General features: G+C 60.1%; 113 protein-coding genes, 1 tRNA gene, 2 rRNA genes, 1 pseudogene and 1 riboswitch (1 of these 118 running past the window's edge). Of the genes and pseudogenes, 74 read left to right on the top strand and 43 right to left on the bottom strand.

Features of this window, described 5'->3' with window-relative positions; translation table 11 throughout:
- From VGF98_03655 to VGF98_03670, 4 genes are all read left to right on the top strand, one after another.
- Nucleotides 1–198 (top strand): 23S ribosomal RNA (locus VGF98_03655); the annotation flags it as partial.
- A 129-nt stretch (nt 199–327) separates the two neighbouring features.
- Nucleotides 328–444 (top strand): 5S ribosomal RNA (rrf, locus tag VGF98_03660).
- A 70-nt stretch (nt 445–514) separates the two neighbouring features.
- Entirely contained in the window at nt 515–1516 is a 1002-nt protein-coding gene (locus VGF98_03665) for a tetratricopeptide repeat protein (GenBank protein ID HEY1680717.1), read from the top strand.
- Nucleotides 1517–2017 carry a GNAT family protein gene (locus VGF98_03670; GenBank protein HEY1680718.1) on the top strand — a complete coding sequence of 167 codons (501 nt, stop codon included), beginning with the start codon at nt 1517–1519 and terminating at the stop codon, nt 2015–2017.
- On the opposite strand, the gene VGF98_03675 is transcribed toward VGF98_03670, so the two are convergent.
- Complete coding sequence (locus tag VGF98_03675) at nt 1977–2345, bottom strand: enhanced serine sensitivity protein SseB C-terminal domain-containing protein (protein ID HEY1680719.1); 369 nt, start codon at nt 2343–2345, stop codon at nt 1977–1979. The genes VGF98_03670 and VGF98_03675 overlap by 41 nt on opposite strands.
- Before the next feature lie 56 nt (nt 2346–2401).
- On the opposite strand from VGF98_03675, the gene VGF98_03680 reads away from it, so the two are divergent.
- Entirely contained in the window at nt 2402–3028 is a 627-nt protein-coding gene (locus VGF98_03680; GenBank protein HEY1680720.1) for a class I SAM-dependent methyltransferase, read from the top strand.
- Here VGF98_03680 and VGF98_03685 read toward each other — a convergent pair.
- The 8 genes from VGF98_03685 to pckA form a co-directional block, all read right to left on the bottom strand.
- Nucleotides 3009–4355 carry a tetratricopeptide repeat protein gene (locus VGF98_03685; protein HEY1680721.1) on the bottom strand — a complete coding sequence of 449 codons (1347 nt, stop codon included), beginning with the start codon at nt 4353–4355 and terminating at the stop codon, nt 3009–3011. The two genes, VGF98_03680 and VGF98_03685, sit on opposite strands and share 20 nt — an antisense overlap.
- Nucleotide 4356: 1 nt before the next feature.
- Entirely contained in the window at nt 4357–5460 is a 1104-nt protein-coding gene (locus VGF98_03690) for a HoxN/HupN/NixA family nickel/cobalt transporter (GenBank protein ID HEY1680722.1), read from the bottom strand.
- The gene (locus tag VGF98_03695) at nt 5441–6037 is read right to left on the bottom strand and encodes a DUF4331 family protein (GenBank protein ID HEY1680723.1); all 597 of its coding nucleotides are present in this window, start codon (nt 6035–6037) and stop codon (nt 5441–5443) included. Before VGF98_03695 ends, VGF98_03690 begins: the two co-directional genes overlap by 20 nt.
- 11 nt (nt 6038–6048) lie before the next feature.
- Nucleotides 6049–6867: a DUF4331 family protein gene (locus VGF98_03700; protein HEY1680724.1), complete on the bottom strand. Its 819-nt coding sequence runs from the start codon at nt 6865–6867 to the stop codon at nt 6049–6051.
- Complete coding sequence (locus VGF98_03705) at nt 6864–8426, bottom strand: hypothetical protein (GenBank protein ID HEY1680725.1); 1563 nt, start codon at nt 8424–8426, stop codon at nt 6864–6866. Before VGF98_03705 ends, VGF98_03700 begins: the two co-directional genes overlap by 4 nt.
- Before the next feature lie 127 nt (nt 8427–8553).
- A complete protein-coding gene (locus tag VGF98_03710; GenBank protein ID HEY1680726.1) occupies nt 8554–9729 on the bottom strand; it encodes a hypothetical protein in 1176 nt (391 codons plus the stop codon).
- Nucleotides 9730–9811: 82 nt separating this feature from the next.
- Nucleotides 9812–10249, bottom strand: a complete 438-nt coding sequence (locus VGF98_03715; protein HEY1680727.1) for a hypothetical protein — start codon at nt 10247–10249, stop codon at nt 9812–9814.
- A gap of 62 nt (nt 10250–10311) precedes the next feature.
- On the bottom strand, nt 10312–11877 hold the full coding sequence (gene pckA / locus VGF98_03720; GenBank protein ID HEY1680728.1) for a phosphoenolpyruvate carboxykinase (ATP): 1566 nt from the start codon (nt 11875–11877) through the stop codon (nt 10312–10314).
- Nucleotides 11878–11952: 75 nt separating this feature from the next.
- Between pckA and VGF98_03725 the strand changes: the two genes are divergently transcribed.
- On the top strand, nt 11953–13110 hold the full coding sequence (locus VGF98_03725; GenBank protein HEY1680729.1) for a P1 family peptidase: 1158 nt from the start codon (nt 11953–11955) through the stop codon (nt 13108–13110).
- A gap of 14 nt (nt 13111–13124) precedes the next feature.
- The gene (locus VGF98_03730; GenBank protein ID HEY1680730.1) at nt 13125–14297 is read left to right on the top strand and encodes a serine hydrolase domain-containing protein; all 1173 of its coding nucleotides are present in this window, start codon (nt 13125–13127) and stop codon (nt 14295–14297) included.
- A gap of 7 nt (nt 14298–14304) precedes the next feature.
- Here the strand turns inward: VGF98_03730 and VGF98_03735 are convergent, their stop codons facing one another.
- Both VGF98_03735 and VGF98_03740 read right to left on the bottom strand, forming a co-directional pair.
- Nucleotides 14305–15099: a hypothetical protein gene (locus VGF98_03735; protein ID HEY1680731.1), complete on the bottom strand. Its 795-nt coding sequence runs from the start codon at nt 15097–15099 to the stop codon at nt 14305–14307.
- A 107-nt stretch (nt 15100–15206) separates the two neighbouring features.
- Nucleotides 15207–16316 (bottom strand): hypothetical protein, encoded by a 1110-nt coding sequence (locus VGF98_03740; protein ID HEY1680732.1) that lies wholly within the window; start codon nt 16314–16316, stop codon nt 15207–15209.
- 124 nt (nt 16317–16440) lie between these two features.
- Here VGF98_03740 and VGF98_03745 point away from each other — a divergent pair, with 124 nt between their 5' ends.
- Nucleotides 16441–16629, top strand: a complete 189-nt coding sequence (locus tag VGF98_03745; GenBank protein HEY1680733.1) for a hypothetical protein — start codon at nt 16441–16443, stop codon at nt 16627–16629.
- Nucleotides 16630–16659: 30 nt separating this feature from the next.
- On the opposite strand, the gene VGF98_03750 is transcribed toward VGF98_03745, so the two are convergent.
- From VGF98_03750 to VGF98_03760, 3 genes are read right to left on the bottom strand one after another with little or no spacing between them, the layout of a single operon-like run.
- Nucleotides 16660–17607, bottom strand: a complete 948-nt coding sequence (locus VGF98_03750; GenBank protein ID HEY1680734.1) for a CoB--CoM heterodisulfide reductase iron-sulfur subunit B family protein — start codon at nt 17605–17607, stop codon at nt 16660–16662.
- Nucleotides 17607–18566: a succinate dehydrogenase/fumarate reductase iron-sulfur subunit gene (locus VGF98_03755; GenBank protein HEY1680735.1), complete on the bottom strand. Its 960-nt coding sequence runs from the start codon at nt 18564–18566 to the stop codon at nt 17607–17609. The genes VGF98_03750 and VGF98_03755 overlap by 1 nt, the downstream gene beginning before the upstream one ends.
- A gap of 3 nt (nt 18567–18569) precedes the next feature.
- Complete coding sequence (locus tag VGF98_03760; protein ID HEY1680736.1) at nt 18570–20255, bottom strand: FAD-dependent oxidoreductase; 1686 nt, start codon at nt 20253–20255, stop codon at nt 18570–18572.
- A 204-nt stretch (nt 20256–20459) separates the two neighbouring features.
- Here VGF98_03760 and VGF98_03765 point away from each other — a divergent pair, with 204 nt between their 5' ends.
- From VGF98_03765 to VGF98_03775, 3 genes are read left to right on the top strand one after another with little or no spacing between them, the layout of a single operon-like run.
- On the top strand, nt 20460–23927 hold the full coding sequence (locus VGF98_03765) for a DNA polymerase III subunit alpha (protein ID HEY1680737.1): 3468 nt from the start codon (nt 20460–20462) through the stop codon (nt 23925–23927).
- Nucleotides 23924–24727, top strand: a complete 804-nt coding sequence (locus tag VGF98_03770; protein ID HEY1680738.1) for a Cof-type HAD-IIB family hydrolase — start codon at nt 23924–23926, stop codon at nt 24725–24727. Before VGF98_03765 ends, VGF98_03770 begins: the two co-directional genes overlap by 4 nt.
- Nucleotides 24724–25476: an FtsQ-type POTRA domain-containing protein gene (locus VGF98_03775; GenBank protein HEY1680739.1), complete on the top strand. Its 753-nt coding sequence runs from the start codon at nt 24724–24726 to the stop codon at nt 25474–25476. The genes VGF98_03770 and VGF98_03775 overlap by 4 nt, the downstream gene beginning before the upstream one ends.
- Before the next feature lie 7 nt (nt 25477–25483).
- Here the strand turns inward: VGF98_03775 and VGF98_03780 are convergent, their stop codons facing one another.
- Complete coding sequence (locus VGF98_03780) at nt 25484–25792, bottom strand: hypothetical protein (protein HEY1680740.1); 309 nt, start codon at nt 25790–25792, stop codon at nt 25484–25486.
- Nucleotides 25793–25962: 170 nt separating this feature from the next.
- On the opposite strand from VGF98_03780, the gene ftsA reads away from it, so the two are divergent.
- From ftsA to VGF98_03800, 4 genes are read left to right on the top strand one after another with little or no spacing between them, the layout of a single operon-like run.
- The gene (gene ftsA, locus VGF98_03785) at nt 25963–27183 is read left to right on the top strand and encodes a cell division protein FtsA (protein ID HEY1680741.1); all 1221 of its coding nucleotides are present in this window, start codon (nt 25963–25965) and stop codon (nt 27181–27183) included.
- Entirely contained in the window at nt 27159–28589 is a 1431-nt protein-coding gene (ftsZ, locus tag VGF98_03790) for a cell division protein FtsZ (GenBank protein ID HEY1680742.1), read from the top strand. Before ftsA ends, ftsZ begins: the two co-directional genes overlap by 25 nt.
- 12 nt (nt 28590–28601) lie before the next feature.
- Nucleotides 28602–29408: an FAD-dependent thymidylate synthase gene (locus VGF98_03795; protein ID HEY1680743.1), complete on the top strand. Its 807-nt coding sequence runs from the start codon at nt 28602–28604 to the stop codon at nt 29406–29408.
- Entirely contained in the window at nt 29408–30649 is a 1242-nt protein-coding gene (locus tag VGF98_03800) for a S41 family peptidase (protein HEY1680744.1), read from the top strand. Before VGF98_03795 ends, VGF98_03800 begins: the two co-directional genes overlap by 1 nt.
- On the opposite strand, the gene VGF98_03805 is transcribed toward VGF98_03800, so the two are convergent.
- Nucleotides 30646–33351, bottom strand: coding sequence for a winged helix-turn-helix domain-containing protein (locus VGF98_03805; GenBank protein ID HEY1680745.1), 2706 nt, complete (start codon nt 33349–33351; stop codon nt 30646–30648). The genes VGF98_03800 and VGF98_03805 overlap by 4 nt on opposite strands.
- Nucleotides 33352–33727: 376 nt before the next feature.
- Here VGF98_03805 and VGF98_03810 point away from each other — a divergent pair, with 376 nt between their 5' ends.
- Nucleotides 33728–35059 (top strand): choice-of-anchor tandem repeat GloVer-containing protein, encoded by a 1332-nt coding sequence (locus tag VGF98_03810; GenBank protein ID HEY1680746.1) that lies wholly within the window; start codon nt 33728–33730, stop codon nt 35057–35059.
- Nucleotides 35060–35599: 540 nt separating this feature from the next.
- Nucleotides 35600–37498, top strand: a complete 1899-nt coding sequence (locus VGF98_03815; protein ID HEY1680747.1) for a hypothetical protein — start codon at nt 35600–35602, stop codon at nt 37496–37498.
- Between the two features lie 134 nt (nt 37499–37632).
- Here the strand turns inward: VGF98_03815 and VGF98_03820 are convergent, their stop codons facing one another.
- The gene (locus VGF98_03820; GenBank protein HEY1680748.1) at nt 37633–39360 is read right to left on the bottom strand and encodes a hypothetical protein; all 1728 of its coding nucleotides are present in this window, start codon (nt 39358–39360) and stop codon (nt 37633–37635) included.
- A gap of 117 nt (nt 39361–39477) precedes the next feature.
- Between VGF98_03820 and VGF98_03825 the strand changes: the two genes are divergently transcribed.
- The 19 genes from VGF98_03825 (at nt 39478) to VGF98_03915 (ending at nt 55641) form a co-directional block, all read left to right on the top strand.
- Nucleotides 39478–40494, top strand: coding sequence for an ATPase, T2SS/T4P/T4SS family (locus VGF98_03825; protein ID HEY1680749.1), 1017 nt, complete (start codon nt 39478–39480; stop codon nt 40492–40494).
- Nucleotides 40491–41552, top strand: coding sequence for a PilT/PilU family type 4a pilus ATPase (locus VGF98_03830; GenBank protein HEY1680750.1), 1062 nt, complete (start codon nt 40491–40493; stop codon nt 41550–41552). The genes VGF98_03825 and VGF98_03830 overlap by 4 nt, the downstream gene beginning before the upstream one ends.
- 114 nt (nt 41553–41666) lie before the next feature.
- Entirely contained in the window at nt 41667–42770 is a 1104-nt protein-coding gene (locus VGF98_03835) for a type II secretion system F family protein (GenBank protein ID HEY1680751.1), read from the top strand.
- On the top strand, nt 42767–43516 hold the full coding sequence (locus VGF98_03840) for a sigma-70 family RNA polymerase sigma factor (protein ID HEY1680752.1): 750 nt from the start codon (nt 42767–42769) through the stop codon (nt 43514–43516). The genes VGF98_03835 and VGF98_03840 overlap by 4 nt, the downstream gene beginning before the upstream one ends.
- Nucleotides 43507–43944, top strand: a complete 438-nt coding sequence (locus tag VGF98_03845) for a hypothetical protein (GenBank protein HEY1680753.1) — start codon at nt 43507–43509, stop codon at nt 43942–43944. The genes VGF98_03840 and VGF98_03845 overlap by 10 nt, the downstream gene beginning before the upstream one ends.
- 54 nt (nt 43945–43998) lie before the next feature.
- Nucleotides 43999–44481, top strand: a complete 483-nt coding sequence (locus tag VGF98_03850) for a prepilin-type N-terminal cleavage/methylation domain-containing protein (GenBank protein ID HEY1680754.1) — start codon at nt 43999–44001, stop codon at nt 44479–44481.
- Entirely contained in the window at nt 44478–45095 is a 618-nt protein-coding gene (locus tag VGF98_03855; GenBank protein ID HEY1680755.1) for a hypothetical protein, read from the top strand. The genes VGF98_03850 and VGF98_03855 overlap by 4 nt, the downstream gene beginning before the upstream one ends.
- Nucleotides 45092–45628: a hypothetical protein gene (locus tag VGF98_03860; protein HEY1680756.1), complete on the top strand. Its 537-nt coding sequence runs from the start codon at nt 45092–45094 to the stop codon at nt 45626–45628. The genes VGF98_03855 and VGF98_03860 overlap by 4 nt, the downstream gene beginning before the upstream one ends.
- A 119-nt stretch (nt 45629–45747) precedes the next feature.
- Nucleotides 45748–46224 (top strand): A24 family peptidase, encoded by a 477-nt coding sequence (locus VGF98_03865; protein HEY1680757.1) that lies wholly within the window; start codon nt 45748–45750, stop codon nt 46222–46224.
- Entirely contained in the window at nt 46221–47162 is a 942-nt protein-coding gene (pilM, locus tag VGF98_03870; protein ID HEY1680758.1) for a pilus assembly protein PilM, read from the top strand. Before VGF98_03865 ends, pilM begins: the two co-directional genes overlap by 4 nt.
- Before the next feature lie 299 nt (nt 47163–47461).
- Nucleotides 47462–47698 (top strand): PilN domain-containing protein, encoded by a 237-nt coding sequence (locus tag VGF98_03875; protein HEY1680759.1) that lies wholly within the window; start codon nt 47462–47464, stop codon nt 47696–47698.
- Nucleotides 47695–48228 (top strand): hypothetical protein, encoded by a 534-nt coding sequence (locus VGF98_03880; protein HEY1680760.1) that lies wholly within the window; start codon nt 47695–47697, stop codon nt 48226–48228. Before VGF98_03875 ends, VGF98_03880 begins: the two co-directional genes overlap by 4 nt.
- Entirely contained in the window at nt 48206–48685 is a 480-nt protein-coding gene (locus VGF98_03885; protein ID HEY1680761.1) for a hypothetical protein, read from the top strand. The genes VGF98_03880 and VGF98_03885 overlap by 23 nt, the downstream gene beginning before the upstream one ends.
- Entirely contained in the window at nt 48682–50046 is a 1365-nt protein-coding gene (locus tag VGF98_03890) for a secretin N-terminal domain-containing protein (protein ID HEY1680762.1), read from the top strand. The genes VGF98_03885 and VGF98_03890 overlap by 4 nt, the downstream gene beginning before the upstream one ends.
- Nucleotides 50047–50133: 87 nt before the next feature.
- Nucleotides 50134–51213: a hypothetical protein gene (locus tag VGF98_03895; protein ID HEY1680763.1), complete on the top strand. Its 1080-nt coding sequence runs from the start codon at nt 50134–50136 to the stop codon at nt 51211–51213.
- Nucleotides 51214–51239: 26 nt separating this feature from the next.
- Nucleotides 51240–52484 carry a hypothetical protein gene (locus tag VGF98_03900; protein HEY1680764.1) on the top strand — a complete coding sequence of 415 codons (1245 nt, stop codon included), beginning with the start codon at nt 51240–51242 and terminating at the stop codon, nt 52482–52484.
- The gene (locus VGF98_03905; GenBank protein HEY1680765.1) at nt 52481–52975 is read left to right on the top strand and encodes a hypothetical protein; all 495 of its coding nucleotides are present in this window, start codon (nt 52481–52483) and stop codon (nt 52973–52975) included. The genes VGF98_03900 and VGF98_03905 overlap by 4 nt, the downstream gene beginning before the upstream one ends.
- A 122-nt stretch (nt 52976–53097) precedes the next feature.
- On the top strand, nt 53098–53868 hold the full coding sequence (locus tag VGF98_03910; GenBank protein HEY1680766.1) for a hypothetical protein: 771 nt from the start codon (nt 53098–53100) through the stop codon (nt 53866–53868).
- Nucleotides 53869–54600: 732 nt separating this feature from the next.
- A complete protein-coding gene (locus VGF98_03915) occupies nt 54601–55641 on the top strand; it encodes a hypothetical protein (GenBank protein HEY1680767.1) in 1041 nt (346 codons plus the stop codon).
- A 105-nt stretch (nt 55642–55746) separates the two neighbouring features.
- Here the strand turns inward: VGF98_03915 and VGF98_03920 are convergent, their stop codons facing one another.
- Nucleotides 55747–57108, bottom strand: a complete 1362-nt coding sequence (locus tag VGF98_03920) for a serine hydrolase (protein ID HEY1680768.1) — start codon at nt 57106–57108, stop codon at nt 55747–55749.
- A gap of 157 nt (nt 57109–57265) precedes the next feature.
- Between VGF98_03920 and VGF98_03925 the strand changes: the two genes are divergently transcribed.
- The 5 genes from VGF98_03925 to VGF98_03945 all read left to right on the top strand — a co-directional run bounded on the left by VGF98_03925 (nt 57266) and on the right by VGF98_03945 (nt 63072).
- Entirely contained in the window at nt 57266–57697 is a 432-nt protein-coding gene (locus tag VGF98_03925) for a GNAT family N-acetyltransferase (protein ID HEY1680769.1), read from the top strand.
- Nucleotides 57698–57910: 213 nt separating this feature from the next.
- Nucleotides 57911–58417: a nuclear transport factor 2 family protein gene (locus VGF98_03930; protein ID HEY1680770.1), complete on the top strand. Its 507-nt coding sequence runs from the start codon at nt 57911–57913 to the stop codon at nt 58415–58417.
- Between the two features lie 138 nt (nt 58418–58555).
- The gene (locus VGF98_03935) at nt 58556–60073 is read left to right on the top strand and encodes an alkaline phosphatase family protein (GenBank protein ID HEY1680771.1); all 1518 of its coding nucleotides are present in this window, start codon (nt 58556–58558) and stop codon (nt 60071–60073) included.
- A 219-nt stretch (nt 60074–60292) separates the two neighbouring features.
- Complete coding sequence (locus VGF98_03940; protein HEY1680772.1) at nt 60293–61726, top strand: alkaline phosphatase family protein; 1434 nt, start codon at nt 60293–60295, stop codon at nt 61724–61726.
- A 197-nt stretch (nt 61727–61923) separates the two neighbouring features.
- The gene (locus VGF98_03945; GenBank protein ID HEY1680773.1) at nt 61924–63072 is read left to right on the top strand and encodes a hypothetical protein; all 1149 of its coding nucleotides are present in this window, start codon (nt 61924–61926) and stop codon (nt 63070–63072) included.
- 405 nt (nt 63073–63477) lie between these two features.
- Here the strand turns inward: VGF98_03945 and VGF98_03950 are convergent, their stop codons facing one another.
- A complete protein-coding gene (locus tag VGF98_03950; GenBank protein ID HEY1680774.1) occupies nt 63478–64239 on the bottom strand; it encodes a hypothetical protein in 762 nt (253 codons plus the stop codon).
- 1984 nt (nt 64240–66223) lie between these two features.
- On the opposite strand from VGF98_03950, the gene VGF98_03955 reads away from it, so the two are divergent.
- Complete coding sequence (locus VGF98_03955) at nt 66224–66604, top strand: hypothetical protein (GenBank protein ID HEY1680775.1); 381 nt, start codon at nt 66224–66226, stop codon at nt 66602–66604.
- Nucleotides 66601–66783 (top strand): annotated as a pseudogene (locus tag VGF98_03960) (helix-turn-helix transcriptional regulator). The gene VGF98_03955 and the pseudogene VGF98_03960 overlap by 4 nt, the downstream one beginning before the upstream one ends.
- A 257-nt stretch (nt 66784–67040) precedes the next feature.
- Here the strand turns inward: VGF98_03960 and VGF98_03965 are convergent.
- The 3 genes from VGF98_03965 to VGF98_03975 are packed head-to-tail and all read right to left on the bottom strand — an operon-like array spanning nt 67041 to nt 68589.
- Nucleotides 67041–67568 carry a cupin domain-containing protein gene (locus tag VGF98_03965; protein HEY1680776.1) on the bottom strand — a complete coding sequence of 176 codons (528 nt, stop codon included), beginning with the start codon at nt 67566–67568 and terminating at the stop codon, nt 67041–67043.
- Between the two features lie 56 nt (nt 67569–67624).
- On the bottom strand, nt 67625–68011 hold the full coding sequence (locus tag VGF98_03970; GenBank protein HEY1680777.1) for a nuclear transport factor 2 family protein: 387 nt from the start codon (nt 68009–68011) through the stop codon (nt 67625–67627).
- Nucleotides 68011–68589 carry a type 1 glutamine amidotransferase domain-containing protein gene (locus tag VGF98_03975; protein ID HEY1680778.1) on the bottom strand — a complete coding sequence of 193 codons (579 nt, stop codon included), beginning with the start codon at nt 68587–68589 and terminating at the stop codon, nt 68011–68013. Before VGF98_03975 ends, VGF98_03970 begins: the two co-directional genes overlap by 1 nt.
- A 73-nt stretch (nt 68590–68662) precedes the next feature.
- On the opposite strand from VGF98_03975, the gene VGF98_03980 reads away from it, so the two are divergent.
- The 7 genes from VGF98_03980 to priA all read left to right on the top strand — a co-directional run bounded on the left by VGF98_03980 (nt 68663) and on the right by priA (nt 76048).
- Nucleotides 68663–69142, top strand: coding sequence for a VOC family protein (locus VGF98_03980; GenBank protein ID HEY1680779.1), 480 nt, complete (start codon nt 68663–68665; stop codon nt 69140–69142).
- An 8-nt stretch (nt 69143–69150) separates the two neighbouring features.
- Nucleotides 69151–69975 carry a class I SAM-dependent methyltransferase gene (locus VGF98_03985; GenBank protein HEY1680780.1) on the top strand — a complete coding sequence of 275 codons (825 nt, stop codon included), beginning with the start codon at nt 69151–69153 and terminating at the stop codon, nt 69973–69975.
- A gap of 482 nt (nt 69976–70457) precedes the next feature.
- Entirely contained in the window at nt 70458–71639 is a 1182-nt protein-coding gene (gene aroC / locus VGF98_03990; protein HEY1680781.1) for a chorismate synthase, read from the top strand.
- Nucleotides 71636–72073 (top strand): hypothetical protein, encoded by a 438-nt coding sequence (locus VGF98_03995; GenBank protein ID HEY1680782.1) that lies wholly within the window; start codon nt 71636–71638, stop codon nt 72071–72073. Before aroC ends, VGF98_03995 begins: the two co-directional genes overlap by 4 nt.
- Nucleotides 72070–72594: a shikimate kinase gene (locus VGF98_04000; protein HEY1680783.1), complete on the top strand. Its 525-nt coding sequence runs from the start codon at nt 72070–72072 to the stop codon at nt 72592–72594. The genes VGF98_03995 and VGF98_04000 overlap by 4 nt, the downstream gene beginning before the upstream one ends.
- Complete coding sequence (locus VGF98_04005) at nt 72564–73664, top strand: 3-dehydroquinate synthase family protein (protein HEY1680784.1); 1101 nt, start codon at nt 72564–72566, stop codon at nt 73662–73664. Before VGF98_04000 ends, VGF98_04005 begins: the two co-directional genes overlap by 31 nt.
- A gap of 26 nt (nt 73665–73690) precedes the next feature.
- Nucleotides 73691–76048: a primosomal protein N' gene (priA, locus tag VGF98_04010; protein ID HEY1680785.1), complete on the top strand. Its 2358-nt coding sequence runs from the start codon at nt 73691–73693 to the stop codon at nt 76046–76048.
- 58 nt (nt 76049–76106) lie between these two features.
- On the opposite strand, the gene VGF98_04015 is transcribed toward priA, so the two are convergent.
- Nucleotides 76107–77378, bottom strand: a complete 1272-nt coding sequence (locus VGF98_04015; GenBank protein HEY1680786.1) for a S8 family serine peptidase — start codon at nt 77376–77378, stop codon at nt 76107–76109.
- A gap of 199 nt (nt 77379–77577) precedes the next feature.
- On the bottom strand, nt 77578–78837 hold the full coding sequence (locus tag VGF98_04020) for a S8 family serine peptidase (protein HEY1680787.1): 1260 nt from the start codon (nt 78835–78837) through the stop codon (nt 77578–77580).
- Between the two features lie 143 nt (nt 78838–78980).
- Between VGF98_04020 and VGF98_04025 the strand changes: the two genes are divergently transcribed.
- Both VGF98_04025 and VGF98_04030 read left to right on the top strand, forming a co-directional pair.
- Nucleotides 78981–80321, top strand: a complete 1341-nt coding sequence (locus VGF98_04025; protein ID HEY1680788.1) for an alkaline phosphatase family protein — start codon at nt 78981–78983, stop codon at nt 80319–80321.
- A gap of 36 nt (nt 80322–80357) precedes the next feature.
- The gene (locus VGF98_04030; GenBank protein HEY1680789.1) at nt 80358–81797 is read left to right on the top strand and encodes an SDR family oxidoreductase; all 1440 of its coding nucleotides are present in this window, start codon (nt 80358–80360) and stop codon (nt 81795–81797) included.
- On the opposite strand, the gene VGF98_04035 is transcribed toward VGF98_04030, so the two are convergent.
- The 3 genes from VGF98_04035 to rsgA all read right to left on the bottom strand — a co-directional run bounded on the left by VGF98_04035 (nt 81789) and on the right by rsgA (nt 84362).
- The gene (locus VGF98_04035) at nt 81789–82991 is read right to left on the bottom strand and encodes a threonine/serine exporter family protein (GenBank protein HEY1680790.1); all 1203 of its coding nucleotides are present in this window, start codon (nt 82989–82991) and stop codon (nt 81789–81791) included. The genes VGF98_04030 and VGF98_04035 overlap by 9 nt on opposite strands.
- A gap of 44 nt (nt 82992–83035) precedes the next feature.
- Nucleotides 83036–83347: a 30S ribosomal protein S20 gene (gene rpsT / locus VGF98_04040; protein ID HEY1680791.1), complete on the bottom strand. Its 312-nt coding sequence runs from the start codon at nt 83345–83347 to the stop codon at nt 83036–83038.
- Nucleotides 83348–83429: 82 nt separating this feature from the next.
- Nucleotides 83430–84362, bottom strand: a complete 933-nt coding sequence (gene rsgA, locus VGF98_04045; protein HEY1680792.1) for a ribosome small subunit-dependent GTPase A — start codon at nt 84360–84362, stop codon at nt 83430–83432.
- Here rsgA and VGF98_04050 point away from each other — a divergent pair.
- The 9 genes from VGF98_04050 (at nt 84357) to VGF98_04090 (ending at nt 89811) form a co-directional block, all read left to right on the top strand.
- On the top strand, nt 84357–84896 hold the full coding sequence (locus tag VGF98_04050) for a hypothetical protein (GenBank protein ID HEY1680793.1): 540 nt from the start codon (nt 84357–84359) through the stop codon (nt 84894–84896). The two genes, rsgA and VGF98_04050, sit on opposite strands and share 6 nt — an antisense overlap.
- Nucleotides 84889–85782, top strand: a complete 894-nt coding sequence (gene cdaA / locus VGF98_04055; protein ID HEY1680794.1) for a diadenylate cyclase CdaA — start codon at nt 84889–84891, stop codon at nt 85780–85782. The genes VGF98_04050 and cdaA overlap by 8 nt, the downstream gene beginning before the upstream one ends.
- Nucleotides 85751–86422: a hypothetical protein gene (locus tag VGF98_04060; GenBank protein ID HEY1680795.1), complete on the top strand. Its 672-nt coding sequence runs from the start codon at nt 85751–85753 to the stop codon at nt 86420–86422. The genes cdaA and VGF98_04060 overlap by 32 nt, the downstream gene beginning before the upstream one ends.
- On the top strand, nt 86419–87765 hold the full coding sequence (gene glmM / locus VGF98_04065) for a phosphoglucosamine mutase (GenBank protein HEY1680796.1): 1347 nt from the start codon (nt 86419–86421) through the stop codon (nt 87763–87765). The genes VGF98_04060 and glmM overlap by 4 nt, the downstream gene beginning before the upstream one ends.
- A 63-nt stretch (nt 87766–87828) precedes the next feature.
- Nucleotides 87829–87970: riboswitch (cyclic di-AMP (ydaO/yuaA leader) on the top strand.
- Between the two features lie 8 nt (nt 87971–87978).
- Nucleotides 87979–88593 (top strand): C40 family peptidase, encoded by a 615-nt coding sequence (locus VGF98_04070; GenBank protein ID HEY1680797.1) that lies wholly within the window; start codon nt 87979–87981, stop codon nt 88591–88593.
- A 57-nt stretch (nt 88594–88650) separates the two neighbouring features.
- Nucleotides 88651–88722: transfer RNA gene (locus VGF98_04075), tRNA-Gln, on the top strand.
- 28 nt (nt 88723–88750) lie between these two features.
- Nucleotides 88751–88897 (top strand): hypothetical protein, encoded by a 147-nt coding sequence (locus VGF98_04080; GenBank protein ID HEY1680798.1) that lies wholly within the window; start codon nt 88751–88753, stop codon nt 88895–88897.
- Entirely contained in the window at nt 88898–89455 is a 558-nt protein-coding gene (locus VGF98_04085) for a hypothetical protein (protein HEY1680799.1), read from the top strand.
- Nucleotides 89437–89811, top strand: coding sequence for an STAS domain-containing protein (locus tag VGF98_04090; protein HEY1680800.1), 375 nt, complete (start codon nt 89437–89439; stop codon nt 89809–89811). The genes VGF98_04085 and VGF98_04090 overlap by 19 nt, the downstream gene beginning before the upstream one ends.
- On the opposite strand, the gene VGF98_04095 is transcribed toward VGF98_04090, so the two are convergent.
- On the bottom strand, nt 89784–91088 hold the full coding sequence (locus VGF98_04095) for a heterodisulfide reductase-related iron-sulfur binding cluster (protein ID HEY1680801.1): 1305 nt from the start codon (nt 91086–91088) through the stop codon (nt 89784–89786). The genes VGF98_04090 and VGF98_04095 overlap by 28 nt on opposite strands.
- A gap of 71 nt (nt 91089–91159) precedes the next feature.
- On the opposite strand from VGF98_04095, the gene VGF98_04100 reads away from it, so the two are divergent.
- The 4 genes from VGF98_04100 (at nt 91160) to VGF98_04115 (ending at nt 94566) form a co-directional block, all read left to right on the top strand.
- Nucleotides 91160–92260, top strand: a complete 1101-nt coding sequence (locus VGF98_04100; protein HEY1680802.1) for an Ldh family oxidoreductase — start codon at nt 91160–91162, stop codon at nt 92258–92260.
- Entirely contained in the window at nt 92257–92718 is a 462-nt protein-coding gene (locus tag VGF98_04105; protein HEY1680803.1) for a hypothetical protein, read from the top strand. The genes VGF98_04100 and VGF98_04105 overlap by 4 nt, the downstream gene beginning before the upstream one ends.
- 27 nt (nt 92719–92745) lie before the next feature.
- Nucleotides 92746–93600, top strand: a complete 855-nt coding sequence (locus tag VGF98_04110) for a hypothetical protein (protein ID HEY1680804.1) — start codon at nt 92746–92748, stop codon at nt 93598–93600.
- Between the two features lie 81 nt (nt 93601–93681).
- Nucleotides 93682–94566, top strand: a complete 885-nt coding sequence (locus tag VGF98_04115) for a fatty acid desaturase (protein HEY1680805.1) — start codon at nt 93682–93684, stop codon at nt 94564–94566.
- Here the strand turns inward: VGF98_04115 and VGF98_04120 are convergent.
- Nucleotides 94553–95422 (bottom strand): hypothetical protein, encoded by an 870-nt coding sequence (locus VGF98_04120; protein ID HEY1680806.1) that lies wholly within the window; start codon nt 95420–95422, stop codon nt 94553–94555. The genes VGF98_04115 and VGF98_04120 overlap by 14 nt on opposite strands.
- Nucleotides 95423–95612: 190 nt before the next feature.
- On the opposite strand from VGF98_04120, the gene VGF98_04125 reads away from it, so the two are divergent.
- The 3 genes from VGF98_04125 to VGF98_04135 are packed head-to-tail and all read left to right on the top strand — an operon-like array spanning nt 95613 to nt 97029.
- The gene (locus VGF98_04125) at nt 95613–96077 is read left to right on the top strand and encodes a hypothetical protein (GenBank protein ID HEY1680807.1); all 465 of its coding nucleotides are present in this window, start codon (nt 95613–95615) and stop codon (nt 96075–96077) included.
- 39 nt (nt 96078–96116) lie between these two features.
- Entirely contained in the window at nt 96117–96401 is a 285-nt protein-coding gene (locus VGF98_04130; GenBank protein HEY1680808.1) for a hypothetical protein, read from the top strand.
- A gap of 13 nt (nt 96402–96414) precedes the next feature.
- Complete coding sequence (locus tag VGF98_04135) at nt 96415–97029, top strand: hypothetical protein (protein HEY1680809.1); 615 nt, start codon at nt 96415–96417, stop codon at nt 97027–97029.
- A 115-nt stretch (nt 97030–97144) separates the two neighbouring features.
- On the opposite strand, the gene VGF98_04140 is transcribed toward VGF98_04135, so the two are convergent.
- Nucleotides 97145–97531 (bottom strand): TlpA disulfide reductase family protein, encoded by a 387-nt coding sequence (locus tag VGF98_04140; protein ID HEY1680810.1) that lies wholly within the window; start codon nt 97529–97531, stop codon nt 97145–97147.
- 94 nt (nt 97532–97625) lie between these two features.
- Here VGF98_04140 and VGF98_04145 point away from each other — a divergent pair, with 94 nt between their 5' ends.
- On the top strand, nt 97626–98156 hold the full coding sequence (locus tag VGF98_04145; protein ID HEY1680811.1) for a GNAT family N-acetyltransferase: 531 nt from the start codon (nt 97626–97628) through the stop codon (nt 98154–98156).
- Nucleotides 98134–99045 (top strand): hypothetical protein, encoded by a 912-nt coding sequence (locus tag VGF98_04150; GenBank protein ID HEY1680812.1) that lies wholly within the window; start codon nt 98134–98136, stop codon nt 99043–99045. Before VGF98_04145 ends, VGF98_04150 begins: the two co-directional genes overlap by 23 nt.
- Before the next feature lie 58 nt (nt 99046–99103).
- Here VGF98_04150 and VGF98_04155 read toward each other — a convergent pair whose 3' ends face one another.
- Both VGF98_04155 and VGF98_04160 read right to left on the bottom strand, forming a co-directional pair.
- The gene (locus VGF98_04155) at nt 99104–100309 is read right to left on the bottom strand and encodes an SLC13 family permease (protein HEY1680813.1); all 1206 of its coding nucleotides are present in this window, start codon (nt 100307–100309) and stop codon (nt 99104–99106) included.
- Nucleotides 100310–101158 (bottom strand): hypothetical protein, encoded by an 849-nt coding sequence (locus VGF98_04160; GenBank protein ID HEY1680814.1) that lies wholly within the window; start codon nt 101156–101158, stop codon nt 100310–100312.
- Nucleotides 101159–101280: 122 nt separating this feature from the next.
- On the opposite strand from VGF98_04160, the gene VGF98_04165 reads away from it, so the two are divergent.
- Nucleotides 101281–102237 (top strand): tyrosine-type recombinase/integrase, encoded by a 957-nt coding sequence (locus tag VGF98_04165; GenBank protein HEY1680815.1) that lies wholly within the window; start codon nt 101281–101283, stop codon nt 102235–102237.
- The gene (locus VGF98_04170) at nt 102234–103133 is read left to right on the top strand and encodes a hypothetical protein (GenBank protein HEY1680816.1); all 900 of its coding nucleotides are present in this window, start codon (nt 102234–102236) and stop codon (nt 103131–103133) included. The genes VGF98_04165 and VGF98_04170 overlap by 4 nt, the downstream gene beginning before the upstream one ends.
- Here the strand turns inward: VGF98_04170 and VGF98_04175 are convergent.
- Nucleotides 103117–103965: an endo alpha-1,4 polygalactosaminidase gene (locus VGF98_04175; GenBank protein HEY1680817.1), complete on the bottom strand. Its 849-nt coding sequence runs from the start codon at nt 103963–103965 to the stop codon at nt 103117–103119. The two genes, VGF98_04170 and VGF98_04175, sit on opposite strands and share 17 nt — an antisense overlap.
- A gap of 16 nt (nt 103966–103981) precedes the next feature.
- Here VGF98_04175 and VGF98_04180 point away from each other — a divergent pair, with 16 nt between their 5' ends.
- Nucleotides 103982–104704, top strand: a complete 723-nt coding sequence (locus tag VGF98_04180; protein ID HEY1680818.1) for a DUF4097 family beta strand repeat-containing protein — start codon at nt 103982–103984, stop codon at nt 104702–104704.
- 89 nt (nt 104705–104793) lie between these two features.
- On the opposite strand, the gene VGF98_04185 is transcribed toward VGF98_04180, so the two are convergent.
- From VGF98_04185 to gmk, 9 genes are read right to left on the bottom strand one after another with little or no spacing between them, the layout of a single operon-like run.
- On the bottom strand, nt 104794–105726 hold the full coding sequence (locus tag VGF98_04185) for a 2-dehydropantoate 2-reductase (GenBank protein ID HEY1680819.1): 933 nt from the start codon (nt 105724–105726) through the stop codon (nt 104794–104796).
- 3 nt (nt 105727–105729) lie between these two features.
- On the bottom strand, nt 105730–107292 hold the full coding sequence (locus VGF98_04190; protein ID HEY1680820.1) for an MlaD family protein: 1563 nt from the start codon (nt 107290–107292) through the stop codon (nt 105730–105732).
- 51 nt (nt 107293–107343) lie between these two features.
- Nucleotides 107344–108111 carry an ATP-binding cassette domain-containing protein gene (locus VGF98_04195; protein HEY1680821.1) on the bottom strand — a complete coding sequence of 256 codons (768 nt, stop codon included), beginning with the start codon at nt 108109–108111 and terminating at the stop codon, nt 107344–107346.
- Between the two features lie 8 nt (nt 108112–108119).
- The gene (locus VGF98_04200) at nt 108120–108896 is read right to left on the bottom strand and encodes an ABC transporter permease (protein ID HEY1680822.1); all 777 of its coding nucleotides are present in this window, start codon (nt 108894–108896) and stop codon (nt 108120–108122) included.
- Nucleotides 108893–109234 carry a hypothetical protein gene (locus VGF98_04205; protein HEY1680823.1) on the bottom strand — a complete coding sequence of 114 codons (342 nt, stop codon included), beginning with the start codon at nt 109232–109234 and terminating at the stop codon, nt 108893–108895. The genes VGF98_04200 and VGF98_04205 overlap by 4 nt, the downstream gene beginning before the upstream one ends.
- Nucleotides 109224–109949, bottom strand: coding sequence for a ribonuclease PH (gene rph, locus VGF98_04210; GenBank protein HEY1680824.1), 726 nt, complete (start codon nt 109947–109949; stop codon nt 109224–109226). The genes VGF98_04205 and rph overlap by 11 nt, the downstream gene beginning before the upstream one ends.
- A gap of 1 nt (nt 109950) precedes the next feature.
- Complete coding sequence (gene glmS / locus VGF98_04215) at nt 109951–111804, bottom strand: glutamine--fructose-6-phosphate transaminase (isomerizing) (GenBank protein ID HEY1680825.1); 1854 nt, start codon at nt 111802–111804, stop codon at nt 109951–109953.
- Nucleotides 111805–111823: 19 nt separating this feature from the next.
- Nucleotides 111824–112096 (bottom strand): DNA-directed RNA polymerase subunit omega, encoded by a 273-nt coding sequence (rpoZ, locus tag VGF98_04220; GenBank protein ID HEY1680826.1) that lies wholly within the window; start codon nt 112094–112096, stop codon nt 111824–111826.
- 46 nt (nt 112097–112142) lie between these two features.
- Entirely contained in the window at nt 112143–112763 is a 621-nt protein-coding gene (gene gmk / locus VGF98_04225) for a guanylate kinase (protein HEY1680827.1), read from the bottom strand.
- Between the two features lie 84 nt (nt 112764–112847).
- On the opposite strand from gmk, the gene VGF98_04230 reads away from it, so the two are divergent.
- Nucleotides 112848–114368 carry an NFACT RNA binding domain-containing protein gene (locus VGF98_04230; GenBank protein HEY1680828.1) on the top strand — a complete coding sequence of 507 codons (1521 nt, stop codon included), beginning with the start codon at nt 112848–112850 and terminating at the stop codon, nt 114366–114368.
- Nucleotides 114369–114452: 84 nt separating this feature from the next.
- Here the strand turns inward: VGF98_04230 and VGF98_04235 are convergent, their stop codons facing one another.
- On the bottom strand, nt 114453–115343 hold the 3' portion of the coding sequence (locus tag VGF98_04235) for a hypothetical protein (GenBank protein HEY1680829.1). 795 nt of this gene lie beyond the right edge of the window; only the last 891 of its 1686 coding nucleotides appear in the window; its start codon lies beyond the right edge, outside the window; its stop codon occupies nt 114453–114455.

Raw genomic sequence — 115343 nt, forward strand, 5'->3', positions numbered from 1 at the left:
CGCCAGGAGCATAGCCGGGTAGCTACGTTCGGATCAGATAAACGCTGAAAGCATATAAGCGTGAAACTGACTCCAAGATGAGATCTCAATCCCGTAAGGGTGAAGAGTCGTGGTAGACCACCACGTTGATAGGCCGGGGGTAGAAGCATCGCAAGGTGTGGAGCTGACCGGTACTAATCGCTCGGAAATTTTGACTTAACTCAAAATTATACGCAACGCACTGTGAAGTGGCACTGGAAGTTCTTCTCTATACAGCTTTTGAGGAAGCAAAATTTCCCGACGCGATCGGCTGGAGCTCCGGCTCGCCATCGCTTCGGGGATCAAGTTTCTGGCGTCCATAGCGGCGGGGTCCCACCCGTTCCCATCCCGAACACGGCAGTTAAGCCCGCCAGCGCCAATGATAGTCGGACCGCAGGGTCCCTCGAAAGTAGGTCGACGCCGGATTATCAGTAGAAGAGCCCGCCGAACACACGGCGGGCTCTTTCTGTATGCGGCGAAAGGATGGGCCGTGCGAATGCGATTGCTTCAGTCGATCACGGCGCGAGCTTTACTCGTCGCCGCTTTCAGTCTTGCGTGCGGGTTGAGTGCGACGGCCGGCGCCCGTGCGCAGAGTGCACAAGATGGCGGGCAGGGGACGTCCGACGTCGTGAGCATGGATCTGCTGCAGGCCGAGAAGCTCACCCAGGCCGGCAACAATAAAGAAGCGCTCGAGCTGCTCGATCGCTACATCAGCGCTCATCCGAACGTGGCCCGAGCGCTCGTCGATCGCGGCGATGTCTACCAGAACAGCGGTGACCAGGCTAAAGCCATCGCCGACTATACCGCCGCCATTGGGGTGAACCCGGACTATGCCTATGCCTACGCTTCTCGATGCGAGTCCCGCTGGGATATCGACCAGTCGAAGGAGGCGTTAGCTGATTGTAGCCGCGCGATCGAACTCAATCCGAATTACGGCTACGCATTGCGCCAACGCGCCTTAGTCGAGCTCGACCTCGACGATTCCGCCTCCGCCGCTCGCGATATCGATCGCGCGATCGATATCGATCCCAACTCCGCCTCGAATTTGTCGGCACGCTGCCGGGTCCGGCTGGCACAATTGCAGCCGGCGATGGCGCTTACCGATTGCAGCGCGGCCATCACGCTGGACGGCGACTGGCCGACGCCGCGCTTCTACCGCGGACGCGCCGAGATCCAACTCGAACAGTGGACGGCGGCCGAAGCCGACTTCACGAAATATCTCGAGCTCGAGCCGAGTGGCGACAACGCGCGGTATTGGCGCGCGACCGCACGCTTTCGCCTGCAGCAGTATGCCGGGGCGCTCATCGACGTCAACGGTTACTTGAAGGCGCATCCTGACGATGGCGACGGCTATTTGCTCTTAGCGAACATTCAACTCGGTCAGGGTCAGCGCGACGCCGCTCGCGAGGCGGCTAATAACGCTCTGCGACACTACCGCATCGAAAACGACGATAGCGGCGCGGCGCGCGCCCAAACGTTTCTCGACTCGCTACAATAAATGGGCACGTCGCAAAATGCGCCGCACGTGCGGCTCGTGCCGGTAACGGAAGCCGCATTCCGTTGGATGCTCGGACGGGGCGATCCGGTCGACGAACTGCAATTGCCCCAAGGCGGTGTCGACGAACCGGAAATTATCGAGCACGTCCGGCGTCTATCCGAACGTCAAGGCTACGCTGGTTCCTGGATGATCGTCGCCGGCAGCGAAGTCGTCGGCTTATGCGGCTATCACGGGCCGCCGGTCGCTGGAATCGTCGAGATCGGCTACAACGTCGCGCCCGCTCGGCGCAACCGTGGATTCGCGACGCACGGGGTTGCTGCGATCGTCCGTTCCGCAGAAGAAGACGATGCGATCCATACGATCGTTGCCGAAACGCTCGCCGGTAACATCGCCTCGCAGCGCGCGCTCGAGCGAAATGCATTCGTTCGCGTCAGCGAACGCCCGACCGCCGGCGAAGCGGTTATCCGGTGGTCTCGAAACGTACTACGTAAAACGGCTTAAATTCGAGCTGTTCGACCGAATCCTCGTCGAGCGGGATAATATCGAGATGTTGACCGCCGCCGCCGAACATCGTCCGAAAGGCCAAACCGGTTTCCGAGATTACTTGCTCGTCGACGTCGGGACCGACGAAGCGCAGGCCTAAGGCGACCGATTCGTCACCTTGTCCGGAATACCGCACGCGCATAAGGTACGCTTCGGCTACCGTAGGATGCAGCCTAAAAATTCCCGATATAGAGCGCTTAAACTCGCGTTCGGTTTCGCCGTTAGGCTGTTCGCCTAACACCTCGATTGCCGTAACTTCCATCGCTTCGATCGGCACGCCGTCCATACCACAGTACTTCGACCGTCATCGAAGAATCGTTCTATTATGGAGAAAGAATTGATATGACGGATCGTGCTCCGACCAGCCACGAACGCATGTCCGGAGTGTCCTGGGACAGCTCGTATATCGGCGACCTAGCGCCGTGGGACATCGCGGGGGCACAACCGGCGATCGCTCGCCTCGTAGCCCGGCACGCCTTTGCCGGTCCTGTGCTCGACGCGGGCTGCGGCGTCGGCGACAATTCGCTGGCAATCGCCGAAACCGGTGCCGCGGTTGTGGGCTTCGACGTAGCAGAAACCGCGCTGCAGATGGCGCGCGCGAAGGCGGCGCAACGCGGGCTCGACGTCGAATTTATTGCCGCCGACGCGCTAGCGCTCGAGCGGCTCGGCAGAACCTTCGAAACCGTCGTGGATTCAGGACTCTTTCACACGTTCGACGCCGACGAACGGCGACGATACGTACGCAGTCTTGCCGTCGTCACGCAGGCGGGCGCGATGCTCTTCGTGTTAGCCTTCGCCGACGAAGGCGACGAACGTGGTCCAAACCCGATCTCGCGCGAGGATATTGCGTCCGCGTTCGATCGCGAATCCGGCTGGAACGTGATCGCGATCGAACCCGAGCGCGTGATGACCCGGTTTCACGGCGACGCCGGCGTAGCGGGTTGGCTGATTACTGCCGAGCGGCGCTAAGCAACGCCCGCGCCTGCGGCGCTTCGAACGGATCGAACTGCGGATTGAGCGCCAACGCTTCGCGAATGCGACGCGTACCCTCCGCTACCGCGCCCGTGTGCAGCGCAATAACGCCGGCATGGAATTCAACGTCGGAATCTTGCGTGTTCATCCGCGTCGCCCGTTGCGCGAAACGGCGCGCTTCGTGCCAACGGCCCATTCGTGCTAGGGTCCAGGCCATCGTGTCGTCGGCGTAGATCTCGTCGCCGCGCTTGCGGTAATCGCTCGTCGCCGCCTGCAATGCGGTATCGAGATGTACGCCGCGTTGGGCGTAATAGTTGGCCAGCAGCCGATCGTTGATGCCTTGCGAATCGAACAAACGCTTCTCGGCGTCGATCAATTCGTCGGTCGACCGTGCCTGCGCGCCGAGACCTAACGCGCGCTGTGCATCGGCTTCGTAGCCCAACGCCTGCGGCAGCGGATAGAGATCGGCACTGTGGGTCGCCGCCGTTAGCGCTTCTTGCCAACGGCCTTGCGCGCGAAACATCTTGGCCTCAAACATCAGCGCCATCGAATTGTCGGGAAATAATTGCAGCGCCGTGGCGAATTCGGTTTCCGCGTTGCGCGCATCGCCGTCTTCGAACGCGAGCTGTGCCGCACGCATGTGAAACCACGAACGGTCGTACGCCGGATTCTCTGAGATCGAATCGGTGGTCGCGATCGCGCGCGAGATATACCCGCGAGCTTCCTCCAGCCGGCCGGTCAGTTCGTCAAAGCGTGCACGAACCGCATCGACCGTCGGATCCTCCTGATGGGCATCGTCGACGATCGGTGCCAACTCCGACCGCGCCTCGCCGTACCGCCCGAGTTCCATCAACACCGACGCCACTTGCGCGCGCGAGTTTCGATTGAAGGGCTCACCGGCTAACGCCGCGCGTTCGTTCACCAGGGCATTCGGAAAATCGTGGTTCGCCAGCTGCGTCGAGCCGAGCGCCATGTGCGCCGCGGTATTACCCTGCGGTTGCAGTACCAGCGAGCGGCGTGCCGCGGCGGCCGCGCGCGCGATGTCGGTAAGATCGTAGCGTTCGCGGAAGCGCTGCATGTATTGCGCCGACAGCATTCGCAGCGTAATCTGATCGGCCGGATCGACCTTCGACTGTTGTTCGAGAAACGCGACCATCGCATCGCGCTGGAGATAATCGCGTTTCACCGGCGCGACGTAGGGTCCCGGCGTTTGCACGCTGTGGTCGAGTATCATCGGTGCGAAGCCGATGCCGACCGCCGCTACGGTCGCAATTATGAACGACGGGACCAAGCGGCGAATATCGGGACGCTTGAGAACGTCCACGTTATGAGGTCGCCGAAGGAGTGGTCGCGTTCATCGGGGCGTCGAATTCGTCGTATCGTTGCAAGCGGTATACGGCGATCGAAATAATCCAGCTAGCGATGAACACGCCGATGATGATAAAGCCTAACTCGCCCCAGTTGTCGTTGACGCGTCCGACGGCGTTCCAGAAGCCGCCGGTAAGATTGAAGCGGTCGGCCACGATGCCGGCGAGCTCTACGCAGCCGACGGCGACCGCGACCAGCACCGAGACCATCGTGATGACCATGTTGTAGTACAGCTTGCGCATCGGTTTGACGAACGCCCAACCGTACGCGCCCAGCATCAAAATGCCGTCGGTGGTATCGAGCAGCGACATTCCGGCGGTGAATAGGAGCGGAAAGATCAAAATATCGTAGACCGGCAAACCTTTGGATGCTTCGACGGCGGCGATTCCCAACAGCGCAACTTCGGTTGCGGTATCGAATCCCAGCCCGAAGAGCACTCCGACCGGGTACATCTTCCAGCTGCGATCGACCAGCTTCACGAAGGAGCCGAAGAAGCGGCCCATCAGGCCGCGCTTGGCAAGCGCATCGTCGACGCCGTCGTTCCAGTCATCCGCACCGCGTGTGAGGCGGCGGAAGGCACGCACGATATCGATCAACACGACGGTGTTGATGGCCGCCACGATCAGCAGAAAGGCCGCGGATACGCATGCCCCGACCACGGCGCCGGTACTCTCGAGCGCGGGCATCGCGTGACGCACGAAGGCCGCACCGCATGCGACCGCGATCGACAGCGCGACGACGATCGTCGAGTGGCCGAGGGAAAAATATAGACCCACGCCGACCGGGCGCTGGCCGTCCTGCATCATCTTGCGCGTGACGTTATCGATGGCCGAAATGTGATCGGCGTCGACCGCGTGGCGCAGGCCGAAGGTGTACGCTAACAAAGCGGTTCCGAGCAGCAGTGGATGTTTGCCGAAGGCCACAAAAGCCAGCACCCAAGCGCCGATGTTGAGCGCTATGAGAAAAGCATAGACCGCATAGATCTTCGGCAACGGGAAAACGGAGGCCGCAGCAGCGGCCTCCGCACCGATCGCGAGCCCGTTAGAGCGGCGATTGAACATACGGGAACGTCGAGGTGTTGTTCTTATCGTATGCTACGTTGTCCGTGGTGAGACACGGCGCTTCTTTGTGATCGTCGGGGATCAGGCCGAGCGCCGAGAGGGTGTTGCCGAACAGCGCGCCGAGCGAGATGTCGACGACATCGTCGTCGAGCGCACGGCCGCCGAACTTACTGCCGGTCGCGCCACCGGTCTCGTATCCCAGATACGATGCCGTCGTCACGTTTTGCGACAGGTCGACTTTCAGGACGTTCGGATAGAGAACCGCTTGCAGCGTCTGCGAGGTTTTCTTGCTGCGGAATGCCTCGCTGAACGACAAGATCATGCCTTGCAGCGTCGGATCTGCGTACGGTTCGACGCGATTGGTCGTGTCGTGGTCGGCGAAGGCTTCGAAGACTTCCTTCACCGCGGGACGCGACAGCAGTTCGATCTGTTGATACGAGTTGGTTCCGGGAGGCGGGCTGTTTCCGCCGCTGTTGCCATTGCCGGGCGTGAACCCGACCGAGTTCGAGGTGCAGCCGCCGATAACGGCTCCGGCGAGCGCCACGGCGGCGAGCCCAAATGCGTAACGTTTAGTCATGTTCGTCCTTCCTATTGGGCTTTGCCGTCGGGAGTCGCCGTGGTCGCCCACAGACCGATCACGCCGGGTTGGCTTCCGCTCGCAAGCATCGTTTTCGGGACTTCGATGACGATCGAAAGCAGGTCGTAAGGTTTGAGCAAGTCCTTCGGTTGCGCGATAACGCAGCCGTTGGATCCGGCGGTGCCGAAGCTAACGCCGTTGAGGATGATCGGTTGCGATTTTTTTGCGAACCGGAACGACGTCGCGGTGGGCGGCGGCGGGCTGGGTTGGTTCGCGTAATCGCGATCGGGGATGATCTTGAAGAACTGCGCTAAGTCAAAGAAGAACGGGTCGCGACGCGGGCCTGCGAACACTTTGATCTGGCCGCCGTCGATGTTCGAGACTTTGTTGAACGCAAACTGACCGGTCTTCGCGACGAGCGTGTTGGTCGTTCCGACTTCGTTGGGGACGGCCGGACCGTACACGGTAATCTTTTGACCGGTGCCGCTCGAGTTGGCGCGGAACTGAATCACCAAGTTCTCGTTGAACTTGTTGCTGGAAACGCCGGCGTTGGCAATCTTGAACTGATAGAGAACGTTCGGATCGAGTGCGATGTTGCCGTACATACCGCCCGGGATGAGCGGACGGATGTCCATTGCCAATGCAACTTTGCTTGCGTCTTTCGGATCCGGAAACGCGAACACGTCGGTGATGTCGGCCAACGGATTGCTGACGACGGTCGGCGAGTCCTGATGGTCCGACGCGCGTACCGCGCGTCCCGCATAGAGCGAGATCGCGAACGCGAGCAGCAACATTGCTGCTAGTGGGACGAGCTGACGTATCAGCTTCATAGTAAGCTCCTTGTTGGAACCGGCATCGCCGCATGTACTTTTGCGTGCCGGAAGCGGGGAACGAGGGCGTATGCGGCGATTGCCGCGAGAGTGAGCGCCACGATGACGCCCGTTGAGACCGACGCGCCGCGATCGGCGAGCCCTTGCGCGAGCATCGTCGCGCCGATGACCGAGATAACCGTGGCCGTGACGAGCGGTGCGAACCGCGCGACGGTCGCGAATCCCGAACGACGTTGTAGCCAGGCAGCGCCGTTCACGACGGCGATACCGAGGCCGGTCAACACGGCGGCCAATCCTAAGCTGAAGATGACGATCAACAGCAAGCCGTAGCCGACGCGATGCAAATGCAACGCGGTCAGCAGCACGACGATGGCGGCCGGACAGGGCGCGATCCCGCCGCTCATTGCAGCGACCACCGCGCTCGGAAAATGTAAGGGCGCTTTGCCTGGAATCGCATGCGAATGGCCGTGCTCGTGGTCGTGCGAATGCTCGTGATCGTGCGGGTGATCGTGACCGTGCTCGTGAGCGTGATGATCGTGCGAGTGATGCGCGCGATCGTGTTGGCTCTGGTCCTGCACCCGTTTCAAGGCGTTGCCTAGCGCACGCGCGCCGATCAGTGCAACGGCGAGACCCGAGATCAGCGTGATCCACGTAAACAGGCTTTCGCTGGCGAAGCCGGCAGCGAAAAACAACACGAAGCCGAGGAGCAGTACTGCGACGGTGTGCGCGAACGTCAGCGCCGCCGCCAGGATCGCCGCCTGCTTAAAGGTCGCTCGAGCACCGACGAGTGTGAACGCGAGCAACGCTTTGCCGTGTCCCGGCTCGAGCGCGTGCAACGCACCCAAACCGAACGCGGCTAAAATGGTAATCAGCACGAGCAACGGCGTCTGGCGATCGCGGGCGAACAGATCCGAAAGCGCGGTCGGTGCCACGAAGGATGCGACGCTCCAGGTCTGTTGCGCGTCGCCCTGAACCGACAGATGCGCGATCGCGCCCGAAGCCGACAGGTCGAAGCTCGCGCGGTCGTTGTGGCGCGGCGAGCCGATCAGCGCGCTCGGATAATGCCGTAACTCATCGGTTGGTTCCGGAGCGCCCGCGAGAACGATGTCTTTCCAGCCGATTCGCCGATCGCCGTACACCGAGTCCGCGATCGTGATGTGCGCCGGCACTTGCGCGAGCGTCGCGACATAATCGCCGCTCCAGTACAGCGTCGGCAATCGGCCGGCACCCGGACGTGTGCTATCCTGCGAGCGCTCTAGACGTAAAACAACGGGCGAAGCGCCGTCCGAAACCGCGAGCGACGTCGCGACGCGCAGCGCTTCTGAGGTGGACCACGCTGCTCGAGCGGAGCGGGTCCAGTCGCCGGCGCCGTGCATGATCTGAAAGCTCGGAATTTCGGCGATGTCGAGCACGTAGTGAACTCGCAGTTGCGTACCATCGACCCGAACCACCGCAAGATGGTTGATCGTAAAATTGCCGAGCGGATGCGCGATTGCGCCTCCGGCGCTCGCCATCCACAACACCGCGGCTAACGCCGTCATCCAACCTGCTCGAATCATTCGCCAAGCCTTCCCATCGTGGTGGTCTGGCTATTAAGACGTACGTCGAGGCCGCTTGGATTGACCCTAGTTAGAAAAGATTGTGGGTGTCCGAGAGATCACCCACAACCAAGTAGCCTAATGGAACTTATTTGTTGGGTCGCACCCGATAGATGACGCCTGCGTCGTCATCCGCGACGAACAGGCTGCCTTCTTTGCCGATCGCCAGTCCGGTCGGACGGCCGATGCGCTGCGTTCCGTTCTGGAATCCACCGACGAACGTGCGCCACTGCGCGCTCGAGTTTTCCCAATCGACCGGGATGGCCGGCTGGTCGCCGTGCATCGCAAAGAAGGCGACTTGCGGTGCCGCGGCATACCCTCCGCCGGTTGTATGCCACGAGCCGTGGGCCGCAGCGAACAACGCGCCGCGAAATTTCGCTGGGAACGAATATCGTCCGGCCGAGCTAGTTGGGTAAAAGATCGCGCCTATAATGGTGGAGTATGCCGGAAGCTCCGCCAGCGGCGCGACGGTCGAGTTGCAGCTTATTGCCGAACTCGAATATCGGACGTGATCCTCTTCGCAAACCGGCCATCCGTAGTCGGCGACCGGCGGATGCGACGTGACGTCGTCGAGAAATTCGAACGGATGGCCGAACGGCAAACTGTCCTGTCCAGCGTCGCCGACCCAAAGCGCGTTGCCGGGTGAAATCGTCATCGCAATGGCATTCCTGATGCGGGTAGCGATCTTGTGGAGTGCGCCCCTGCCGCCGGGAAGCGTTAAGATGGATGCTCGCGTCGGGTCGACCTCGACGCACGCGTTACACGACGAACCGACGCCGATATAGAGCATGTTCGAGGCGTCCGAAAACGCGACCGACGTCGTTTTGTGAACGTCGCCGTCGCTGTGCGGCGCGACCGGTCCCGTGCGAACCTTGGCGATGCTGTTCAACGCACCGGCGCGGCGCCGCCCCGGAACGTAGCGTGTCGCCCAAACGTGCTCGTTCGTGGCGATATAGATCTCTTTATGCCGCGCCGAGAAGGCAACGCCCGACGCTAGCTCGTCGTTGGCCGTCGCGAATACGCGGGGCGTTCCCGGCGTCGTGCCTTCCGCGTTCGGCAGCACGTACACATCGCTCGAGCTCGTGCCGACGATCAAATCTCCGTCGGGAAGTGCGACGAGTTCGCGCGGACCCGAGATCTGCGCGACGACATCGATTCGAAAACCGGATGGAACGGTCGGCAGAGCGGCGTCTGCCCGTACGGGCACGACGGTGGCGATGCACGCACATGCCGCAACGGCGGCAACGTATTTAAGAAGCAGCATACCGCTACGTTACCCAAAAGCAAACTGCGCCCCGCATACAGCGAGACGCAGCTTCTGAGGATTGCCTAGAAAAGGGAGTTGGTTAGAGCGGGGGTTGCTGTTGCGGAGGCGGGCCTTGCTGGTATTGACCCTGCGGGTTTTGCATCTGCGGGTTCTGGCCTTGCGCGGCTTCCCGCTGTTGGTGCATGGCTTTCTTTTCAGCGCGCAGCTGATTCATCTGATCGGGCGTTAGGATCGAATAGATCTGATCGCGCAGCGCGTGATTCGCCTGCGGGTCTTTCGGGCTGCCGGCCGGATGCTGCGACGCAAACTGATTCAGATAGTTTTGGGCTTGCTGCATCTGTTGCTGCGATAGATTCAGGCCGGAAAGGCGCTTCATCCAATGTTTGTATTGCTTGGAACCGGCCGACTGCTGTTGGCCTTGCACCGGGGCTGGTTGCTGTTGCGGGTAGACTTGCGCCGATGCCCCAATCGGCAGGGCAAGGGCCGCAAGGAGGGCGGCCAAACTAGCGATCTTCATGGGCTTATGATACGGTCGGTCGCCGGGAGGTGCCTGAACGCCGGATTAAGAGTTGCAGGAGCCTACGGGCGAATGGCGACAGCCTTGACCGCCTCCGAAGCGTGCGCCTCGAAGCGCTTGAAATTGTCGAAGAAGAGCGTCGCTAGCTTCATTGCCTGAGCATCATAGGCGGCCGGATCGCTCCACGCGCCGCGCGGGTCGAGCACCTCGTCCGGCACGCCCGGGACGTGCTTCGGAATACGCAGACCAAAGAACGGTTCGGTAACGAAATCGCGCTCGATTCGGCCCTCGATCGCGGCATTCACCATCGCGCGGGTATGGGCGATGGCCATGCGCTTTCCGACGCCGTACGGTCCGCCCGTCCAGCCGGTATTCACCAGCCAGCATTCGACCGCGTGCTCGTCTATTTTTTTACCGAGTAAACGCGCGTACGTCGTCGGATGGTGCACCATGAACGGCGCGCCGAAACACGTCGAGAACGTCGCTTGCGGTTCGGTGACGCCGCGTTCGGTGCCGGCCACTTTGGCGGTGTAGCCGGATAAGAAGTGATACATCGCTTGTTCGCGCGACAGCTTGGCGATCGGCGGCAACACGCCGAACGCGTCGGCGGTCAACATAATAATCGTCTTAGGATGGCCGCCGCGGCTGCCGGGCACGATGTTCGGAATGAAGCTGAGCGGATATGCCGCGCGTGTATTTTCGGTCTTAGCATCCGAATCGACGTCGAGTTTGCGCGTCTCGTCGTCGTACGCAACGTTTTCGAGCACCGTCGAAAAGCGATTGGTGGCGGCCCAAATCTCGGGCTCGGCGGTCGGCGAAAGTTTGATCACCTTCGCATAGCAGCCGCCTTCAAAGTTGAACACGCCGTCGTTCGACCAGCCGTGCTCGTCGTCGCCGATGAGCGGGCGGTGCGAATCCGACGACAGCGTCGTCTTACCGGTGCCCGACAAGCCGAAGAAGATCGCGACGTCGCCGTCCTTGCCCACATTGGCCGAGCAATGCATCGGCAGCGTCTCGCGCAACGGCAACAGGTAGTTCATGACGGTGAAGATCGACTTCTTGATCTCGCCGGCATAGCGCGTGCCGCCGATCAACACGATACGCATGGCGAAGTTGACCATCACGAAGGTCGAAGACCGCGTGCTGTCGCGTTGCGGATCGGCCGAAAACAGCGCCGCGTCGACCACCGTGAACTCGGGCGCGAAGTTCGGATCGCGCTCTTCGGGTGTGATAAACAGATGGTGCGCAAACAGGCTCTGCCACGCGAACTCGCTGTACACGCGGATCGGCAGGCGGTAGGCCGGATCGGCACCGACGTAACAGTCCAAGGCATACGCTTCGCGTTCGCTCAGGTAGGCCGAAACGCGGTCGAAGAGTGCGTCGAACACGCCCTCCTCGATTTCCTGATTGGTCTCACCCCAGTCGATGTGCTCTTGGCTGGACGGCTCGCGAACGAAGAATTTATCCTTGGGCGAACGTCCGGTGTGCGGTCGCGTATCGACGATCAACTGCCCGTCGCGCCCGACCACGCCCTCGCCTCGACGGACGGCGTGCTCGACGAGTTCGGGGACCGAAAGGTTCTCCCACAGCTCGGCGGCCTTGATCGGTTTTGCAACGGTTACGGACATCGTAACCCGACATTTTCCCGCGTTCGTTCGCGCGAGCCTGCAGGCGCCGAATGGGTGGAATTGAAACGTCGGCGCATGTCGAAAGCCCGTTATGTGCTTGGTGTACTTCTCATGGTGACGGCAATTCTACCGTCGCCTGCAGTCGCCGCGCTGCCGTTCCATTTCGGTTTGTATCCGCCCGGGCCGTTGGACGGCATCACCGACGTTTCCGGAGTGCGCGTTGGCCATCTGACCAAAATCGAAGGTACGGCAATCCGCACGGGGGCGACGGCCGTGCTGCCCAACGACGACCCCTGGGATCGCAAGGTCGCAGCGGCGTTCTTCGCCTTCAACGGCAACGGCGAGATGACGGGCACTCACTGGATCGAGGAGGCCGGCTATCTCGAGGAGCCGGTCGTCCTGACCGACACGCTCGACGTCGGGCGGGCGGCCGACGGCGTGGTCAGTTGGATGATCGAGCACCATCCGGCCGTGGGCAGAGGCGACGACGTCCCCCTCCCGGTGGTGGCCGAATGCGACGACGGGCTGCTCAACGATATCCAGGCTCGCGCGGTCACGCCGGACGACGTGGTGACCCTCCTCGATGGCGCCAAGCCTGGCCAGTTTGCCCGCGGCACGATTGGGGCCGGCACCGGGATGAACGCCTTCGGGTTCAAAGCCGGCATCGGGTCGTCGTCGCGCGTGTTGCCGCAAACGCTCGGCGGCTACACCGTCGGCGTCTTGGTCAACGACAACACCGGCAGCGACCGCCGCCTCCTCAACGTCCTGGGAGTTCCGGTTGGCGCACGTCTGCGCGACGAACTCAAGCCGCTCATCCCACACAACGTGTCGCTACGCGGCCGGATGGGCAGCGGCAGCATCATCATCGTGATCGCGACGGACGCACCGCTCGACAGCCGCCAACTGCGCGCGCTGACGTTGCGCGCCGCCATGGGCATGGGTCGCGTCGGGCTAACGTCCTATCTCGGCAGCGGCGATCTGATCGTGGCGTTCTCGACGTCGCACGTATTTAATCGCACGGCAGACTTCACGGTCTCTTCGCCAACTACCGCGATTCTAGAAGATGAAGACACCCTCAATGGTATTTACGGTGCGACCGTCGAGGCAACCCAGGGTGCGATTTACGATGCGCTCTTCGAAGCGCACACGTTGACCGGCCGCAATGGGGCGACCGTCTATGCGATGCCGGTCGACCGGGTGATGCAAATGCTCCGCTTAGCCGGCGCGATCTAGGAACCGGGAGGCCCGTGCGTTTGGTTTTTCGCCGTTTGGCACGCTGGATGCCGGTCCTTGCGATCGCGGTCATCGCAGCTTGCAGCAGCACCTCCATAACGCCGGCACCCGCTCCCGGCTCGTCGTTCCCGCCCGGCACCGTCGCGCGGATAAACGCTGCGGTGCAGACGTGGTTTGCTACGTATAACGCGCCCGGTGCGATCGTAGGGATCTATCTGCCCAAGCAAGGCACCTACGAGTCGGCGCAGGGTGTGGCGGACCCGAAGACCGGTAAGCCGATGCAACTGAACGACCACGTGCGCATCGGTAGCGTGACGAAAACGTTTACGATTACCGTCTTACTACAACTGGTTCAAAAGAGAATCGTGGCGCTGGACGATCCCGTCAGCAAATACGTCTCGTTCGTGCCGAACGGCAATTCGATAACGCTCCGTATGCTGGCCAACATGACCGCCGGGCTCTACAACTATGCCGCCGAAGAAGAGTTCGCGCGCGAGCTGTTCGACCATCCGTTTCGGACGTATACTCCGCGGCAAACCCTCAACGTGGCGTTTTCACACCCGCCGGATTTTGCGCCCGGTACGGCTTGGAACTACAGCAATAGCAACACCGTGCTCCTCGGCGTTATCCTCCAAAAAGTCACCGGAAAAACGATGGGTCAGTTATATGCGGAGTATTCGTTCGCGCCGCTCGGGTTAACGAATACCGCATGGCCCTCGACATCTTCGAAATTGCCCGAGCCCTACGCACGCGGCACGACCGTCAATCCGTTCACGGAAAAGAAATCCGACGCGACCAACTGGAATCCAAGTTGGGCCTTTACCGCCGGCGAGATGATATCGACACTGCAAGACCTCAAGATTTGGGCCAAGGCATGTGCGACCGGGGCGCAACTATCGCCCGCATTGCAACGGCAACGCCTCACCTGGGTGACGTTTCCGCCGCTGAAGCCGGGCAATACGTACGGCCTCGGTATCATCGACAAGACTGGATGGATCGGCCACGAGGGTTCGATTCCGGGATACACGACGATGTCGTACTATCTACCGGGTGAGGATGCGACGATGATCGTGTTAGTTAACACCGATATAAAGACGGATGGCAAGAGCCCGGCGTTTGCGCTGTTCCGCGCGCTCGCTGAAATCGTTACCCCTCATAACGTACCGCTCTGGCGCGACGGGGTGTGAGGTTCGATTACGGCCCGAAAGGCGGAGCTGGTGATGGCGGCGCGCTCGGACTCGGAGATTGAATCATCTGTTGCAATTGACCGGGATCGATATAGATCGTATCGTTACCGCTGGTCGGTTGCGTGTCGCCGCTGGTATTGAAATAGAAATCGCGCTTCGCGTTTCCGTCGCTGCATGAAGCGCTGACGATCGTGTACGCCAGTGGATTTTGGGAGTCGGCTTGGAACCGCGATGCCGTCTGGATCCAGTGGCCGTTCGTGCCGCACGTCGTTTTCGCTAAAAAGACTCCGATCCACGTAGAAGTAAAAAATACGTGCGAAGGGCGTATCCAGATCGCCTGCTCGAGCGACGTTCCATCGCCGCCGGTGGCTGCCGGACCCGCCGAAAACGTCGCGAGAAATGTGGGTGAGGCAACCAACTGTATAAAGCTCAGCGCATTGGCGCGAAACTCGTAGACCCAGGCATACGGTAGCGAGGTATACCAAAGGTCGAGGGAACCGTCGTCGGAATTCGTCGCCTCGCGCGCTGTGCTCCCAAGTTTTGCCCGAACTTGATCGGGTCTTTCGCCGAAGGCGATTCCATTCGGATCGACGTATTTCAAGCTGTTGAATCGGTTCAACAGCGTCAACGATTGGACCACATTGTTCTTGACGATGATATCGAGATACGTCCCGCCGCCATGCGTTAGATACCGCCAAATAACGGTCTCGCCGGTTCTTTCAATTTTGATCGGATCGCCGAGAGACGCACGTAGCGAGGCTATCGGCGCGCCTATAGCGACCCCTTCGAACGTGCCGGTCAAAGACAGGCGCTGCGTAGGCAGCGACGTCTGGGCCTGCAAAGAGGCCGGCCACGCAAGCCAGAGTGTTGCAAAGATCAGAATGAGACTCGCCGGTCGCAACAACGGCATTACTGTCCCATAATTTCCATCGTAAGGGCCGTCGCGGCTTTGTTTAACGCGTGCCAGTTATCTTTGGCAGCGATTACAGCCGGCACTTTTGACGAGATTCGTCCGGGCAGTACGGCAGAATTACCTCGAAGCACGCCGAGTTGCTCCTCTTCGGCCGGCTTTTCTCGAAGCACGGCAGCGTTATACGCGGCTTGCGCGGCCATCATGCCAAAGATGCAAGCACTCACGGACTTCTTGGGAAGGGATCGAAGTTTCGAACCCTCGAGCGTTTGAAGATCGCCGATAGCAGCCTTCCATTCGTCAGGATTCGACGCAGAGACGAACCGGCTACCCAGTTGACGGTCGCCGAGGCGAGTCGTGAGAGCGTTCAAAAATGCGCGGCTCGTCGGTGCGAGGAAGACGACGGGAGAATCGAACATTTCTCGAGCCGTAGCATAATAAACGCCAAGACGGGCGTCACCGATGATTCCCGGAGGGACGTCGATCGCCGGTTCGGGCATCGGCGCAAAAACTGTTCCTAAGGCGGGAACGAAATATTTCGCGATCCGCGCCGGATCCTGAACGCTCACGCCCGTGGGCCCAGCGTTGCGATCTGCAACCGAAAGCAGCGTATCGTATGGCGCGGCGTCGCTCGCGTATCGCACGAGCAGCCGGTACACGGGAATCTGCATGATGGAATACGTCTCCCAACCCGGTGTGTAGTAGGCGGCGTATTCGATACCGGCCGCGCGGAGCCACGTTTGGCGCGGTTGCTGCTTCCAAAGCGTGTCGGCAACTCCAATGCCTGTGTCGTTTGCATCCGCCCATTTCTTATCGTAGGCATCGGTATTTCCGGTTTCGATGAAGTTTTCGAGGCCCGGGATGCGCGAGCTGTTGCCGGCGAGGGCCATGACGGCGTCCCGGCAATATCGACGCAGAAGTACGATGCCGCAGCTCCCGGGATCGGAGAAGATATTGATCGCCCGTTGTTGACGTACGCCCGTTTCGAATATCTGCCGGTCGGCAGCCGTCGGCGCAATCGTATTGGCGAACGCACCGGGAGGGGTTGAGCCCGCAAGAAACGCTAACGCAGTTAACGTTCCTATGAGGCGTTTACAACGCGGCGACATATAGGCGACTCCAATCCGACGATAACACCGAATAGACAGCTACCAATGGGGACATTCGGCTTCGATAACCTCACTCCCGGGCGGAGCTAAAGGTTTGGTATGAGCCACCTGTAAGAATCTACCCATGTTAAAAGCCGGCGATAAAGTCTACATCGATGGTACGAACGAGGAGGGCACCGTTAAAGAAGTGCACCCCCACGAAGTCGTCGTTCGCGTCAAAACGCTGCAAGGGCATGAAGAACGAAAGTACGCCAACGAAGCCTTACGCCTCGACCCCACGATGGACGAGGCTTCCGGCTACATCGATCACTAAAGGCGCTCCCCAAGGAGCGCCGTCGCGACGTTACGCGATCAGTTCGCGTTCGACCAGAATGCTACGCGGATCGATCAGGTGCTTGTTCAAGCCGAGTTTGGCGGGTGAAACGCCGAGCGCGAGCGCGACGAGTTGCGGAAGATGGAACGTCGGCAAATCGGTGCGGCCCCAGCGCGCGGCCGAGTCGGCTTGATAGCCGTCGAGCGCAAGGTGGCAGAGCGGGCACGGCGTGATCACCGCTTCAGCTCCGTGATCTGCGGCCATGCGCATGTTTTGTCCGACCATGTCGGCGGCCACGTTTTTCTTCTCGAGCTGAATGTGGAAGCCGCAGCAACGCGTCTTGCCGGCGTAATCAACCGGCTCGCCGCCGATCGCCGTAACCACGTCTTCGAGTGAGTGCGGATTGCGTGCCGATTCCCAACCGTTGACGCTCTCCGGACGGATGATGTGGCAACCGTAAAATGGGGCCACTTTCAAACCGTTGAGCGGACGCACGACCATCGAGCTGAGTTTATCGAGGCCGATGTCGTCGATCAGCAGCCAGAGCAAATGCCGCACGGTGACGTTGCCCTGATACTTCGCGCCAAACTTGCTCAAAATACCGTTGGCTTGATCCATGCGCTCTTCGCTCTCGAGCAGTTCTTTGTTGGCCGCGCGCATGTGGCCGGTGCACGTCGAGCAGATCGTGATCACGTCGTCGAGGCCGAGGGCTTCGGCTTGCGCGTACGTGCGTGCGTTGAGCACGCGAGCGATGTCGCGATTCACATCGTTCACGACCGAGGCTCCGCAGCACGATGCCGCGGTGAGCTCGATCAGCTCGATGCCCAGCTTGTCGGCTAGGAGCATCGTTGAGTTGAACAGCTCTTTACACGATTCTTTGGCGACGCAGCCCGGGAAGAAGCCGTAGCGGCGCGTGCGCGCCGATTTGGTGCGGGTGTGAGCGTCGAGGGGAAGATTGTCGATCGTTGCGGTGGACATTAGCTGACGGGAACCTCCAGAGCATCAAAAATCGTGCGGACTTCGTCGACCTTCGGAATCGGCTTGACGAACGGCGGGGGCAGCTTGCCCTTTAACGCCATACGCAACCCCAACGGTGCGACGCTCAGCAGACCGCGCACGTTGAAGCGCCCGATCGTGCCTTGAATGACTTCGGTTTCGGCCAGCATGCCGGTCTGTTTGATCGTTCTAGCAACGACCAATGCGTGCTGCGGCCCGCGATGATTCATCATAACGCCGTCCTGCACGGCCGCGCGTTTCACATCCACGATCCGGTCTTGCGGATCGACGTGCTTTGGACAATACGAACACGCGTAGCAGTGCGCGCAGAGCCACAAGTAATCTTCGCTGATTTGCGCGATGCGCTCTTTGCGCTGGCCGTCGCGCACGTCTTCGATGAAGCGATAGGCATACGCGATGGCGGCCGGGCCGGCGAACGACGGATCGACGCTGACCACCGGACAGAGTGCGTAGCAGGTGCCGCACATCACGCAGTTGGCGACGTCCACCAGCTTTTTCATGTCGTCGGGCGACACGCGGCGCTCGGTTGGGTGCTCCGAATCATCGTCTTTCGGTTGCAGGTACGGCTTCAGTCGCGAGTACTTATCCCAGAACGGATCCATGTGCACGACCAAATCTTTCATCGGCTGAAAGTTTGGCATCGGGTCGATCTTCACGACGTTCTCGTCGTTCATGACCGTGTTGCACGGGGTCTTGCACGCCAGACTGGTCACGCCGTTGATGTTCATCGAACACGAACCGCAGATCGCCGAGCGGCACGACCGCCGGAAGCTGATCGACCCATCCACGTCGGCCTTGGCCGTTTCCAGCGCGTCGAGCACGGTCATCGTTTCCGGCACGTCGATCGTCACCGCATCGCGGTGCGGAACGACGTCGACGGCTTCGTCGAAGCGGAAGATATCGAGCGTAATATTTGCCATCTGTTAGTACGATCTCACTTGTGGGTCGAACTTGGTAATCGTCACGGCGCGCGAGTAATCCAGGCGCGGCGGGCCGTCGGGCGTGCGCCACGCCAGCGTGTGTTTGAGCCAGTCTTTGTCGTCCCGCTCGGGGAAATCGGTCCGCGCCTGCGCGCCGCGCGATTCGGTCCGAGCTTGTGCGCTGGTCGCCAGCGCGAGGGCTGCGTCGATTAAGAAGTCGGTTTCGAGCGCGCCTACCAAATCCGTGTTGAACGTCGCCGATTTATCCATCACGTATGCGTTCTGGTCGAACTCGCGGCGAACGCGCGTCATCTCTTCGACCGCGGTGCCGAGGCCGGTCGCGTCGCGGAAGATGAAGGTATTTTCGCTCATCGTTTCGTTCATCGCGCGGCGCAGTTGCGGTGCGCGCGTGCCGCCGCTTCGCGACATCAGCCCGCGAATGCGGTCGCGTTCGGCGTTCAGCGTTTTTTCTGAGGGTTTGCCGCCGCCGTGGTTCTTGATGTATTCCAGCGCGTGCGTCGCCGAGCGAGCGCCGAAGACGATCGTCTCGAGCAGCGAGTTACCGCCCAGCCGGTTGGCGCCGTGCACGCTCACGCAGGCACACTCGCCGGCGGCGTACACACCCGGGACGCGGGTGGCCCCCCATTTATCGGTTTCGATGCCGCCCATCGTGTAGTGGGCGCCCGGCAGGATCGGAATCGGTTCGTCGATCGCATCCTTGCCGGTAGCGTCGAGCGCCAGCTCGCGGATCTGCGGCAGGCGTTCGAGAATTTTTTCGCGGCCCAGATGGCGCATGTCGAGCAACACGCAGCCGTCGACGCCGCGGCCTTCCAGAATTTCGGTCCACTCGGCCCGCGACACGACGTCGCGCGATGCTAGCTCGCCCTTGTTCGGAGCGTACTTAAACATGAAGCGCTCGCCCGAACTGTTTAGCAAGTAGGCGCCCTCACCACGCGCGCCCTCGGTCATCAGCACGCCGTTCTCTTTGAGCGTCGTGGGGTGGAACTGCATGAACTCCATGTCCATCAGCGGGATGCCCGCTTTATACGCGATGCCAAACCCGTCGGCGGTCGAGGCGTAGCCGTTGGTGGTTTTGGCGTACATGCGCCCCGCGCCGCCGGTCGCGAAGATCGTCGCCTTGGCGGAGACGAACTCCAGCTCGCCGTTGCGGATGTTATAGGCTACGACGCCCGACCCGACGCCGTCTTCGATGCCGAGCGCGGTGCAGAAATACTCTTCATATACCTTGACGCCGAAACGCTCGAGTTGCTCCCATAGCGTGTGCAGGATCACCAGGCCGGTGACGTCGGCCGAATAGCAGGTGCGAGGCGTGCCGGCTCCGCCGAACGGGCGTTGCGCGATGCGGCCGTCGGGCATGCGAGAAAAGATGCAGCCGCGATGCTCCAGCCAGATGATCTGTTTAGGCGCGTCTTCGCACATGGCGGCGGCGGCGTCCTGATCGCCCAAGTAATCCGAGCCCTTGACCGTATCGAAGGTGTGTGCCTCGGGCGAGTCTTCCTCGCGGTTGCCGAGTGCGGCGTTGATTCCGCCCTGCGCGGCACCGGAGTGACTGCGCACCGGATGCATCTTAGAGATAATGGCGACGTCGGCGCCGCCCTCGGCGGCTTGCACCGCGGCACGCATCCCCGCTAAACCGCCACCGATGACGACGACGTCGTGTTGAATCAAGGCCGGCCTTTCCCAAAAACTCGCATACGTTTGCTTTCTTATCCTATGTCCGGCGCGATACACTCCCCATGACTTTTGTGCGGCGGAGGGCGCATGCCGGGGCCGCGCGCGTCCTATCGCGAACAATACGGCAACGGTCGGGCGTCCTTCGCCACGGCATGGTTAGGAAACTTTCGGTGCTCTTTCGGTGCTAAGGAAACCGGTTTGAATCAGTTCGTCCACCTGCACGTACATTCGGAATATTCGCTGCTCGACGGCGCGTGTCGCGTCGAAAGTCTCTGCCGTCGCACGGCCGAACTCGGCGGACAGGGCGTCGCGCTCACCGATCATGGTGTGATGTACGGCGCGATGGAGTTCTACTATGCGGCTCGTAAGGAGCGCCTAACTCCGATCATCGGTTGCGAGGCCTACATCGCTCCGCGTGGGCGGTTCGATCGCACGGTGCGTGAGGAAGCGCACGTGACGCTCTTGGCTGCCGATTTAGTCGGATACCGCAATCTCACCGCCCTCGTTTCCAAAGGCTTTCTCGAAGGCTATTATTACAAACCGCGCATCGATTTGGATCTGCTGGCGCAGCACAATGACGGCTTAATCGTATTATCCGGATGCATGTCGGGTCTGGTCGCGGCACCGCTGCTCAAAAACGACTACGACACCGCGCTCAAAAACGCCAAGATCTATCAGGAGATCTTCGGCGACCGGTTTTACGTCGAAGTCATGCGTCACGGCATGCCCGAGGAAGACATCATCAATACGGGCCTGGTGCGCGTCGCTCGCGAGCTGAACGTGCCGCTGGTTGCCACCAACGACTCGCACTATCTGGATCGCAAGGATGCGCCCGCCCATGACGTGCTGCTGTGTATCGGCACCGGCAAGACCGTGTCCGACACCAGCCGCATGAAGTTCTACTCCGACGCATTCTACGTGAAGACGGCCGACGAGATGTACGAGCTGTGGCACGATCTTCCCGAAGCTTGCGAAAATACGGTCAAGATCGCCGATCGCATCGACATCCGCATCCCCGAAAAGATCTTCCATCTGCCCGAATATCCGGTGCCGCAAGAGCCGGTCGCGCGCAGCGACGACGAGTATCTGCGCGAAATTTGCGAGCAAGGTTTGCACGAGCGCTACGGCGACGAGCGCGCTGCCAGCGACGCTGCGCTGCGCGCGCGGCTCGAGTACGAGCTCGACGTCATCACCAAGATGGGCTTCTCGTCGTACTTCTTGATCGTGTGGGATTTCATTAAATACGCACGCGATTGTGAGATTCCGGTCGGTCCGGGCCGAGGCTCCGCTGTCGGTTCGGTCGTGTCGTACTGCCTGCGGATCACCGATCTCGACCCGCTGAAGTTCAACTTGTTTTTCGAGCGGTTCCTCAACCCGGATCGCATCTCGATGCCGGATATCGACACCGACTTCTGCGTCGAGCGGCGCGACGAAGTCATCGCGTACGTCACCGAAAAGTACGGCAAAGACCGCGTCGCGCAGATCGTCACGTTCGGCACGATGGCTGCGCGTGCGGCGGTACGCGACGCCGGCCGCGCGCTCGGCGTGCCGCTGCCCGACGTCGATCGGGTCGCCAAACTGATTCCGTCCGGACCGACCGGCATGTCGATCGCCGACGCCGTCGAGCAGCTGCCCGAGCTCAAAGCGATGTATGCGATGCGTCCCGACATACGCAAGCTGCTCGATACCGCCAAAGAGATCGAAGGCTTGGCGCGCAACGCCGGCACGCACGCCGCCGGCGTGGTGATCTCGGCCGGTCCGCTGATCGACTACACGCCCCTGGTACGCTTCAACGACGGCGGCGTCAACACCCAATACGACATGGAGTGGGTCGAGAAGATCGGCCTGCTCAAGATGGATTTTCTCGGCCTGCGCAACCTGACCGTGATGGATAAAGCCGTGCGCGAAATCCGCCGCACGGTCGACGAAACGTTCGATTTGTCGAAGATCCCGCTCGACGATTCGCGCACGTATGCGATGCTATCGCGCGGCGAAACGATGGGCGTCTTCCAACTCGAGTCTGACGGCATGAAACGCGTGTGCGCCGATCTGCAACCGACGCGCTTCGACGATATCATCGCACTCGTCGCGCTCTATCGCCCCGGTCCGATGGAGTGGATTCCGCAATATATTGCCAATAAAAATGGCCGGCGCAAGGCGACCTATCTGCACGAAAAACTCGAGCCGATTTTGTCCGAAACCTACGGCATCGCGTGCTATCAAGAGCAGGTGATGCAGATCGCGCGCGATATCGCCGGCTTCAGCATGGGCGAAGCCGACGAGCTGCGCAAAGTCATGGGAAAAAAGCAGAAAGACAAAGTGCCGATCTATCGCGAGAAATTCGTGCGCGGTTCGATCGAGCACTCCGGCATCAGCGAGTCGCTGGCCGAAGATATCTTCAAGTTCATCGAGCCGTTCGCCGGCTACGGTTTCAACAAGTCGCACGCCGCCGCATACGGCTGGATCGCGTATCAAACGGCGTATCTCAAGGCCAATCACGCGCTGCACTATCTCACGGCACTCATGTCGTCGGTGCGCGACAAGACCGATAAGCTGGTCGAATATTTAGACGAAGCCAAGAAAGTTGGAATCGAAGTCTTGCCGCCCGACGTCAACGAGTCGTTGGTCGATTTTGCCGTAGTCGAAGGACGCATTCGCTTCGGATTAGCCGCGGTCAAGGGCGTCGGCGAGGGAGCGGTGCGCAGCATCATCGAGGCGCGCGAACGCGAGGGACGCTTCGTCGACCTATTCGATTTCGCCAAACGCGTCGATCCGAAACAGGCCAACCGTCGCGTCTTCGAAGCACTCATCAAATGCGGTGCGCTCGACACGCTGCCCGGCAATCGCGCGCAAAAACTCGCCGCGCTCGATGCCGCGCTCGACCTTGCCGCCCGTTCGGCGCGCGACGATCAGCTGGGCCAAGCATCGCTGTTCGGCGACGGAGGCGGAGCCGCGCCGGCATTGGCGCCGCGCCTGCCGTCGGTGCCGGCACCATCGAACCGCGAGCAGTTAGCATGGGAGCGCGAAACGCTCGGAATCTTTCTTTCGGGCCATCCGCTGGCCGACGTCATGCCGTGGCTCGCGCGCATGGGCGCGATGCCGATGAAAGACATCCGAACGGTCTCCGACGACTCGCCCGTCACGATCGCCGGGCTGGTCGCGGGCGTGCGCCGCACGATGACTAAAACCGGCCAGCAAATTCTGATCGCGCAAATCGAGGATCCGACCGGCGGCTGCGAAGTGATCGTCTTCGCGAAGTTGTATCCACAAGTGCACGAGCTGTTCCGCACCGACGCGGTGCTGACGATCAAAGGCCGCCTGCGCATTCGCGAGCGACGCGGCGCGCAACCGGGTGAAGAAGCGCCGCTCGAAGTCTCGATCAGCGTCAACGAGGTCGAGCCGTTCGTCGCGCCTGCCGGACTGCCGCCGGCGCCCCCCGCGCCGCGAGCCTGGCATGTGGAGTTCGAAGACCGCCGCCAAATCGATCGCCTGGCTGCGTTGATCGACGAGTGGCCCGGCGACGTGCCGGTAATGCTGCACGCCCGCGGCCGCAGCCAGCGCGTTTCGCGGACGATTTCGGCCGATCCGCGGGTCCGTAAGGAGCTCGAGGGGATCTTCGGCAGCGATTCGGTCAGCGAGGGCGCGCTGGAAGATCGTAGCGCGTGAGCGACATCCGGTTAGTCGCCTTCGACCTCGATGGAACGCTGGTCGGGCGCGACCACGTCGTCACGCCGCGCGTGCGCGAAGCCATCGCGAAGATGCACGACGCCGGCATACTCGGTTGCATGGTAACCGGGCGCATGTACCGGTCGTGCATTACGTACGTTCGAGAACTCCGCTTCGGCGCGCCGGTCATCTGCTATCAAGGCGCGGCGATCATCGATTCGTCGACCGACGACGTACTGTCGCACCGCGCGTTGGCCAACGACGTGGTGCGCGAGCTGATCTCGGCGACGCAAAGCGATCGCATGTATCTGCAGCTCTATCGCAACGACGAGTACTATTGCGAGGCACGCAACAAATTTTCGGATTTGTACGCGTCGGTCGCGCAGGTCGAACCGGTCGTCGTCCCGTCGTTACGCGAAACCTTCGCCTTTAGCGACGCGACGAAGGCCGTGATTATCGCGGATGCTCCGGATGCCGAACGCTACGAGAAGAAGATTGCGGAAATGCTCGGTTCGCGCGCGTATGTAACGCGCAGCATGCCGGAGTTCGTGGAAATTCTCAATCCGGCCGTCGATAAGGGCGATGCCTTGAACTTCGTTACGGCGCGTTTGCAGATTCCGCGCGAGTCGGTGATGGCAATCGGCGATTCGTGGAACGACGCGCCGCTGCTCGAGGCCGCCGGACTGGGCATCGCGATGGGCTCGGCACCGGCCGAGCTCAAGGACGTCGCGGGCGCGGTGGTGGCCGATGTTGCGCATGACGGCGTCGCCGAAGCCCTCGAGCGGTACGTACTGGCGTGAAAACCAAGGGTGTAGCATCGCGGCGGCGCAAGCGCTCGACCGCGCGCCGGCTGCGTCCCTTTTGGATTCCGCTGTCGCTGGTCGGCATACTGGCCGTGGCGGCCGTCACCTTCGCGGTGTTATATCCCGGATTCGATCCGAAGAGCGTGGTCGCCAGCGGCAATCGCGTGGTGCCGTCTTCCGAGATCGTACGCGCCGCCGGCGTGAATATGGGCGCGAATATGTGGCTGCAGAACGGCCGCGCCATCGGCAAGCGCGTCGAGGCGATTCCCTACATCGACGTCGCACGCGTACACCGCTTTCCGCCGGCCACCGTCGTCATATCGGTCACCGAGCGCGTGCCCTACGCGGTGGTCACCAGCGATGCGCGGTCGGTGTTGGTCGACCGGCACTTGCGGGTGCTGGCGCCCCAATACGACGCCACGACGCTACCGCAGTTCGTACTATCGCCCGGAGTCGCGCTCGGCCCGGGCTCATTCGTGACGCGGCACGACCTCAATGCGATGGCGAGTGACTACGACGCGATGATCGCCGCCCACGTCGTGCCGCTCCAACTGGAATACGACAAGCTCGGAGGGTTAGTCGCGACCATGCGTGGGGGCGTGAAGATTCTGCTCGGCGACGACGAGGATCTCACCAAGAAACTGTCGCTCGTCGATCCGATTCTCGCGCAGGTCGTGCGCAAGGAGCGTCGGGTGAGCGAAGTCGATTTACGCGCGCCGAGCACACCCGTACTGGTGTACCGCTAGGCCACGATTAGTGGCTGGTCATGTCGGCGTAGACCATCACGGTGCCTTTGATCAGTGAAACCTTAATCTGATCGTTCGGCTGAACTTTCGTGAAGTCTACGGAATCGCGACCTGCTATAAACGTGGTCACGTTGCCGTTGTCCAGTACGACGACCACATGTTTGGGGTCGACCACTTTCTGAACCTTGGCATCGTAGGTTCCATCCGGGATGCTGGTCGCATCGACGGTGGCTGCGAGCGCGCAGAGCGGGGCGACAACCGCCAAAGCGGCTGCAAAGGCGACGAGCGAGAGACGTCGTTGAATCGGTTGTAGCACGGGTGATACTCCATTATGCCGGCAGCAATGGAAAAAATATTTCCCGATGATGCTCCACGGGTGGGACCGCCACCTGCGTGCGGGCAAGCAGGCACCGCAGGACTTGGGAACGGGTCGGCCAACGCAAGCGCCCTTCTCACGCATGTAAAGGGAGCTTTGGTGATCGGCGCATGAGGCAAGAGACCGTTTGCGGTCTCGATATCGGGACGACCAAGACGTGTGCCGTGGTGGCGGTCAACGGTCCGCATGGGCTCGAGATCGTCGGCGTCGGTGAGGCCCCCTCACAGGGCATGCGCAAGGGCGTCGTAATCGACCTCGAGGCGACCGTCCACTCGATCGAGGCGGCGACCGAAAAGGCCGAGCGGATGGCCGGGATCCACGTCGATAACGTATTCGTGGGCATCACGGGCGACCATATGCGCAGTACCAACAATCACGCCGTGGTGGCCGTCTCGGGCGAAGACCGCGAGGTGTCGCCCAACGATGTGCGGCGCGTGGTCGATGCCAGTAAGATCATCAATCTGCCGGGCGACCGGCAGATCGTACACGCCTTGCCGCGCTTCTTTACCGTCGACGGCCAAGAGGGCGTCGAGGATCCGGTGGGCATGGCCGGCAGCCGGCTCGAGGTGGACACCCACATCGTCACCGGCAGCACCAGCTTCATCACCAACGTGCTCAAGTGCGTGCATCGCGCCGGTATGGAAGCCGCCGGGCTGGTATTCGAGCCATTGGCGAGTTCGATCGCGACCCTGCGGCCCGAAGAAAAGCAGGTCGGCGTTGTGATGCTCGACATGGGCGGCGGCACCACCGACATCGCGGTGTACTCGCTGGGTAGCGCCATCTACACCGCCACGCTGCCGGTCGGCGGCAACATGCTCACCAACGATCTGTCTCTCGGTTTGAAAACGACGTTGTCGGAAGCCGAAGAGATTAAGAAGCGCTTCGGTGCGGGTGTGCGTGACGCTGACGGCGCCGAATCGTTCTCCGTACGGACGCTCGACGGCCGCACGGAGAAGCAGCGCAGCACCGAAGACGTCAAGCAAATCGTCGTGCCGCGCGTGCTCGAAACCTTGCGCATGGCGCGCCAAAAAATCGTGGAAAACGTTCCGCGAGATTTGGTCTTGGGCGAAGTCGTGCTGACGGGTGGCGGCGCGCTTCTGCCGAACGTCGAGGGTATTGCGGAAGACGTCTTCGGATTACCGGTACGCGTCGGCGTACCGGACGGAATCGGCGGTCTTACCGAGACGATGGCGCAACCGCAATATGCAACCGCGATCGGTTTGGTGCTTTTTGGCGCACACGACGAACGCGACGCTGCCGATACCGCGCGACGGCGCGGCGGATCGATGGTGCATCGCATTCAGAAATGGCTATCGGATTTATGGAACTAGGCCCGCAAGAAGAACCGCGTAAACCGCGCGCGTCGCGCAGCAGACGAGCCGCGCAACCCGACCCGTCCGATCTCGCCGGCGACAGGCCGTTGACGCAAGCCGATGCGCCGATATCCGAAATGCCGCTGCCGGATCCTCCGCCGCGCAAACCGCCGGTCGACGAGCCGCTGCCGATTGAAGATCCGCCGGACGGCGCACCCGCCGAAAGCATCGTTCCCGAAATTCACGATGCTCCCGTGACTGCTGAAGCTCCCGTACAGTCCGCCGCTCCCGAAGCTCCCGCAACGCTTTTTGCTACGGAGGAACCGAAGAAAAAGATGGCCGACGCCCGCCGCTCCACGCCTCCCAACAAGTCCGAACACGCCGCGACGATCAAGGTAATCGGCATCGGCGGGGGCGGCTGCAACGCCGTCAACCGCATGGTGCGCTCCGGACTCGCCGGCGTCGAGTTTTATTCCGTCAACTCCGACGTGCAAGCGCTGCGCAGCGCTGCAACCGACAACACGGTGCATATCGGTGGTGGCGAGACGCGCGGACTGGGCGCCGGTGCGAATCCGGTGCTGGGTCGCGACGCGGCTACCGAATCGCGTGAAGATCTTGCCTTGATCATCGAGGGCGCCGACTTGGTGTTCTTGACCGCCGGCATGGGCGGCGGCACCGGCACCGGTGCTGCTCCGGTGATTGCGGAAATCGCTCGCGAATCCGGCGCGCTGACGATTGCGGTCGTCACGAAACCGTTCTCGTTCGAAGGTAAGAAGCGCATGCAGATTGCCGAGAACGGCATCGCCGAACTCGAAAGCAAAGTCGATACGCTGATCACGATTCCCAACGAGCGCATCCTCCAGGTCATCGAGAAGAAGACGCCGCTCAACGAAGCGTTCGCCTACGCCGACGACGTGCTGCGCCAGGGCATTCAGGGCATCAGCGATCTCATCACGCAGCCCGGCTTGATCAACCTCGATTTCGCCGACGTGAAAACGATCATGAGCGACGCCGGTTCGGCCATGATGGGCATCGGTGAAGGCACGGGCGAGCATCGTGCTGCCGACGCCGCGCAGAAGGCGATCGCTTCGCCGCTGCTCGAGACCACGATCGACGGCGCGCGCGGCGTCATCTTCAACATCACCGGCGGCCCCGACATGGCGATGTACGAAGTCAACGAGGCGGCCGAAATGATCAGCCGCGCGGTCGACCCCGACGCGCAGATCATCTTCGGTGCGTCGATCGATCCCAGCATGAGCGGCAAGGTTCGCGTTACGGTGCTGGCGGCCGGATTCGGTGCGCCGCGCACCTTCCGCGAAAACACCTCGACGTTCGCGTCGCAGCGGACCGACCGGCTCGAAACCGTGCAGCCGGTTAACATGGACGATATCGAAGTCCCGGCGTTCCTCCGCTACCGCGGCTAGGAAATAACGGGTATGGCGTACGCCGCGCGGGTCGTGCTCGACTCGGTTAGTCCCGCGGGCGTGCGCCTCACCACATTAGAGGTCACGTTCCCGCGGTTCGTATTGGCCGAGTTCAATACGCATCGCGTATTTTCGCGCAACTCGGCGAGTTCGCGCGCAATTCCAACCAACAAACTGATCCAACGCGTGCTGGACGAGCCCGCGATTCCGTTGGAGTGGGGGCGCAACAAGGCGGGCATGTCGTCCGATGAGGTGCTGGCGTACGAAGATGGCGTTGCGGCCGAGCGTATCTGGCTCGACGCGCGCGATGCAGCCGTCGAACGCGCGCGCCAGTTGCTCGAACTAAAGGTGCATAAGCAGCAGCTGAATCGATTGCTCGAGCCGTTCTTATGGCATACCGTGATCGTGACGTCGACCGAATGGGACAATTTTTTCAATCTGCGTTGCGCGCCGCAGGCTCAGCCGGAGATCCGTGCGGCGGCCGTGCGAATGCGCGAGGCGTTGGGCGAGAGTCTTCCCGCGCCGGTCGGAATCGGCGAGTGGCATTTGCCGTTGATGCAAGATGACGAACGATCGTTACACGTGGAGACGCAGAAGAAGGTCTCGGCCGCGCGTTGCGCACGCGTTTCGTATCTCACCCACGACGGCAAGCGTGAAATTGAAAAAGATCTCGATTTATGTGCGCGGTTGATGATCGATCGGCATCTTAGCCCGTTCGAACACGTCGCGTCTCCGGCCGAAGATGACGAGTTTCGCGCAAACTTTCGCGGCTGGCAGCAAATGCGCAAAGAGGTAGAAGCGCCGGTCGTCTTCCAGTGATGCGGCGGCGCTTCGTTGCAGTGTTGGCCGTGTTGGTAGCGATGACGTGCGTCGTGCCGGCGCGAGCGCCGGCGCAAACGGCCGTCGTGCTAACGCCGGCGACCCGACAAGCTGCGCTTACCGCAATCGAGGGCGCGATTCGCACGACGTACGTTTTTCCGGAGATGCGCGCTCCGCTGATCGCAAAACTCGATAGCCAGGCGGCGACGCACCACTACGACACCGCCGATCCGAACGTGTTTGCCGAGCGGGTAACCGACGACATGCAGTCGGTGGCCCACGACGGTCATTTGTATATGACCTACGACCCGACCGAATACGCAGCGTTGCTGGCACCGCCGAAAAGCGATGCTGGAATGGACGCTTACTATCGCGCGATCGCGATTCGTCAGAATAGCGGGCTGACCGAGATGAAGATTCTTCCGGGTAATATCCGCTATTTGAGACTGAGCGCTTTCGACTATGCGCCAGGCATTACGACGGCAGCTTATGACGATGCCGGCCGCTTTTTACACGGCGGCGATGCCATCATCATCGATTTGCGTGGAAACGGCGGTGGTGACAGCGATGCAGCCGACTATTTTGGGAAGGCGCTGATCGACCCCAATTCCGGCAAGCCGATCTACATTTTGGTCGACGGGCACGTCGCATCGGCGGCCGAAGCCGTTGCGTACGGCGCGCAAGCCGCGAAAGAAGCGATTATCGTGGGTAGTACAACCTACGGCGCCGCCAATAACAATAAGAAGCTGCCAATCGCGCCAGCGTTCGTGCTGAGCGTGTCGTACAACCGCCCGATCAACCCGATCACGAAGACCAACTGGGAAGGCACGGGTGTCGTTCCGAATATCCGCGTCGCGGGCAGTACGACGTTGCCGGTCGCGGAACTCAGCGCGCTCGATGAACTGTCGGTGCTGCCTGGCACCAGCGCGTCAATGCAGGCGGAATACACATGGGCTCGGCAGGGTGTCGATGCGGAACTTCACCCGGTCAAACTATCGAACGAGCAACTAGCGCGCTACGCGGGCCGCTATCGCACCATCGTCATTCGAGCCGTTAACGGCCAACTTCGACTAACGCGAACCGACCGGCCGCGCTGGGAAAAGAATATTCTACTCGTGCCACTAAACTCGAATGGTCTGTTCGCGGTCACTGCTTTTGACGATCTGCGTCTGCGCTTTCATACGAATTCGTTCGATTTTCTGTACGGAAACGAAGACGACCGGGACACTTTTACTCGCTAAACCGTCTGTCCGCTCGTCACTCCAGACCCAACTAGGGTTTCGAGATGCGGAGACGGCTTCGATCCGAACTCTTCTGCGACAGCGAGAGCGTGCTGTCGAAGGGCCGAGGCAGCTCCAAATTGATCGTCGACCTTTTGAAATGCACGAATCGTAAGTTCGCAGGCTGTTTCGTCCGAAGAATCTCGATCGAACAACCGTTTTGCGTGCGCGAGCGCGATCGGCCATTCGCCGCGGCGCATGGCGTCTCGAATTTGCGCCAGAGCGGCATCGCGGACGAGGTCTCCCAGGCGCGGTAAGATCGGGGCGAACCATTCCCAGCTCCGACTAGAGGTTTCGATAGCATCAATGCTGACGATTGCGGCGAACTCCAATGCCACGCGGTCCTCGTGGGACATCGTGTGAACGCCGGACGCCAAGCGACGCAATAGCATCGCAAGCTCTGCGATATCAATTGTGACCTGCGGCGCTATTCCGCATTGCCTTTCAGTCGTTGATATCACACCTGGGCCGATACGAGTTCGCAGGCGGAGGAGATACGCCCGTAAGTTATTGCGCGCGCTATCAGCAGATCGATCGGGCCACAGTCGTTGCGATAGTTCCTCTCGGTCGATTATTCGTCCGGCAACCGCCAACGCAGCAAGCAATTCCATCTCACGAGGCGCCAGATCAAGCTGATTGCCATCGCGCAATACCTTCATCTCCAGAACCCTGATCTCGACCTTACAGCCCGTAGAGCGCGAGCTGAATCTAGAACAAAAGTCCCGAAGCATCCCCGTCTTGGAGGCTCGTGCTTGTATGGCGGCGACGCTACTAATAAGGGCTGATGACTTGGTCTTTCGCGCGCACCGCATCGCTGCACCGAATAGTTCCGCACTCGCACCGTTTGTTTCGAGAACGCCGCAACAAATTCGTGCGAGCGTTTTATAAAACCACGAGCCGCTTTGATCGGCAGCCTGGATAGCACTGCGCGCACACCGTAAAGCGTTTTCTGATGTGTTCGATCGCGACGCTCCTATTAAAAACGCCATGCAGCGAAATGCCAACGTTTCGTAGCCGACCGGCTCGATGTGACCTCGACCGCGGCAGCATGCTAGTAGGTGTCTGAAACCGTCGATTGCGTTCGGCCGCACGGTGTTTTCAAGCTGCGCGATCCGCACATCGAACCCCGTGTCGTCGCCCCAAAACCACGCATGGAAAATGCGCTCTGCGGCGACCAGGGCGCGCACCAACGGCAGCTGCGATCTAGCTGCGGCCTCATGCGCGTCGTCGAGTGCGATTGCTTCAGCTTCTCGATCGCCGAGGCAGCGTAAGTTTCGAGCGGCAACGTGAAAGTTCCAGAGAGCTCGCGTGGCCGGAACGTCGAGTGCCAATCCGATCTGTTGCGCCGCTCCGTCGACGTCGGTCGGAAGCCCTTGCCAAACGCTGAGGGCTGTGCGCCACATAAGGAGGAGGGTGAAGCCGATCGAGTCTTCCGCATGGAGCGACGATTCAAACTCCTCGAAAACTCGGTAGATTTCCTCGAACAAGCCCAAGATGCCGGCGACGTTCGCGTACGAGCCCACGACGCTTACGCGAAGCATGAGCGGTCCCTCAAGTCGTATTGAGCGCCAAACCGCGCGGGCTTCGTTAAGCCAATCTTCGTTTGGGCGAGTGTAGATCCACGCGAGCGCGGACGACGCCCACAGCACCGGGTGTCGAACCGTCGTTGAGGCGTCGATTCGCGCGATGAGTAACGCTGCCTCCAGAGAGGGGGCATCGAATAGGTACACACCGGCTAGCGAGTACTGACTGGATAAGGACTCAAGTGAGGCTGCTGCGGCGTCTGCATCGCCAGCCAATAAGAACACCTGGGCAGCGCGCAATAAATCATCTTTAGATCGATGTTTGCGCGCGATGTCGAGCAGCACTGCGGCCTTCCGCGTCGCATAGCGCCGCTCGATTGCGGCTCTCAGTAAAGGGTGAACCGCGAGATGATTGCCATCGTTCGACGTTACGATCGGTATCGGCCGCAGCAAGTCGTGAATATAGTCGCTAACATCATCCGCACCCAACGAACGTGCGATATCGGCGAAGGTGGCATCTTCCACGAACGTTGCCGCGATTATGGCTTTCAGTTGATCGGGTGAAAGCCGCTCGACAATCTCATTTTGTAGAAAGTCCTCAAGATTAGCATCGTCGGAGTTCGTGAAAAGATCAACCGCCGATGCCATGCGGCCCGCTACTGCGGACCGCATCAGGAGCAATACTGCGACGGGCCATCCGAGGGTACGCTGTTCGATCGTATCTAGCTCCGAATCGCTGATCGCCGATCGGGCCGCGAGCTCCGTAATGGTATTCCGGTCGAACCGCAGGAGCTCGGCCGTCAGAAAGATCGTCTCGTGTGGCGAGGCGTATCGAGCGGTGCGAAGTCCGATTGCGGTGCGCGAACATAGAGCGACCCGGCGGGTTGGGTGACGCCAGGAAAGTAGGTCATTCAGTAGGCTTCGGATCTCCGGCTTATCGTCCAGCCATTCCAAGTGGTCGATGACAAAGAGTGAATCGTCGGCAATCGCCTCCCGCCACGCGCGAAGGGCGATATCGCGTAGGCGCCCGCCATCACGACCGGCGCTCAACACGTCTTGCCCGAGCGATAACGCTCGGTCCCCGTCTTCCTCCGCCAGGCCCCGCAGCAAGATCTTCGCTGCGTGTTCAACGGAGTCCACGCCATAAAAATCGCAATATGCGCGACGGTCGCGCCGAGCAGCTAGAAGCTGGGCAACTGTCGTCTTCCCATAACCTGCTGGAGCGACGATGACATAAAGCCGAGGCATAACGTGCTCGGCCATAGCGAGAATGCTTGGCTTTAATAAAGCTCGTGGCTGGAATTGCTCCAGATTTCTTTCGGCCACCGCTTCCTCCGCAAATCCGTGAGCCACAAAATTCGGCACCCGCGCGCCCACTCCATTTAGCGCCGCGGGTTCGTGACTGTAACGGCTTTGTAACGGTTGATTTTTATTATCGTTACAAGCTCCCGCGACCGGCCTTCGAATTGCCGGCCGCGTCGCTTACCAATGGTTGCTGTTTAGGAGGTCCAGACCCATGCGTGGTTCATCGCGAATCGTCAAAGGATACGGTCTGCCCGCGCTCGTCGTGATGTTTGGGCTAACGGGTTGTGGCTCGAATGCCGGCCCGCCCATCGAACCCGCCATGCACTGGGCGGTCCCGGCGTCCTCGTCCAAAGTCAAAGACGTGGTCGCAGATTTGCAGCCGGAGAGCGCGGTTCCGTACGGGGGCCTGCTTCTGGGCTCCGACGGTCAGATGTTCGGTACGACATCGCAAGGCGGCACGAGTGCCAGTGGCTTCGGTAGCGTCATCGCTTACGACGGATCCGGCGTGCACACGGTCTACGCTTTCCGTGGAATGCCCGATGGGGCGGCGCCCGAAGCCGGCCTCGTGCAAGATTCGTCGGGCGTGCTTTACGGCACGACCACTTACGGAGGGGCCGTATGCCCGGCGGGATGCGGCACGGTCTTCGACTTGATCCCTAATGGATCGACCTATACCGAAAAGGTGCTGTACGCTTTTCAAGGCGGGCAAGACGGCGCTTATCCCATCGGCGGACTTCTGATCGACAAGAGTGGTGCGCTGTACGGAACCACCTTCCAAGGTGGCGGCGCTGCAGCATGTAGCGGGGGCTGCGGGATCGTTTTCAAGCTCGTGCGTTCCGGCAAAACCTATAAGGAGACCGTCGCTCATCGTTTCAAAGGCGGTCAGGACGGCGCAAATCCTGTCGGCACGTTGATTGCGGACAGCGCGGGCACCGTTTACGGAACGGCAAAGAGCGGAGGTAACAGCAGTGCTTGTTCGGGCGGCTGCGGCGTCGTCTACAAGCTGAAGCGCTCCGGCGCTACCTACGTGGAAAGCGTCGTTCATAGCTTTGCAGGCGGATACAGTGACGGGGCTACTCCGCGGTCGGCTTTACTTGCTGGAAAGCACGGCACATTGTACGGCACCACACTGTACGCCGGGAGTGGTGCGAATGCCGGCGTCGTCTTCGAACTTACGCCGTCGGGAAAGGAATACTCTGAAAAAGTAATATTCAAGTTCAGCGGCGGTAAAACCGGTGCACAGCCGCACGATGAAAACGGCCTAATCGCCGATACGAAAGGCAACATCTACGGCACTGCCAGCGCGGGTGGAACTGCCAAGAGTTTCGGCGTTGTCTTTAAGCTAACGCCTTCCGGCTCCCAATACAGCGAGACGGTGCTTCACGAATTCCAAGGCCCGGCGAAAGATGGCGAATCACCCTGGGCCGGCGTAATCATCGGAAGCGATAAAAATCTGTGGGGCGTAACGCCCTACGGCGGATCCGGCACTTGCGACACGAGCGGCGTCGCGGGTTGCGGCGTACTCTTTCGGCTTACGCCGTAAATCCGATGGAGTGGTTCTATGCGTTCGATCTTAGTCTTGCGCTAGGCAACGCACAAGAGCTATGGTAGGAAACGTCTTGCGTTTATTGTTAGCCGTCGTTGGATGCGATGTTACGGTCGCCATAACGGCCTGCTCGGGCGCGACGCAGAATTCGCTTGCCTTCCGGTAGCGTCTTCCGCCACCGCCGAGACGAGTCAACTAGACTACAAAGTGCCGGCAAATTTCGGGGCCGGCGCCAATGGGCTCCTCATGGCTTGCGCTCGAACAAGTGTGTAGCCACATCAGCTCAGCAAGCAATGGTCTTAGAGGCGAATTTAGTTCGGTGCGACTCAAATGAACAAGACCGCCGTTTTATCTCGCCTCCTTATCCTTATTGGCCGGTTGAGCTGTACCGCTCGGACCGAGTAGGCACGATGATCACGAAAAGGGAGCTGCTTCGTGACAAATAAAATGATAAAATGTTCGAAGTTAAGCGCGTTCGGAGCCCTGCTAACCGCCGTTATAGGATGCGGGGGTGGAACATTCACTGGTAGCAATACCTTGACGCCCTATGCACACCAGTTCAGCGGTAACTCTTCACCGCACTATGTCTACGCGAACATCAACTACTCGCTTTCCTCCAAGCCTTATGCCTCCGTACAGGTCACATTTAACACGGAGGCGTTTGGCCTTGAAAATGCGCCGTACTTTTGGCAGCTTTTCATTCCCTTTGCCAATGGAAACCTCGCAGAGATTCGTATGGACACGGACGCGGTCGATCTCGGGATGCGCGGCGCCGAACAGTTTCTTGATAACCAAGGCGCAACGGGAATGGTTTCTTGTCCAGCCAACGGCCACGGGCTCACGCCCGGAGAAGTTCCCGGATGCTGTCCAGCTGGTAAGACGTTGCTATGCACGCTCGGGTACCTCTGGCAGGAAAACGTACCGTATACGCTGACGATATCGCTTGTTAAGAAAAACGCTTTGAGCGAAACGTGGCGGAGTGCACTTATCGACCAAAAGAAGCACGTGACGGTCACCATCGGGACCTGGCGAGTGCCTTCTTCCTGGGGACTTCTAGAACCGACGCAAAACAATCCGGCCTTCGTACAGCTTGCTTACTACTACGCAGTGCCAGATTGCACATCGCAGCCGTACGCGCATGTTGCCGTCTCTGGATTAGTTGGCGAGACGGTCCAGCACGAGCGTTCAACGGCCACGATCGTATCGACATACGTTAGTGCTTGCTCGCAAAATGAAGTCCTGAAGGCACAGCAGGGAGCAACGAACGCGAACGCCGAGATGGGTTACGCTTGGCGACCGGGCGCGACTCCGAGACCGAGTCCCAGTCCGGCGGTCGGCGTACCGCTTTATTCGCCGCTGCCGATGCCAACGGGAGGCGTTCATCACGTTGGGAGCTCCGTCAAGATCGGGTCGCCGCAACTGGTTCTCGCAGGCGAGACCGGCGGATTAGTCAATTTTCCTGACGAGCAGATCAGCTACCTCAAGTTCACGAGCGGGCTCTATCGGACGTGGATGTCATCTGGCATCATAGGCGAGGCGGAAGGTAATGCAGTTCTGGCCGATTCTAACGACATGGCCCGATTTAGGCTTGTTCCAATTCCGGGACCGTATACGCTTCCGGTCTACTCGCCTTTCGATCCAGGAACCAATTTGTTTGACGCCAATTACGCTGGACCGGGGACAGTTACACCTGCTTCGAACGGCAAGGATCTCCTCATGGTGTATCACGGAGAGAATCACTTCTGGAACGGCGTGGATTACTACGGCAGTTATAACGCTTCTGGCCCATTTTATTGCACTGTCGGACTGGCGCGTTCGTCCGACGACGGAACGACGTGGACCCGTGCGGGCGCGATCATTACCGGCGCCTTTCGTAAGCCGCCGCAGCCGCAGGCCGGCGGAGCGGGTGCATGCACGCCATCAGCACTCGCCGTTGGCGGCTACCTATACGCGATTTATAGCGAGGGCAGTCCCAGCGGCTTTCCGATGGCAATCGCTCGTGCGCCGATGAGTTCGGACGGGAAGCCGGGAAGCTGGGAGAAGTATTACGACGGCGGATTCTCGACCAGCGGTTTGCACAACGGTGCATTCACGCCGCTAAACACATACGGCGCGACCGGTGAAGGAAACCTTACCTTCAATAGATACTTAAACGCGTTTGTATTATTGGTGGATTATCCGCCCAAACGATTGGGAATCGCGATGCTCACATCTTCCGATCTCATCAATTGGTCTCATCCGCGCACTATTATCAGGATTCCCCCGGGCGCTTGCCAGCCCGTACAACTTGCGTGTTATCCTTCGATGATTTCGCCAAAGGAAACAGCTAATCAGATAACCGATCAGACGGGCTACGTCTACGTCAGTCGCACCCTCAAAGGTGTCCGAAACATGTACCGATACCCCTACGCCATCGGCAGTGCGCCTTTACCGTAAGGTTCAAACGAGTCAGAGCGGAAGAATCCCCGTTTTTACGCCGCGGACCTCTAGAAATGACGGCCCTTGGAGTGGTGTTCTTTGGCATGATGAGTTTGCCGTAAGGCTACTACCGGGCAACGAACTAGGGAAGTCTAGCCCGTTACCACACCCGTTTGTGCGGCATAGAGAGCGCGCGTCCGAACCGCTTCCACGTGATCGTACGCACGCGACGCTTCACGTGCGAGATCTTCGAGCATAGCGGCTTCTTCGGGATCCAGTTGCGCGCCATTGGCATGGGCGCCGTAGAGGGTGAAGCTGACGAGTTCGTGCCGCACGGTCACCGGAACCGCCAGCGTGTAGATGGCCGCGTTGTCGGAATCGAGCTGCGAGCGCACTTCGTCGAGCCAGACGATGTGTTCGTCGGCAAGCAGCATGCGCACGAGCAAGTGATTCGTATCGAACGACGCGGGGGCGACGGTCGTTTGCCGCGAGGTCGCGACGCCTTCGAAGCGGCCGGTACTCGTGGATCGCCGATATAACGCGGCGGCAGCCAGATCCATCGCGTCGTTCGGGACTTGGACGAGTCCATCGCTGATGGCAGATTCATTGGTGGCGTATGGTAAGGCTGACGCCGCTCTGCGCAAATAGGCCTCTGCTTGCCGACGGCTGCGGAAGAAGATCGACTCGACGACGCCCTCGACCGAGCGATTGATTCTGTCGAGCAAAAATCCGACGCCGATCGTGATCAGTAACTCGATGCCGACGGTGAAACGGCCGATCGCGACCACGCGCGAGAAGAACCAATCCAGAATCGAAACGAAGGCAATCACGCCGACCGAGATTACGCCGTAGACAAGAGCGCGATTGAGGACGAAGGTCACGTCCAGGACGCGCAAACGGAAGACCGCGTACGCGATGCACAGCGGCATCAGAATGACGGCGAAGCCGACGATCTGTCCCACCGCGAACGGCACGCCCGGAACGTAATAGATCGCATACGCGATGAACGAGGCGATCGTCCCGATCGCCAAAAAGCCCCAACGCTGCCGATCGCTCGGCGTCGCCATCACGACGTTCTTGGCGAGAATCAGGCCGGCGAATGCGAACGCGCTGAGCGGAATGACCGAACTGACGATGGCATCCCATGCCGGCAACGATTGCGTTGAGATATAGACGTGCCATTCGAACGTGTAGAGCGCAAACGCGGCCGCGAGATAAACCCACACGAACGGATCGATGTGCCGGCGCCAGCCCTGCACGTCGCCGTTTGGAAAGCGCAATACGAACGGCAGTAACGGCAGGACGCTCCAAGGCCCGAAGACTGTATTGAGGACGAACCCGAGTACGAGAAACTGCTGCGGGGATAGCAGGTGTGACCAATAGTCGAAAGCCGGACTGGTTCCGAAATACCCTACCGCGAAAATATAGAACGACCACGCCATGATCGATGGCCGAAGGAATACCAACAGAAACGCGACGATGAGAAACACGGTCGGCGGAATGTAGGCGAGAATACCCGCGATGCGCTGCCAGACGGTAAATTGCGCGACGGGAACGGCCGTCAAGGTAACGCTGTATGCGTGTCCGCGACGAAGAAATGTAAAACGCTCGGTCTCGCCGGCATACGGTGCGCGCAGAAGGGACGACGTTGTCAGGTAACCGTTTTCCACCAAGAGATCGCCGGCGCGCACCCCGGCGCGGTCGGCCGGGGACCCTCGGTCGATCCTCGCGACGACGTTGCTTCGGTTGTAGTTAATTGCGCCGAAGCCACCTTCACCCCAGTTCTCGACGAAGTCCACGTGACCGGCCGGCAAATAGTAAATCGCGACGACGACCAGCGTGACCACGATGAGGAGCGCTCTCGAGAGCGTCTTGCGCATCACGGTGTGTGCGGCGCGCCTAGCCGGATTCCCCGCCGCCACCTCCCGTGGACATTAAATCGCAAAACGCGCGACGGCTGTTTCGCAACGATGAGCGTTGTGTTATAACCGTCGTCCATGCTACGCGAACCTTCGGTAACCGCCTTCACTGACGAGCCCGCGATAAGGACGCTGGACGCGATCCTCGCGCATGCAATCGATGCGGGCGCGTCAGATCTGCACGTCGGTCCCAGCGCGCGAGCCGGGCAGGCGCGCGTGCGAGTCGGCGGTGCATTACAATTCGTGACCGAAATCGATGCAGAGCTCTTACTACGCATCGTGTCGCGAATCAAGTTATTGGCCGGGATGGATATCGCGGATCGTCGTCTTCCTCAGGACGGGAGATTTGATGTGGAGCGTGTTGGGCGCCGTATCGATCTTCGCGTGTCCTCGCTTCCGACGATCGACGGGGAGAGGCTGACGATCCGTTTACTCGACCGCGACGGCGGTGGACGTCGCCTGGACAATCTCGGGATGCCGAAAGATCTACAACGCGACTTTCGGAGTGTCTTGACTGCGAGCGCGGGGTTTGTCGTGATCTGCGGTCCAACCGGCAGCGGCAAGACAACAACGCTGTACGCGGCGTTGCGCGAACGCGACGCAGACTCGGAACACATTTGCAGCGTCGAAGACCCCGTTGAATTACGACTCGACGGCATCGCGCAAGTACAAGTGAACGTTCGCTCTGGGCTCACTTTCGCGACGGTTCTGCGTGCGTTTCTTCGCCAAGACCCCGACGTCGTCGTCGTCGGAGAGATGCGCGACGCTGAAACTGCAGCCGTCGCTACGACGGCCGCGTTATGTGGTCGATTAGTTCTCGCAACGCTTCACGCGACGAACGCGATAACCGCGTTCGAGCGCCTTCGGGAGCTCGGGATCGGCGCTCGAACGTTGGCTGCGTCAGTTTCTGCTGTATTGGGGCAACGGCTGCGGCCGAGATTAGACGGCGGCGGACGCGAAGGAGTCTTCGAACTCATCCTCGTCTCCGACGAGCTGCGACACGCGCTACATATCCAGGCGCCTCCGGAGACGTTGCGAGCGGTCGCACTACGCGACGGGTATCTTCCGATCCGTTCGGTCGAAGGTGCTGCATGAAAGCTCGAATCGATCCCGGCATCCGATTCGCAGATATCATCCATGCGGCACGAGTCCGTAACGCCTCCGACCTTCATCTAGCGGCTGGCCACCCCGCCGTCGCTCGAGTCGACGGCACACTTACAGCGTTGTCCGAAGGCCTCTTCGATTCAGACGAATTGTGGAGCGTGGCGGCCGGGCTCATGAGCGATTGTAACCGAACAGAGTTCGAACGGAGCGGCGACGTCAGTACTTCGATCGATTTTGGTGACGGCGGACGCGCGCGGATGCACGTTTTGCGAACGGGCGGAGAACCTGTGCTGGCGGTTCGTCTTCTGGATCGCGAGCCGCCGGCCCTCGAACGCCTGAATTTGCCGGCTGTCGTAAGCTCGTTGGGACAGCGAGAGCGCGGTTTGGTCGTGCTCGCTGGGCCAACGGGGTGCGGCAAATCTACAACGATGGCCGCGATCGTCGGCGACATCAATCGCGGCTATCACCGACGCATTGTGACCCTGGAAGATCCGATTGAATATCGTCATTACAACCGCAGCTCGTTTATTTCGCAGCGTGAGATCGGACTTGATGCGCCAACCATACAGCAAGCACTGGTCGGTGCACTCCGCGCCGATCCCGACGTCTTGGTCGTCGGAGAAGTACGGGATGCGAACGCCATGCATACCGTGTTGATGGCAGCCGAGACGGGACACCTCGTGTTCGTGACGTTGCACACGGGAACCGCTTCGGAGACAGTAGAGCGGATCGTCGATATGTTTGATGGGGCTCGTCAAGCGCAAGCGCGCGTGGCGCTAGCCGAAACGCTAGTCGCCGTCGTGTGTCAGCGTCTCGTAAAGGGTGCCGTTGCCGGCCGCCGCGCCGTAGCAGAGATACTCATCGCGACCCCGGCACTGAAGAGCATAATCCGTCAATCGAAGACGTACCTCATCCCAAACGCTATTGTCACGGGGCGCCGGCACGGCATGCAAACCTTCGCGCAACATGCCGCCCAGCTCGCTGCCGAGGGAGAGATTTCGCTCGATACGGCACGCCGCTTCGAAGACGCTCGGACGACGGCCGCTTGACCGATGCTCTTGTATTATCGAGGCTTAACCCGCGACGGCTCTCGCACGTGCGGATCGATTATCGCCCCCGAGCGCAGTCTCGCGTTGCGAAGGCTTCGAACCGGCGGCATATACGTGACGGCGCTCAATGGGGCGGCGACGATCCCCGGCATTGTCGCTCGCATTCGATTCGCGCTGCATCGCGACTCGGGGGCGCGACTGGCCGCCTTTCGATCCTTAGCCGCGCTTATTGAGGCCGGCGTACCGCTACGGCGCAGCCTGGAAACGGTCACGGCAGTTCGTTCACGGGACAGCATCATCGATGCGCTACGGGCAGTATCGGCGCAGGTTGAGTCCGGCACCGCATTATCGCAAGCCCTGCTGGACCACCCGCACGAATTCTCGCGGGTGACGATCGCGATCGTGCGTGCGGGCGAGGCGGGGGGATCGCTCGACGAGGCATTGCGGACGCTTGCTCGATGGGAAGAGCGCGACCGGGCGCTACGCCGCAAGATCGTGGCTACCCTGACGTATCCCGCCGTGGTAAGTGTGGCTGCTGTGGCACTGCTCCTTTTCTTGATTGGAAATACGATACCAGCATTCGCCGCGACATTCGCTCAATTGCACGCGCGCTTACCCCTGATAACGCGCGTGCTGTTGCGGCTGGGAGGCACGGTAGATTCACCCGAGCTGGTGCCGTCGGTCGCGCTGGTCGTCGCCTCGATCATCGCTGCGACCGTCTGGGCGCGACATCGGTCTCCGCTCTTGGCAAATGCGCTCGACCGTTTTCGATTTAAGATTCCATTGGTCGGACCGGTACTATCGAAAGCATCGGCCGCGCGGCTGGCCCGCACGCTCGGGTCGCTTCTAAAGGCTGGAGTTGATGTCGTAACATCGATCGACATCTGCACCGGCGTCGTGGGACCCGCTCACCGCAGTTGTCTAGAAAGCGTCACGGCTTCTCTCCGGCGCGGTGACGGCCTGGTCGCTCCATTCGAGCGAAGTGGCCTATTCGACGCAACGTTCGCGCAACTGCTTCGCTCCGGCGAGGAGAGTGGCGCGATCGACGCAATGTTCGTGCGAATAGCACGGTTTTACGAAAGCGACGTAGAAACTTCGCTTCTCGCTCTGACAAGTATTTTAGAACCGGTTCTCATCTGTACCCTCGGACTCGCCGTAGGGACGATCGTTGCATCCATCATCATCCCACTTTACTCAATGATCGGAAATATTCAATGATTCAACCGCTGACGACTGCGGAGCTTTGGTACCGCTACCGCCGCCCGGAACATCGCGAGCGACTCGTATCCGAATACGCGTACCTATGTGCTCGAGCGGCTCGCCGTTTCGTGCGCCCGAATCTCGATCGTGCCGACCTCGAACAAGTCGCTACCATCGGCCTCATTAAAGCGGTCGACCGGTACGACCCCTCACAGCAAACGCCGTTTGAAGCATATGCGTGGGTCCTGATTTTAGGGGAGCTAATGCATTTTGTGCGCGACGGGGAGCGAATGCTTCGCGCGCCCCGGCGTCTTCGCGATCTCGAGCGGCGTTGGTTGGCGGCGGAGCGTGAATTGTGGAACTTGCTCGGTCGTGAGCCGGTAGAGGACGACATCGCTCACCACATCGGCGCCTCGATGCAGGAACGCCGTGACGTTCGTGATTTTAGGGCGAGTGGTACGGTCGTTTCATTCGAACTGCTTCCACCGCATCTACAGCGCGAATCGAGTGCGCCCTTCGATGCGGTTATCGACAAACTGACGCTTGAGCGACTGCTGCAAAGTGTGACCCCGCTCGAGGCGTCGATCGTGCGGTCGATTCATCTCGAAGGCGCGACCATGGTGGATTTAGCGCGTCGACTCGGGTATTCTCGCCGGCATCTCACCCGTTTGCATCGAGCCGCCATCGAGCGACTTCGTCGCGCCGGTCAATCGCCCCAGGAACGTTCCGGTCGCGGCGCTAAGACGCCGGGACTTTGGACGTAACGCTTTTTCTCGCGGACTCCGCGCAAGTCTCTGAAGGTAAACTGCACGCGCTCGGTATCGGTTGGAGCCACACGTCGAGCCCCATGACCGGTCCGAGCGCGCTCGGAATCATTTTTCACGTGCCGTGGGACGAGACGAATCGGCGGACGCGTTGGACGCTCGACTTGCTCGACGCCGATGGTAAAGCAATTCAGATTCCCGATGGACGCGGCGGCACGCAAGGGATTCACGTTGAGAATGATCTCGAAGTCGGGAGGCCGCCCGGTGTAAAACCGGGTTCGGCAATTAACGTTCCGTTCGCGATCGTGTTTCCGCCGCTGGCTTTGTCCCCCGACTCCCGATTCGAGTGGGTGCTGCGCGTCGAGTCCAAGGACTGGCGCGCCGCGTTCGCGACGCGACCGAATACGGATCCGACTGCCAGGCGCTAAAATAGCAGGCGCGTGACGCGCGTACCGTATCGGTGGGCACTATAACGGGCGATCATGGATGACGCTCGGCGAGCGATGGACGCTCGAAAATTACGGTTACAGCGCGGATTTACGCTCATCGAAATGATGATCGTCGTGGCGATCATTGCGATACTTGTCGGTATACTCGTGCCGAACTTCGTCCGAGCCCGTGCACAGGCGCAGACCTCGGCGTGCGAGTCAAACTTGAAAGAGATCGCGACCGCGATCGAGCTGTTTCAAACGGATAACGATCGTTATCCGGACGGAGGTACCGTCGACCCGTCAAACGACGAGTTAACGCCATACCTAAAACAAACGCCTGTGGACCCGGCGGCTGGACCGGGCTCGTTCTACACGTTTACGGTCGAAAAGCCTGACACAGGAAATGCCTCATATGCAATTGTTTGCCCCGGTACGCACGATCCGGGGACGCTGCAGAACATTTCTCCGCAGACGAAATTCACGCATATACAATATTCATCCGACGCCGGCTTCGCGGCGACGAAGTCGCAATGAACGTAGCGCCTTTCGTTGCCTTGCAGGCTGGCGCGCTTGCTGGTTTGGGTCCGTGTGGACTATCGCGTGCGTTCTTATTACGGGCGCTTCTGAAACGCCTGCCCGATAGGGAGCGCCGCGTTCACGCTCTGGCATTTGGAGGCGGTTTGATCGCAGGATACCTGGTTTGCGGAGCAATGTTCGCCGCCGCTGCAACCGTTGTCGCGACATCTCCAGCAGCATATGGCGCGGCAGCAGTCGTCTGCATCATCGGAGGAGCGCACGCAGCATGGCAGGCGGGAAAGTCTCACCTTCGCGAGTGTCAGCCCCAGAAAGCTGGAGCATCAGCCGGCGCAACCTTCGCAGCTGGCGCGGCGAGCACGCTGGTTGGTTCGCCGTGTTGCGGACCACTGTCGGCGGCGCTTGCGGGCGGTGCCTTTTACGCACTCTCGCCCCGCGACTCGCACGCATTGATCGCTGCTTACGCAATCGGACACGCCGCTCCAGTCGTTGCTGCAATCATCGCGGGCGATCGCTTGGCCGGCTTATGGCGAATCGTGCCACCGCGGGTAAGTCAGGGCATCACGGGTGGTGTTTTGTTCGGGCTCGGCGGCTACTACGCGATTTCGGCATGAACGGCGAGCGGATTCGGTCGGTGCTCCTCTGTGTTGCTGCGGCGGCGGTCGCGCTCGTTCTCGCGCGTCGCCCAATCGCCGACAGTCTTATCGCGCGAGGCGATTCGGCTGCCCTGCGCGCCCAGCCAGTAAGCGCGCTCGCCTATTATCATCGTGCAATCCGCGTGGACTCTGCGGACGGTGTAGCACTGGACCGGTTTTCGTTCGAAACGCTGTTCCAGCGAGATCAGCCAACGATGCGGCTGGCTATTCGATTATGCACTGGCTTCTTGCAGCGAAATCCAAACGATCGCACGATACGCTTCGACCGCGCTTTATTGTTTCGAGCGACCGGCAATCTCGAGCGTGCAGAGTTCGACTTTGCGGTCGACGGTAACCTGGCTCGCGATGCTCGCGCCCTGACCTTCGCTGGGTTCATCGCTCGTGCGCTCGGAAGAGGACACGACGCGCGTTCGTACTGGAAAACGGCCCTGTCGTATAGTCCACATTTCTTGCCGGCGCGCCGCGCACTCTCCAGCCTGGCCCCGCGATGATTCCCGCAGAGGCCGGCGCCGTGACCCTGGCGGGTACCGCGCTACTTGGCTATGTTGCTTTCGCTTCCGGTCGAAAATGTGGCATAGAGAACATATTGAGAGTGCCAGTAGCATTAGCAATGTGTTTAGCTTCAGCAGTGCTCGCCGCGGTGGTTGCGCGCGCAGTTCCGTTCGAACTGGCCGCTTCGCTCCTGATTTCGCTCGCCTTCGTAAATGGGGCCACCGATATTCGATCGGGTGTATGCTTCGATACGGTTCAGTTGTTGGCGGCGTCCGCGCTGGCTGTGAGCCGCTATTCTAGCCTCAGCGACGCGGCGTGCGGCCTCCTCGTTGGAATAATGTTGCTCGGCGTTCCGTATATACTAACGAAGAAACGAGGCATCGGCCTCGGCGACGTCAAGTTTGCCGCGGCGACCGGTCTAGGTTTGGGGGTTTCTGGCGAGATACAGGCGGTCTATATTGCATTCGTTGCCGGGGGGACTGCAGCCGCTTGTATCTTGCTTTCAGGCAGAGCACCTCGCCAGGCGGCGATCGCATTCGCGCCGTTTCTAAGTTTCGGGGCGGTCTGTGCGCTCGTCGCGACAAGATCGTTATGACACAATGCCTTCCGCTCGGTATCGATATCGGCACAAGCCGCTTGCGAATCGTCGCCATGCGCCGAGAGCGCGCCGGAGCCGTACGCGTCGAGTCTGCGGCGACACGCGACCTTCCGAATGCTGATGGCTCGAGTGAATCTGCAGCTATCAGATCGGCTATAGTAGAGTCAATCGCTGAAATTGGTTGGCGCCGCCGCTCGTGCGTTCTCGCATTGCCGTGGAGCGACGCGGTGATGAGATGCATAGAGTTCCCGCCAATGCGCGCGTCAGAGCTACTGCGGGCAGCTCGACTGGAGAGCGCAGTATTCGCGCCCCGGGGCGACGGCGATACTCCAACGCAAGTACGGGTTCGATCTATCGATGGCACGAACGCTCATCTCGTTGTCGCCGCACCGTTAGAGGCGATTCGTAACCGGATGCGAGCTGTAAGGGACACTCGATTAGCCGTGCTGGCCATGGATTACGAACCATTCGCGTTGCGACGCGCGTTTCCGAGTGCCGACGCCATCCTCGACATTGGCTTTCGACAGTCCCGGCTGTATGGAAGATTAGCGCAGCCATTCCGAACCCTGTCCATCGATAGCGGTGGCGCGGCGTTCACTGCCGCGATCGCATCGACACTTTCGATCGACATCGCGGAAGCCGAGCGTCGAAAGCGATTAGTTGGTGCTGCCGGCGCTTGTGACCCGGAACTCGATGCATTCGTTCGACGAGTTTGCGCCGCGCTCGAAGCCCTGCGCGAGCGAGCCATTGTCCGCACGCTCGGAATAACAGGAAACGGTTCGCGCGTTCCGGGCCTGATCGAGCGCGTTGCCACGGCGGCGAGCGTCTTAGTGGAATTGCCCACACATGCGGCCGAAGATGCATACCCGCCTGGCGCGTCGTTTGCTTACGATTACGCGTTGGCCGCGTCTCTAGCCGCATGGGCGCTCGATTGAGGCGCTTTAATTTCCTGAACGAGCGGCAATGGGAGACAGCTCGCCTTTTCAATGGACTCTCGAACCATTGGCAAGGTGTTGCTATCGCAGGTCTTATCGGCTTTTCGGTCTTGGCAAGTGGATACGCATTGGCAACGTATCGAGTGCACCAGGCTAGCGACCTAGACGCTCGAGCACACATCCGACTGCGCGCCTGCGAAACGGAGCTTTCTAAATCGAAGGTCGCATGGCAGGATCTGCGCGCGACGCTCCGGCTCGCCAAGCGCCTTCGCGCGGTTCGCCTGTCCGGATCGCTGGCGATGCTGCAACTGACGATTATCGCAGAGCGATTGCCCTCCGGCGTCTGGTTGGATTCGTTCTCTAAATCCGCGGATGGTCTCGAGCTTGACGGCCAAACAAAACGACTCGCTGAACTCGCGCACGTTGCCGATATTGTCACCGAGGTCAGCCCTGCTACGCGGATGCAATCGATCGCCCGGCATGGTGAAAGCGACAGTCTCACTTTTCAGATGCAACCGCAAGACGCACGCAAATGAGGTTGCCATTGGGGGTGCTCGCAGCTTGGGCGATACTCGCAATCACGATCGCACTCACGACTGCCGTAGGAATCGTCCCTGAACTCCAGTCGGAGCGAGCCTTGCTGGACGACGCCCACCAAGCCTATATCCGCGCGAACAGAGATGAGATCCAGCTACGCGACGGCGCTCACGACGAAACCGCACGGCGTCGCATCGTCGCGAGCATCGCGCGTATGCATCCACCGGACTCTCGTTACGTCGGCCCGACGGCAGTGATACGCACGGTCGACGGGCTCGACAACCGATTCCATGTAACACTGCAACGGCTTGGTCAGAGCGATGGCGGCGTACGCGAGATCGGCGTGCGTGCGGTGACGATCGAGTGGTCGGGAGCCTATCGATCGATCGTGCGCGCGGTGGCGGCGCTATCTCAGGGGCCGGCCCTAATACGGGTTGTCGGCGTGCGACTCGACCATAATCCTAGAATGTCGGCTTCCATCGACGCGGTGGTACACGTTAACGTGTATGCCGCTATCGACACACTGTAGTATCTGGACGATCGTCGCTCTCGTCCTCGCCTTCGGACCGCTGCCCACTAGCGCGGACGACGAATCTACCTTGACGCTCGCGATCAATTCGCCGGCATCACTGCAGCCGTTGCAATATCCGGCGCTATCTTTACGCCGCGACCCGTTTATGGCACCCGTATCGCTGAAGTCAGATCCTGTCGTGCCCGAACCAATTCCGGGGATCGATCCGAGTTTCGTACTTCCGCCGAACCTGGGCGCATCGGCCGATGGCAGTTCGCCTGTCGGCCTGGTCAGCGCTTCCGTACGTGCGGTCGTGGTCGGCGAGTCCCCCAAAGCGCTCTTGCAAATTGGGAGTCGGACGGTCTTCGTCGGCATCGGTTCGCACGTCGGCGGTTCGATCGTTGTCGAAATCGATGCCAATAGCGTTCGACTCTCCGATGGCACGCGTTTGCTGCTGGCGCAAAGTAACCGATGATGCGCAGTTTAAGCATTCTGTGGGTCCTAGCGCTAGCAGTGTTCTGCTGGACGGCTGCATCTGCTGCGCAGTTAGTTTCAATCGATGTGCGCGACGTGGACATTACCGATGCTATTTCGCTTCTTGCCGGTCAGTCCGGCGTCAACGTTGTAACGGACGGCTCAGTAAAACCGGAGCGCGTCACCGTGCATCTCACTAACGTCACGTTCGCACAAGCCTTGCAGGCAATAGCCGAAGCGCATGGCTTACGCGTACGCAAACAAGGCGACGTGCTCATTGTCGGCGCAGTGCAATCGATGAATCGATCTGGAGGCGGCGTCGTGATTGCATTGGACCGTGCACAACCGGATGATGTAGCGCGCGAGCTCGAGTCCGCATTGCCTGACGGTACCGTGATCGTTCCAGATAAGCGGACGGGATCTTTGGTCATTTCCGGAGATACTGATACCATCGCTAGAGCGCGCCGGCTAATAGCGCTCCTGGATGTCGCTCCCAGCCCTGGGGCTCGGACGACGTTGACGAGTGCATACCGGCTACGATACCTTCGAGCAGATGACGTCGTGGCGAAGTTGAAAACAGTAGCGCCGGACGGCGTGTATGTCGCCGACGAAGAACAGAACGCTGTCCTCGTCGCGGGCGGCGACCGAGCCCAAAGCGCAGTTGCAGCTATCGTGACGCAACTCGATCGCCCGAGCCCGCAGGTGCTTTTCGAAGTCCGCGTCGCCGATGTGACGCCGGTAAACGACTCAAGTAACTTCGGAATCGAGTTCGGCGGGGTCGACACCCAAGGCAATTCTCTACCTGGGGCAGTTGCCTACTCGTTTACGGGTGGGACGATTTCGGTTAACGTGCAACTGAATGCGCTTGTCAGCAAGGGCCGCGCGTCAATCTTGGCCACGCCGAAGCTGGTGACGATCAATAATAAGGAGGCCGATCTTAGTATCGGCGAGACCTATCCGATCGTCTATAGCACGTCCGTTTTCGGCGGTCAGAACGTTCAATACGTTGATATCGGGGTCCACCTCCGGCTCACGCCAACGATCGGAGCCGATGGAAGCGTAATAGCGGAGTTGCATCCAGAATACAGCGAGTTGGTGGGGTTCACCCCTACGGGTTATCCAATAGTGGCAAATCGTAAGATCGATTCAACACTCCACGTTAGAGACAACGAAACGATAGTCTTGGGTGGATTAATGCGAGAGACGAGCACACAAACGATCTCAAAGATACCTGGGCTCGGAGACATACCAATACTCGGAAAGCTATTTCAAAACAAACAATCGACCCACGAACGTGACGAAATCGTCTTTTTAATCACGCCGCATGTCGTCTATCCCGGCAGTCCGATCCCCGTGCACTAGACTGAAGTCAACCCTCCTCGACTCGCGTATCCCGGGCAATGGCGCCGTCCTGAGCCCCGTCGATTGCTCGAATTGCCGGGCGACGCGGTGTCAACCGCGAAGCAGCTTCCCGGTCACTTCGAACCACGCGGGAGCAACGCCATGAACACGTCGGCCCTTTTGAAATTTGCGGCTATCGCTGTCAGCCTCGCCGTATGCTCGGCCTGTAGCGGCGGATCGGCGACTGCGCCGGCAGCAGCCTTGGTCAACGTCAGATACGTCGGCCACATGGCGTATGTGAACGGGAGACCGGTAACGGCGGAGCGTCTGAATCTCAACGCGCCACACGGGTACTCGTCGATCGTTCCCGAGCTGGCCCAGAAGTCGGACTCGACGTACTACGAGTACATCAACAATTACTACGGCAGCTATTCCAGCATCTTCAATTACCCGAAGAGCGTGAAGCAGATCGGCTCGATCGACGACGTCGGCGGCCAGTCGTGCACCAACGTGCTCTCTGGGTACGGGAAGAAGACGTTCTGGATCGTTGCCGGCGAGAAACAAATCACCGAGTACAGCGTCCCTAAGAAGCCGCTGAAGACGCTTGCCATTTCGGGCATGATGCCCTCGAGCTGTGCGATGAACTCTGACGGAGACCTAGCGCTAGGGGTGTTGACCGGTTTTCCAAACGGTGGCGGCGACGTCGTAATCTTCAAGGGCGCGACCGGTTCGCCGACCTACTTGGCGACGGGCATGCTCGATACGTACTTCGATGGCTACGACCCCAAAGGGAACCTATTCGCCGATGGCTTTCGGAGCCAGAACGGCTTCTCGCTGGTCGAACTCCCGAAAGGTGCTAGTGCATTTCAACAAATCACCACGAGCAATACGGTGGCTTTTCCTGGCTCCGTGCAGTGGGATGGCAAGTATCTAACCGTCGCCGATCAGACCGCGAATAAAATCTATCGATACACGATCCATGGAACGAAAGCGACGTTGAAAGGTACCGTCTCGCTAACGGGTGCCAGCGATTGCTCGCAAACGTGGATCGCGGGATCCGTTGTGTATTGCGCAGACGCCGGCAACGACGATGGCGAGGTGTTCAACTACCCTGCGGGCGGTTCACCCGTCGCGACGTTTACGGGTAACTTCGATGAGCCGCTAGGCACGGTCGCCGTGCAAAAATAAACGATTTCATGAGCGAAGCTGCGCGGATGAGAGGCGTCCGCATCCTCGCCGTATTGGTTGCGCTAATCGCGCTTTCTCATCCCATCATCGCGGTGACGTGCGCTACCGGGGCGTGTTCGCGCCCAGCCGCTGTCGGCATGACGGTTAACGCAGCGACCGGCTTGGTGGGCGCGGTACAGCAAGGATCGACTGCGGCCGCAGCCGGGTTGCAGTCGGGCGACCGCGTCGACTTCCTGCGCACCGGGTGGACCATGCATCTCTGGCTCTGGGACGGCGAGTTCGTCGCAGGGCGGCCGTTCGTTCTGCCGATCGTCGATCCAAACGGCGAATCGCGAACCGTTACGATCGTCGCGCCGGCGGAGCCGATAGACGTTAACGCGCTGACCTTCCGAATCGTTAAGCTGCTGTTTGCTCTGGTAATACTGTCACTTGCGTGCGGCGTGATTTTTATACGAACGGATACGCTAACGCTGGCCTTCTATGCGTTTTGCATGTTGTACGCCACGTCCGACAATACGCAGTGGATGCGAATCTCGCCCCCGATTCTGATGCCGCTCGCAACCTTGACATCGATTCTGCCAGTCCTGGGCTACGTCGGCTTCGCCTACCTCTGTCTGCGGTTCCCGACGGGTCGGGCAGTCGGGGCGTGGCGCTGGGTCGATCGGTGCCTTCCGTATTTCGGCGTCGTGCTCGCCCTCGTCTACTATCTGCATTTTTACCAATCCGCGCTGATAACGAATACGACTTCGCCGCTGTATGTCGCCACGGGAGTTCTCGTGGTGCTTTCTGCCCTGGTTGGTCTTGCTGCATACCTCTCTCGATTTTGGAAGGCGTCCGGGCCGGATTTAACGCGAATGCGCTGGGTCGCTGCTGCGATCGCAGTGTATATCGTCGCCGTCATTCTCTTTTTCACCGACCAGATCGTCAATCGCGTACCGAACCCGTGGATCGGCTGGTTCTTTGTTTTCAACCCGGCCCCGTTTGCGTTCGCATACGCGCTCGTCAAAGAGCACGTGGTAGACATTCGCCTCGTTGGAGCGCGCACGGTAGTGTACGCTGCCATCACGTCGGTTCCGGTTGCGCTGCTGGCCTTCGTCGATTGGTTCTTCTCGCGACGCCTAGAAGATGCACGATTGGCCACTGTATTCGAAATTGCGATCGCACTTGCGTTCAGCTTTGGCTACGCGCCCTGCACAAGCGGATCGATCGGTTTTCCGAGCGAATCTTTTTTGCTTCGCGTCACCGCGCGTTCGAGCGCATGCAGCACATGACCCATGCATTACCCTTCGTGGAGCAAGTCTCAACCATCGAGAGGATGCTCGCGAACGAGACGGCTCAGACGCAGCAGTTATCGTCCGCGGCACTCTTTCGCGAGACCTGCGGCGCGTATTCGCGCACGGCGTCGTTGGGCTGGGAGGGCGCCGCAGAGACGCTCGACGCCGACGACTCGCTCGTATTATTCGCGCGTTCGGAGCGCCGCGGCGTACGATTGAGCGTCGCACCACCATCGCACGCTCGCGTTCCGCACGGGCACGCGACACCGACCTTTGCGCTGCCGGTATTTGCCGGGCGCAAAACGATCGCCGTCGTGCTATACGGGGGTCATCTCGACGGCGAAGCGCTCGTCGTCGACGAGGAGCAGTTGCTCAACGCACTCGGACACGCGGCGGCCACGGCGTACGAACATCTACACGCCGAGGAGCGCGAGCGCGAGAACGCCGCGCTCCGGGAGCAGTTAAAGCAGTTAGGCGCGGCATATTAGCGCGGAGACCATCTCGGCTCTCAGCGAACTCACCGCAAACATTAAGCCGGTTACCAGTAATATCTGATTTAACAGGAGGAGAACACTCAAAACTTTAGGTTGCTCCGAATGGAGAGGAACGCGTGATGCGCAGACTCGGTTTCGGGCTTTTACTGCTAACAGCGGTCGTTGTCGTCGCGTGTGGCCGGCAAGTAACGCCGAATCCCGTCGGGATCGGCCCGGGCGGTGCGCCCGAGGGATACATGAGTGTCTTCTTTGATGTCGCGCAACCGTTCAACTTTTCTACCTATCAATACTGGATCGTCTTCAATACGAGTGGAAACAAGCTAACTCCGGACACGCAACCTGCGAATAGCAACTGGGCAGCTTACTCGGAGGGCATCGAGGTGGAGGGCAATGGTGGCGCCGCCTTCGCTCGTGCGGTACAGTTTGTAAAAGACCCGTCCAAGCCGCACGCCGTGCCTGCCTTTGTTTCGCTGCAGCCCACGCCGCAGCAACTACAGCTGAACGTGAATAGCAACGGAAGCCAAACCGAGTTCAACGTCATTTTTCAGCGGTCGATCTTCTTGGGTCCGCTGTCTAGTCCGGCCCCGCTGGCGACCCCTTGGCTTTATAACGGGTTCACTACGCAGGCCGACGTGCAGAACAACCTGGTGTTCGTTGACTCGATGGGTGCCGGTGGAAAGAATCCGCCGCAGTACGTTTCGCCGGTCTTGAACACGTGGCAATGCTTCGATGACACGTTTACCGCTTTATCGAGCGGCATTCAAATCGATCCGCCCGCGCAGATCGTACAGATTCAAATCGCAAACAATCCGAGCCCGACTCCCAGCGTAACTCCGAGCGCGGTGCCGTGTTCGAGCGACGAGGGCGACTTCCGGCACGGACCCTAGCGATTGGTTTGGAAGGCTCCGATGCGGGATCTCTCAAACGAAGTGGTTGAACGTCGCCGCACGGGAGGTCTCCGATTCCGACTACCGACCTAACTGCTCCCCTTCAGGGTCGTTTCATCCTCGGCTTGATAGTGTTCCCATTGATGATCGTTGTGACGGCGTTCTTTGTTTGGATTTGTTGGGGTCATCCAGAGCTGGAGTGGGTAGCGTGGTTCGTAAGCGCTGCTGCGATAGTGTCATGCTTCCCGTTCGCTTTAATCGTGTGGCAGATACCAGCGTACCGGAACCCCGTACTGCAGTTGCGGCCGGAAGCGCTGATATTTTACGGGATCGCGATCCCTTGGACGGCCGTTACGGATATCTATGTGGGGAACGTCAACGTTTTGATGCAGTCGAGGGGCGTCGAAGGCGTCTTTATGTCACAAGATAGATTATGGATCGGAATTTCAAATCGGGGCGAGTTGCAGCCCCCGGACCTCTCTAGAAGTTTCATGTATCGGTACGCGCGCGCAGTATTGGCTCGTCAAAACGGCAAATTATTGCTGCCACTCGTGAACGAACGGTCCGTAAGCGATCTCGCTCGCGAGGTACAAGAAAGAATAACTGAACGGGCTGCCCACGGACTTTCGAGATTTCCGCCCGGGTGCTAAGATGGAACTGAGTGCGACGCCAGTGCGATACTAAGCGTCGATGCGTTGCTTCGTCGATAGGTTGCCTCAGGGAGCAGAACAAATGAGTGTTTCAGCATTTGGACGCTATGCGCTTGGGTACTGGTTCGCGTTCGCGATGCTTACCGGCTGCGGCGGTGTTGCCCAGTCACAACTAGGGCCGACAGCGCAGTTCGGGGCAGGTACGACCAGCGCCGTGCAAGGCACCGCGATCGTGCGCGCTAACCACACGAAGTCGTGGATGGAACCCGATGCGAAGTCCAAAGACTTGCTCTACGTCACCAATCCCGGTAACAGCGACGTCCTCGTTTACTCGTACCCGCAAGATAAGTTAGTGGGGACGCTGACGGGCTTTTACTACAATATATTCCCAGACGGCGTGTGCACGGACAAGAGCGGTGACGTCTGGATCGTTGAAAACGTGGCGCAGCAAATCGTGGAATTCAAACACGGCGGCACGACGCCGATCGCTACCCTGAGCGATCCTGGTTATTACCCCACAATATGCTCCGTCGATCCGATTACGGGGAACCTTGCCGTCGCAAACAAACAAACTGTCGGCTCAAGCCCCCAACAGGGCAACGTTGCCATTTACGCGCACGCCAAAGGCACGCCGACTCTTTACAAGGATTCGGACCTTTTTCAGGTGTGGTTCTGCGGCTACGACAATAAGGGTAATCTCTACGTCGATGGCACGAAGGGCTACTCTGTCACCTTTGAATTCGCCGTACTCCCCAAGGGCAAGAAGCAGCTGACGAACATCGCGTTAAAGGGGGGCACGATCTACTTCCCCGGTAAGATTTTGTGGGACGGTAAGTATGTCGCGGTCGGCGATCAATCGTATCAAAATAAGTATCCGTATACCTCGGGTATTTACAAAACCACGGGTGCAGGGGGAAAGATCGTCGGCACCACGCCGCTTACGGGTTCCTCAGATGTCGCTGGATTCTGGATCGAGGGCAACACGGTCATCGCACCGGACATTGGCCTTGAAAACATCAGCTCGTACAAATATCCGGCCGGCGGTAAGTCCACCAAGTCACTTCCAGGCTGCAGCGGCAATTCGTGCCTTCCCTACGACGCCGCGATCAGCGTAGCGAAGTAGACACCCACACAGCCTTGTCATCGTTAGGGAGCTCGCTGCGGTTTTGTGATTTCGCGGGACATGCATGCGTATCCAGAGACGGCGCAGCGTTTCTAGGAACCATTCTTAGGGCATGTTTGGCTTCACGAGGGTGCCGGGTATGCTTTGGCCGTTCTGATGCAACACTAGCGAAGTGGCGTGGCCGGTGCTATCGAGCACGAACGTAATAGTCGCATCGACGCCGCTGACTTTATAGGTCGTGCCCGATTGTAACGTCAGCTCAACTTGTGACTGCCTCGTACCTTGGCCATACAGTACGCCGTTGTCTTCAAATATCGTGATCGCGAAAGTCGGCGACAACCGGTAAACACCGACGAGCGGTGAATTGCCGTGCGGCAGCACCGCCGGTGGTGGTGTCGCAAGAACGGGCGACGCAGGGATGGTTCCCGGCGCAAGAAGGTGCGCGGCGAGAGCGTCGACGTCGAAACTGGCGACGTTTGTGAGAACGACGATTCCAATGCCACTCGCGCGGTCGAATCCAAGGAATGAGTGATAGCCCCCAGTTTGCCCATTATGCCAGGTGATGTGCGAATCAATATTGGTAAACCAATTCAGACCAATCTTCATGAACGGCGCAATCGTCGTGTCGCTGCGAGGCGTCTGCGCGAAAGCCATCGCTTTACCTAAGGGACCCGCCGGCGCGTTCATATTTGCTTTTAAGTAAAGTAACATATCGTGCATCGAAGAGTTGATTGCGCCCGCACCTGCGAGCCCGGTGAGTGTCCAAGCCGGACTCGGTGTGAGCTCCTGCGTGAACCCGGGCATAAGGCGGGCCCGAATCTCTGGGGTGAGGCCGGCAGCCGTCTCGTTCATTCCAAGCGGTGTGAGAACGCCGGACTCCACGAGTGACGCGTAATCCAAGTGCGCCGCGTTCGAGAGCAACGTTCCAAGCAGACCGACGCCGACGTTCGAGTACTCAAACTTTGTCGCCGGCGCTCGCGTCAGTACGTAGCTGCCAAGAAAGTCGTAAAGTCGTGCGGCCCCATAGTCGGCATACGGATCGCTGAGATTCGACGGAGCGAAGTTGGTGGGCATCTCGGGTAGCCCTGAGTTCTGCTCGGCGAGCTCGAGGAGCGTTATCGGCTGACCCCTGTACTCAGGCGTACGAGTTCCACGCGGAAGATATTTACCAATCGGGTCGTCCAGGTTAACGGCACCTTTTTGAACCATTTCGGCTAATAGAGTTGCCGTAAATGTCTTGGTTATCGAGCCTATCTGAAATTCGGTCGATGCATCGAGCGGCGGCGCGCCCGCCGGAGGTCTCCCGGCGGTGAAAATTCTGCTCTGACCGTGGTCTACTAAGCCTACGACGACGACGACCCCTGGTGCCCGCGAAACGAACCTATCGATCGATTGTTGGACTTCTTCGGACGACGCTGGGCTAGCAGCATCGGCCGGCCATGGTGCGAACGAGATAGCGAAAGCCACGGCCAAAATAAACGACACGCACTTACTCACGCGCATTTGATTGGACGCCGGAAATCAGACTCCGCTGTCATAGGCGACCTGGGCACGGCTCGTACGGACGAACGATTGCAACGACGGATATGGGACAGCGACGACACGGGGCCGAAACGACGTCCATATGCAGCCGCCCTCGGTGAGAGTCCGCGCCGCCGCAACCGGCGACTTGATGTCAATCAGGGCCCTGTCTATGACGACGCCATGGGAAAAGAGCGATTTTGTAAAGCGCGCGGTTGATCTCGGCCACGTCAGTGTTGCAGTGAATCAGGATATCATTCTCGGCTTTATTGTGTGGAATGACGAGTTTTTCGAGAAGCCGTTCGTCTGGCTCATCGTGGTGGATAGCAATCATCGCAGACTTGGCATTGGAACAAAGCTTTTCGAGTACGTCGAAGCGCGTCATGCGGGACATCGTTTGTACACCTCTACGAATCGCAGCAATTACATCATGGCTGCATTCCTGAGCGGGAGAGGTTACGCCGTGGTCGGAGAGATCGATCTCGACCCCGGCGATCCTGAAATCTTTTATCGGCAAAGCCGTCACGTCGGCTAAGCCCGGCATCGATCGCAACGTGCAGAAGAAGGAACCATTTGCACTGCTCGGAGTGCTGACGGACCGAACTGCTGCTCCCCCGACAACCGCGTACCGGCTTCCGGCGACGAGCTTTTTGGGGTCAAAAAGAGAGGAAGAAGCACGCTTGCTCGCCTATGTGACCAGCAGTCGTTCATCGGCTAGGTTACGCTCGCTTTTCGATTGGAGTTTATTGTGAGAAGATCGCTATTTTTCGTTCTAGCACTCGCTTTGACGGCAGCCGGCTCGACTGGCTTGGCCGCGCGGGCTTCGTCGAACGACTCCGCCGCGATCGCAGCGCTGTACAAGCAGTTCGGCGTTGCGTTCGAACACAAAGATCTCGCCGGGATTATGTCGGTTTACGTGCCGGGCGACAGCCTCTTCGTTTATGATGTCGGGCCGCCTCGCGAACACCGCGGCTGGAACGACTATCGTGAGGATTGGAAGCAGCTCTTCGCGGGGTTCAAGGACAATCCGACCTTCGAGATCATCGATTTCGGAATGACGATCGACGGCGATGTCGCTTTCACGCATGGAGCGCAACGCATAACCGTCAATACGGGCAGAGCCCGCACGACGGTCGTCGTGCGCGTTACCGACGTCTTGCGCAAGATCAACGGCAAATGGCTGATCGTCCAAGAGCACGTCTCGATCCCGGTGGACCTCGATACCATGAAGCCGGATCCACTCTCGAAGCCCTAGGCCAGTTGCGCGCAACCAGAGAAAGATGACCCAAGTTCCCTAAAGCTACACGTTGACTATCTGGTTGCTCCAGGGTTGCTCGAAGGTAATTCGAATGGTCATTCGTCTTATCCCGTCACTCAACTAAGGAGCATTGCCATGCGCGCCAAGAGGGTAATTGCATTTCTTTTTAGCGCAGTACTACTGAGCGGGTGCGCTTCGTACGGCTCACAGTCACCTATCGATGCCGCGCACGGCGCACGTCATCAAGCGTCGTCAAGTCCGATCCAGCACATCGTCATCATCATGCAAGAGAACCGTAGCTTCGACAACATGTTCTACGGCTATCCAGGCGCGAACTATGCGACGCAAGGCACGGGTCACGACGGTACGATCTACCCGCTCAAACCAATCAACTTAGCGTGGGAACACGATCAGAACCACTTCCATTATCAGTTCCTGGTGGATTACGACAAGGGGAAGAACGACGGCTTCGATCAGCAGATCACGGGGCCCAACTATAAGCCGAAGGGCTGTACCGAACTTAACTGGGTCAACCAACCTCGTTGCTTTGCACTCGGCAACAAGCAGGAAGCGGTTCAGCCGTACACCTACGTTATTCAGAGCCAAATCCAACCGTATTGGGATATGGCCAAGCAGTATGTTCTGGGTGACAACACGTTCGCATCCAACAACGGCCCGACGTTCGTTTCGCATCAATATTTGATTGCAGGTCAATCTGGTCAAGCGTCGGAGGTTCCTAGCTCGAATCACGGGGGATGGGGTTGCGATACGAATGGAAGCCCAACGCCGTACGAGTGGTACTTGCAATACGGCTCTTTCAATCCACCGTGGTACGGCCCGAAGTACGGCAACGAATATCAGGGACCGATTCCGTGCTTCCCGCTGGGTACGACGGGTCCGTCAGCGACCTATAACACCATCGCAAATGAGTTGGACACTGCCGGTGTAACCTGGCGGTGGTACGTCCAGCCGACATCATCCACAGACTCTTGGTGGCTTAACGCGTTCGACGCTGTCAAGTCGATTCGCTACGGACCGGATTGGTCGAACGGCGATATTTCCATGCCCGATACTAACGTGATAACCGACATCACCAATAACGACCTCCAGCAGGTCACATGGGTAATGCCACACAAGGGCGCGTCCGATCATCCTGGCGGCGCTTCCGACAACTGCGGCCCAAACTGGGTGGCGGCAATCGTCGATGCGCTCGGTAAGAGTCAATACTGGAAAAACACTGCGATTATCGTCATGTGGGACGAGTGGGGTGGCTGGTACGACCACGTTCTTCCCAAGCAATATCCCGATCCAGTGACCGGCGCCTACGAAGGGCTAGGATATCGCATCCCGCTGCTCATCGTGTCACCGTATGCGAAGGCCGGGTACATCTCACATCAACCGCACGAGATCGCAAGTACGTTGCGCTTCATCGAGCAAACGTTTGGTTTACCATTCCTCGGCCAAGGGACGCAGTATAAGTTTGCGGATGAGCGGGCCGATGCATTCGACGATGCATTCGACTTTACCCAAAAGCCGATTAAATTCAAAACCATCAAACTGGTGGACGAGCCACCCGTCAAAAATCAGCCCGCGTGCCCGAAGAACGGTATAGGCTTCACGAAGCAAAAGTGGGGACCGGAAATCGACTACTAGCCAAATGATTGACGGGACGAAGGCGTGTTTGTGATATGCGCCTTCGTACCGTTTGAATGCTCGTTACTTCGCTTCTCAAGAACTTACGTCACTTTTTCCGCTCAAGATTCAAGGAGAGCCCCTGATTGCGCCTCCATGAGAGTGGTAGAGAAGGCGCCTGCCATGGCTTCCCGCAAGGTCTCGTGAATTGCTTGCTTCCCGTTTGTCCGGAGGTTATTCGTGCATATCATCCGCGCAATCTTCGCATTCGCGTTCGTCGCGGCGCTGACGGCGTGCAGCTCTACCATCACGACCCCAGGCACGCCACACGCGATACCAAGTTCGAACCCGACTGGGTCGATCCGACACGTCGTCATTCTCTTCCAGGAAAACCGTAGCTTTAACACGTTGTTTATGGGATTTCCCGGCGCGGAGACCAACAGGGCAGGCGCATGCAGACGCTGGAAGTCGTCATACGGGAAAGTGTACTGCCCAGAAAATAAACCGGTAACATTGCGCCCGATACTGCTCGAATCCAAGTGCACCGGCAGCTCTTGCACCGGCCAAACGGATATCGCGCATCAGTATTCCACGTTCGAAATCGAGTCCGACGAGGATCCCGCCACCGGCGTATTGCGGATGGATCGCTTCGACGCCATAAGGAAAGGCACGACCGGCTTGGGGCCACCTGCCGGGTTATATCCATACGGTTATGTGATCCCCAGCGAAACGAAAGCGTACTGGGATATGGCTTCGCAATACACGCTTGCCGACCACATGTTTTCAACCGAAAAGAGTGACAGTTTTCCTGCGCACCAGGAATTAATAGCAGGGACTACAGCGTTAAACGACCACGAATCGCTCGTCGATTCGCCGTCCACGACGCAATGGGGCTGCGATGCTGTGCCGAAGTCGCATACACCGGTACTTTTTAAAGACGGCCGTTATGTTGTCAATGGGCCTTTTCCGTGCTTCGACCAATACAAGACTATCGCCGACGTGCTCGACGCTTCGAACGTGTCCTGGAAGTACTACGTCCAAAGCATTAGCGGTAAGGACAAAGACCTTTCGGGAACCCTCTGGAACGGATTCGACGCGATCAAGGCCGTCCGGTACGGGCCAGATTGGAAGAAAAATATTGTCCATCCGAACCGCCGAGTAATTGATGATGCCGCTGCAGGCAAACTCGCTGCGGTATCCTGGGTTATCCCAACGCTGTTCGATTCAGACCATCCCGCGTCGGCATGTCCGAATGGTCCCAACTGGGTATCGCGCGTCGTCAATTCAATCGGCGAGAGCCGCGACTGGAAGAACACCCTCATTCTGATTACTTGGGACGAGTGGGGTGGTTGGTACGACGGCGTTCCGCCCCCGCAACTCGACTACACGACGTTGGGTATGCGAGTACCCCTTATCATCATTTCGCCGTACGCAAAGAAACATTACGTTTCCAAAACGCAGTACGAGTTCGGCAGTATTCTGAAGTTCATCGAACAAAACTTCGGAACGGCCTCGCTCGGATCGACCGATGTCCGCGCAAACTCGATCGGCGACGCACTAGACTTCACGCAACAGCCGTCGGCCTTCAAACCGATACCCGTACCGCCAGCCCAAAATTGCGCCCACCGGAGCAATAGCGAGATAATCGAAGAAGAGGGTGGGGCTCCCGGATAACTCCGTATCGCTTTTTGCGGCCGGCACTTCTCTCAAATATGCCGGCCGCGGCAGAGGCGCAGCGCCGTCCGCGCCGCAAGCGTCTCCAAACAACGTAAGGCCGCGATTGCGACAGTTGCGCAACTGGCGTGCTCTTGCTGAATAAAGCGACCACGGTCTCTTGCAACAAGCTTCAGCTTACCGGTACGATTCGGTCTATGCTACTGCTTAATCGGCCAGTTTCTATGCTGGTCCTCATCGGGCTCGGCTCTATGTCGGGCTGCGCTATGCCTGCGAGCGGCGGAGCGCCACCAACAGAACCCATCCAGGCTGGAACCGCGGCTGCTGCAAACATATTGTCGAGTAAAGCGACGTTTCCGCCGGGAGATGGATTTCTTTTTGTCGGTAACAACGATGGAAATAACAAGCTTGGAAGTGTCAGTGTTTATGACAGCACCGATGGTAAAATGCCAGCGAAGATCATCGAGAACGATATTTCTGACCCGGATAGTTTTGCCGTAGCTCAAAACGGAGACTTATACGTATCGAACAATGGAAACGTTAACTTCCCGGGTAGCATCGTTCAATATGCTGGTCACTCTGGAAAGGTAGTCCGTACGATCACAAATGGTATTTCGCATCCTGACGGTCTAGCATTGGACACCTCGGGTAACGTGTACGCAGCAAACTTCGAGGGCAACGCCATCACAGTGTATGGGAGCCAGGGCACTCAGCCCACAAAAACCATCACAGACGGTGTATCGATGCCAGAATCAATGTTGTTCGATGCAAAGGGCGACCTCTTTGTCTCGAATTTTGCGGCGCTAGAAAAGGGTCACCAGAAACCAGGTTGGGTTTCTGAGTACGCGCCTAATACTTTGAAACTGCTTGCCAGATTTGCGAGCGGCCTCGAAACGCCGGGAGCGATTGCTCTTAACTCGTCGAACAGCCTGCTTGCGGTCGGCGATACTCACTCGAACCGGATTTTAGAATACGATGTCTCCGCGGTGAAACTCGTCAGAACGATCACCAAGGATATTGCGTATCCGGAAAGCGCCGCGTTTGACGCTAGCGACAATTTGTACGTGCTATCTGACGGATATGGGAAGTTCGGCACCGGTGCAGTGTTGGTGTTTCCGTCCGGGAGTTCGAAGCCAACAGCTAAGATCACGGAAGGTGTTCACTATCCAAGTTCGATGAAACTTGATAGCGAAGGGGATGTCTACGTCTCGAATCTAAAAAAATGCTTGGTGCACGGGCCCTGCAATGATGGATCAGTGTCGATCTACACTGCGCAGTCGTTCAAGCTCGCCGAGCAGATTCAAAAGGGCCTTAACGGCGCCGCAACTCTGATGTTGGGTAAGTAATCTTGCGACTTTCACATAATCAGCACTTCTTAATTGAGGGCCTGGCCAGCCACTCAGCCGAGGTTCTGTCAATTACTAGTTAGCCGGAGATCGACCATCGTGAACACCGCTTAGATTTGCGACCGAAAATATGCGTGCCAAACAGTCTTGCCTGGTCATGAGGACTTTGCCGATGAGTTCTTGTCGTAAACGAGGCTTCATGGCGCTCGCCTTGGACCACGACTCGAACGCGGACTCACGCTTCGGCTCCGGTCGCGCGAAATAGCGGGTCTTGCCGATCGACTGCGATGCGGCGAGGCAGGCGTCGATGCAGGGCCGATCTCAGGCGCAGAAGGTAAACACAACCCCGCCGTGCCTGCGTTGATGCTCTACGGGTGCGTCGCTGCTACGGATTGTTACCGCCCGCTACCTTGTTATCTCACTTAATATATGCCGAGCGTCTCCCGAATCACCCGAACACGGCACCGCGCTCGGAGTCGGGCTGGGAGCCGGGCTCGGATTGTTTGCGATCTCGATGCTGGTGATCTGCGCGGCTGGATTCAACTGTTGACCGCTGAACAGGGCTGTGTACGTGTTGTCCAAGCATTGCCACGTATTCAAAGTGGGTGACACGTATTGAGGTGGGTTGCCGCCCCCCGCGCCCATGGAGTCCAGGATGAGCAACTGATTCAGAGTGCTCGCTTGTGTAGTGAACGCATTGTAGGTCCAATTTCTGGCGAGGGGCTGCTGGCTCGGGTTATTCGCGATAGAAGTGAAAATATTGCGGTCGAAAATCAGGGTGAACTCCGAGCCAGCTCCGTTCTGGTTAAATAAGTATTGAAGTTGTTGCGGCGTCGTTATTATGTGAACAAACGCCGGTCGAGCATGCGGCTGCGAGGGATTTTTTACGAACTGATAAGCCGCCGCGTAGGTTGAGCCCCCGCTACCAGAAACTTCGATCCCCGACGAGTATCCGGCCCAGTTATTGAGAAACGGTTGCGTTGACGGCGTCTGGCCGTCTCCTGTTGTATCAAAAATAACCCAATATTGATAGGACGAAAAATTAAAAGGAGCTGCGACGTCGAAGGCCACCCCCATTTGACCAGGAAGTGTCCCGATCGGACCGACTCCGACGGGGTTCGGCGTTACCTGGCGTCCGCACGCAGCAACAACTGCCGCTGTTAGCAATATGATTCCGAAACCAAGTCTGTGTATCACGCGTCCCTCTCAACGGCGTCTAGTCCGTTTTGACGAGCGTTTTAGAACTGTTATGAGGTTCCTGGGGAGTCGGCGCGATAGCGGCTCGCCTTCGACCCCCTGCTACGCTTCAGGAGGCCTAAAGCGGCATTGCGCACGTCCGCGAACGAACCGACTGCAGGCTCGGCTAAGTCCCCATTTGTGTGCGGGACCCAGTAGTGTCCATGGGTTTGCGTCCACGAGTGTGTCGCTCAACAAAGGTTCGTTTCCCCATGTTGTTCTTGCGTGGAACGTTGATTGCGAGCGGCAACCTGGGCACCTACTTCATAAGCGCGGAGCAACAAAGCGATAGACTTCATTCAGCACTTATCACCGTGGGCACCGGTGCGCAAGTTTACAAATTCCCCTGGAGCGTTAGTCACGATGCCGCGAAACTCGATCTTCGCACGTCCTGTTGGCTCGATGCCGCGCGTGGTGAACGCACAAGTCGGATACTTTATCGATTTTCCGTCCACGGAAACCCGAACTGGAGTCAGTGAAGCATAGAGAACATCCCCAGCGCCATGGGCCTCGCCATTTAGTTGGATATATGGATTTGTGAGGTATAAATCGGAACGAGACCAACTTGCGGTCGCAATGTTATTCACGTACGCCTCAACGCGGGCAGAAGTGCCGCGCAGTTGCACTAGACACCCACGTTCGCAATTTGTATCCCGCTTTTGATAGTGTGCCGTAAGGTCGGGATATACAACCAACGTGAAGGGTCTCGCCTGTCTGTTTGATTGTGGATCACTTGACAAACCGATCGATACGCTTTGTCCCGGCAACCGCGCTCCGATCAATAGAAGGCTTATACTCGACCAAGAGCCGTTATGGATCCCTGGCTTTAATACGGCGCGGTACGCCACGTCAAAAGGTTTCGAAAACGCTCCGGCAAGGTAGACCGTCGCCTCCCCATCGGTAGAGGCGGACTGCACAGCCGCCGATACTACGTGGCTCAAGTCGGACAAGAATAGACACGTTAATGCTGCGGTTAAAATCATTAGCGGGCGAGTGCGGTTCATTTTTGCTCCTGACGGCGAGAACGTCTTCAGGGTTTCCGGTTGGTTCACGATATCTCAATAGAGCTCGGATCCGGCGGAAATGTTAGCGGGTTGGAGACAAACTAGCAAGAGTCTTCCGGTAGCGCTCATTGCGGCGCAGTCTTTCAGCAGCGGACCTTAGAAGCGTGAGACTGGGAAACCCAGAGTGCGTCCGCGATTACGCGGACCGTAACTCCTTGCTAAAGGAACTTCGGAACAGATCCGTACGCGATCGCTGGGGTTTCGATGCACAGGTAAAGTTCTGTATTGGAACGCTTTTCGCGAACGCCGCGGGACTTCGCGTGTCGGAGAGTAAGCGCGAATTGTTCCCTATTCATGACGATGGCAACCCATTAGCAAATCCGGGTGCACTCGAGTGGGTTCCTAACAAACCGCGTTAAGGTCATACTGGCTTCGATCCAAAGGGTTTGGCTGACGAGTTCGCGTTCGAGTTGTCGACACTGCTGGCTAGCTAAAGGATCGCATCCACGCCTGCCTCACCGCGTGCTGGCCGATCGGCAAGGACGGCTACGCTACCCTAGCCAGCCTCGATCCCAAAGCCCGGAGCGTCTTGCCGCCGAGCGCACCCCGGATCGCCTTGCAGCTGAGCCACCGAGCCGGCAAAGTGTCTCGTCACCCGGCTCGCTCAGACCAGCCCAGCGGCAAAGCGATCCCCGCGGCTAGGCTGGCAAGGCGCTAAGTTGCTTTGCCGATCGGACGGCTATGCGGCGAGGCCGGTGTAGATGTTGGGGCCTGCAACGAAACAGGCACCGCGGATCGCGGAGCCGTGCATTCGGGAGGTTGATGCGAGCTAACTCGGTTTTGCCTATGGCCTGCCTTCAGTGATGCAAAGAACACTTGACATATTGTAAAGCAGGCTTTACCATCGCGGTATGAAGCTTCGCGGCAAACGACGTACCCTTTTCTTCACGTGGTTCGCTATTTTCGCAATCGTCCTGACGATCGTAACGAACGCCTTACCGCCGTACCGTCTAGATGGAGTTCACGTCGTAGTAGCCGTGTTGACATTGATACCCGTCGTAATGGTGTTCAGAGAATGCTACTTGTTCTTCCTTGAGATCGACGAGATGCAGCGACGCATACAAACGATCGCTCTACTAGTCACGCTTTTGGCTGCGCTCGCGATGGTCCTCGGGATTGGCCTGCTTCAATTTGTCGCAAAAGTGCCAACCTTTAATATTTTCTGGCTGTGGATTCCAATCAGCCTCTGCTATGCTACTGCTGTTTTCGCAGCGGAGCGGCAATACATCTGAAGAACACACTGCGTGTCTTGCGAGCTGAACGCGGCTGGTCTCAAGGCGAATTGGCCGGGCGCCTGAACGTCAGCCGCCAGACCGTGAATGCGTTGGAGGTCGGTAAATACGACCCCTCACTCCAGCTAGCATTTAGAATTTCTGAATTGTTCGAACGCTCGGTCCACGACATCTTTCTTAACGACAGCAATGTGCCGTTTAGCTCAACGAAAAAAGAAACAGCATCCACGCCCGCCCTGCCGCATGGCGGCCGATCGGCGAAGCCAGCGTAGCCAGCAACGCCTGGCTTCGATCGCCAAGCCGCTGGGCTGGCAGGTGTCTCGTATTTGAGCGCCTAGCTCGATCCCAGTGTAGCGCTAACCGAGTGATTCGGATCACGCATCACTTCTTGGCGCCGGTCGCGCTCATCTAGCTGCAATACGGACGCGAAGAAGATCTATTGGCTATTGATAGCGGCGAGGGGTGCGACGTACGTTATTCCGTACTCGCTTCCGAGACGCACAATTTCTGCCAAGTCTTTTGGCGGCGTTAAGCCGCGATCTGAGATCGTAAGAAACATGCGTTCGATGCCTGCCGGAACGACGGTCATAACCATCTCACCGGGGGTGCTGCCGACGTTGAGAAACTGATGCGCCTCATTCCGCGACAAATAAACAACCGTGCCGGGCGTCGCGTCGATGACGTGCGTTCCATGCCAGAATCGAAAGTGGCCGCGTGTGATAACGTAGGTTTCATCTTCACGCGTATGAATGTGCGCTGGAGGGCCTCCGCCTGGCGGAACCACCGTATCCAACGTCACGCTGGCCCCGTGCGTCTGCGCCGCCGTGACTGCGATCGTCATCGTGATACCGAGCATTTGGAACGATACAGGCGCTGTGCCGGCGCCCGCACCGAGCGCGAAGCAGAGGCCTACAATAGCCACCGTTTGCAATGTCGCCGGCGCGATTGGTGAGTTGCGCATCATGAGCCCCCTTTGATCGGTTGCATCGTAGCATGCATCACCGAGGGGGCTAGTGCCTGCTAGCTCCTCGAGAAGGCCGTGGACGTGCCGTCGATAGGGTTCGCATCCTCGATGTCCATGCGCTCGATGAGGTCGTCAGCGACGGTGTAGACATGTCGCACTTCGGTGTCCGACAATATGTCGCCGTTTAACCCCTTGACCGACTGATGAACCTTGACTTCGATTGTGCCATCTTCGCGGTCGATCACCTCGAGCGGATCGACGTGCGGATTAAACTCAGCCCATTGCCGCGCCCAATACTCTCGAATGGCTCGTTTTCCGACGACTCGACCGCCTTCGGAGGCCTTTGGCCAACTCACGTTCTCGCTCATGAGCGCGAGCGTAGCGTCGACATCCCGACTATTAAACGCGGTGTAAATGCGAAATATCAACTCTTGTGAAGTCATCACGTCGTTGCTGAAGCCGCAGCCGCAGTTTGGGGTGTGAACAGCTCGATGATAGCCTTGTTGAATGCTGGTATGTCCTGTGGATTGCGCGCTGTTACTAGCAGCCCGTCGCGAACGGGAGCCTCGTCGACCCAGTTCCCGCCCGCGTTCCGAATATCGGTACGTAGCGATGGCCACGACGTCACGCGCTTACCACGCAGGAAATCGGTCTCGACCAACACCCACGGACCGTGGCAGATCGCCGCAATCGGCTTGTTGGCAACTTCAAATGCATGCACGAACAACATCGACTTGTTATCCGAGCGCAGCTTGTCGGGACTGCCGACGCCACCGGGTACCAAGAGCGCGTCGAATTGCGCCGGATCGGCGTCGGAAACGTTGACATCTACCGGAAACGCTTCGGCCGGAACTTCGTGCTGGGAACTCTGCACCTCACCCTTGCTCGGCGAAACGAGCTGCGTCACGGCGCCGGCTTTTTGGAGCGCCTCGCGGGGCTGCGTCATTTCGACTTGTTCGAATCCGTCGGCGACGAGGATCGCGACGCGTAGGTTCTGGAGCGGCAACGGTTGTGCGGTCATGGGCGCTTCCTACCCGGCCGCCCCACGCGAGAAACGTCGGAGGATTTGCCTCGCCGGGTTCCAAGACCGAGGGATGAGCGAGAAAATTGCACCCTGCTTATGGTTCGACGGTAACGCCGAGGACGCGGCCCAATTCTATGCGCAGACGTTTCCTGACAGCAGCGTCGACGCGGTGAATCGTGCACCCTCAGATTATCCAAGTGGCAAAGAGGGTGATGTACTCACGGTAGAGTTCACGGTCTTGGGCATGCCATTTCTCGGCCTGAACGGCGGGCCGCACTTTCGATTTAGCGAGGCAGTGTCGTTTCAGGTGTACACCGACGACCAAGCTGAAACCGACCGCTATTGGAACGCAATCGTCGCCGATGGTGGGGCCGAAAGCGAGTGTGGTTGGTGCAAGGATCGATTCGGACTCTCTTGGCAGATCGTGCCGCGCGCGTTGCTGCATGCTCTGAAAAGCGACGATGGTGCGGCCGCGAAACGCGCGATGAACGCCATGATGCAGATGCAGAAGATCGACATCGCCGCGATCGAAGCCGCAGCGAAAGGCTGATTGAGAAAATGAACGCGAACAAAGCACTGTGGGAGAAAGGCGATTTCACCCGTATCGCGGACACGATGCGCGAAAGCGGATCGGCGTTCGTCGACGGGCTCGGAATCAAACCCGGCATGAAGGTTCTCGACCTCGGCTGCGGCGACGGAACGACCGCCCTGCCGGCTGCGCGCCTCGGAGCCGATGTGCTGGGCGTGGATATCGCGAGCAATCTCGTCGAGCGAGGCAACGCGCGTGCGAAAGAAGCCGGCCTTGATAACCTTCGATTTCAAGAGGGCGATGCGTGCGATCTGGCCGGCATACCGGACGCGTCGTTCGATCTTGTGGTCAGCGTGTTCGGCGCCATGTTCGCACCGAAGCCGTTCGACGTCGCGCGAGAGATGGTACGCGTGACGCGCCCGGGCGGACGCATCGTTATGGGCAACTGGATTCCCAACGACCCGACGCTGGTCGCGCAGATCCTCAAGACCAGCGCGGCGTTCTCGCCCCCGCCTCCCGAGGGCTTCGTAAGCCCGATGTTGTGGGGCGTCGAAGCGAACGTCGTAGAGCGTTTTGGAGCGGCCGGCATCTCTCCGGAATCGATTACGTTCGAGCGCGAGACCTTTACGTTTAAGACTGCCGGCAAGCCGAGCGATCTGGTCGATCTGTTTCAGCACTACTACGGTCCGACGATGAACGCATTCGATGCCGCCGAGAAAGCCGGACGCACCGATGAACTGCGCACGCAGCTCGTCGATTTATTCGAACGGCAAAACGCCGGCAAAGGCGCGGTTGCGATTCCCGCGACGTTCCTGAAGGTCACGGTCATGAGACCAAACAGTAGCGAGGTCTAGCAGCAACGAGCTTGCTACCTGTACTTCGGGCTCCCGATGGGTCGTTGGCGACGTACGACGCGTCTCGTACTCGAGCCGCGTACGACGATCCGGCTATCGGCGACTATTGCGAGTGTCTTGGCTGTCGAAACTATCGAGCGGCTTGGAAACCGGAGTATTTCGAGTCGCAGCTTCTAGCTGCTTGCAGTAGCATAGGCATAAACCCGGCGAAGGCGTTCGAAACCGTAGACGTTGGCTCGACGGAGAGCGGGGTGTCTTACATCGGAGAGCTTCCCTTCTTCGGAGAGGTTGACGAAACGCGCCGCAAGCGTATCGAATCGTGTCAGTGGTGGTTCACACAGGTCGGATCTGGAACCGCCGCATTTGCACGCGGATTAGTCGCAATCAACTTCGAGCTCGAATTGCCTTGGGTCTTGCCCGAACCGAATCCCTACTTATAGTGAGCCGGGGGCTGCCCCGGCGGCGCCGAAGCTCAGCGATGCATGTTTTCGTACCTTACAGCCGGCGAATCGCACGGCCCCGGGTTGGTCGGCATCCTCGACGGACTGCCCGCCCATTTACGCCTGGATGTCGAGCGCATCGACGAAACGCTTCGACGCCGTCAAGGCGGCTATGGCCGCGGCGCACGCATGCAGATTGAGTCCGACGCGGTCGAGTTCTTGGCCGGCATTCGCGGCGGCGAAACGCTTGGATCCCCGATCGCAGTACTGGTGCGGAACCGAGACTACCTCAATCCAAGCGTGCGGGCGCTCATGGATCCACTTACCGGGAGTGGACCGGCGCTTACCAATCCGCGTCCGGGCCACGCCGATTTTTCAGGCGCTCTCAAATACCGTCAGCGCGATCTGCGCAACGTGCTCGAGCGCGCCAGTGCGCGCGAAACGGCGATGCGCGTGTGTCTCGGCGCGATCTGCGCGCAGTTTCTCGAAGCGCTCGGCATCACAACGCACAGTTGCGTCGATTTGATTGGCGGCGTTGAAGCGCCATCGATCGATGACTGGAACCAAGACGACGTCGACGCTTCCGAAGTGCGCGCGCCCGATGTAGAAACCGCGCAACGCATGATGGCCGCCATCGACGCCGCACGCGAGGCGGGCGATACGCTCGGCGGGCGGTTCGTTATTCGCGTCGACGGCCTTACGGCCGGTATCGGCAGCAACCGACAACCCAATCAGCGGCTCGACGGCGTTCTGGCCGGCGCATTGATGGGCATGCAGACCGCACGCAGCGTCGAGATCGGTCTTGGTGCCGAATCGGCGCGCCGTTCTGGGTCGCAAGCGCACGACACGTTTCACCTCGAGGGCGACGCCGTCGGGCGTGGCAGCAATCGGGCCGGCGGCATCGAGGGCGGCATGAGCAACGGTCAGCCACTGGTATTGCGCGTATCGGTGAAGCCGATACCGACGTTGCGCAAGGCGCTGCCGTCGGTCAACCTCCACGAAAGAGCGCATGCGCCGGCTGGAGTGGTGCGCAGCGACGTCTGTGTTGTTTCAGCCGCGTCGCTGGTGGGAGAAGCCATGGTGCGCCTCGCCCTGACCGGTCCGATTCTAGAAAAATACGGCGGCGATTCGATGGACGAAACGCTCGACAACCTGCGCCGCAGTAACGAAGCCGCCGCCGCCCTGTTCGCACAACCTGCGTCGAAGTCAGCAAGCCTCGAGTGAACTTACTTGCACGTCTGCATGACTCCAACGTGTACGTTCTCGACGAGCCATCGCTCGATCTGAACCGATTTACCATTGGAATGATCCACCCGTTCGACTTAGATGGCGAAGGCTTCCAGGCCCGCGTCTATCGTTTTTCGCCGCGTCGCGTAGAGTTCTCCCCGGCGGCTGAAGAGGCGACTCGAACAGGCTGGGGTATCGACGGAGTGGATATCACCGCTCGCGGTACCGTGACGTTGTCGAATGATGATGAACTATGGGTTCGAATCGATCTTTCTTTGCCGTGCGAAGTAGACGTAAAAAGCGTCATGCTTAAAGAGCATCCAGAAGAGGAAGGCTTGGCGTCTTACCTCGCCCTCCGCGGTCTTGAGGCAAATCGAGAGATAGCGTGGGAAACCACGCCGGTAGTTCGTTGCGAGCCCCACAGCTCGTGAAGCGTCACGTCGCACTGGTCGGATTCATGACGTCCGGAAAGTCGAGCGTGGGACAGCGGCTGGCGCGTCGGCTAAACTGCGCGTTCTACGATACCGACGCATTGGTCGAGCGTAGTCGCGGAACCATCGCCGAGATCTTCGCAAATGAAGGCGAAGCCGCATTCCGGCGCTACGAAATGGAAGCGCTCGCTAAAGCGCTCCAGCCTAAAACGCCGGCTGTCGTATCGCTAGGCGGCGGCACTCTGGGCGCTCCCGAAAATCGAGATCTATTAGAAGAGCACGCATATCGCGTATTCGTCCGTCTCTCGCCCAGGCGTGCGTACGAACGCCTGCGCCGTAGTCGCGTATCGCGGCCGCTGCTCGGTGCGGCACCCACGTGGGAAAGCGTCGAAGAACTCTATGCGCGCCGTCTGCCGCATTATGCGGCTGCCGAGTACATCGTCGACGCCGATGACGTCGCGACCCCGCGCATCGTCGATATAATAGTGGAATGGATTCGCGAGCGCAAGATCGCGATTTAACCGCCACCGTTCGCAACGAGACGCTCGACTATCCGGTGTTTATCGCCGACGATACCGAGTCCGAGTTGCGAGCGTTCGTCCGGGATCGTGGCGATACAGTCATCGTGTTATGTGACGCGGCCGTGCCGGTGCGGGCGATCGCAACGCGCGTTGCGGTGATGCTCGGCCGCGCGCGCGTACTGCCCGTGACGTTGGGTGAAGCGCATAAACGTTGGTCGACCGTCGAGCGTGTGCTGGATGCGTTGGCCGAGCATGGAGTCGAACGTTCGAACTTGATAATCGGTGTCGGGGGTGGTGTCGCGGCCGATCTGTTCGGCTTCGCGGCGGCTACGTATCTCCGCGGAGTTGCGTACGCACATGTTGCGACATCACTCGTCGCGATGGCCGACGCCGCGGTCGGCGGTAAGACCGGCGTAAACTTACGCGCCGGAAAGAACTTAGCCGGCGCGTTTTCCGACCCGGTCGCGGTGTTCTGCCCGATCCAAGCGCTCGACACCCTGCCGTTTCGCAACCTGCGCGACGGTTTGGCTGAAGTCCTCAAGTGCGGTGTCATTGCGGGTGGCGACCTCTTCGATGCGCTCGAGAACATCTCGCCGCATCCGTTCTGGCGATGGCCATGGGTCGAATGTGTTGCGGCGGCAGTAGCGGTCAAGACATCGATCGTCGCAGACGATTGTCGCGAATCGGGATCGCGAGCGTTATTGAATCTAGGGCACACGTTCGGTCATGCTTTCGAACGTGCGTCGAGCTATCGTATTTCGCATGGTGCCGGCGTCGCGCTTGGCTTGCGGGCCGCTGGATTACTCGCGCTGCGGTCCGGGCGCTTCAACGAACGCGATCATTTGCGGGTCCTGACGTTATTAGCGCTACTCGGCCTGCCGATGCAAACGCGCCTCGCTCCCGAGGTAGTGTTGGCCGCAATGCAAAGCGATAAGAAGAAGCGCGCTGGAAAGCTGCGTTTTGTGTTGCCGCGCGCGATCGGCGATGTCGAGTACGGCGTCGAGTGTACGACCGCACAAGTGCGCGCCGTGCTCGATCGCATGCGCCGGCCCCCGGAGGACGAGGGATAATCCGCGTCGTCGAGGTCCTGGCGGCGTTGCGAACGTCGCGGTTCGATCTACCGCTCAGCTACGATGCCGGCGACCTGGGTCTAAGAGTCGGCGACGTGGTACGCGTGTCGTTGGGCAAGCGCGATGTCGTCGGTTACATCGTCTCCGCGCCGCGCCAACAACTCTCCGGGGAGCGCCAACTTAAGCCGGTGCTCGAACATCTAGATGTGCCGCGCGCCTTCGACGAAGAGGCGCTACATCTGGCGAAGTTCGTTGCCGATCGCTATATCTGCACGTTAGGTGAAGCGCTGGGCGCCGCTGTGTTAGCCGGCGCGGTGCCGCACGTTCGCGAGACACTTCATCGATCGCCTGAGCCGCCCGACCCGGAGCGCTTCAGCGGCGTACCGCAACGCCTGATCGAGCTGATCTGGCGCGACTTGCCGCCGGAGACTCCGCTTCCGCAACTGCTGCGTCACCCGGAAGCGCGGCGGGCCGGCGATCGCGCCACGCTGCTTCGCGCCATTCAACAACTGGTGCGCGGCGGCGCATTACGACGCACGCGCGAGTTCGTGAAACCTCGAACCAGCGAATATCGCGTGCGCACCCTGTCTCTCGGAAGCGCGGCGGCAACGGGCAAGAAAGCCCGCGCGTTGGCCGAGTTCGTCGCCGAAACTGGCTCGGTACCGCGCGCGGACGCGTTGCTTGCCGGCTTTTCGCAGGCGGTGATCCGGCGTGCCGTGACGCTCGGCGTTCTAATCGAAGAAGAACTGGCGGTGCGACGCAGCGAGTCACCGCCGATCCAACTCCCCGATTTCGAATCGACCCCCGAGCAACGCGTCGCGATCGATCGCATCGCTGCCTCGCTCGACGCGCACACATACGACGAACTGCTCGTGCACGGCGTTACCGGCAGCGGCAAAACCTTCGTTTATATCGATGCGATCGCTCGCGTACTGCGAGGAGGCGGACGTGCGATCGTGCTCGTTCCAGAAATCTCGCTAACGCCGCAAACTGCGCAGCGCTTCGAATCCGCATTCGGCAATCGCGTCGCCGTACTGCATTCGGCGCTCTCGGAACGCGAACGCTTCGACGCCTGGCAGGCCTGCGTCGCCGGCGACATCGACGTCGTGGTGGGAGCTCGCAGCGCCGTCTTCGCCCCGCTCGAAAACGTCAAGCTGCTCGTAGTCGACGAATCCCACGAATCATCCTACAAGCAAGACACGGTGCCGCGCTACCACGCCGTGGCAGTCGCGCGCGAACGCATGCGCGCTACCGGAGGAGTGTTGGTACTAGGCAGCGCGACGCCGTCGGTTGAGAGCTATGCCGCAGCGCGCGCCGGACGCATCGCCTTGATCGAAATGCACGAACGCGCCACCCGGCTGCCGCTTCCCGCGGTCCGCATCGTCGATCTCGCCGAGGAGTTTGGGGCCGACCGCCATCGCGTGTTTTCGACCCCACTGCTACAAGGGATCCGCGAACGGCTCGGGCGTCGCGAGAAAACGGTACTGTTCGTTAACCGGCGCGGCAGCGGCGCGTTTGTGTTGTGCCGTAGTTGCGGTGAAGTGCCGCGCTGTCCGAGGTGCACCGTCTCGCTCGCCGCCCACGGGGGCGAAAAGCTCCTGCGTTGCCACTACTGCGACTTTCAGATGCGCGTTCCCGAGGTCTGCACGAACTGCGGCGCGCCCGATCTGCACGAATATGGCGTGGGCACCGAGCGCGTGGTAGAAGAAGTGCGATCGCTGTTTCCGCAAGCGCATGTCGTGCGCATGGATTCGGACACGACCACGCACGTCGGCGACCACGCGCGTATCCTAACGGAGTTCGCGGAACGCGGGGACGTGCTGGTCGGAACGCAGATGGTCGCCAAGGGGTTAGATTTTCCGACCGTCACGTTGGCCGCCGTCGTCGCCGCCGATATCGGATTGAACGCGCCGGATTTTCGCGGATCGGAGCGCAGCTTTAGCGTCATCGCGCAACTGTGCGGACGCAGCGGCCGCGCTCGCGCCGGCGAAGCGATCGTGCAGACGTTTTCTCCCGAGCACCCCGCCATCGTGGCCGCAGCGGCGCACGACTACGAAGGCTTCGCGAATGCCGAACTGGAGCAACGAGCCGCGGCCGGTTTTCCGCCATCGCGGCGGCTCGTGTATCTCGGTGTCATCTCCCGCGATCAGAAACTTGCGTTGTCTACGGCGCGAAAATACGCCGGGCTGCTCAACAGCATCGAAGGAACCGACGTGCTCGGTCCGGCCCCGTATCCGATCGCCCGCCTCAACCGCGAATGGCGTTACAGGCTAGCGATTCTAACCCTTAAACCGGCCCTGGTGCGCGCTGCGATTCGCGAACGCGTCATTCCAGTAGCGCATGCGGATACACACACACGTCTGGCAATCAACGTCGACCCGTAAACGAAAAGGGCGAACGCTTTCGCGCCCGCCCTTAGCGAGGTTCGGGTTCGGTAGAACCTTAGAGCGCTTTCACGTTCTTCGGCGTTCCCCATCCGGTCGGACCGGAGTAGACGCCGAACTGACCCGTGCCGGCGGTGCACAGATAGCTGCCACCGCAGCTGCCGTTGCTACCACCGCTGATCACGTGGAGGCGTTTCTTCATCTGCTTGGCGCTCATGCTCCAAACATAGTCGCCGGCGTTGAGCTTCGCACCGTTGCCGGCAAGCGCAACCACGCCCGCGAGCAGCGGCGACGCGACGCTGGTACCGCACTCGTAGAACCAACCGCCGTACAGTCCCGAGTACATCGCGACGCCCGGACTACAGCCGGCTTCGGCCGAGATGTCTGAATCGGTACGTCCCGAGCAGCCTGGGTCTTTTTGCCACGACGGCTTCGAAACCGCTGTTTCGCAGCCCGATCCGGCGTCGTTCCATGCGGTCTCGGTGAAGTTAGTACCGCTGGTCTCTAACTGCGTTCCGCCAACTGCGATAACGGTCGAGAGAACTGACGGTCCGCCGATTTCGTTGTACGCCTCGTCACCCGACGAAGCGAGGAACGTAATACCCGCGTTGTTAAACGAGTTGGGGAAATTCGAGTCGCCGCAGTCCCAGTTGCCGTAGCAGATCCAGCTGTTGCTGACGATCTTGGCGCCCAGTTTCACGGCCGCTTGGTTAGCCGCTTCGAAGCCGGCGATCGATCCGTCAGCTTCCATCAGGTCGATGGTGCACTTCGGACAGGTGGCTGACACCATGTCGAAGTCAAGCGCGGTCTCGACGCACCAACCAAAGTCTTGGCAGCTCTCGGGTAGACCGCTGGTTTGACCGTTCTGGTTGTAGCGCGTGATTTTCGCAGTTCCAAGCCCGTACTGCGTGCGGTAGGTTCCGATATCCGATGTTGCGTTCGCGTAGTCGCCGGCTTCAATAATCGCGACTTGCACGTTACTGCCCTTGCCGAGTTTCTTCGCCTTAAGCCCATAAGCGGCTTGAATCTGCGCGGGCGTGAAGCCGCAGCTCGATGACGGATTACAGCTGGCGGGCTGAATGCCGTTCTTGAGTCCGCGTAGCGCTAAGCACGTCGGCTTACCAATGACTTGCGGACACTCGGCACGCGCGAGACCCTTCACTTGCCATTGCGGCGCGGGACCCTTGATTTGCTGAACCGCCGCGAATGGCGTGGTCCCGCCGGACGAGCCGGTCGATGTCCCCGGCACGCTGCTCGAGGATCCGCCTGCGCTACAGGCGGCGATCGTCAGCGCCAACAGTGGCGCGACGATCTTGAATAGCTTGATCATGGACAACTCCTCAGGTTGATTAGGTTCCGGTCGTGAGGAGGCAATATTAGGAATCCCTAAGAGGAGGCCTGCGGAGCCAGTGCTTTACTTGCCAAGCGCGAAATTGTGAAGAAGAGTGGGCCGACGCTGTACGTGCGCAAATGAAAAGGGCGAGCGCATTTGCGCCCGCCCTTCGCGGTAGTTTGGTTCGGTTAGAACCTTACAGCGCTTTCACGTTCTTCGGCGAGCCCCATCCGGCAGGAGCCGAATAGTTGCCGAACTGGCCGGTGCCGGCGGTGCACAGGTAGCTGCCACCGCAGGTGCCATTGTTACCGGTGAGAACCGGATGCAGACGCGCCTTCATTTTTTTGGCGCTCATGCTCCACACATATTCGCCGCCATTCATTTTGGCCGCGTTGCCGGATAACGCGACGACGCCAGCCAGGAACGGCGAAGCCACACTCGTGCCGCACTCCGTGATCCAGCCGCCGTAGAGGCCGGAATACATCGCTACGCCCGGTCGGCAGCCGGATTCGGACGAAATATCACCGTCGGTACGGCTGGTGCAGCCGGGATCTTTTTGCCACGACGGTTTGGGAACGTTTTCACCGACGACAGACGAGCTTCCGCAACCGGAGGACGCGTCGTTCCAAACGCTTTCGGTAAACTTCGTGCCGCTCGCTGCGAGTTGCGTGCCGCCCACGCCGATGACTGTCGGTAACACCGAGGGGCCGCCGATCGTGTTGTACGCGTAGTCGCCAGTGGAGGCCAAGTACGCAATGCCTTTGGTGCTAAAAGAATTCGGGAAGTTGGAATCGCCGCAATCCCAGTTATTGGGGCAGCTCCAGCTGTTGCTCAGAACCGTAGCGCCTAGCTTGACGGCTTCCTGCTCGCTCGCTTCGAGGTCGGCGATCGTGTCCTGGGCTTCCATAATATAGATCGTGCACTTCGGGCACGACGCCGAAACCATGTCCATATCGAGCGCGGTCTCGACGCACCAGCTGGCTTGTTGACAGCTCGGCGGGTAGTTGGATTGCTGGCCGGACGAGGTATAACGGGCCAGAGTACCAGTGCCGAGTCCGAACTCAGTCCGGTACGTCGCGAGATCGCTGGTGGCGGAAGCGTAATCGCCGACTTCGATAAGGGCTACCTTGACGTTAGCGCCCTTGCTGAGCTTCTTGGTGAGATTGTAGGCACTCTGAAGTTGTTGTGGGGTGAAACCGCAGCTGGAAGACGGATTACACCCAGCTGGAACGACTCCGTTCTTGAGCACGCGGAGTGCTTGGCACACGGGCTTGCCGGGAACGTTCGGGCATTCGGCTTGCGCGAGATGCTGCGTCTGCCATGCTGGGGCACCAGCGTGCACCCCGTTCGGGACCTGCGCCATGCCGGAAACCGGCACGCTAGAAGAACCGCCCGAACTACAGGCGGCGATCGTCAGCGCCAATACTGGCGCGACAATCTTGAATAGCTTCATCATGGAGAACTCCTCAGATTGATTAGATTCCGGTCGTGAAAAAGCAATATTAGGATTCCCTAAAAAGACGCCTGCGGACACAAGCGCTTTATTTACCAAGCGCTAAAACTGAAAGGACTGCGCCGCGACGTGCGGCATGGAATTGCATGGTGCAGACTCGTTTTTTTTCCGCATCTCTTGCAGCGCTGATTGCATGTTCCGCCTGCTCGCAATCGCCGTCCGCGCCCACTCTACCGCTGCGAGGCGGCGGCGTGCTGCAGTCGGTCGCCGCCACCGGCGCTGGAAAGATCAAGCACGTCGTGTGGGTCGTGCAAGAGAATCGGACCGTCGACAACCTGTTCCAGGGGTATCCCGGCGCCGATACGGTGTCGAGCGGGCAAGATTCGCACGGAAATACGATCCAGCTGCAGCCGGTTTCGCTGAAGAAGCGATACGAGATCGATCATTCCGCGTTTGCGATGTTCCAAGCGTGCAACGGTACCGGCAAACTGCCCGGCACGAAGTGCCGGATGAACGGCTTCAATCTTGAGGAAGAAGGCGGCGGACCGCAAAACGGCCAGTACGCTTACGTCCCCCAACGAGAGGCGCAGCCGTATTGGGACATGGCGCACGAGTGGGTTCTGGGCAACCGGATGTTCCCGTCGCAGCTTGACGAGAGCTTCGCGGCGCATCAATACATCATCGCCGGACAGGCGCAATCGAGCGTCGACGTTCCGTTTATGTTGTGGGGCTGCGGCGGCGGAGAATCCGATCAAGTGCAGACGCTGTTAAGCGACCGCACCTACGGCAACAATCAGCGACCGTGCTTCGATTACCAGACGCTCGGCGACGAGCTCGATGCGGCCGGCCTCAGCTGGCATTTTTACACCAGCTCGTACAAATACCCGACTAGTGGCTTCTGGTCGGGTTATCAGGCCGTGCGCCACATTTTTCGCGGGCCGGATTGGCACAAGGACGTGATCCATCCGCAAAAACGGTTTCTCGCCGACGTTGCCGCCGGTAAGCTCGCTAGTATGACGTGGATCACGCCGCTGTGTCGCGATTCCGATCATAGCTCGTGTGGCGGTGGCGGCGGGCCATCGTGGGTGTCGTCGATCGTGAACGCGGTCGGGCAAAGCAAATTCTGGGATTCCACCGCGATCTTCGTGATCTGGGATGATTGGGGCGGATTGTACGATCACGTGAAACCGCCGCACATGGATTACGACGGTTTAGGCTTTCGCGTGCCGCTGCTCGTCATTTCACCATACGCGAAGAAGAATTACGTCTCACACACGCAGTACGAAACCGCGAGCATGTTGCGATTTACCGAAGATATCTTCGGTCTGGCGCAACTCTCTGCGTCGGACTCACGCGCGACCTCGCCAGCCGCCGACTGCTTCGATTTCAACCAGAAGCCGCGCAAGTTCGTGCCGATCGCAGCGCCGCAAAAGGCGCAATATTTCATGAGCGAACCCGACGACGATCGGATCCCCGACACCGAATAAGTGTGAACCGGGCCGTTCGGGGAACGGTTTGGTGGTATGAAGATTCTGGTGACCGGAGCAACCGGATACATCGGCGGACTGTTGGCGCCCCGCTTACTCGAAGCCGGTCACTCCATTCGTTGCCTATCGCGGAACGCCGAGCGCCTGGCCGGACGATTCCCCGGAGCCGAGATCGTCGACGGCGACGTGTTAGACGTGAACAGCCTGCACACGGCGCTCGCGACTATCGACGTCGCGTATTACCTCGTGCATTCCATGAGCGATTCGCGGAGCTTCGGCGAACGCGATCGGGCCGCGGCCGAAACGTTCGGTCGAGTCGCCCGCGAGTGCGGCGTCCGGCGCATCGTCTATCTCGGAGGTTTGGGCGCCGACGATGCTGCGCTTTCACGCCATCTCGCGAGCCGCCACGAAGTCGGAGAGATTCTACGGCACAGCGGCGTCGAGACGATCGAGTTTCGCGCGGCGATGATCATCGGCGCCGGCAGTATCTCGTTCGAGATGCTACGCTATCTGACCGAACGGTTGCCGATGATGATCGCGCCGCGATGGGTCATGTCGCGCTGCCAACCGATCGCCGTAGCAGACGTCTTGCGCTACTTGCTGCTCGCTCTCGACTTGCCGCGCAGCGACTCGCGTATCTACGAAATCGGCGGCGCCGACGTCCTGACGTACCGCGACATGATGTTGCGCTACGCGCGACTGCGCAATCTCAAGCGGAAGATTATTATCGTGCCGTTTTTCACGCCGCGCCTCTCGTCGTATTGGGTACATATCGTTACGCCGATCTCCGCGCGCTTGGCACAACCCCTCATCTTAGGATTGAGCAACGAGGTGATCGTTCGCGATGATGCCGCGAAACGCGATTTCCCGCAAATCCAGCCGATCGGTTTCGATCCGGCGGTCTCGGACGCACTGGATCGCTACCGGACCAGCGGCCCGGAGACGACATGGTTCGACGCGTTCGATATTCGTAAGCTTCCGGCAACGTTTGCCGGCGCCCGCGAAGGCATGCTAATCGACCGCCGCGAGCGCATCGCCAACGCCACGCCGCGCAAGGTCGCATCGGTCTTTATGCGACTCGGTGGCGCGCAGGGCTGGCTGTATGGCGACGCGCTGTGGCGCGTGCGCGGCTGGCTCGACCGCTTCGTCGGTGGTGTCGGCTTGCGTCGCGGACGTCGCAGTGGAACGGATTTACGAGTTGGCGACGCGGTCGATTTCTGGCGCGTCGACGCGATTACGCCCGACCGTCTTCTACGACTGCGCGCGGAAATGAAGCTCCCCGGGAAAGCGTGGCTGGAGTTCGATGCAGAAGATATCGGCAGCGGCCGCACGCGTCTCACACAAACGGCGTTTTACGAGCCCCGGGGTTTGCCCGGTTTTCTTTATTGGTATCTCGTGTATCCATTCCACGGACTGATCTTCGGAAATATGGCGTCGCGAATCGCCGCCCTCGCGGAGCAGCAGAATTCAGCGTAAGCGGGTTGAGCCCGATTTCGAGCGCAGCGTCGACGTCGGCAGCACCAACTGCGAAAGAAGAAGACCCGCGACGATTTGAATCGCCGCGACCACTGCGTTACCGGCCAGGATCAACGCGTTGTCGATATTGTGGTTGAACGCGAACAGCACGCTCTCGTAACTCAAGCTGCCGGGAACCAGCACGATCAGCGCCGGCACCAGCATGATCGCTTGCGGAACGCGTAGGAAGCGCGCGCCGAGATTTGCGACCACACCGCAGAAGAAGGCGGCTAAAAACGACGAAACCGCGTGCGCCGATGTCGCCGCCAAGACGTGCGTCATCAAGAGTGCAACGAAGCTCGACGCGAATACCCACACCACGTCGCGCAGACGAGCGTCCAGATTGACCGATATGCCGATTGCCATCGCGATCGACGCAACGAACCACCACAGCGCCGGCACCGGATGCGTCGCCGCCGTTCCCATGCTCGCAATCCATGGCACGCACGCCAAACCTAAAAACGCGCCACAACCCAGCGCCAGCAACACCGATAGCACGCGCCCCAATCGAGCTACGCCGGCCACGAGGAAATCGTTCGCCAACTCGTGTAGCGCTAATGTTAACGTGTAACCGGGCAGCAACACGACGATGCCCGCAATCAGCGAGACGAACATGTTGGTCGGCCCGAAAACCTTCGTATACAGGGCTACGATCAACGTCGCGGCAAACGCAGCAGCGACTGCAAACAATCGCGCTATCAGCGCATTGCGCGACGCAAGGCTGCTCAGGATGCCGGTGCAGATACCGATCGACGTCGCCACGACGATCTCGTGGGGACCGCCGCCGAGAATCAACGCGACCGCCACCGCGATCAGTGCGAGCGCGGGGATTTCGAGCCACGCCGGCAGGCCCGGCCAACGCTCGTCGACCTCGGATAGCAACCGCGTCGCGCCGTCGTAATCGATGGCGCCGGCTCGAAGCGAATCGTAAATGTGCGTGAGCAGCGCGATCTTGCGTAAGCTGACGCGCCCCGGCTCGAGGCGCATCATCAACGTTCGCTGCTGCCAGTTGGGTCCGATCGCGATCGTTATGTAGGTTGGTAGTGCGAAGATCTGCGCGTCCAACCCGATCGACGCCGCCGTTTCGGTCAGCGTTTGTTCGATTGCGTCGGTGGCGATGCCGGCTCGGTGCAGTTCTCGACCCAGGGTCGACAAAAAGACTTCGCGCGGATCGGGAGCGCCAAAGGCGCTCGAAGAGCTTACTTCTTGGCGGTCTTGCGGCCGGTCTTCGATTTCGTGCTCTTCGCCTTCACCGGCTTCACCGGAGCGGCGGCAGCGCGCGTAATCGCCTTCGACAAGCGCGATTTCTTGCGCGCAGCCTTATTCGGGTGAATGATGCCCTTCGAGGCAGCCGAATCGAAGGCGCCTTCGACGGTCGCCGTCGTCTGCGCGTCCGCCGCGGTCACGGCCTTCTTGAAGAGGGTCTTCAAACGGCTGTTGGCATCACGATTGCGAATCGTGCGCGTCTCGGACTGGCGCATCCACTTCTCGGCGGCTTTGATATTGGGCAAAATTTGGCTCTCTTTCGTGCGGTAACGACGGCGTGAAGTATACCAGCCGCGCGGTTTTGTGTCTAGGGAGCCCTGACGCGCTCTAGCGGTCTTCTTTAGCTAAGATGGCGCGGAAGCTCTCGTAGCGGCTCGCCGCGATCGCGCCGGCGTTTACTGCCTCTCGAATAGCGCAGCCCGGCTCTTGCAGATGGCGGCAGTCGGTGAACCGGCAGTGCTGCTGCGGCTCGGCCATCTCGCGAAAGCCGAGCGCCAGCTCCCGTGGCTCCAGCGAACCCAGGCCAAATTCGTTCAGCCCGGGGCTGTCGATCAGAAATCCGCCCGGGGTGCGGTACAGGCGGGCGGCCGTCGTGGTCTGCCGGCCCATGCCGTAACGCGAAACGTTCCCGACCGTAGCCTCACCGCCCAAGGCGCTGAAGATCGTGCTTTTCCCCACGCCCGAGTTACCGGCCAGTAGAGCGCGCTTGCCCGCCATCAGCTCGCGCAGCGCGTCCACATTCTGGCCCTGCTTCGGATTGATTACCACGGTCGTGTAACCGAGCCGCCCGTATAACGCGGCCAATGTCTCGGCTTGGTCCGGGGGCGCGAGGTCCGGTTTTGTGAAGACGGCAGCGGCGTCGAGGTCTTGCAACTCTGCAAAGGCAAGCAGTTGGTCGAGCGTCGGAAGGCGCGGGGCCGGATTTGCCAGCGCCGTGACGGTGACCAGCAGGTCTAAGTTGGCGGCCATCGTCTTCGAGCGGCCTTCCGACGTCTGGCGTTGCAGCGTCATGGAGCGTTCTTCCATTCCGTCGACCACCACATCGCCGTCTTCCAGCGTCCGTACGTGGAGCACATCGCCCGGCACCGGCATCGACCGCTTGCCCGTCATGCGTTTCAGTTGCGCGATGCGTGGGGCGTCTTCGCCCTCGATCGAAACCCACGCCGAATTCTTGCCCGTCGATACGACGAGCGCGTTGCAGCGTTCGCCTACCCGCAAGATTGCAATGCGTTCGCGCCTAACGAAGCGGGTATCGTGCAATATCGCATGCTGCGAGGCAATTCGCTCGACGTCGACCGGCGCGCCGCAATCGACGCGGGCATCGCCATGCGCGGCGGCATTGCGAACTGGCGTGTCTCGCCGGACGTCGACCGCGCGTATGCGCTGGTCGAGTTACCCGACGAAGGAGTTACGGCCGCAATCGCAACCGATGCGTCGTTCACCGAGAGCGCGCCCATCATTGCGTTGGCTGTTTACCCTACCGTTGCCGAAGCCTTGCCGTCCCTGATCGAGGTGCTGAACGGACCCGGGCGTCCGTCGGGGATCATTGGATGCAGTGCCTCGGGCGCGGCGGCCGTGCTCGAGTGGGACCTCGACCGAACGCCTGCTACCTTGGTGCTCGATCTGATCGACACCGAACTCGACCGCTTCCACAGCGGCCGCCGTACCGAGCTGCTCACGCCGCTCACCGAAACGTGGCTGGCCAAAATCGCGGCCGATGGGCTGCAATGTCCCGAGATCGCACCGGACCGAATTCTGGAGACGCTCGTAGCGAAGGCTGGACTCGATGTTTGAGACGCTGCGATCGTACATCGGCATCACCGATCTGCTCGACATCGCCGTCACCGGCGTGCTGGTGTATTATTTGCTGCTGCTGATTCGCGGTACGCGAGCGGTGCAAATTCTCATGGGCATCATCGTGCTGTTAGCGATTCTCGGCATCGCTAACGTCTTGCACTTATATCTACTCGTTACGATTCTGCAGCTGGTGGTGGTCGGCGCCGCCGTCACGATTCCGATCGTCTTTCAACCCGAGTTGCGGCGCGCGCTCGAGCAGATCGGTCGCGGCGGCGTGTTTCGGATAGACGCCGACGATCCGCTGTCGCGCGTCGTTTCGCGCCCCGAAGATCGCGCGCTCGTCCTTCTCGCTCGTGCCGCGTTTCTGCTGTCGCGTAACAAGATCGGCGCGCTGATCGCGGTAGAACAGCACAGCGGCCTCAAAGAATTCTGCGAAACCGGAACGCAGCTCGACGCAGAGCTGACGGTCGAACTGCTGCTGACGATCTTCACGCCTCGTTCGCCGCTACACGACGGTGCGGTGATCGTGCACGACAACCGCATCGTCGCAGCCGGCTGCTTCTTGCCGTTAGCCGAACATTCGTTTACGGCGCGTGTCGGCACGCGCCACCGCGCGGCGATCGGGTTGAGCGAGCAAACCGACGCCGTCGTCATCATCGTTTCCGAAGAGAGCGGCGGCGTATCCATCGCCCGCGACGGCAAATTAACGCGCCCGGTGGAAGAAGAACAGCGCCTGGCCAAAATGTTGATGGCCGTTACGCGGCCCGCACGTCGCGATCGGCGCTCGCCCAACGATCTCGTTTCGCATTTACGTTCGCGCCTGTCATCGCGCCGCGTGCGCGAGGCCCCACATGCAGATCATCCGCAAGAACTTCACTCTTAAAGTTCTGGCGCTGACGCTGGCGATCGTCGGCTGGGCGTACGTGCGATTCGCGACCAACCCGGTCGTGGCGACCGCACGTTTCGATCAGCAAATGTCGGTTCCGATCACGAGCGTTAATCTCACCGCCGGGTACGTCGCGCACTTCACCGACCGCGCGGCCGTCGTCACGGTCGCATCCCGTCGTGGCGAAGCCGCGATCAAGCCCGAAGAAATTAAAGCCGTGCTGGATCTCGCCGGAAAAGGCGCCGGCGTCTACAACGTGCCGGTCGCATTGGTAGCGCCGCAGATCGTCGTGCAGAGTTTGAGCCCGGCGTCGGTGACGTTGACGATCGAAAAAATAGAGTCGCGCGACTTTCCGTTGGCCGTTCATTACGTCGGGGATCTCAAGAACGTCGTGGTTGCCGGGACGCAACTCAAGCCGTCGATCGTCGCGATACAGGGCACGACCACCGCGCTGGAACAAGTCGCCGCGGTGCACGCCGATATCACCCTGCCCGAACAAGCCCGATCCGTAGACGAGATGGTCCGGCCGGTTCCGATCAACGCGGCCGGAACCGAAGTGCTCGGTCTCCAGGTTGCCCCCGACCTGGTGCGCGTTCGGCTGCGGCTGACGCCCGGCACGGGACAAGCGCCTCGATGAGCCGCCTGTTCGGCACCGACGGCATCCGGGGCGTCGCCAATGAGGACCTGACGCCGGAGCTGGCCTTTGCCGTCGGTCGCGCCGCTGCTACCGTGCTGGTGGCCGAGGCCAACGGCCGCCCAATCGTCGTCGGTCGAGATACCCGCTGTTCGGGTACCATGCTCGAAGCCGCGATCGTGGCCGGCATCACGTCCGCCGGTTGTGATACGGTATCACTCGGCATCGTCCCCACGCCGGCCGTCGCGTGCGTCACTCGCCACGAAGGCGCCGCCGCAGGCGTCATGATCAGTGCGTCGCACAATCCGGTGCCGGACAACGGGATCAAATTCTTCGGTGCCGATGGGTTCAAACTGAGCGACGCGCTCGAAGACACGATCGAGGCGGCCATGACGGGCGGCTACGGCGCACGCCCAACCGGAACCGGCGTCGGCGTGGCACGAACGGCTGTCAACTTAGGTCGCTGGTACTACGCGCAGTTGTACGAAGGCGCGGCCGACCTGAGCGGAATGCGGGTGATCGTCGACGGCGCGTATGGCGCGGCGTATGCGATCGCGCCCTATGCGTTGCGCAAGCTCGGCGCCGACGTCACCGAACTGCATTGCGACAACGACGGTACGCGCATTAACGTCGACTGCGGTGCGACGCACATGGAATCGCTTGAGGGCGCCGTTCGCGAACGAATCGCCGCAGGCGAGCAAAACGTGGTGGGCGTCGCGTTCGATGGCGACGCCGATCGTGCGTTGTTCGTCGACGAAGAAGGCTGTCGCTTAAGCGGCGATCACGTGATGTACGCGCTCGCGACGGCATTGCACGATGCGGGAACGCTACCCGGCGACACGATCGTCGGAACGGTCATGAGCAACATCGGCTTCGAGCGTGCGTTGCAAGCGCGCGGCATCGCGCTCGAACGCACCGCCGTTGGCGACCGCTACGTGTTGGAGCGCATGCGCGAAGGCGGCTTCGTCTTAGGCGGCGAGCAGTCCGGACACATCATCGATTTGCTCACGAACACCACCGGCGACGGCCCGATGACGGCCGTCACGTTACTCGGCGTTGCGGCACGCGCGGGCGTCCGTTTGCACGATCTCGCGCGCGAAGTCGTGATCGCGCCACAGTTATTGGTGAACGTGAAGACGCGCTCCAAAGATGTGCTGCAGCGCGAACCCGTCCGCCGTGCGATCGCAGAGGCCGAAGCGCGTTTGGGAAAAGACGGGCGCCTCTTGGTGCGTCCGTCCGGAACCGAGCCGCTGGTTCGAGTGATGGCCGAGGGTAGCGAGCGATCGCTGGTCGATGACGTCGTCGCGAGGGTCGTCGATGTGATTGAAAGGGAGATTAGAGACTAGACAGAAAGCCAACCAGCGTCATCGTCCGGCAAGTAACAGCGCCGGTTCGAATGACGTTACGCCTGCACAAGATCACTGAATCGGGTCCCAGCGAGGATCCGAGCGGGGGACTCTCTGGTAGGGGTGAATGAGCCGGTCGGCTCTAGGGCGACTCTTTCCGTCCGAACCCGTCAACTAACCTCGCAAGTGTCGTCAAAGAGAGGTATCTATTTCTTGCGTCACGCGTTAGCTGCCGGAGCGTTCGCCCTTTCGATTGCCGCAACGGCCGGGTTCGCTCAAGCTCATACCCAGCAAAATTCTTCTACAATCGCGTTCAGTGCCCCGTCCGCGACGACGAGCCAGCGTGCCGTTAGTCCAGACGTCGCCGAGTGGACCCAGCGCCTGGTGATTACTACACCAGCACGTCATTCGGCCAGCTTTGGCCGGTTCGCGGGTGGCATCTTAGCCCGCACCTCTAAGATCGCAACCCTGCTCACGCACAGCGCCCTGCGCTTTTTGGGAACGCCGTACGTCTTCGGCGGTACTACCGCGGCCGGTTTCGACTGCTCGGCGTTCGTGCAGCACGTGTTCGGCATGGCCGGGATCGCGTTGCCGCGCACGGCCGACGCGCAATACGACGTCGGCAAGCCGGCCGTCGGCGGACCGCGCCCGGGCGACCTCGTGTTCTTTCAAACCTACACCGAAGGCGTATCGCACGTCGGCATCTACCTTGGACACGGCAAGTTCGTGCACGCCAGCTCGAGCCACGGCGTCATGGTAAGCCAGCTTTCGGAATCGTATTGGTCCTCGCGCTATCTCGGCGCAAAGCGACTCGTCGCAACGCGTTAGAAGCCGCTCGGCTTCAAGGGGCTCCGTTCGGCCATCGCCAAATGGCGTTATTGCCGATGGGGTGTAGCCAAGCGGTAAGGCAGTGGACTTTGACTCCGCCATGCGTTGGTTCGAATCCAGCCACCCCAGTACTACGCTTTGCGCACGCGATGATCGCGTGCGCTTTGCTTTTGCGGCGCTTCGTGTTCCGGCGCAAGCGACCGACGTTCCCGGCCATCCGATGACGCTCGACGGCGCGACGCTCGGCGGGCAGATCGGCGATTACATCGCGGCACATGGACAGCCGACGAAACAAACGGAGTGAATGCATCATCATCAAGAACAGCAGGATGGCAAGACGGCTTTCATCGTCTCGCTCGACGGCTCGATTGATTCGTGGCAACTCGCGAATGGCGGGCGCCTGGTTCTGACAGCAGACGGAAAGGGCCGTATCGTGATCGTCCACGTTCGAGCCGGACCGAAGGAAATACGCGACGTGCCGGTTCTCAGCGGAACGGCTCGATTCAACGATGGCAACCACACGAATGTGCTACCGCCGCCACCGCTGACAGGTCGAGCTGATCTCAACAACTGCGGCGTCGTGCTTCACGGCTCGTCCTGCGCCGGCTTCGCGGTCTCCCCGAATGTAGAGCTCGTTATGAACTTCGGCGGCGACAACGGTACGGCTGACTGGAATTTGACGGACCTTGTGCTCGGCTACGTGCCCCCCTATTGGAAGTGGGCTTTCTGTAGGACGCATGAGAACCCACGCGCTAGGTCACACGGCGGACAGGCGCGCCGCAGAGCAGGCGCGAAGGCGCCCGGCCTTAGAGCGTTTTCCTACTTCCTAGAGTGCTGGAGGCTATGTCTCACGACGAACTGACGATTGACGTCAAATCTGAAAAACACGGCGAAGCGCTGGTATTCAAGCTGCGCGGCAGCTTGGATCTCGCGACCGCACCGACGGTGCGCGCCGCTTTAACCGATGCGGCCAGCGACGCCAACCGCCATCTTATCGTCGATCTGACGCAGATCGAGTTCCTCGACTCGACCGGCTTGGGCGCGCTCATCGGAGCGCACCGCCGCGCGAGCGAACATAACGGTTCGTTGCGTTTGGTCGTAACCGAAGGCCCGATTTCCCGACTGCTCAACATCACGGGACTGTTGCGCGTGTTCTCGGTCTATCATGACCTCAAGGACGCGCTTGCCGATCAAGCGCGGGTTATCGCCGCTCCGTAAGCCGCATATGCGTCGTCGAGCAACTCGACGACATGCTTGACGTTGGCGGGAAGACCGGCCTCGCGCAGCCCCGCCACAACCTGCATCGCGCAACCTGGATTTGCCGTCGCCACCACATCGGCGCCGGTTGCCTCGACGTTATCGATTTTGCGCCGGCGTAAGCGCGCCGACATCGCCGGCCGTGTGAGGTTGTAGATTCCGGCGCTTCCGCAGCACAGATCGCTTTCGTTCATCTCGATCAGCTGCAGACCCGGAATGCGTAGCAACAACCGCCGGGGAGCGGCGCTGACGCGCTGGGCGTGTACTAAGTGACACGGTTCTTGGTAGGTGACGCGAACGTTCAATTCGCCGATCGCCGGATCGAGTTCGCTGGCGTCGAGCACTTCGCACACGTCGCGTACCCGTTGCGAAAAGCGGGTCGCCCGCTCCGCCCATTGCGGATCCGCCGCAAACAGCCTCCCGTATTCTTTGAGCGCCGAACCGCAGCCGGCCGCATCGGCCACGTAGACATCGGCCTTGCTGTCTTCGAACGCGACGATGTTGCGCTTTGCCAACTCGCGGCCGAACTCCATTTCTCCGGCATGCACGCCGATTGCCCCACAGCAACCTTGATCGCGCGGAATAACGACCGACAGACGGGCGCGCAACAGCATCCGAATCGTAGCATCGTGAACCTGCGGGAAAGCGAACTGCATCACGCATCCGGCATGCAAAAACGCTACACCGACCGGATGTTCGGCGTCGATTCGGCGCTGCGGCGGTTCGAAGAAGCGTTCGGGCATCTCCGGCGCCAGTGCGATGGCATCGCGTAAACCGATCGCGGATGCAACGGACGTCAACCCGGTGCGCTGGGCGAATCGAAGAAGAGCCGCCATCGCGCGCATCAAAGCGAGGTTGCGGAACGGTGCTTTTACGAACAGACCGCGCGTCCAGCGTTGAACCGGCGATTCATGGGCAGCTTGCGCGGTGCGGATTTGTGCGCGCGCCGTTTCGACCAAGCGCCCGTACTCTACGCCCGACGGACACGCCGTCTCGCATGCGCGGCAATCCAAACACTCGTGCATCTGATTCACGAAACCCGGACTCAATAGGTCGAGGCGGCCTTCGTCGACCGCCTTGATCAATCCAATCCGGCCTCGCGGTCCCGACGTTTCTATTAAGGTTTCTACGTATGTCGGACAGGTCGGAAGACAAAAGCCGCAACGAATGCAGCGATCGTAGACGTCGGCAGGCGGCCGATCCTCACCGGAAAAGCCCGATAGCGGCGGTTGGATCATTGCTTGCGACGTTCGCCCTGCATGACCGCACGCTCCCCCACGCGAAGTATCGATTTGGAGGCTTTCTATCGTTGTCACATACCGTTACTAACGACTATAATCTCGCGTCGGAAGACCGCCTGCGGCGTTTCGTTACCGAAGCACTCGTTCGCTCCGGCGTTGCGCCGGAACAAGCGGCCGTGGTCGCCGACGTGCTCGTCACCGCCGACCTGCGCGGTATCGAATCGCACGGCGTGGCACGGCTCGAATCGTATTACGTGAGCCGCATTCGCAACGGCCATTTGAATCCCAAACCCAACTACGAAATCGTGCGCGAGACCGAAACGACGGTGCTGTACGACGCCGATAACGGCTTAGGGCACCCGGTCGGCAAGATGGCGATGGAAAAAGTACTGGAGAAGGCTGCTAAGCACGGCTCGGCGTTCGGTGGAGTACGTAATTCGAATCATTTCGGAATCGCCGGCTACTACGCGATGATGGGCCTCGAGCGCGATATGATCGGCATGGCGTCGACCAACTCGGTCAAGTACGGCGCGCCGACGTTCGGCCGCGACGTGTTGCTCGGCACCAATCCGCTGGCATTCGCGATTCCGGCCGGCAAAGAGCCTGCGTTCGTCCTTGATTTTGCGACGACGACCGTGCCGAAGGGCAAGCTGGAAGTGTACAAGCGCAAGAACCAGCCGTTGCTCGAGGGTTGGGCGATCGACAGCGAAGGTAATATGACGAACGATCCAGATGAAGCGCTGCGCGGCGCGTTGCTGCCCTTAGGCGGCTTCGGCACCGAAGGCGGCGGCCACAAAGGCTACGGCCTGGGATTGCTGGTCGACATTCTGTGCGGCGTGTTATCCGGTGGCGCGTTCGGCCCGACGCTGCCGGTGGTGACCGACGTCAGAGAAGGTGCGATATCGCATTGGTTCGGCGCGTTTCGCGTGGACGGTTTCCGCGACGTCGTCGCGTTTAAAGCCGATATGGACCGCGAGCTGCGGTACTTCAAGGAGAGTTCGCGCACGCCCGGCGCGGATCGCATTTACGTTGCCGGCGAACCGGAACACGAAAAGACTGCCCACCATCGCACTAATGGCGTTCCGGTGCATGAAGCGGTGTGGCGCGGATTGCAGAAGTTGGGCGGTGAGTTGGATCTGCCGTTCGACATCGCGCATGGTAACGCGTGAGCTTTCGCGACGGTGACAACGAGCTCGAGTCGATCCACGTCAACGTCGCCTGCACCGCCGGCGCGCACACGATTGGAAGCTCGGCGTTCTTTCACTATATTCTCCGGTTAGTCGAACTCGAGTTACCGCTCGCGAGCCAGGATCAGGAAGCGGTCGAGATCCTAGCTGCCATCCCGCACGCCTTTGAAACCGGACGCGACGGTTCGCGTTCCTACGGCAGCGGATGGCGCGTCATTCCGGCCCACGGCGAACTCGACTGGGCGGTCCTCGAGGCCACGCCCGAACGCTTACACAGTGCGTTGGAACGTGCGCGCGGCATCTTGTGGCAGAACGCCGCCCAATTTCACGTGAGCGCACGCGAGATAACCACCATCGAAGACGAACTCGAGGCGGTCTACGGGTTATTGATGCGGGCCAAAGCGGCCGGCGTGCCCGTCAATGTTTCGTACGTCGCGTAGGGTTACACCGCGCCAAATGTAGCGACGTTGCCGCTGCGCGGGGCGGGCGGCGAACCGATCTCGTTCGCGCGGACCGTGCACTCGCACGGTGTCGCGCGCCTGCTGCCCGCCCGGATCGTCGAAGGTCCGCCCCTGGAGTACCGCCGGACGCTTCGAGTCGATGGCGCGCAGATCACCATCACGTTGACGCAACGCGATGGTGATCTGCAAATCGATTCCAACCGTCGAGTCGGCCGCGTCGCCAAAAATGAAATCGAGCGCATCGTCGCGCGCATGTTCCGTTTCGACGACAACCTAGCGCCGTTTTATACCATGATTGTCAACGACGATCGCCTACGTTGGGCCGCCGCCGGCGCCGGACGTATGCTGGCTAGCCCGACGGTATTCGAAGACACGATCAAGACGATCTGCACCACTAACTGCGCGTGGTCGGCAACGATTCGGATGACGAACGCGCTGGCCGAACTCGGCGACGGCGCGTTTCCGGAGCCGGCGTTGATCGCTCGAACACCGGAAGCATGGTTCAAAGACGTCGCGCGAATGGGCTATCGAGGTGCCTACGTGCGTGCAATCGCTCGCGACGTTGCCGATGGCTCGCTCGATTTGGAATCGTTTCTCTCGTCGGCCGGGCGAAGCGACGACGACGTCGAGGCTGCGCTGTTGGAACTGCCGGGCATTGGCCCATACGGCGCCGCCCACGTGATGCAACTGCTCGGGCGCCATCGCAATTTGGTCCTCGATTCGTGGACGCGTCCCACGTTTCTGAAGATCGAAAAGAAGAAACAAGCGAAAGATTCAACCATCAGGCGGGTATATGCAAAATACGGCGATTACGCCGGACTCGCATTTTGGTTGATGCTCACGCACGCTTGGACCGACTGAAGTCGCTACAAACATGCAAGGATATTCATACCAATCCGGGTATAAGTCGACGAACCGGACCCCAAAGAAAGATTTAGTAATTTGAACGTCACCTTTAGGCGCTGGACAAACGGGGTCGGCATTGGTCTGATCCACATCGCCGCACTCGCCGTATTCTTACCGGGTATGACGCACTGGAGCTCGGTTGCCGTGGCCTTCGTCTTACTCTGGGTGACCGGCGGATTGGGCATCAACCTGTGCTACCACCGGGTGCTCACGCACCGGTCCGTGCGGCTTCTTAAGCCAGTCGAATACATACTCGCGACGATCGGGACGTTATCGCTGCAAGGCGATCCGGTCCGTTGGGTAGCCATCCACCGCAAACATCACGCGTACGCCGACCGCGAAGGCGACCCGCACGGCCGCAATCGCGGTTTCTTGTGGTCGCATATGGATTGGCTCTATAAGCCCAACGACGCGCTCGAGAACGAAGAAGAACTTGTCCGGTATGTCCCCGACATGGCCAACGACCGTTTCTACCGGGCGCTTCCCTACCTACAATGGATCGCGCATTTCGCTCTCGCCGGATTATTGTTCGCGTTCGGCGGCTGGAGCTGGATCGTTTGGGGTATCTTTGTACGACTCGTCGTGAGCTATCACGTCACGTGGTTCGTAAACAGCGCCGCGCATTCGCTCGGCTATCGCACCTATGTGACGCGCGACTTATCGACGAACTGCTGGTGGGTCGCGCTACTCGCCTGGGGCGAAGGCTGGCACAACAACCACCACGCTTTTCCGTATTCGGCTCGCCACGGACTGAAGTGGTTCGAGATCGATCCAACCTGGTGGAGCGTCCAGACGTTGAAGTTTCTGCGGCTCGCCGATTCGATCAAGCTTCCGCCGCGCGCCGCGCTCCAACGCAAACCGGTTCCCGTGCCGATTCCGGTTCCGGTGACTGCCACCCGACAGGCGTCTAGGGGTTACTGACGACGGTTCCGAGCGGAACGTAGACGCCACGCACGGTTTTTGTCGGTTTGCCGCCGGCGGGATACTTCCAGATCTCGACCGAGGCCGTGCCGGAATCCGGACCGATAATGCTCCCGCCCTGGATCCAGAACTGAAAGATTGCGACGGCGTTCTTTAACGCCGTCGCTTTTTGAAACGAACCCTTACCCGATGCGATCGCGAACCGGTCGACGACGTTATCAGCTTGATCGCCGACCGCGAGATACTTGCCGTCCCACTGCACCGCACCGGGATTGCCGATTCCCGCATCGAGTGAAACGGGCGCGAGCGCTTTCTTTCCAGCCGGGAGTTCGTCTAAGGAGAAACCGCTGGCGCTGGTCAGACCGTCCGCAAACAAATTACCTTTATCGTCGTAACCGCAGAGCAAGAATTGCGGCGTGTTTGCGTCCGAATAACCGCCCGTCGGCTTACCCTTCGCGTGCTTGTAGATCACGATGTTTCCCGCCATGCTCGAGATCGACGAAAAGTTCGTCACGGCGAGATTGCCGGTCGTCGGGTCGACCGCACAGCCGATGGGGAAATAGCCCGGGTCTTTGAGCGTCGCGATGGGCGCCGTTCCCGCGTGCGCGTACTCGATCACGTTACTTCCGCCGGTATTGGTCACAAAAACGTTGCCCTTGGCATCCACGCACTCGCCACCGGGATCGGTGAGCCCGGTGAGCGTACCCGCGAGCGTTCCCTTCGGGTAGTTGAACACGTAGATGTCACCGCTTTCGGTGTCCGATACGTACAGCAACGCACCACTCTTGGCTCGGTTGCGCATCCAAGAAGGACCGCGATCGGGCTTGGCTTGCGCGGCTCGCTGTTGCGGTAGCAAGCCAGCCGATCCGGCAACTGTCGGGGTACTACTGGGCCCTCCGCAGGCGGCGAGACCGAAGGCGAGGATGAGGGCAATACGTGCGCTTGTCGGCATAATGCGAACAGTTCAGCGGCGGGCAAGCAAGGGCCCTCGCGGGACCGCTTGCTCTGCTGCCGAATAGGTAGCTAGCTCAGAGGGGGCATACATTGTGAACATCCGCAGAGGCCTGCACGCATTCCTCATTTGCGCAATCGTAACTGTTCTTTCGGCTTGCGGCGGATCGCAAACGACGACGCCGTCGAATCCGTTCTGTCCGGTCTCGAAACCGTTTGTCGAGTTACTGTATCCGATTCCCGGCACGACTGGCGTAGCGACGTCCGTTGGCCAAATGGTCTTCGCGTCGACCGGCGTCACGCGAATTCAGCTCGCCACCGGTTCTTATACCGGAGAAAAGGTGCGCACCAAGCCGGAGCCGCTACCTAATCCGCTACCTACACCGATCGCAACGCCAGGCCCGTACGCGCAATATTTGACGACGACGTTTGCCGTCTCGTTTGTAACGCTACATCCAAATACGCACTATGACGTACGGTCGTGGGAGGTTCCAAATCCGTGTGCCCCCGAACCGTTCCCGCCCAGCTGGGCCAATCTCGGCTCTTTTACCACGCAGTAATTGGACTTATCCCATAATGAGGAGTAAGCTGAGCGCCTTATGGTAGAAAAAACGCTCGGCTCCGACGAGCCCGTTTCTGTTGCGCAATTCTGGTCGAAGTTTCCGGAGTTTATGGAGCGCATCGCAACAAAAAAATACGAGTTACAGACGCAGCCCGGTGGAGTGTCGCTCACCCGTGCAGACGGCAAAGTAGCGTCACTGATTGCAACGCGTGAGGCATCCGGCAACGTCGTGATGTCTTGGCGCTCGTTCTCGGGCATCGAGGACACATATCGCAGCGGCGGCGCGTCGGTCGGAAACGTAATTTACAAGCTAGAAAGCTAACCTTTTCGCCGATATGATGCACGCGGCCGCGCCCCGGACATCTCCCGCATATCGAACGGCGGCGCCGGAACGCTCGCACGTAGGCGTAACGTTCGTTCCGTGTGGCTCTCGGGGTACGAATACCGTCTCGTTCATTACAATTCCGTCCGGAACGGTCGTGGCGAGTGCTGCATTGCAGCGACAGCCGACTGGAGTGAAAACCTATTCCACGACGGTGAACCCCGGTTATTACACGATTGTGGCCGGCGTGTTGCCGTGCTCGGCGACGCACGAACTCGTTGTGTTGCCCGGCAAGAATCGATCGATCGTGCTTCGCGGACAAGACCAGTTGTTAATGCGAGCAGGTCCGGGAGCCTTGGCCGGATCGTTTCCGGAAAACGGAGTTCGCATCATTGCCAACTGCGCGGAGCTGAATCAGGGCATCGTCAGGTATACCGCAATCGTCCAAGACGGCGCCTATTACTTCGATTCAATAAGAAGCCCGGCAAAATGCGATCTCACCGTGCTCTCCGGGGAGAGCGACGAGAGACCGCTGTACTCGTTGCACGACATCGCCGTCCCACCACATGCGATCGTGCGCCACGATATCGATTGGGAAGATTTGGCTAGGGGCGCATCGCCTCGCTAATTGCAGCATCGATTTCTGAAACAGCCGATGCGTTTGTGCCGACGAAGGCCTTGAACGATTTACCGCTAGCGTCGATCATATAGACTGCCGGAATGTCGAGACCAGTCGCGCCTCGCTACTCGTCCGTGACCGCCGCCCCATCGAACGCGGGTGCCGTTAGTATCCCGACTGGAAACGTGACGCCGTATTCGGCGACTAGGGCTCGAGCGTTGGCCGGACTCTCGAGCTCGTCGATTCCCACGAAACGAGCGCGGCTGTTTCGGGCGAGGCGCTCGATCGCCGGCAGATTCTTGCGGCACGGGTCGCACCAGGCGGCGAATACCACGAGCACCGTCACCCGGCCGTCCGAGTCGCGTAGCGGCAGCGTTCCGCCCGCGATATTCGGCAACGTTATCGGGGGAACGGTCACTCCCGGCTGACGCAGCGCGGCAATGTCCGAAGGAGCGGCGCCCGTCGCAAAACCCACCGCCGCAGCAAGCGCCATTAGAATCGACGTAATCATGTCGATAGTATGCGCTTTCCCCGATAAAAAAGTCCTAAATCAAATCCTCAAAGTTTTCAAAAGCGCGTTGTGATCGAGACAATTTGAAGACGCGGTGAACGAGGCTGGTTATAATCGGCGTATCGTGTACCTTGAGACCGACCGTTTGACACTTCGGCCGTTCACGTCGCGGGACGTGTCCGAGGCTGTCGCGATCTACGCGAATCCCGAAAACATGCGCTTCATACCTGGGGGCATATGGACCGAGCAGCTGACGCGCGACCTCATCGAGCGCTTCTCCACGCACGCGCAGGAACGTGGCTTCGGTCTTTTTGCCGTTCGAGAACAACGCTCTTTGCAGCTCATCGGACACTGTGGGCTCAGTACCATCGCCGACACGGCGGAAATCGAAGTCGCCTACCTTATCGACCGGCCGTTTTGGGGACGAGGCTTTGCGACCGAAGCGGCCGCCGCGGTCGTGGCTGACGGATTCACTCGCGCCGGCCTGGGACGAGTCATCGGTCTGACGATGCCGGAGAACATCGCTTCGCGCCGCGTGCTCGGAAAGCTCAGCATGGCGGAAATTGGAGAGGCAGAGTATTTTCGCACGAGAATGATCGTGCATGAGTTGTTCGCTACTTCCTAAAGCAACAAAACGGACGCTCGCTTTGTGCGCGGTTTGCTTTGCCGTTCTTGTCCCTGCCTCTGCGCGCAGCGCGATCGCCGGCGCGACGACTTCCAACCCGACGCTAACGCCGGCTTCGATTCTCCAGCGCGCTCTCGCGCGACTCGCGACATATCCAACGCCGCAGTACGCAATCTATACCACGTTTTGGGATATTCGAACGAACCAGCCCGATCTTCCGAGCAGCCAACTCGAATGGCGCTACGCGGTTAGGCAGTCGGATAACGCAGAGAACGCGACGTGCAGGGTAGATCAAACGTGGCTACCGCAAGCTCAGGTTGAGAAAGACACGTTCCCTTTGCTGGCCTCATCGATCCTAAGCGCTCCGTCGCTAACAACCGCCGTCGATAACTACCGCGTTGAGTTGACGGCGGATAGCGCCGGCGGCGCATCGCAACCGTATCATCTTCGTTTCATACCGATCGCGCAAGCATCCACGAACAACGTGCGAGATCTTTGGATCGACCGCCGCACATTCGACGTGCAAGGCGTTCGGTACGTCGCAAAAGGTAACGGAACGACAGTAACCGCGCAGTTCGGATCCGCTTCGAATTATAGAACTGCGACGCACCTTCGTTGGATCTCCACGGGCGTCAACGGAAATCGCTCGTACGATGTGACGCTGGTACGGACGGCATTCCCACAAACGCTACCGGCCTGGTTGTTCGATCAATCCGCCTACGACCAAAAACAGCGCGCCGGAACGAACGACGTGCTAAACGTGACGCTGGCCCAAGTAGGAGAAGATGTTGCCGACGCTCCTCGCACGCCGCATGCAAATGCCGCATTTACGAGATACACCGACCGGACGACCGTCGTGCGCTTCCCAGTCTGCAATCTGGCGAACTAAACTGGAGTGACAATGCAAACGGCTGAACAGGCGGCTGCTCTACCATTGCAAATAGCCTTCAATGAAGTACCCACAACCATAGAACAGTGACTGCAAGGCACGCCGGAACCACGGCTAGCCCGAGCTTGGCGTACTGAACCAAGCTGACACGCACGCCGTGCCGCCGCAGCACATCTAAGCAAAGCAGTGTTGCGATCGAGCCGCCAAACGTGAGGTTCGGTCCGAGATCGACGCCGGCGATCAGCGGATATGCGACGTGGCCCGTAGGATCGTGCGCTACGGCATACGCACCGGCAATTGCCACCGGCAAATTGTTGAATAGGTTGGACAGCAACGCCGCCGCCCCGGCGGAAGAAGCGGCTACCGCGAGATCGAACGGGTGCCGATCGAGCGCTTGGATCGCTCCGTTGGCCGCATTACTCCGAACGACGGCGTCGAGCAGCACGAACAATCCGCACAACATCAGCAGCGTCGTCCAACCCATACGACGCACGACTCTTACCGGCGACACTCCGCCTAGCACGAGAAGAAGGAGCGCGGCGATTGCGGCGACAGGTCCGAGCGGATAGTGCACGATCAGCGCGACGATGTACGCGACCGTCACGAACATCAATCCGGCACCGACGCGTAGTGCCTTCGGATGTTCGACTGGTGCAGCCGGCACCGCATACGCACCGTTGAGCTGACGGCGGAACATCCACAAGAATATACCGAGATTGATTGCGATCGCCGCCAACTCGGGAACACCCAAGTGCAGCAAATACGGCCATATGCTCGGATGCGGCAAGATGACGACGTTGGCCGGATTCGAAAACGGTAACCCGAACGACGCGGTATCGGCCACGAACAGCCCGGCAAGCACGTACGGCATTGGGTCGATACCAAGTTCGCTGACCGCATCGTAGATGATCGGCGTGAGGATGACGGCCGTCGCATCGTTCGATAGCAACGCCGTCATGGCGGCGCCACCCAAGAACGTCCACACAAAAAGCCGCCTGCGCTCGCCGCGGCCATAACGTAAAAGTTTCCCGGCAATCGACCTGAATACGCCGGCCTCGGACGCAACAGCGCCGAGCCCCATCAACCCCCCGATAAAGAGCAGTACGTTCCATTGCCGCTCGATGGCATGGCCCGCTATCGATGCCGGCTCGAACCCGAACACCACGACGATGAGCGCGCCGGCAGCCGGCCAAATCCACGACCGTATTCCGAACGGACGAAGCGTTAGGAGCGCGACCGAAATGGCCGCGACGGCTAATGCCATCTACACCGCGAGCGCGCCGAAGCCGTCGTACGAACCACTCGACGCCTTGGCGATCCGCTGCAACTCTCGCACGACCGTACGAACGCTCGGATAATTGAGTGGCGAACGAATGCGCGCGCGAATTTCGGTCGGACTGAAGAGGCCGGATTTCGGTAACACGAATGCCTCGACGTCCGGCCGCAGTAACTCGGCAAGCGCGGCGGTAGCGTCCTTGGCGTTCCGAAAGCTCAACGTGTGATCGAAGACGAGTTCGTCGACGCCGGTCGTCACTTGCTCGCGCAGAATGGCGATAATGAAACGCGATTTATTCATTTGCTCGAGCGTCGGTAAATCTGGTAACTCGATGTCAAAGCCGACATTCAGGCTTAGTGCCACTTCGAACGTCGTGGCGTCTTGCGGAACGACCGACGGTGCGTCGCGAAACTCCGGCGTATCGTCCGAATCGATCATCGCGCGAATGAACAGCGTTTCCGGATCGTACTCGGCGAGTACGCGCCTGCCGCCCTTCGCAACCGCCTTGAATCGGGGCAACGTCGCCACATCGATGTCCTTCGCGAGGGCCAAGCCCGGTGGCGCCGGCATCTTGAGGTATGTGCCGTCTCGAAGGCCGATCGTATCGGCGACCCAGCTCGACCAGCCCTCGGGACGCCACGCCATCAGGTCGGCACGGTCTACGCGGCCCAGCGCCGGCCCGAACGTCGTTACGAGCATGCGCTCGGGCGTCAAGCGCCCAATCGTCGCGATTACGAAGCCCGGCTCCGGTAATAGGATCGCGATCGTGTCGCCGGTGGCAAACTGGTCGCCGTACGTCGGGTCGAGGTCGAAGCCGCCGTCAGGGTTGGGATCCATCGGGTTGAAATATCGGGAGAGGCTACCCGCCCCCTTGCCGCAGCAGGGTCGTTCTTCATCCACTCGAATGCAGTAAAACTGTTATTATGTTTCCTTGGTAGTGAGCGGGAGAGGAGGCTCCAGTGGCAGCTCGGACCCGGCGAGGCACCCCGGTGGTCGATCCGATCATCCTGGATCTGATGGCGTACCTGCGGCTCGAACGGAATCGTAGCCAGCTAACGGTCGAAGCGTACGCGCGCGACCTGCACGAGTTCGGGGCGTACCTGACGCAGTTAGCCGCCGACGAATCGCCGATGGGGCGCGAGTATCCGCAACTGCGCACCGCCACCACCTCGGAGGTGCGCCGGTACGTGATGCATATTTCGGGCGACAAAGGCTATGACATGCGCACCGTGCGCCGCAAGCTGTCGTCCCTAAAAGCGTTGTACAAATTCCTCAAGTTGACGGCGGTCCGTGACGACGACCCGGCGTCCATCGTGGCCGGCCCGAAGCTCGAACGCAAGCTCCCCGAGCACCTCGACCAAGACGAGGTTCGCGGACTCTTGAATACTCAGGCCATCGCGGGTCGCACCGAAGACCGCAAGCGCCGCGACATCGCCATCCTCGAGCTGTTATACGCGGCCGGTATCCGCCGTGCCGAAGTCACCACCATCGATCTCGGTGACGTCGATCTAAAGAACCGCGAGGTCCGCATTCACGGCAAGGGCAGCAAGGAACGTATGGTGCTGATCAACCGTTCGGCGGCCGAGGCGATCGCCGCCTATCTGGCCGTTCGCCCGCGTAGCCGAGACGAGGCGCTATTCCTTGGACGCGGCGGCAAACGGCTGTCACCGATGCACGTGTGGCGTATATTCCGTGAAGTGTATAAAGTAAGCGGAGTACAACGCCATGCGAGCCCACACACGCTTCGGCATTCGTTCGCCACGCATCTCGCCGAGAACGACGTCGACCTCGAGACGATCCGCGAGTTTCTGGGCCATGAAAGCCTCGCGACGACCGGCATCTATCTAAAGATGTCGATGCAACACAAGAAACGCGCGTACGATCGCGCCCACCCGCGCGACAAGATGGACGAATGATTCCCCCGATCGACCCGTACGCGATCTACGCCCGCGCGCAAGCCTATTGGCTCTCGCAACGGTACCCGCAATTGCTAGCGTATCGCGTCGTCGTCCGGATCGTGGAGGGCGGCAAGGAACGAGTCGAGCGCTACGAAACGCGCTTCGACGCTGCCGGCGATGCAATTTCGGTTGATCCGATCAGCGATTTCGAAAAAGATCATCCGGTCCGGCCTCCCGGTGGCTTGAACGTTTCGCTGTTCGGTTTTTACCGTATCGGAAAACCGGAACCGCCAGTCGACTTCCTTGGCGTTCCGCTTCTGGCTCCCACCTACTCGTTCGGCATGGCGCCGTTCGTGCCGGCGCCCGAACCAACGCCGTTCAACTCTGCCGCTCTCGTTGCGGAAATTCGCAAAGAATATCACGACCCCGATCCGCGCGTGACGCCAACGCCGACGCCGTCCCCCGAGCTACCAGTTATCGCCGTCGTCGTCGCAGCGCACCGGAACTATGTGATGCTCTATGCCGGTCAGGAAACGGTCGACGGACATCTCTGCTATCACGTGACGCTCCGTGCCCTACACGACCCCGGGAAATATCGATTGCGCGATTTGTGGGTTGATGAGAACGATTACGCGGTTTGGCGCCTGCGCGTCAGCATCAACTTCTTAGACGGACCCGGAACCAAGATCCCCTGGACGGTCGACTTTATCGATATCGACGGCGAGCATTATATCGACCGCGAGGTCGCCGGCGCTCCGATGGCCGTGGCCGGTGAAATCTACACGCAGACGACGATCGAGTTCGAAAACGTCGGCGCGCCTGGCGACGAAGCGTCGCCGATGCCGCTACAGTTACCCTTGCGAAATACCCTGGAAGAACCGAGCCCGGTGCCGGCGGCTAGCTCGAGCAGGTAATCTCCCAGGCGTTCAGGTTCAGATGCTTGCGCAACGCCGTTTCCTTGTATGCCGCCTCTGCGGGACAGACGTCGTTGATGAACTGCGATTTCGATCCCTTGTATTCGATATCGACGACGAGCGCGTTATCGTCGGTATACGGCGTAAACTGCTGGCAATATTTCTGCTGATAACATTGCTCTAACACCGCAAAGTCGAAATACGGACGCAAGTCTTTGACTTGGTCGTTATCATTTTTCTGATCGATCGACATGTTGAGCGAATGGACTTCGGCCGCTAACCATTCATCGTAGGCAAGCTGGTCCTGCGACGTAATCTTAAAGCCCGTCTTGTTCTCGTAGCCGTCGATGTTATCCGGATCGACTGCGTCGAAGCCCTTTTGCGCGCACATCTGAAAACGCGCCGCCATGATCGGCTCGAGGATCGAGAGTTGGCGCACGTCGAGCCAACGTTCGCCTTTCCAATGACCGTCGGGATTTCCAAGCACGCTCTTCGGGAACTGTTTGGCATCCGGGCGCCAATTCTCCCAAGTGCCGGCCGAGATGTAACACACGGCGTGACGGTTGTCCTGATGCAGTTGGCTCACGGTGTCTGCTTTGGTATCGAATCCATCGAGATCGTAGGTGTCGGCGTCGATGCTCAAGTCGAGCTTTCCATCGTATTGAATCGCGAACGTCGATTGCGCGGGCGGAATCCAGACGGCGGCATGTCGGACCGTCGCTGCGCGGGCCTCCGCAGTAATCGGTACGCTCGAGCCGGTTTGCCCTCCGGAACAGGCGCTCAGGACGAGCGCAGCGAGAGCGAAAATGGACGTGCGAGCCGAACGATGCATAACGATGAAGTCTCCTTTGAGAGTCCGTTCGACGCCGCTTCTTCTTCTCGTGCTGGCGATCGTGGGATGTTCCGATCAGGCACCATATGTAACGACCGTCGGCTTGCTTAATCCGGGCGCAACGATGTTGATCCGCTCCGTGGGCGGCACGGTCAGCGCCTTCGCCCCCGCCGCGGGACAGCCACGCAATCGCTTTACGATCAGCGCTACGGCGGAAAAGGGGAAGACCCAGACGGCCCCGCCGAAGCTGCGCGGCGGCCGCGACGGCTTGACGGTCGGCGTGCCGCAGCCGGTCGGATCGTTGTTGGTGCGCGTGCCCGATGGCGTGGCACTCGAGATCGACTCGAAGAACGGCGACGTGCACGTTACCAATATCACCGGCAGCGTTCGCGTGCGCGCCGACAAGGGCGACGTGCAAATCATGGTACGGTCGTACGCGCAAGCATCGGTCGGCGACGGGAATCTTTCATCGACGATGGGCTCGATCGATTGGCCGGGAACGTTGCACTACTCGATCGGTCATGGCGACGCCGAAGTATGGGTCAACGAGAACGCCAAGTTCCACGTACGCCTGCATACCGACAACGGAATGCTGTTTACAGACTTCAATCTTCGAGGCACGTCGCAAGGACGCTCGGAAACGATCGATGGAGACGTGAACGGTGGTGGCACGCGTTCGATCGATATCGAAACGCAAGCCGGCGCGATCCGTCTGTTAAAACTCCACCCGCAAGCGTAGGGTACGCTTTGCTCCCGACGCCGCGTATCGCGCTGATTTCTCTCCTCGACGCGGTGCTCGCCGCCGTCAACGCCCGGATCCCTCGATAACTAGAGCCGCGCGCGAGACAATACCGACTCTCGTGCTTTGATTAGTCGCACGATCGTTTCGTTCACCGGCGTGGGCGTGTCGCTGCGGCGTCCGTAGGCGACGACCGCGCCGTTGATGTGATCGATTTCGCTCGGATGCCCCGACTCTAAGTCGAACGCCATCGAACTCTTCGCGTCGGCGCCCAACGCGATCACTTCTTTCACATAATCCCAGGCGTTCGAAAACGGCAACGCGATTTTTTGCGCCGCGGCGACGGCTGCCGCTTCGGATGCTAACGCGTGCGCGACTTGCGCGGCGTTGCGATCGCGTGGAATCGCTCCGGATTCACAATCGAGGAGCGCCGACAGCGCATTGATCGCGCAGTTCGCGACCAGCTTGCCCCACAGATGGGGCCGGATGTCGTACACCACCGAGGCTTGTAGCCCGCTCTTGAGCAGCAAGTCGGCCACCGAACGAAGCGTCGCTTGGGACGTCGCATTCGAACCTAAAATGGAGTTGCCGCCGTGCGATGCATGTACGCGTCCCGGCGCGATCGTAAGCGAAGATTCAGTAGTGATCCCGAGAATTACGGGCACGGATCCGCCGAGCGCGGTTTTGATCGCCGTTTCGTTGCCAATGCCGTTCTGCAACGACACGACCGGCGATGCCGGATCGAGCTCGCCGGCGAACGGTCGCAATGCGCGTAGCGTATCGACGGCTTTAACGAATAAGAATAATACGCTCGAGCCGTACAAGTCGCGCGCCTCGGCGGCCACCGATACCGCTCGCGGCGCACGATCGTCGATCTGTAAACCGTCGCGCTGGATCGCCTGGCTGACCGCCGTATTTTGATCGAGCATCGTGACGTCGCACGAAGCGGCCAAATGATAGCCAAACAGCGTGCCCATCGCACCCGCGCCGATGATTCCGACTCGAGGACGGACGCGATCCATTAGCTAGAACGTGTATTGAAAGCCGGCCGTATTGCGCCGGCTGGCGTGCGTCATATCGCGTTGGCCGAAGAACAGCTCGCCATTCTTCAGTACGTGTATGTTGCCGTAGAGATCGATCATCGGGTACGTAAGATCGTACACGCGCGTCTCCAGACCAAAGCCCTTGATCACGTTGGCACGGCCCATCACCCCAATTTGCGAGTACAGCACGCCGCCGCCGAAGGTGAAATTCGAACTGTTGCCTTTGAGCAGCACCGCGTTCCATGTCGTGTTGTTGCCAATCGAGTTGGCGCCGACCATCAAACTGGTCGAGGCGTGCGGCAAGATGATCGCATTGATGTCGCCGAGCGGTCCCTGGCTCCTGGTCATCACCGGATTCAAGCCCGGGTTCTGTTGCACCGACAGTCCGCTCAGGCGCAGCTGGAGTGCGACCAGACTGTGCGATAAGGTGGAAAGCTGATTGGCGATTTTGGCGTGCGCGGCCGACGTCGGCGCCGGGGCAGGCGCGGCACCGCTCGGCGTCACCGGATAGGGCGACGCGCCCGGAACGGTCGGCGGATACGGCGTAGCATTGGGATCCACGCCCGGAACGCTACTCTGGCCACCCAGTTCGCCCAGCAACGAGTTGGCTCGCTGCATCGTCGCGTCGAGATTGGCAACCGTATCGCGTAACTGCTGTTGCGTCTTTGGATCGCCAGTGACGTTGTGTAGATCCTTGGTAAGCGCTGCCAGGTTGGCCGTCGTAGTCGCGATGTTTTGCGTGGTCGCCAACACGTTGGCCTTGAGCTGCGGATCCGTCGCCATACCCTCGAGCGCCGTCATCGACTTGTTGAGCGACAGCGACGTCGTGTTCAACTGATCGAGTAACGCGGAGACCTTGGTCGAATCGGTGGTCGCGGCGCCGTTGAGCGTTTGCGTGAGTTGCGCCACATTGTTGCTGGCGGCGCTCAGCCCGGTCTCCAAACTCGCACTCAACGCGAGCAATCGTTGCGATAGCACTTGCATCGACGACTTCGTCGAAACCGCCAACTCATTGGCGCTATCGATCGTCGACTGCAGCGAGCTCAGCAGTTTGGGCGTACGCGCTTGCAGCTCCGACATCAGCTGATCGAACTTCTTCACTTCGCCTTGACCCGCATCGAGCAGGTCGGCGACGGTAGCGCTATTGGTGCCTTGCGGCTGTAGTGCGACGGGAAGTACGCTCCGTTCGAGCGTGGCGAAGGGCGGGCGTAAACCGACCGGCGGCACGATCAAGACGTTGGGCGAACCCGTCAGCGGCGCTTGGATCAGGAAGCGCGACGATTGCGGGATGTCGACGTCGTGGCTGATGGACAGGATGACGTCCACGGAATTGTCGTCGAGCAGCTTGATGTCGTCGACCGAGCCGATCTCGACGCCGCTAAAATAGACCAGCGAGCCGCGCGTCACGCCGGCAGCCGAGCGGAAATGCACGCCCATCTGGTAGCCCGTGCTGCGCGTTCCGAAATCGGTGATGACGTAGAACACGCCGAACAAAAAGAGGAGGGCGACGAGCGTAAACGCGCCTACCTGCGCCTGCCTGGTCATAGCTTTTGCGTATTTGCCCTCCGCTTCCAAGTGCCTCGTTGCATAGCCCGGCTAGATGGGGATGGGCCCCACCTGCGAGCCCGTAATAAACTGTTGTACGATAGGATTAATCGAGTTCTTGATACCCTCGACCGTGTCGCAGGCGATCACGGCGCCCTCGAACAGCATCGCCACGTAATCGGCCATGGCGTAGATGGAATCCATGTCGTGCGAGATAACGACCGCCGTCCCGTTCAGCTTGCCGCGCAACTTTTTGATGGTATTTGTAATGAGCCCGGTCACGACCGGGTCCAATCCGGTTGTCGGCTCGTCGTAGAGCACCAGATCCGGCGTGGTAACGATGGCGCGCGCAAACCCGGCGCGTTTGAGCATGCCGCCCGAAAGCTCGCTCGGAAGGTTATCGAAGGTGTGCTCCAATCCGACGCTGTCGAGCGAATCCATCACCGTCTGGCGGATTTGAGCGTCGTTCATGCCTCCCCGCTCCTGGAGCGGAAGGGCAACGTTTTCGCCGACGGTCAGACTATCCAATAATGCCGCGAACTGAAAGGCGAGGCTGATCTTTCGCCGGGCCGGGATGAGTTGCTCCTCGGTCATATGGCAGATGTCTTTGCCGCGCAGGTACACGTGCCCGGAGCTCGGACGAATAAGCCCGTCGAGAAGGCGCAAGATCGTCGACTTGCCGGCACCCGACAAACCGACGATGCACGTAATCGCGCCCTCGACGATGTCGAGGTTGCAGTTCTTCAACACGATGCGATCGCCGAACGACAGCGACACGTCGTCGAGGCGGGCTATAACGTTCGATGCGGGCTTTGGCATGCCGTTCGTTACCCTCCGAACAGCAAGAATGAGAGCGTGAAGTTCGAGATAAAGATCATGATGATCGCCAGCACAACGGCACCGGTCGTCGAAACGCCGACGCCCGCGGCGCCCCCCTTGGTCGTCAAACCCTGATAGGCACCGATCATCGCGATGATGATCGCGAAGACGAACGTTTTGACCAGACCCTTGAGCACGTCGCTGATACCGATCGTCTGGCGGACCGAAGCGATGAACGTGTCGACCGATATATGTGCGTAGGTTTGCGCGATCCAGCCGCCGCCGACGATCGAAATCACATCGGCAAAAATCGTTAAGAGCGGCAGCATCAACAACAACGCGAGGAGCCGCGGCACTACCAAATAACGCGCCGGCTCGATGCCCATCGAGCGCAGAGCCTCGATTTGTTCGGTCACCACCATCGAGCCGATCTCGGCCGCAATCGCAGCACCGACCCGTCCGGCGACGACCACCGCCGTCAGCATCGGTCCCAGCTCGCGAACCGACCCGTACGCGACCGCGCCGCCGACCAAATTGCCGACGCCGTACTGCACGGCCTGTTGGGCCGATTCGAGCGAAATCACCATGCCGGTAAAGAGCGACGTCAGTAATACGATGATCGTCGATTGAACGCCCAACAGATATGCCTGTGCGATCGTTTCATTGAAGCGCACGCGCAGCCGAACGATGAATCCGGCCGACTCGACCGACAGCAACGTCAGGCCGCCGGCGTACTCGAAGAAGTTGATGGTGGCTCGACCCACGCGGTCGAGCATGCGCATCATGCCGGCTGCTCCAGCAACAGTACGGCTTGCCCGAGGACGCCTTCGGCCCCCTCGATACGTTTGATCGCAACTGCGCGTTCGGCCGTCAGATTGAACTGCACTTGATTGAGATCTACCAGCCGGCGATCGACATCGCGCAGATGCCCGCGTGCCTCACGCGCGAAGCCGTCGAAGTACTGTCGCACCGCTTGCAAGTAGCGTGACGACGCGTCGGCGCTCGCATCGCCGCTCGCAAGCACGCGCTCGAAATCGTCTTGGGCGCGCCGCATAGCACGATCCGTGATATGAAACTCGCCGACCCTCGCGGCCAACGCCGCGATGCGTCCGTCAGCCGCCATCGCCGACCGCTTGCGATTGCAGTGCAAACAGCTGGCGTATGCCGCCCTCGGCCAAATCCAACATGCCGTCGAACTGACGGCGATCGAACGGTTCGGCTTCGGCCGTACCCTGAATCTCTACGAAGCGCCCGGCTTGCGTCATGAACACGTTCATGTCGACTTCGGCCCGGCTGTCCTCCTCATAGGCCAGATCCAAGAGCGTACGTCCGCCGACCATCCCGACGCTGACCGCAGCCACCGCGCTCGATAACGGCCAACGCACGCGGTCCGTGCGGTCGAACATCGTTTGCAAGGCGAGATGGAGAGCCACGTAGGCGCCGGTAACGGCCGCGGTGCGCGTACCGCCGTCGGCCTGAATCACGTCGCAGTCGATCCACAAGGTGCGCTCGCCGAGCTTACTCATATCGGTGATGGCGCGTAGCGCGCGACCGATGATGCGCTGAATCTCGTGGGTGCGTCCGCCAATGCGGCCCTTTGACGATTCGCGTTGCGTGCGGTCTTGCGTAGCACGCGGCAACATCGCATATTCGGCCGTCACCCAGCCGGTGCCGCGGCCCTTCATCCAAGGTGGTACGCGATCTTCCAGCGTCGCGGCGCACAGCACGCGAGTGTTACCGAAGCTCACCAACGCGCTGCCTTCGGCATACTTCAGGAATCCCGGCACGATGTCGACCGGCCGGAGTTCGTCGGGCTTCCGCCCGTCGGCGCGCTGCACGCTATTCGACGGTAACGGTTTTTGCGAGATTGCGGGGCTGGTCGACGTCCTTGCCTTCAATGTCGGCGATGTGATACGCCAGCAGCTGCAGCGGAATGACGTTGACGATCGGCGACAACAGTTCGTCGACCTTCGGCACCCAGAAGACGTGGTCGGCGATTGCGGCCGCATCCTCGTCGCCGTAGTTTGCGACCACGATGATGGGCGCTTCTCGTGCCTTTGACTCCATCAGGTTCGACAGCATCTTCTCCCGCACGCGATCCTCGGTCATGATGCCGACAACCGGCACCGTGGAGTCGAGCAACGCAATTGGGCCGTGCTTCATTTCACCGGCCGGATAGCCCTCGGCGTGGATGTACGAAATTTCCTTGAGTTTGAGCGCGCCTTCCAGCGCGGTCGGGAAGTTGACGAATCGTCCGAGGAACAACACGCTGCGCGACTTCCGAATCGATTTCGCGACCTTACGGATTTGCGGCGAGGTGTCGAGCACGACGTCGACCGCCGCGGGCAGCAACTTCGTACCTTCCGCGATTTCCCGCAGCCGCTCGATCGGAGTCGTGCCGCGCAGGCGCGCCAAATACAGTGCCAACAGCGTCATCGCGGTCACTTGCGAGGCGTAGGTCTTGGACGCTGCCACGCCGATTTCGGGTCCGCCGCGGGTGTACAGCGTTCCGTCGGCCAGACGGCTCAGATGCGATCCCAGCACGTTACAGATGCCGAGCACGGCGCTGCCCTTTTGTTTGGCAATACGAACCGCTTCGATCGTGTCGGCCGTTTCGCCGGATTGCGACATCGCGATTACCAGTGCGCTCGGATCGATGACCGGATCGCCGTAGCGAAACTCGCTGGCGAGTTCGGGCTCGATCGGTAGGCCCACCAGCGAACGCAACAGGTACATACCGACCAGACCGGCGTGATAGGCCGTGCCGCAGCCGGTAACGGCGATCTTGCTGATGCTGCGCAGATAGTCTTCGCTGATGCTCCCGAGCTCGCGCCCGAGATGCACGTCGCCGGCACTATCGATGCGACCGGCCAGCGTCTCGTGAATGACCGACGGCTGCTCGAACACTTCTTTGAGCATGAAGTGTTTGTAACCGCTCTTTTCGGCCGACGATGCGTCCCACGTCACGGTGATCGGGTCGCGATGGATCGGCCGTCCGTCATAGGCAGTGAGGGTGTAGCCGTCGCTGCCGACGACCGCAATCTCGCCTTCTTGGAGAATGATCTCTTTTCGCGTGTACGGCAGAATAGCCGGCGTATCGGACGCGACGAACATCTCGCCTTCGCCGATGCCGATTACCAGCGGGCTGGCGCCGTTGCGTGCGAATACCAGATGCTCGGGGTCGTCGCTCGAGATGACGCCCAGCGCGTACGCTCCACGCACGTCTCCCAACGTGCGGCGCACCGCGCCGACCAATCCGGCGCCGGGATCGTCGCGCAGATGCGTTTCGATGAGGTGCGCCAGAACTTCGGTGTCGGTCTCGCTATTGAACTTGTGGCCGGCCTCGAGCAGGCGCGCCCGCAACGGCGAGTAATTCTCGATGATGCCGTTGTGCACGACGGCGATCGCCGCACTGCAATCCAAATGAGGATGCGCGTTGGCATCCGACGGACGGCCGTGCGTCGCCCAGCGCGTGTGTCCGATGCCGACGCTGCCTTGCAGCGACTCCCCATTGCTCAGACGCTCGGCTAAACGCGACAGCTTGCCCTCGGCCTTCGAGCCGGCAAGTTTGCCGTCGGCGTCGATGACCGCTATGCCCGCGCTATCGTAGCCGCGATATTCGAGGCGTCCGAGCGCGTCGAGAATGATCGGGACGCTGTCCTTCGGGCCGATGTACCCGACGATGCCGCACATGTGTTTGCTCTCCCGGGGTTTACTTGATGCCTTCGCGCGTGCGATGGTATGCGATCTTGCCTTCGGCGATTTCGTCGAGCGCGATCGAAACGGCCTTGTTCGGGTTGATCGAGTCTTTGTCTACCAATGGCTCGCTGGCGAAATACTCGCGCCGCTCGGTCGTCGGCAACTGCTGGACGCGGATCCAATTATTTAACTGACGTGCACGTTTGGTCGCGATATTGACTAAGCTGAACTTCGAGTCGGCGTGGACCAGCAGCGAATCGAGATCGCCGAAGGCTGATTTTTTCATGATGGTAAGGGTTACCTTATTCCGTTCGGTGTGCGCGCCCGGCGCGCTAGGAGCGTCGCACCTGATTCAGCGAGTCATCGCTGTACCGGTGGATGCGAAAGCGTTCGGCTCGGAGGATCGCCTCCAAATCGTACTCCGCATCGTTCTGGCGGTCTTGTTCGTTGACCACGATGTAGTCGAATCGCCGGATCGACTCCATCTCTCGGTGCGCGATTGCCAGACGGCTCGCGATCTCGTCGTTCGTTTCCGTTCGCCGCGCGAGCAACCGTTCGCGCAAATGCGAGAAACGGCTCGGAACGAGAAAGATCAGCACTGCGTCCGGATATGCTGCCTTGATGGCGAGCGCACCGTTGACCTCGGGCTTGATAATGACGTCGTCACCCATCGCCACCGTCTGCTCGATGTAATCGCGCGGGGTGCCGTAAAGGTTGCCGTTATACTCGCGCGTCTCGAGCATCGCTCCGCCGTCGCGGCGCCGTTCGAACTCTTCCATCGTAACGAAGAAATAGTGTTCCCCGTCGCGTTCGCCCGGGCGCGGAGCCCGAGTGGTGGCTGAAATCGAATAGCGAAGCCGCGGCAACTTGCTCAGGAGCGCTTCGACGAGCGTGTCCTTACCGGCACCCGAAGGGCCGGACACCACAAACAGTAGCCCCGGCCCGACGATCACGCACGCTCCCTAGTCAAGGTCAGCCCGTTCGATTCATGAATTCCGGCCCGGAAACCTGCCGGCGCGGCACGAACCAACTGCGCCGTGGTTACCGATTGGCTGCTGGTCCGACGTCTCGGACGCGAGCTCGAAGCCCGACTGCGCGGCGGAAAAGTAACGGATGCCGGTTTGCTGCCGGATGGCCGGACGGCAATCGTGCTTCGTCGTGGCCCGAACGCTCGATTGCTCGTCTTCGATCCGTTCGGTTCGCCGCCGGCGGTCACGATCGAAGACGGCGAGCTGGGCATTCTGGCCGAGCCCGGGTTCGTGCGGGCGTTGGCGACGTCGCTGCGCGGCACCGTACTCACAGCTGTGAAGGCGCGCCACGGAGATCGCGTGCTTCGCTGCACCTTCTCCTCGCGGTCGCGCTTCGGCGTCGGCGACGAGTTCGACGTGTACGCCGAATTAGTGCCGCGATTCGGCAACATTATTATGACGAAAGGCGAGAAGGTCGTCGCCGCCGCCAAGGAATTTTCACCGGCAGAAAACACCCGGCGTAGCGTACAGGCCGGCCTGCCGTACGAGTTGCCGCCACTCCCGCCCAACGCCGGATCGATGCCGCGGACACTGAGCGCGGCCGGCGTTACCGGCGAAACCTTCGAACGAGCCGTCGCCGAACCGGACAACGGCGACCTCTACGTATACCGCGAGGATGGAGCGCTGGTGCAAGCCCACATCGTACCGCTGCCGTCGCTTGCCGGCGCGAACTGCTCTCGTGAATCGTCCTTGCTCGACGTGCTGGCCGAATGGCGCCGCGAGCGCGCGGCCGGCGGAACGCGTCAAACGGAGTCTCGCCGCCGCGCCGCGCTGATCAAACGTTTGCGCGAACGCGCCGCAAAACTAGAGGGCGAACTCGGGTCGCTGGATTCCAAGCGGCGCCAATCCGGCGAACGTGATGTGCTCCGAACCGAAGGCGACACGATTTACGGCACGTTATACGAACTCGCGCCGGAACTGCACGACGAGGCAAAAGATCGCGCGGCCAACCTCTTCGCGCGCTATAAGAAGCTCGGCGCGGCATTGCCGCATATCGAACGGCGTGAAACAGACGTGCGCGCCGCATTGGAAGCCGTCGACGCGCTGGCATGGGAAGCCGAACGCGCCGCTCCCGAGGACGTTCCCGATGTCGAAGCCGCTGCTGCCCAGCTCGACGGACGCAACGTGCGGAAAAACGCCGCACCTCCGGCGCGCAAACGGAAACGAGCACTGCTCGAGTTTCGCACGGAGGCCGGTTCGCGCATCGTGGTCGGCCGTTCGCCAACCGAAAACGCCGACGTAACGTTTCGCATCGCGCGTCCGAACGATCTCTGGTTCCATACGCGCGGCATACCGGGCGCGCACGTCGTGCTCGCTCGTGACGACCGAGAGGAGCCGTCGAGCGACGACGTGCAGGCCGCGGCGTCGTTAGCCGCATTCTATTCGAAAGCGAAAAATAGCGGTAGCGTTGCGGTCGACTACACGTTGCGCAAACACGTCCGTAAACAACAGAACGGAGCGCCTGGACTCGTCTGGTACACGCACGCGTCCACGGTTACCGTGGCGCCGATGGATTCGTTGCACCGCTGAGGGCAAGGTCCTCAAGAGTCTGTGCGTAGGCTCCGACATTGCCGGACACGTCGCGCCCGAGAATGCGATTTCTTTATCTTTATATTATGGGTTTATTATAAGATGCGGTGTGGCGCCCGGGTTGCCGAGGCTTATCTCTGAAAATTTACCGCCTTTTAGGTAGGCTATTCGGTTGACGCCATGTTCGGGCAACCACACGCTCCCGTCGGCCGCGACGGCGATTCTACCTGGATACGCCGAGGGGTCAGGCAAGGGATATCGTGTCACAGCATCGCTCTGGGAAATATGATAGAGTCGCGTTGCATCGTCGCCTAAAAACCATAAGCCGCCGCTGCCGTCGCTCACGGCGAACTCCGGACAGCCAAACTCGTTGAACAATGCACCGTGTAGGTGACTATTTAAATGTTCGATACTGCCGGCGAAACACTGCGTCAACCATACGTTTCCAAAAATATCCGATATAACTTGCTCGCTGTCATCGAACCGGTCGTATTGCCCATGATTTGCCATTAGGCGCGCAGAACGGTTTGGTGGCTGATCGATCAGGTAGAAAGCGCTATTCACGCGCGTTATCTCTGGCGAGAGTTTCACTGGAGTGGCGGCTACGGTGGTCATTCGGGCGGCGTCGACGCGGGCCAGATCGTTCTCGTCTCGCATGTTGAACCAGCGCGTTCCATCAGGCTCCGCCCCCGACCGTTCGAGCTCGACCGCATCGGGAACGGGTATGGCCGATAGCACAAGCTGCGCGCTTACCCGTACCATCCGTCGTGGTTTCTGAAACACCACGAGGAGCGAGCCGTCCTCGTCAAGCAGCAGCGATCTGCTAGAGTCACGTCCATCCGCAGAACCGCTCGCGCCTGGGTCAATGCTGCTCACCTTTCCAACAGAATCGACGTGCCAAATACGACCGTCGCCGCGACTGAACCAGGCACCGGCTGCATCATCCGGCATAATAGCGTATGGTTCGCCCGAGCC

The sequence above is a fragment of the Candidatus Tumulicola sp. genome (genome assembly GCA_036490475.1).
Classification (GTDB): Bacteria; Vulcanimicrobiota; Vulcanimicrobiia; order Vulcanimicrobiales; family Vulcanimicrobiaceae; genus Tumulicola.

Bases quoted from the DNA above. Each gene is read 5' to 3' on its own strand.
- VGF98_03665 (HEY1680717.1), top strand. From the start codon at position 515: ATGCGATTGCTTCAGTCGATCACGGCGCGAGCTTTACTCGTCGCCGCT.
- VGF98_03670 (HEY1680718.1), top strand. From the start codon at position 1,517: ATGGGCACGTCGCAAAATGCGCCGCACGTGCGGCTCGTGCCGGTAACG.
- VGF98_03675 (HEY1680719.1), bottom strand. From the start codon at position 2,345: ATGGACGGCGTGCCGATCGAAGCGATGGAAGTTACGGCAATCGAGGTG.
- VGF98_03680 (HEY1680720.1), top strand. From the start codon at position 2,402: ATGACGGATCGTGCTCCGACCAGCCACGAACGCATGTCCGGAGTGTCC.
- VGF98_03690 (HEY1680722.1), bottom strand. From the start codon at position 5,460: ATGTTCAATCGCCGCTCTAACGGGCTCGCGATCGGTGCGGAGGCCGCT.
- VGF98_03695 (HEY1680723.1), bottom strand. From the start codon at position 6,037: ATGACTAAACGTTACGCATTTGGGCTCGCCGCCGTGGCGCTCGCCGGA.
- VGF98_03700 (HEY1680724.1), bottom strand. From the start codon at position 6,867: ATGAAGCTGATACGTCAGCTCGTCCCACTAGCAGCAATGTTGCTGCTC.
- VGF98_03705 (HEY1680725.1), bottom strand. From the start codon at position 8,426: ATGATTCGAGCAGGTTGGATGACGGCGTTAGCCGCGGTGTTGTGGATG.
- VGF98_03710 (HEY1680726.1), bottom strand. From the start codon at position 9,729: ATGCTGCTTCTTAAATACGTTGCCGCCGTTGCGGCATGTGCGTGCATC.
- VGF98_03715 (HEY1680727.1), bottom strand. From the start codon at position 10,249: ATGAAGATCGCTAGTTTGGCCGCCCTCCTTGCGGCCCTTGCCCTGCCG.
- pckA (HEY1680728.1), bottom strand. From the start codon at position 11,877: ATGTCCGTAACCGTTGCAAAACCGATCAAGGCCGCCGAGCTGTGGGAG.
- VGF98_03725 (HEY1680729.1), top strand. From the start codon at position 11,953: ATGTCGAAAGCCCGTTATGTGCTTGGTGTACTTCTCATGGTGACGGCA.
- VGF98_03740 (HEY1680732.1), bottom strand. From the start codon at position 16,316: ATGTCGCCGCGTTGTAAACGCCTCATAGGAACGTTAACTGCGTTAGCG.
- VGF98_03745 (HEY1680733.1), top strand. From the start codon at position 16,441: ATGTTAAAAGCCGGCGATAAAGTCTACATCGATGGTACGAACGAGGAG.
- VGF98_03750 (HEY1680734.1), bottom strand. From the start codon at position 17,607: ATGTCCACCGCAACGATCGACAATCTTCCCCTCGACGCTCACACCCGC.
- VGF98_03755 (HEY1680735.1), bottom strand. From the start codon at position 18,566: ATGGCAAATATTACGCTCGATATCTTCCGCTTCGACGAAGCCGTCGAC.
- ftsA (HEY1680741.1), top strand. From the start codon at position 25,963: ATGAGGCAAGAGACCGTTTGCGGTCTCGATATCGGGACGACCAAGACG.
- ftsZ (HEY1680742.1), top strand. From the start codon at position 27,159: ATGGCTATCGGATTTATGGAACTAGGCCCGCAAGAAGAACCGCGTAAA.
- VGF98_03795 (HEY1680743.1), top strand. From the start codon at position 28,602: ATGGCGTACGCCGCGCGGGTCGTGCTCGACTCGGTTAGTCCCGCGGGC.
- VGF98_03800 (HEY1680744.1), top strand. From the start codon at position 29,408: ATGCGGCGGCGCTTCGTTGCAGTGTTGGCCGTGTTGGTAGCGATGACG.
- VGF98_03810 (HEY1680746.1), top strand. From the start codon at position 33,728: ATGCGTGGTTCATCGCGAATCGTCAAAGGATACGGTCTGCCCGCGCTC.
- VGF98_03820 (HEY1680748.1), bottom strand. From the start codon at position 39,360: ATGCGCAAGACGCTCTCGAGAGCGCTCCTCATCGTGGTCACGCTGGTC.
- VGF98_03825 (HEY1680749.1), top strand. From the start codon at position 39,478: ATGCTACGCGAACCTTCGGTAACCGCCTTCACTGACGAGCCCGCGATA.
- VGF98_03830 (HEY1680750.1), top strand. From the start codon at position 40,491: ATGAAAGCTCGAATCGATCCCGGCATCCGATTCGCAGATATCATCCAT.
- VGF98_03840 (HEY1680752.1), top strand. From the start codon at position 42,767: ATGATTCAACCGCTGACGACTGCGGAGCTTTGGTACCGCTACCGCCGC.
- VGF98_03850 (HEY1680754.1), top strand. From the start codon at position 43,999: ATGGATGACGCTCGGCGAGCGATGGACGCTCGAAAATTACGGTTACAG.
- VGF98_03855 (HEY1680755.1), top strand. From the start codon at position 44,478: ATGAACGTAGCGCCTTTCGTTGCCTTGCAGGCTGGCGCGCTTGCTGGT.
- VGF98_03860 (HEY1680756.1), top strand. From the start codon at position 45,092: ATGAACGGCGAGCGGATTCGGTCGGTGCTCCTCTGTGTTGCTGCGGCG.
- VGF98_03865 (HEY1680757.1), top strand. From the start codon at position 45,748: ATGTGTTTAGCTTCAGCAGTGCTCGCCGCGGTGGTTGCGCGCGCAGTT.
- pilM (HEY1680758.1), top strand. From the start codon at position 46,221: ATGACACAATGCCTTCCGCTCGGTATCGATATCGGCACAAGCCGCTTG.
- VGF98_03875 (HEY1680759.1), top strand. From the start codon at position 47,462: ATGCTGCAACTGACGATTATCGCAGAGCGATTGCCCTCCGGCGTCTGG.
- VGF98_03880 (HEY1680760.1), top strand. From the start codon at position 47,695: ATGAGGTTGCCATTGGGGGTGCTCGCAGCTTGGGCGATACTCGCAATC.
- VGF98_03885 (HEY1680761.1), top strand. From the start codon at position 48,206: ATGCCGCTATCGACACACTGTAGTATCTGGACGATCGTCGCTCTCGTC.
- VGF98_03890 (HEY1680762.1), top strand. From the start codon at position 48,682: ATGATGCGCAGTTTAAGCATTCTGTGGGTCCTAGCGCTAGCAGTGTTC.
- VGF98_03900 (HEY1680764.1), top strand. From the start codon at position 51,240: ATGAGAGGCGTCCGCATCCTCGCCGTATTGGTTGCGCTAATCGCGCTT.
- VGF98_03905 (HEY1680765.1), top strand. From the start codon at position 52,481: ATGACCCATGCATTACCCTTCGTGGAGCAAGTCTCAACCATCGAGAGG.
- VGF98_03915 (HEY1680767.1), top strand. From the start codon at position 54,601: ATGAGTGTTTCAGCATTTGGACGCTATGCGCTTGGGTACTGGTTCGCG.
- VGF98_03925 (HEY1680769.1), top strand. From the start codon at position 57,266: ATGCAGCCGCCCTCGGTGAGAGTCCGCGCCGCCGCAACCGGCGACTTG.
- VGF98_03935 (HEY1680771.1), top strand. From the start codon at position 58,556: ATGCGCGCCAAGAGGGTAATTGCATTTCTTTTTAGCGCAGTACTACTG.
- VGF98_03945 (HEY1680773.1), top strand. From the start codon at position 61,924: ATGCTACTGCTTAATCGGCCAGTTTCTATGCTGGTCCTCATCGGGCTC.
- VGF98_03955 (HEY1680775.1), top strand. From the start codon at position 66,224: ATGAAGCTTCGCGGCAAACGACGTACCCTTTTCTTCACGTGGTTCGCT.
- VGF98_03965 (HEY1680776.1), bottom strand. From the start codon at position 67,568: ATGATGCGCAACTCACCAATCGCGCCGGCGACATTGCAAACGGTGGCT.
- VGF98_03970 (HEY1680777.1), bottom strand. From the start codon at position 68,011: ATGACTTCACAAGAGTTGATATTTCGCATTTACACCGCGTTTAATAGT.
- VGF98_03975 (HEY1680778.1), bottom strand. From the start codon at position 68,589: ATGACCGCACAACCGTTGCCGCTCCAGAACCTACGCGTCGCGATCCTC.
- VGF98_03980 (HEY1680779.1), top strand. From the start codon at position 68,663: ATGAGCGAGAAAATTGCACCCTGCTTATGGTTCGACGGTAACGCCGAG.
- VGF98_03985 (HEY1680780.1), top strand. From the start codon at position 69,151: ATGAACGCGAACAAAGCACTGTGGGAGAAAGGCGATTTCACCCGTATC.
- aroC (HEY1680781.1), top strand. From the start codon at position 70,458: ATGTTTTCGTACCTTACAGCCGGCGAATCGCACGGCCCCGGGTTGGTC.
- VGF98_04005 (HEY1680784.1), top strand. From the start codon at position 72,564: ATGGATTCGCGAGCGCAAGATCGCGATTTAACCGCCACCGTTCGCAAC.
- VGF98_04015 (HEY1680786.1), bottom strand. From the start codon at position 77,378: ATGATCAAGCTATTCAAGATCGTCGCGCCACTGTTGGCGCTGACGATC.
- VGF98_04020 (HEY1680787.1), bottom strand. From the start codon at position 78,837: ATGATGAAGCTATTCAAGATTGTCGCGCCAGTATTGGCGCTGACGATC.
- VGF98_04025 (HEY1680788.1), top strand. From the start codon at position 78,981: ATGGTGCAGACTCGTTTTTTTTCCGCATCTCTTGCAGCGCTGATTGCA.
- VGF98_04030 (HEY1680789.1), top strand. From the start codon at position 80,358: ATGAAGATTCTGGTGACCGGAGCAACCGGATACATCGGCGGACTGTTG.
- cdaA (HEY1680794.1), top strand. From the start codon at position 84,889: ATGTTTGAGACGCTGCGATCGTACATCGGCATCACCGATCTGCTCGAC.
- VGF98_04060 (HEY1680795.1), top strand. From the start codon at position 85,751: ATGCAGATCATCCGCAAGAACTTCACTCTTAAAGTTCTGGCGCTGACG.
- glmM (HEY1680796.1), top strand. From the start codon at position 86,419: ATGAGCCGCCTGTTCGGCACCGACGGCATCCGGGGCGTCGCCAATGAG.
- VGF98_04085 (HEY1680799.1), top strand. From the start codon at position 88,898: ATGCATCATCATCAAGAACAGCAGGATGGCAAGACGGCTTTCATCGTC.
- VGF98_04090 (HEY1680800.1), top strand. From the start codon at position 89,437: ATGTCTCACGACGAACTGACGATTGACGTCAAATCTGAAAAACACGGC.
- VGF98_04095 (HEY1680801.1), bottom strand. From the start codon at position 91,088: ATGATCCAACCGCCGCTATCGGGCTTTTCCGGTGAGGATCGGCCGCCT.
- VGF98_04130 (HEY1680808.1), top strand. From the start codon at position 96,117: ATGGTAGAAAAAACGCTCGGCTCCGACGAGCCCGTTTCTGTTGCGCAA.
- VGF98_04135 (HEY1680809.1), top strand. From the start codon at position 96,415: ATGATGCACGCGGCCGCGCCCCGGACATCTCCCGCATATCGAACGGCG.
- VGF98_04140 (HEY1680810.1), bottom strand. From the start codon at position 97,531: ATGATTACGTCGATTCTAATGGCGCTTGCTGCGGCGGTGGGTTTTGCG.
- VGF98_04150 (HEY1680812.1), top strand. From the start codon at position 98,134: ATGAGTTGTTCGCTACTTCCTAAAGCAACAAAACGGACGCTCGCTTTG.
- VGF98_04155 (HEY1680813.1), bottom strand. From the start codon at position 100,309: ATGGCATTAGCCGTCGCGGCCATTTCGGTCGCGCTCCTAACGCTTCGT.
- VGF98_04160 (HEY1680814.1), bottom strand. From the start codon at position 101,158: ATGGATCCCAACCCTGACGGCGGCTTCGACCTCGACCCGACGTACGGC.
- VGF98_04170 (HEY1680816.1), top strand. From the start codon at position 102,234: ATGATTCCCCCGATCGACCCGTACGCGATCTACGCCCGCGCGCAAGCC.
- VGF98_04175 (HEY1680817.1), bottom strand. From the start codon at position 103,965: ATGCATCGTTCGGCTCGCACGTCCATTTTCGCTCTCGCTGCGCTCGTC.
- VGF98_04185 (HEY1680819.1), bottom strand. From the start codon at position 105,726: ATGGATCGCGTCCGTCCTCGAGTCGGAATCATCGGCGCGGGTGCGATG.
- VGF98_04190 (HEY1680820.1), bottom strand. From the start codon at position 107,292: ATGACCAGGCAGGCGCAGGTAGGCGCGTTTACGCTCGTCGCCCTCCTC.
- VGF98_04195 (HEY1680821.1), bottom strand. From the start codon at position 108,111: ATGCCAAAGCCCGCATCGAACGTTATAGCCCGCCTCGACGACGTGTCG.
- VGF98_04200 (HEY1680822.1), bottom strand. From the start codon at position 108,896: ATGATGCGCATGCTCGACCGCGTGGGTCGAGCCACCATCAACTTCTTC.
- VGF98_04205 (HEY1680823.1), bottom strand. From the start codon at position 109,234: ATGGCGGCTGACGGACGCATCGCGGCGTTGGCCGCGAGGGTCGGCGAG.
- glmS (HEY1680825.1), bottom strand. From the start codon at position 111,804: ATGTGCGGCATCGTCGGGTACATCGGCCCGAAGGACAGCGTCCCGATC.
- rpoZ (HEY1680826.1), bottom strand. From the start codon at position 112,096: ATGAAAAAATCAGCCTTCGGCGATCTCGATTCGCTGCTGGTCCACGCC.